This window comes from Amycolatopsis sp. MEPSY49 (genome assembly GCF_051337345.1).
Classification (GTDB): Bacteria; Actinomycetota; Actinomycetes; order Mycobacteriales; family Pseudonocardiaceae; genus Amycolatopsis.
The window spans coordinates 217844-330638 of sequence record NZ_JBDLYJ010000001.1 but is presented as its reverse complement, the minus strand read 5'-3'; the positions used below and the strand labels follow the sequence as shown (position 1 = coordinate 330638).

At 71.0% G+C, this 112795-nt stretch carries 111 protein-coding genes (2 of these 111 cut by a window edge); 74 read left to right on the top strand and 37 right to left on the bottom strand.

Translation table 11 applies throughout. The annotated features are described in order from the left end of the window. Positions 1–734, bottom strand: the 5' portion of a protein-coding gene (locus ABFJ78_RS01720; protein WP_436383781.1) for a DUF2470 domain-containing protein. The gene continues 64 nt to the left of window position 1, outside the view; the window shows 734 of its 798 coding nt (coding positions 1–734); it begins with the start codon at positions 732–734; its stop codon lies beyond the left edge, outside the window. A gap of 166 nt (positions 735–900) precedes the next feature. On the opposite strand from ABFJ78_RS01720, the gene ABFJ78_RS01715 reads away from it, so the two are divergent. Then, positions 901–1932 carry a hypothetical protein gene (locus ABFJ78_RS01715; RefSeq protein ID WP_436383779.1) on the top strand — a complete coding sequence of 344 codons (1032 nt, stop codon included), beginning with the start codon at positions 901–903 and terminating at the stop codon, positions 1930–1932. Here the strand turns inward: ABFJ78_RS01715 and ABFJ78_RS01710 are convergent. Then, positions 1899–2816 (bottom strand): LysR family transcriptional regulator, encoded by a 918-nt coding sequence (locus ABFJ78_RS01710; RefSeq protein WP_436383778.1) that lies wholly within the window; start codon positions 2814–2816, stop codon positions 1899–1901. The two genes, ABFJ78_RS01715 and ABFJ78_RS01710, sit on opposite strands and share 34 nt — an antisense overlap. A 95-nt stretch (positions 2817–2911) precedes the next feature. Here ABFJ78_RS01710 and ABFJ78_RS01705 point away from each other — a divergent pair, with 95 nt between their 5' ends. Then, a complete protein-coding gene (locus ABFJ78_RS01705) occupies positions 2912–4123 on the top strand; it encodes an MFS transporter (protein WP_436385357.1) in 1212 nt (403 codons plus the stop codon). Here ABFJ78_RS01705 and ABFJ78_RS01700 read toward each other — a convergent pair. From ABFJ78_RS01700 to ABFJ78_RS01690, 3 genes are all read right to left on the bottom strand, one after another. After that, positions 4120–4854, bottom strand: coding sequence for a hypothetical protein (locus tag ABFJ78_RS01700; protein WP_436383777.1), 735 nt, complete (start codon positions 4852–4854; stop codon positions 4120–4122). The two genes, ABFJ78_RS01705 and ABFJ78_RS01700, sit on opposite strands and share 4 nt — an antisense overlap. Before the next feature lies 1 nt (position 4855). Beyond that, positions 4856–6664, bottom strand: a complete 1809-nt coding sequence (locus ABFJ78_RS01695; protein ID WP_436383776.1) for a substrate-binding and vWA domain-containing protein — start codon at positions 6662–6664, stop codon at positions 4856–4858. A gap of 72 nt (positions 6665–6736) precedes the next feature. Further along, positions 6737–7909 (bottom strand): homogentisate 1,2-dioxygenase, encoded by a 1173-nt coding sequence (locus ABFJ78_RS01690; protein ID WP_436383775.1) that lies wholly within the window; start codon positions 7907–7909, stop codon positions 6737–6739. An 86-nt stretch (positions 7910–7995) separates the two neighbouring features. Between ABFJ78_RS01690 and ABFJ78_RS01685 the strand changes: the two genes are divergently transcribed. Together ABFJ78_RS01685 and ABFJ78_RS01680 are read left to right on the top strand one after the other, a co-directional pair. Next, positions 7996–8850: a hypothetical protein gene (locus tag ABFJ78_RS01685; protein ID WP_364464198.1), complete on the top strand. Its 855-nt coding sequence runs from the start codon at positions 7996–7998 to the stop codon at positions 8848–8850. Continuing rightward, positions 8847–9482, top strand: coding sequence for an IclR family transcriptional regulator (locus tag ABFJ78_RS01680; protein ID WP_436383774.1), 636 nt, complete (start codon positions 8847–8849; stop codon positions 9480–9482). The genes ABFJ78_RS01685 and ABFJ78_RS01680 overlap by 4 nt, the downstream gene beginning before the upstream one ends. Here ABFJ78_RS01680 and ABFJ78_RS01675 read toward each other — a convergent pair. Both ABFJ78_RS01675 and ABFJ78_RS01670 read right to left on the bottom strand, forming a co-directional pair. Beyond that, positions 9479–10129, bottom strand: coding sequence for a DUF998 domain-containing protein (locus tag ABFJ78_RS01675; protein WP_436383773.1), 651 nt, complete (start codon positions 10127–10129; stop codon positions 9479–9481). The two genes, ABFJ78_RS01680 and ABFJ78_RS01675, sit on opposite strands and share 4 nt — an antisense overlap. Before the next feature lie 56 nt (positions 10130–10185). Continuing rightward, positions 10186–10773 carry a TMEM165/GDT1 family protein gene (locus tag ABFJ78_RS01670; protein ID WP_436385356.1) on the bottom strand — a complete coding sequence of 196 codons (588 nt, stop codon included), beginning with the start codon at positions 10771–10773 and terminating at the stop codon, positions 10186–10188. A 187-nt stretch (positions 10774–10960) separates the two neighbouring features. On the opposite strand from ABFJ78_RS01670, the gene ABFJ78_RS01665 reads away from it, so the two are divergent. The 5 genes from ABFJ78_RS01665 to ABFJ78_RS01645 all read left to right on the top strand — a co-directional run bounded on the left by ABFJ78_RS01665 (position 10961) and on the right by ABFJ78_RS01645 (position 19156). Continuing rightward, positions 10961–11953, top strand: coding sequence for a S41 family peptidase (locus ABFJ78_RS01665; RefSeq protein ID WP_436383772.1), 993 nt, complete (start codon positions 10961–10963; stop codon positions 11951–11953). Positions 11954–11991: 38 nt separating this feature from the next. Next, on the top strand, positions 11992–13464 hold the full coding sequence (locus tag ABFJ78_RS01660) for a cytochrome ubiquinol oxidase subunit I (protein ID WP_436383771.1): 1473 nt from the start codon (positions 11992–11994) through the stop codon (positions 13462–13464). Positions 13465–13692: 228 nt separating this feature from the next. Continuing rightward, on the top strand, positions 13693–14700 hold the full coding sequence (gene cydB, locus ABFJ78_RS01655) for a cytochrome d ubiquinol oxidase subunit II (protein WP_436383770.1): 1008 nt from the start codon (positions 13693–13695) through the stop codon (positions 14698–14700). Beyond that, on the top strand, positions 14697–17933 hold the full coding sequence (gene cydC / locus ABFJ78_RS01650) for a thiol reductant ABC exporter subunit CydC (protein ID WP_436383768.1): 3237 nt from the start codon (positions 14697–14699) through the stop codon (positions 17931–17933). Before cydB ends, cydC begins: the two co-directional genes overlap by 4 nt. Positions 17934–17992: 59 nt before the next feature. Continuing rightward, the gene (locus ABFJ78_RS01645; RefSeq protein ID WP_436383767.1) at positions 17993–19156 is read left to right on the top strand and encodes a GAF domain-containing protein; all 1164 of its coding nucleotides are present in this window, start codon (positions 17993–17995) and stop codon (positions 19154–19156) included. Between the two features lie 211 nt (positions 19157–19367). On the opposite strand, the gene ABFJ78_RS01640 is transcribed toward ABFJ78_RS01645, so the two are convergent. Next, complete coding sequence (locus ABFJ78_RS01640; RefSeq protein WP_436383766.1) at positions 19368–19994, bottom strand: response regulator; 627 nt, start codon at positions 19992–19994, stop codon at positions 19368–19370. A 284-nt stretch (positions 19995–20278) separates the two neighbouring features. On the opposite strand from ABFJ78_RS01640, the gene ABFJ78_RS01635 reads away from it, so the two are divergent. Continuing rightward, complete coding sequence (locus tag ABFJ78_RS01635; RefSeq protein WP_436383764.1) at positions 20279–20770, top strand: excalibur calcium-binding domain-containing protein; 492 nt, start codon at positions 20279–20281, stop codon at positions 20768–20770. After that, positions 20767–21405 carry a class F sortase gene (locus tag ABFJ78_RS01630; RefSeq protein WP_436383763.1) on the top strand — a complete coding sequence of 213 codons (639 nt, stop codon included), beginning with the start codon at positions 20767–20769 and terminating at the stop codon, positions 21403–21405. Before ABFJ78_RS01635 ends, ABFJ78_RS01630 begins: the two co-directional genes overlap by 4 nt. Here the strand turns inward: ABFJ78_RS01630 and ABFJ78_RS01625 are convergent. Together ABFJ78_RS01625 and ABFJ78_RS01620 are read right to left on the bottom strand one after the other, a co-directional pair. Beyond that, positions 21402–23648 (bottom strand): helicase-associated domain-containing protein, encoded by a 2247-nt coding sequence (locus tag ABFJ78_RS01625; RefSeq protein WP_436383762.1) that lies wholly within the window; start codon positions 23646–23648, stop codon positions 21402–21404. The two genes, ABFJ78_RS01630 and ABFJ78_RS01625, sit on opposite strands and share 4 nt — an antisense overlap. A 14-nt stretch (positions 23649–23662) precedes the next feature. Further along, a complete protein-coding gene (locus tag ABFJ78_RS01620; protein ID WP_436383760.1) occupies positions 23663–24421 on the bottom strand; it encodes a thermonuclease family protein in 759 nt (252 codons plus the stop codon). 190 nt (positions 24422–24611) lie between these two features. Here ABFJ78_RS01620 and ABFJ78_RS01615 point away from each other — a divergent pair, with 190 nt between their 5' ends. From ABFJ78_RS01615 to ABFJ78_RS01605, 3 genes are read left to right on the top strand one after another with little or no spacing between them, the layout of a single operon-like run. After that, positions 24612–25991: a 3'-5' exonuclease gene (locus ABFJ78_RS01615; RefSeq protein WP_436383759.1), complete on the top strand. Its 1380-nt coding sequence runs from the start codon at positions 24612–24614 to the stop codon at positions 25989–25991. Positions 25992–26016: 25 nt separating this feature from the next. Further along, positions 26017–26565, top strand: a complete 549-nt coding sequence (locus ABFJ78_RS01610) for an AAA family ATPase (RefSeq protein WP_436383757.1) — start codon at positions 26017–26019, stop codon at positions 26563–26565. A gap of 23 nt (positions 26566–26588) precedes the next feature. Next, positions 26589–26846, top strand: coding sequence for a DUF3024 domain-containing protein (locus tag ABFJ78_RS01605; RefSeq protein WP_436383756.1), 258 nt, complete (start codon positions 26589–26591; stop codon positions 26844–26846). Here ABFJ78_RS01605 and ABFJ78_RS01600 read toward each other — a convergent pair. Further along, entirely contained in the window at positions 26843–27154 is a 312-nt protein-coding gene (locus tag ABFJ78_RS01600) for a nucleotide pyrophosphohydrolase (RefSeq protein WP_436383755.1), read from the bottom strand. The genes ABFJ78_RS01605 and ABFJ78_RS01600 overlap by 4 nt on opposite strands. A 133-nt stretch (positions 27155–27287) precedes the next feature. On the opposite strand from ABFJ78_RS01600, the gene ABFJ78_RS01595 reads away from it, so the two are divergent. The 3 genes from ABFJ78_RS01595 to ABFJ78_RS01585 all read left to right on the top strand — a co-directional run bounded on the left by ABFJ78_RS01595 (position 27288) and on the right by ABFJ78_RS01585 (position 31324). Then, the gene (locus ABFJ78_RS01595; protein ID WP_436383754.1) at positions 27288–28208 is read left to right on the top strand and encodes a nitrate- and nitrite sensing domain-containing protein; all 921 of its coding nucleotides are present in this window, start codon (positions 27288–27290) and stop codon (positions 28206–28208) included. 88 nt (positions 28209–28296) lie between these two features. Then, the gene (locus tag ABFJ78_RS01590) at positions 28297–29622 is read left to right on the top strand and encodes a hypothetical protein (RefSeq protein WP_436383753.1); all 1326 of its coding nucleotides are present in this window, start codon (positions 28297–28299) and stop codon (positions 29620–29622) included. A gap of 190 nt (positions 29623–29812) precedes the next feature. After that, positions 29813–31324: a hypothetical protein gene (locus ABFJ78_RS01585; RefSeq protein ID WP_436383752.1), complete on the top strand. Its 1512-nt coding sequence runs from the start codon at positions 29813–29815 to the stop codon at positions 31322–31324. A 4-nt stretch (positions 31325–31328) separates the two neighbouring features. Here the strand turns inward: ABFJ78_RS01585 and ABFJ78_RS01580 are convergent, their stop codons facing one another. The 3 genes from ABFJ78_RS01580 to ABFJ78_RS01570 all read right to left on the bottom strand — a co-directional run bounded on the left by ABFJ78_RS01580 (position 31329) and on the right by ABFJ78_RS01570 (position 33302). Continuing rightward, a complete protein-coding gene (locus ABFJ78_RS01580) occupies positions 31329–31475 on the bottom strand; it encodes a hypothetical protein (protein ID WP_436383751.1) in 147 nt (48 codons plus the stop codon). A gap of 166 nt (positions 31476–31641) precedes the next feature. Beyond that, positions 31642–32574: a type I pantothenate kinase gene (gene coaA, locus ABFJ78_RS01575; protein ID WP_329053240.1), complete on the bottom strand. Its 933-nt coding sequence runs from the start codon at positions 32572–32574 to the stop codon at positions 31642–31644. A gap of 113 nt (positions 32575–32687) precedes the next feature. After that, positions 32688–33302, bottom strand: coding sequence for a macro domain-containing protein (locus ABFJ78_RS01570; RefSeq protein WP_436383750.1), 615 nt, complete (start codon positions 33300–33302; stop codon positions 32688–32690). A gap of 90 nt (positions 33303–33392) precedes the next feature. On the opposite strand from ABFJ78_RS01570, the gene pheA reads away from it, so the two are divergent. The 3 genes from pheA to ABFJ78_RS01555 all read left to right on the top strand — a co-directional run bounded on the left by pheA (position 33393) and on the right by ABFJ78_RS01555 (position 35679). After that, positions 33393–34301: a prephenate dehydratase gene (gene pheA, locus ABFJ78_RS01565; protein ID WP_436383749.1), complete on the top strand. Its 909-nt coding sequence runs from the start codon at positions 33393–33395 to the stop codon at positions 34299–34301. Further along, positions 34298–34915, top strand: a complete 618-nt coding sequence (locus ABFJ78_RS01560) for a histidine phosphatase family protein (protein ID WP_436383748.1) — start codon at positions 34298–34300, stop codon at positions 34913–34915. The genes pheA and ABFJ78_RS01560 overlap by 4 nt, the downstream gene beginning before the upstream one ends. Positions 34916–35037: 122 nt before the next feature. Further along, positions 35038–35679 (top strand): DUF4232 domain-containing protein, encoded by a 642-nt coding sequence (locus tag ABFJ78_RS01555; RefSeq protein WP_436383747.1) that lies wholly within the window; start codon positions 35038–35040, stop codon positions 35677–35679. Here the strand turns inward: ABFJ78_RS01555 and ABFJ78_RS01550 are convergent. From ABFJ78_RS01550 to ABFJ78_RS01535, 4 genes are all read right to left on the bottom strand, one after another. Continuing rightward, positions 35676–36158, bottom strand: coding sequence for a hypothetical protein (locus ABFJ78_RS01550; RefSeq protein ID WP_436383745.1), 483 nt, complete (start codon positions 36156–36158; stop codon positions 35676–35678). The genes ABFJ78_RS01555 and ABFJ78_RS01550 overlap by 4 nt on opposite strands. A gap of 38 nt (positions 36159–36196) precedes the next feature. Beyond that, the gene (locus tag ABFJ78_RS01545; protein ID WP_436383744.1) at positions 36197–37453 is read right to left on the bottom strand and encodes an MFS transporter; all 1257 of its coding nucleotides are present in this window, start codon (positions 37451–37453) and stop codon (positions 36197–36199) included. A 73-nt stretch (positions 37454–37526) separates the two neighbouring features. After that, a complete protein-coding gene (locus ABFJ78_RS01540) occupies positions 37527–37877 on the bottom strand; it encodes a metallopeptidase family protein (protein ID WP_436383742.1) in 351 nt (116 codons plus the stop codon). Continuing rightward, on the bottom strand, positions 37877–38902 hold the full coding sequence (locus tag ABFJ78_RS01535; RefSeq protein ID WP_436383740.1) for a septum formation family protein: 1026 nt from the start codon (positions 38900–38902) through the stop codon (positions 37877–37879). The genes ABFJ78_RS01540 and ABFJ78_RS01535 overlap by 1 nt, the downstream gene beginning before the upstream one ends. A 94-nt stretch (positions 38903–38996) precedes the next feature. Here ABFJ78_RS01535 and ABFJ78_RS01530 point away from each other — a divergent pair, with 94 nt between their 5' ends. The 9 genes from ABFJ78_RS01530 to ABFJ78_RS01490 all read left to right on the top strand — a co-directional run bounded on the left by ABFJ78_RS01530 (position 38997) and on the right by ABFJ78_RS01490 (position 45047). After that, positions 38997–39608, top strand: a complete 612-nt coding sequence (locus tag ABFJ78_RS01530) for a hypothetical protein (protein WP_436383739.1) — start codon at positions 38997–38999, stop codon at positions 39606–39608. After that, positions 39609–40775: a glutathionylspermidine synthase family protein gene (locus tag ABFJ78_RS01525; RefSeq protein WP_372667724.1), complete on the top strand. Its 1167-nt coding sequence runs from the start codon at positions 39609–39611 to the stop codon at positions 40773–40775. 37 nt (positions 40776–40812) lie between these two features. Continuing rightward, entirely contained in the window at positions 40813–41265 is a 453-nt protein-coding gene (locus ABFJ78_RS01520; RefSeq protein ID WP_436383737.1) for a DUF350 domain-containing protein, read from the top strand. Positions 41266–41332: 67 nt separating this feature from the next. Beyond that, positions 41333–42238, top strand: a complete 906-nt coding sequence (locus ABFJ78_RS01515) for a haloalkane dehalogenase (RefSeq protein WP_436383736.1) — start codon at positions 41333–41335, stop codon at positions 42236–42238. Between the two features lie 182 nt (positions 42239–42420). Next, the gene (locus tag ABFJ78_RS01510; RefSeq protein WP_436383735.1) at positions 42421–42561 is read left to right on the top strand and encodes a hypothetical protein; all 141 of its coding nucleotides are present in this window, start codon (positions 42421–42423) and stop codon (positions 42559–42561) included. Then, positions 42537–42791, top strand: a complete 255-nt coding sequence (locus ABFJ78_RS01505) for a hypothetical protein (protein WP_436383734.1) — start codon at positions 42537–42539, stop codon at positions 42789–42791. Before ABFJ78_RS01510 ends, ABFJ78_RS01505 begins: the two co-directional genes overlap by 25 nt. Next, positions 42788–43702 (top strand): hypothetical protein, encoded by a 915-nt coding sequence (locus ABFJ78_RS01500; RefSeq protein ID WP_436383733.1) that lies wholly within the window; start codon positions 42788–42790, stop codon positions 43700–43702. Before ABFJ78_RS01505 ends, ABFJ78_RS01500 begins: the two co-directional genes overlap by 4 nt. A gap of 15 nt (positions 43703–43717) precedes the next feature. Then, entirely contained in the window at positions 43718–44152 is a 435-nt protein-coding gene (locus ABFJ78_RS01495; RefSeq protein ID WP_436383732.1) for a hypothetical protein, read from the top strand. A gap of 49 nt (positions 44153–44201) precedes the next feature. Then, positions 44202–45047 (top strand): hypothetical protein, encoded by an 846-nt coding sequence (locus tag ABFJ78_RS01490; RefSeq protein ID WP_436383731.1) that lies wholly within the window; start codon positions 44202–44204, stop codon positions 45045–45047. Here ABFJ78_RS01490 and ABFJ78_RS01485 read toward each other — a convergent pair. After that, on the bottom strand, positions 45044–45898 hold the full coding sequence (locus ABFJ78_RS01485; protein ID WP_436383730.1) for a helix-turn-helix transcriptional regulator: 855 nt from the start codon (positions 45896–45898) through the stop codon (positions 45044–45046). The genes ABFJ78_RS01490 and ABFJ78_RS01485 overlap by 4 nt on opposite strands. A gap of 94 nt (positions 45899–45992) precedes the next feature. Here ABFJ78_RS01485 and ABFJ78_RS01480 point away from each other — a divergent pair, with 94 nt between their 5' ends. After that, complete coding sequence (locus tag ABFJ78_RS01480; RefSeq protein WP_436383729.1) at positions 45993–46919, top strand: SDR family NAD(P)-dependent oxidoreductase; 927 nt, start codon at positions 45993–45995, stop codon at positions 46917–46919. On the opposite strand, the gene ABFJ78_RS01475 is transcribed toward ABFJ78_RS01480, so the two are convergent. Then, entirely contained in the window at positions 46916–48208 is a 1293-nt protein-coding gene (locus ABFJ78_RS01475; RefSeq protein WP_436383728.1) for an aspartate aminotransferase family protein, read from the bottom strand. The two genes, ABFJ78_RS01480 and ABFJ78_RS01475, sit on opposite strands and share 4 nt — an antisense overlap. A gap of 119 nt (positions 48209–48327) precedes the next feature. On the opposite strand from ABFJ78_RS01475, the gene serS reads away from it, so the two are divergent. Continuing rightward, positions 48328–49590, top strand: coding sequence for a serine--tRNA ligase (gene serS, locus ABFJ78_RS01470; protein WP_436383726.1), 1263 nt, complete (start codon positions 48328–48330; stop codon positions 49588–49590). Positions 49591–49654: 64 nt separating this feature from the next. Continuing rightward, entirely contained in the window at positions 49655–50656 is a 1002-nt protein-coding gene (locus tag ABFJ78_RS01465) for a DUF3558 family protein (RefSeq protein ID WP_436383724.1), read from the top strand. On the opposite strand, the gene lhgO is transcribed toward ABFJ78_RS01465, so the two are convergent. Together lhgO and ABFJ78_RS01455 are read right to left on the bottom strand one after the other, a co-directional pair. After that, entirely contained in the window at positions 50653–51840 is a 1188-nt protein-coding gene (lhgO, locus tag ABFJ78_RS01460) for an L-2-hydroxyglutarate oxidase (protein WP_436383722.1), read from the bottom strand. The two genes, ABFJ78_RS01465 and lhgO, sit on opposite strands and share 4 nt — an antisense overlap. Positions 51841–51883: 43 nt before the next feature. Continuing rightward, positions 51884–54973: a BTAD domain-containing putative transcriptional regulator gene (locus ABFJ78_RS01455; protein ID WP_436383721.1), complete on the bottom strand. Its 3090-nt coding sequence runs from the start codon at positions 54971–54973 to the stop codon at positions 51884–51886. A 127-nt stretch (positions 54974–55100) separates the two neighbouring features. Between ABFJ78_RS01455 and ABFJ78_RS01450 the strand changes: the two genes are divergently transcribed. From ABFJ78_RS01450 to ABFJ78_RS01415, 8 genes are all read left to right on the top strand, one after another. Continuing rightward, entirely contained in the window at positions 55101–56234 is a 1134-nt protein-coding gene (locus tag ABFJ78_RS01450) for a DegT/DnrJ/EryC1/StrS family aminotransferase (RefSeq protein WP_436383720.1), read from the top strand. Between the two features lie 22 nt (positions 56235–56256). Further along, positions 56257–57186 (top strand): NAD-dependent epimerase/dehydratase family protein, encoded by a 930-nt coding sequence (locus tag ABFJ78_RS01445; RefSeq protein WP_436383718.1) that lies wholly within the window; start codon positions 56257–56259, stop codon positions 57184–57186. A 32-nt stretch (positions 57187–57218) separates the two neighbouring features. Beyond that, entirely contained in the window at positions 57219–58415 is a 1197-nt protein-coding gene (locus ABFJ78_RS01440; protein WP_436383717.1) for a glycosyltransferase family 4 protein, read from the top strand. Then, positions 58402–59031 carry an acyltransferase gene (locus ABFJ78_RS01435; protein ID WP_436383716.1) on the top strand — a complete coding sequence of 210 codons (630 nt, stop codon included), beginning with the start codon at positions 58402–58404 and terminating at the stop codon, positions 59029–59031. Before ABFJ78_RS01440 ends, ABFJ78_RS01435 begins: the two co-directional genes overlap by 14 nt. A gap of 60 nt (positions 59032–59091) precedes the next feature. Then, complete coding sequence (locus ABFJ78_RS01430) at positions 59092–59667, top strand: Uma2 family endonuclease (protein WP_436383715.1); 576 nt, start codon at positions 59092–59094, stop codon at positions 59665–59667. 215 nt (positions 59668–59882) lie between these two features. Next, on the top strand, positions 59883–60389 hold the full coding sequence (locus tag ABFJ78_RS01425) for a SigE family RNA polymerase sigma factor (RefSeq protein ID WP_436383714.1): 507 nt from the start codon (positions 59883–59885) through the stop codon (positions 60387–60389). Continuing rightward, complete coding sequence (locus ABFJ78_RS01420; protein ID WP_436383713.1) at positions 60386–61099, top strand: hypothetical protein; 714 nt, start codon at positions 60386–60388, stop codon at positions 61097–61099. The genes ABFJ78_RS01425 and ABFJ78_RS01420 overlap by 4 nt, the downstream gene beginning before the upstream one ends. A 40-nt stretch (positions 61100–61139) precedes the next feature. Continuing rightward, positions 61140–62531, top strand: a complete 1392-nt coding sequence (locus ABFJ78_RS01415) for a M20/M25/M40 family metallo-hydrolase (protein WP_436383712.1) — start codon at positions 61140–61142, stop codon at positions 62529–62531. Here the strand turns inward: ABFJ78_RS01415 and ABFJ78_RS01410 are convergent. Both ABFJ78_RS01410 and ABFJ78_RS01405 read right to left on the bottom strand, forming a co-directional pair. Next, on the bottom strand, positions 62528–63484 hold the full coding sequence (locus ABFJ78_RS01410) for a Gfo/Idh/MocA family protein (RefSeq protein ID WP_372667740.1): 957 nt from the start codon (positions 63482–63484) through the stop codon (positions 62528–62530). The two genes, ABFJ78_RS01415 and ABFJ78_RS01410, sit on opposite strands and share 4 nt — an antisense overlap. Then, positions 63481–64587 (bottom strand): DegT/DnrJ/EryC1/StrS family aminotransferase, encoded by a 1107-nt coding sequence (locus ABFJ78_RS01405; RefSeq protein ID WP_372667741.1) that lies wholly within the window; start codon positions 64585–64587, stop codon positions 63481–63483. The genes ABFJ78_RS01410 and ABFJ78_RS01405 overlap by 4 nt, the downstream gene beginning before the upstream one ends. A gap of 149 nt (positions 64588–64736) precedes the next feature. On the opposite strand from ABFJ78_RS01405, the gene ABFJ78_RS01400 reads away from it, so the two are divergent. From ABFJ78_RS01400 to ABFJ78_RS01370, 7 genes are all read left to right on the top strand, one after another. After that, on the top strand, positions 64737–65456 hold the full coding sequence (locus ABFJ78_RS01400; RefSeq protein WP_436383711.1) for a UDP-N-acetylglucosamine acyltransferase: 720 nt from the start codon (positions 64737–64739) through the stop codon (positions 65454–65456). Between the two features lie 11 nt (positions 65457–65467). Further along, positions 65468–65710, top strand: coding sequence for an acyl carrier protein (locus ABFJ78_RS01395; protein WP_086675568.1), 243 nt, complete (start codon positions 65468–65470; stop codon positions 65708–65710). Beyond that, entirely contained in the window at positions 65703–66434 is a 732-nt protein-coding gene (locus ABFJ78_RS01390; protein WP_436383710.1) for an SDR family NAD(P)-dependent oxidoreductase, read from the top strand. The genes ABFJ78_RS01395 and ABFJ78_RS01390 overlap by 8 nt, the downstream gene beginning before the upstream one ends. After that, the gene (locus tag ABFJ78_RS01385; RefSeq protein ID WP_436383708.1) at positions 66431–67825 is read left to right on the top strand and encodes an AMP-binding protein; all 1395 of its coding nucleotides are present in this window, start codon (positions 66431–66433) and stop codon (positions 67823–67825) included. The genes ABFJ78_RS01390 and ABFJ78_RS01385 overlap by 4 nt, the downstream gene beginning before the upstream one ends. Before the next feature lie 73 nt (positions 67826–67898). Next, positions 67899–68951, top strand: a complete 1053-nt coding sequence (locus ABFJ78_RS01380) for an acyl-protein synthetase (protein ID WP_436383707.1) — start codon at positions 67899–67901, stop codon at positions 68949–68951. Next, a complete protein-coding gene (locus tag ABFJ78_RS01375; protein ID WP_436383706.1) occupies positions 68948–70192 on the top strand; it encodes an acyl-CoA reductase in 1245 nt (414 codons plus the stop codon). The genes ABFJ78_RS01380 and ABFJ78_RS01375 overlap by 4 nt, the downstream gene beginning before the upstream one ends. An 11-nt stretch (positions 70193–70203) precedes the next feature. Then, complete coding sequence (locus ABFJ78_RS01370; RefSeq protein ID WP_436383705.1) at positions 70204–71172, top strand: lysylphosphatidylglycerol synthase transmembrane domain-containing protein; 969 nt, start codon at positions 70204–70206, stop codon at positions 71170–71172. Between the two features lie 47 nt (positions 71173–71219). On the opposite strand, the gene ABFJ78_RS01365 is transcribed toward ABFJ78_RS01370, so the two are convergent. After that, positions 71220–73106 carry a DUF6541 family protein gene (locus ABFJ78_RS01365; RefSeq protein ID WP_436383704.1) on the bottom strand — a complete coding sequence of 629 codons (1887 nt, stop codon included), beginning with the start codon at positions 73104–73106 and terminating at the stop codon, positions 71220–71222. 151 nt (positions 73107–73257) lie between these two features. On the opposite strand from ABFJ78_RS01365, the gene ABFJ78_RS01360 reads away from it, so the two are divergent. The 3 genes from ABFJ78_RS01360 to ABFJ78_RS01350 all read left to right on the top strand — a co-directional run bounded on the left by ABFJ78_RS01360 (position 73258) and on the right by ABFJ78_RS01350 (position 78406). Next, a complete protein-coding gene (locus ABFJ78_RS01360; protein ID WP_436383702.1) occupies positions 73258–74931 on the top strand; it encodes a hypothetical protein in 1674 nt (557 codons plus the stop codon). Further along, on the top strand, positions 74928–76511 hold the full coding sequence (gene wsfD / locus ABFJ78_RS01355) for a glycan biosynthesis hexose transferase WsfD (protein ID WP_436383701.1): 1584 nt from the start codon (positions 74928–74930) through the stop codon (positions 76509–76511). The genes ABFJ78_RS01360 and wsfD overlap by 4 nt, the downstream gene beginning before the upstream one ends. A gap of 1166 nt (positions 76512–77677) precedes the next feature. Beyond that, the gene (locus tag ABFJ78_RS01350) at positions 77678–78406 is read left to right on the top strand and encodes a lysophospholipid acyltransferase family protein (RefSeq protein WP_436383700.1); all 729 of its coding nucleotides are present in this window, start codon (positions 77678–77680) and stop codon (positions 78404–78406) included. On the opposite strand, the gene ABFJ78_RS01345 is transcribed toward ABFJ78_RS01350, so the two are convergent. Beyond that, complete coding sequence (locus ABFJ78_RS01345; protein ID WP_436385355.1) at positions 78403–79200, bottom strand: HAD family hydrolase; 798 nt, start codon at positions 79198–79200, stop codon at positions 78403–78405. The genes ABFJ78_RS01350 and ABFJ78_RS01345 overlap by 4 nt on opposite strands. 96 nt (positions 79201–79296) lie before the next feature. Here ABFJ78_RS01345 and ABFJ78_RS01340 point away from each other — a divergent pair, with 96 nt between their 5' ends. Further along, on the top strand, positions 79297–80193 hold the full coding sequence (locus ABFJ78_RS01340; protein WP_436383699.1) for an LLM class flavin-dependent oxidoreductase: 897 nt from the start codon (positions 79297–79299) through the stop codon (positions 80191–80193). Positions 80194–80330: 137 nt separating this feature from the next. On the opposite strand, the gene ABFJ78_RS01335 is transcribed toward ABFJ78_RS01340, so the two are convergent. Further along, positions 80331–82340, bottom strand: coding sequence for a DUF6541 family protein (locus ABFJ78_RS01335; protein WP_436383697.1), 2010 nt, complete (start codon positions 82338–82340; stop codon positions 80331–80333). A gap of 79 nt (positions 82341–82419) precedes the next feature. On the opposite strand from ABFJ78_RS01335, the gene glf reads away from it, so the two are divergent. The 5 genes from glf to ABFJ78_RS01310 all read left to right on the top strand — a co-directional run bounded on the left by glf (position 82420) and on the right by ABFJ78_RS01310 (position 87387). Further along, positions 82420–83643 (top strand): UDP-galactopyranose mutase, encoded by a 1224-nt coding sequence (gene glf, locus ABFJ78_RS01330; RefSeq protein ID WP_436383696.1) that lies wholly within the window; start codon positions 82420–82422, stop codon positions 83641–83643. Next, complete coding sequence (locus ABFJ78_RS01325) at positions 83636–84154, top strand: phosphatase PAP2 family protein (RefSeq protein ID WP_086677332.1); 519 nt, start codon at positions 83636–83638, stop codon at positions 84152–84154. Before glf ends, ABFJ78_RS01325 begins: the two co-directional genes overlap by 8 nt. Beyond that, positions 84151–85125 carry a decaprenyl-phosphate phosphoribosyltransferase gene (locus tag ABFJ78_RS01320; protein WP_436383695.1) on the top strand — a complete coding sequence of 325 codons (975 nt, stop codon included), beginning with the start codon at positions 84151–84153 and terminating at the stop codon, positions 85123–85125. Before ABFJ78_RS01325 ends, ABFJ78_RS01320 begins: the two co-directional genes overlap by 4 nt. A 110-nt stretch (positions 85126–85235) precedes the next feature. After that, a complete protein-coding gene (locus ABFJ78_RS01315; RefSeq protein ID WP_436383694.1) occupies positions 85236–85766 on the top strand; it encodes a hypothetical protein in 531 nt (176 codons plus the stop codon). Positions 85767–85869: 103 nt separating this feature from the next. Beyond that, complete coding sequence (locus tag ABFJ78_RS01310) at positions 85870–87387, top strand: hypothetical protein (RefSeq protein ID WP_436383693.1); 1518 nt, start codon at positions 85870–85872, stop codon at positions 87385–87387. On the opposite strand, the gene ABFJ78_RS01305 is transcribed toward ABFJ78_RS01310, so the two are convergent. The 4 genes from ABFJ78_RS01305 to ABFJ78_RS01290 all read right to left on the bottom strand — a co-directional run bounded on the left by ABFJ78_RS01305 (position 87369) and on the right by ABFJ78_RS01290 (position 90871). Further along, complete coding sequence (locus tag ABFJ78_RS01305; RefSeq protein ID WP_436383692.1) at positions 87369–87989, bottom strand: VC0807 family protein; 621 nt, start codon at positions 87987–87989, stop codon at positions 87369–87371. The genes ABFJ78_RS01310 and ABFJ78_RS01305 overlap by 19 nt on opposite strands. 52 nt (positions 87990–88041) lie before the next feature. After that, positions 88042–88656, bottom strand: a complete 615-nt coding sequence (locus tag ABFJ78_RS01300; RefSeq protein ID WP_436383691.1) for a VC0807 family protein — start codon at positions 88654–88656, stop codon at positions 88042–88044. Positions 88657–88745: 89 nt separating this feature from the next. Beyond that, complete coding sequence (locus ABFJ78_RS01295; protein WP_436383689.1) at positions 88746–89501, bottom strand: decaprenylphospho-beta-D-erythro-pentofuranosid-2-ulose 2-reductase; 756 nt, start codon at positions 89499–89501, stop codon at positions 88746–88748. Next, positions 89498–90871 (bottom strand): FAD-binding protein, encoded by a 1374-nt coding sequence (locus ABFJ78_RS01290; RefSeq protein ID WP_436383688.1) that lies wholly within the window; start codon positions 90869–90871, stop codon positions 89498–89500. Before ABFJ78_RS01290 ends, ABFJ78_RS01295 begins: the two co-directional genes overlap by 4 nt. 125 nt (positions 90872–90996) lie before the next feature. Here ABFJ78_RS01290 and ABFJ78_RS01285 point away from each other — a divergent pair, with 125 nt between their 5' ends. Further along, positions 90997–91464 (top strand): GtrA family protein, encoded by a 468-nt coding sequence (locus ABFJ78_RS01285; RefSeq protein ID WP_436383687.1) that lies wholly within the window; start codon positions 90997–90999, stop codon positions 91462–91464. An 8-nt stretch (positions 91465–91472) separates the two neighbouring features. Continuing rightward, on the top strand, positions 91473–93392 hold the full coding sequence (locus ABFJ78_RS01280) for a glycosyltransferase (RefSeq protein ID WP_436383685.1): 1920 nt from the start codon (positions 91473–91475) through the stop codon (positions 93390–93392). Between the two features lie 51 nt (positions 93393–93443). Here the strand turns inward: ABFJ78_RS01280 and ABFJ78_RS01275 are convergent, their stop codons facing one another. Next, a complete protein-coding gene (locus ABFJ78_RS01275; RefSeq protein ID WP_436383684.1) occupies positions 93444–93689 on the bottom strand; it encodes a hypothetical protein in 246 nt (81 codons plus the stop codon). 106 nt (positions 93690–93795) lie between these two features. Between ABFJ78_RS01275 and ABFJ78_RS01270 the strand changes: the two genes are divergently transcribed. The 9 genes from ABFJ78_RS01270 (at position 93796) to ABFJ78_RS01230 (ending at position 101318) form a co-directional block, all read left to right on the top strand. Beyond that, entirely contained in the window at positions 93796–94563 is a 768-nt protein-coding gene (locus ABFJ78_RS01270; RefSeq protein WP_436383683.1) for an ESX secretion-associated protein EspG, read from the top strand. Between the two features lie 129 nt (positions 94564–94692). Then, positions 94693–95139, top strand: coding sequence for a hypothetical protein (locus ABFJ78_RS01265; protein WP_436385354.1), 447 nt, complete (start codon positions 94693–94695; stop codon positions 95137–95139). Positions 95140–95180: 41 nt separating this feature from the next. Next, the gene (locus ABFJ78_RS01260; protein WP_436383681.1) at positions 95181–95720 is read left to right on the top strand and encodes a DUF3558 family protein; all 540 of its coding nucleotides are present in this window, start codon (positions 95181–95183) and stop codon (positions 95718–95720) included. A 9-nt stretch (positions 95721–95729) separates the two neighbouring features. Further along, positions 95730–97205 (top strand): hypothetical protein, encoded by a 1476-nt coding sequence (locus tag ABFJ78_RS01255; protein WP_436383680.1) that lies wholly within the window; start codon positions 95730–95732, stop codon positions 97203–97205. 105 nt (positions 97206–97310) lie between these two features. Continuing rightward, on the top strand, positions 97311–97811 hold the full coding sequence (locus tag ABFJ78_RS01250) for a YbaB/EbfC family nucleoid-associated protein (RefSeq protein WP_436383678.1): 501 nt from the start codon (positions 97311–97313) through the stop codon (positions 97809–97811). Positions 97812–97819: 8 nt separating this feature from the next. Further along, on the top strand, positions 97820–98626 hold the full coding sequence (locus ABFJ78_RS01245; RefSeq protein ID WP_364525878.1) for a WXG100 family type VII secretion target: 807 nt from the start codon (positions 97820–97822) through the stop codon (positions 98624–98626). A 1-nt stretch (position 98627) separates the two neighbouring features. Then, positions 98628–99947, top strand: a complete 1320-nt coding sequence (locus ABFJ78_RS01240) for a hypothetical protein (protein WP_436383677.1) — start codon at positions 98628–98630, stop codon at positions 99945–99947. Then, positions 99940–100353 carry a hypothetical protein gene (locus ABFJ78_RS01235; RefSeq protein ID WP_436383676.1) on the top strand — a complete coding sequence of 138 codons (414 nt, stop codon included), beginning with the start codon at positions 99940–99942 and terminating at the stop codon, positions 100351–100353. Before ABFJ78_RS01240 ends, ABFJ78_RS01235 begins: the two co-directional genes overlap by 8 nt. Beyond that, a complete protein-coding gene (locus tag ABFJ78_RS01230) occupies positions 100350–101318 on the top strand; it encodes a hypothetical protein (RefSeq protein ID WP_436383674.1) in 969 nt (322 codons plus the stop codon). Before ABFJ78_RS01235 ends, ABFJ78_RS01230 begins: the two co-directional genes overlap by 4 nt. Here the strand turns inward: ABFJ78_RS01230 and glfT1 are convergent. Genes glfT1 through wzm form a run of 3 tightly spaced genes read right to left on the bottom strand, consistent with a single transcriptional unit; the run spans position 101312 to position 103995 of the window. Next, entirely contained in the window at positions 101312–102220 is a 909-nt protein-coding gene (glfT1, locus tag ABFJ78_RS01225; RefSeq protein ID WP_436383672.1) for a galactofuranosyltransferase GlfT1, read from the bottom strand. The two genes, ABFJ78_RS01230 and glfT1, sit on opposite strands and share 7 nt — an antisense overlap. After that, the gene (wzt, locus tag ABFJ78_RS01220) at positions 102220–103035 is read right to left on the bottom strand and encodes a galactan export ABC transporter ATP-binding subunit Wzt/RfbE (RefSeq protein ID WP_364463389.1); all 816 of its coding nucleotides are present in this window, start codon (positions 103033–103035) and stop codon (positions 102220–102222) included. The genes glfT1 and wzt overlap by 1 nt, the downstream gene beginning before the upstream one ends. 6 nt (positions 103036–103041) lie before the next feature. Further along, positions 103042–103995 carry a galactan export ABC transporter permease subunit Wzm/RfbD gene (wzm, locus tag ABFJ78_RS01215; RefSeq protein ID WP_436383671.1) on the bottom strand — a complete coding sequence of 318 codons (954 nt, stop codon included), beginning with the start codon at positions 103993–103995 and terminating at the stop codon, positions 103042–103044. Positions 103996–104083: 88 nt separating this feature from the next. On the opposite strand from wzm, the gene ABFJ78_RS01210 reads away from it, so the two are divergent. Both ABFJ78_RS01210 and neuC read left to right on the top strand, forming a co-directional pair. Beyond that, positions 104084–105148 (top strand): N-acetylneuraminate synthase family protein, encoded by a 1065-nt coding sequence (locus ABFJ78_RS01210; protein WP_436383670.1) that lies wholly within the window; start codon positions 104084–104086, stop codon positions 105146–105148. Next, a complete protein-coding gene (gene neuC / locus ABFJ78_RS01205; RefSeq protein WP_436383669.1) occupies positions 105141–106271 on the top strand; it encodes a UDP-N-acetylglucosamine 2-epimerase in 1131 nt (376 codons plus the stop codon). Before ABFJ78_RS01210 ends, neuC begins: the two co-directional genes overlap by 8 nt. On the opposite strand, the gene ABFJ78_RS01200 is transcribed toward neuC, so the two are convergent. Then, positions 106272–106946, bottom strand: coding sequence for a cytidylyltransferase domain-containing protein (locus ABFJ78_RS01200; RefSeq protein ID WP_436383668.1), 675 nt, complete (start codon positions 106944–106946; stop codon positions 106272–106274). Between the two features lie 164 nt (positions 106947–107110). Here ABFJ78_RS01200 and ABFJ78_RS01195 point away from each other — a divergent pair, with 164 nt between their 5' ends. Genes ABFJ78_RS01195 through ABFJ78_RS01180 form a run of 4 tightly spaced genes read left to right on the top strand, consistent with a single transcriptional unit; the run spans position 107111 to position 111015 of the window. Beyond that, the gene (locus ABFJ78_RS01195) at positions 107111–107740 is read left to right on the top strand and encodes a hypothetical protein (RefSeq protein WP_436383667.1); all 630 of its coding nucleotides are present in this window, start codon (positions 107111–107113) and stop codon (positions 107738–107740) included. After that, positions 107737–108189 carry a hypothetical protein gene (locus ABFJ78_RS01190; RefSeq protein WP_436383665.1) on the top strand — a complete coding sequence of 151 codons (453 nt, stop codon included), beginning with the start codon at positions 107737–107739 and terminating at the stop codon, positions 108187–108189. Before ABFJ78_RS01195 ends, ABFJ78_RS01190 begins: the two co-directional genes overlap by 4 nt. A 53-nt stretch (positions 108190–108242) precedes the next feature. Next, on the top strand, positions 108243–109826 hold the full coding sequence (locus tag ABFJ78_RS01185; RefSeq protein WP_436383664.1) for a hypothetical protein: 1584 nt from the start codon (positions 108243–108245) through the stop codon (positions 109824–109826). A 43-nt stretch (positions 109827–109869) separates the two neighbouring features. Then, positions 109870–111015: an epoxide hydrolase family protein gene (locus tag ABFJ78_RS01180; protein ID WP_436383663.1), complete on the top strand. Its 1146-nt coding sequence runs from the start codon at positions 109870–109872 to the stop codon at positions 111013–111015. A gap of 146 nt (positions 111016–111161) precedes the next feature. Here the strand turns inward: ABFJ78_RS01180 and ABFJ78_RS01175 are convergent, their stop codons facing one another. Continuing rightward, the gene (locus ABFJ78_RS01175; RefSeq protein ID WP_436383662.1) at positions 111162–111731 is read right to left on the bottom strand and encodes a bacterial proteasome activator family protein; all 570 of its coding nucleotides are present in this window, start codon (positions 111729–111731) and stop codon (positions 111162–111164) included. 134 nt (positions 111732–111865) lie between these two features. On the opposite strand from ABFJ78_RS01175, the gene ABFJ78_RS01170 reads away from it, so the two are divergent. Beyond that, a protein-coding gene (locus ABFJ78_RS01170) for a cysteine desulfurase-like protein (RefSeq protein WP_436383661.1) crosses the window boundary here: on the top strand, positions 111866–112795 show its 5' portion. 270 nt of this gene lie beyond the right edge of the window; only the first 930 of its 1200 coding nucleotides appear in the window; the start codon lies at positions 111866–111868; its stop codon lies beyond the right edge, outside the window.

Below are 112795 nucleotides of genomic sequence, written 5' to 3'. Positions count from 1 at the left end.
TGCGGCGGGCTGTCGACGGACTTCGAGAACGCCAGCCGGACGTCGTGGTCGCCCGCGTCGGACTCGACGCGCAGCCGCAGCCCGAACCGGTCGAGCCCGAGCGGGCGGATCCGGCCGCCGCGCAGCTCCGCCGGCAGGTGCTTGGCCAGCTGGCCGACGACGTCGGAGTGGTCGCTCTCCAGGTGCCGCAGCCACTGGGCCTCGTAGTCGTGGAACGGGTCCGGCGGCGCCGCGCTGAACATGTGCGGGCGCAGCGAGTGCGTGCCTTCGGCGTCGGCGAGCACGAGTGACGCCGGGGTCAGCCGCAGCAGCGTCACGCCGTGGCCGACGTCGAGGAGGCGTTCGTCCGGCCGCGACTCGGCGATCGCCACCGCCCGCGCGCGGGCCGAGACCGGCGACAGCGGGCGCAGCCAGCCGGTGATCCACAGCAGCCCGCGGATCGGTTCCCGCAGGTCGACGGGTGCCTGGTCGGCGAGCTCGACCATCACGGCCAGCTCGCCGCGCTGGGTCTGCTTGGCCGCGCCGACCATCGGGTGGTCGTCCGGCAGCAGCACGCTGACGCTGCCGCTGTGGTGCACGTGGTGCAGGACCGGGACGACGCGCTCGCCGTCCAGGCCGGCGCGTTCGCAGGTGGGCATCAGGGACGCGGGACCGTTGCGGGTCGCGATCGTCTTCGCCCGCTCGGCGGGATTCGGTGCCGGCGGGCGGCGGATGGATGTCGGGGCCTCGGTCACGGCTCACCTCCTACTTAGGTGAGCCTAACCTGAATCCAATGGTCTGGGTAGTCGCTCGATTGCGGTTCGGGTCACGCGGCCGCTCCGCTGAGCGGAGCATCGGGTAACGCCGGTGTGCAAATTCCCGAAAAGGCCGGTGACCAGACCGACACGGTGGGGGCCCAGCGTGCAGATCGTCCCGGTACCCGAACGCGTGCCCGCGTTCGAGCTCGACCCCGCGATGCCCTCCGGCGCGCTGCCGATCTTCGGCGAGTACCTCGACCGGATCGGCCGCAGCGCCGGCGACCGGCGGCTGCTGACCTGGTTGTTCCTGGCCTTCGGGGTGGCCCAGTTCTTCGCCGGCGCGGGGTTCGCCCTGCCGATCGGCACGCTCGCGCTGGCCGGGTCGGTCGAGGCGTGGTGGTTCTGCCGCGCATACGCCAGGGTGCCCGAAACGCGGCTGAAACGGGAAGCGTTCCGGCAAGTGGACATCGCCGCCGACGGCCTGGTCGTGGCCGGGCGGACGGTCGGCGTGCGCCTGCCGGACGGCCGATGGCTGCGCGTCCGGCTCGACGAGGCGTACCGGTTGCTGGTGGCCGGGCACCGCCAGGTCTGGCTGCTGGGCCGGGGTCCGAAGGTGTTCGTCGGCTTCTCCGGAGTGGTGCGCGTCCGCCGGGCGCGGATCCACGACGCGCCGCCGGCGGGTGCCGTGGCCGTGCCCGCCCCGGTCTGGTCCGGCTCGCCGCGGCTCGATCCCGTGCTGACCGCGCACCGCCGCCAGATCGCCCGCGAGCTGCGCGCGACGGCGGCGTTCCTGCTGGTCCTGGCCGGGTTCGCGCTGTGGGTCCGGCTCGACTTCCCGGCCGTGGGATGGGTCGCCTGGCCGTTCGCGGCAGGCGCGCTGCTGAGTGCGTTCGCGGCCGTGCTGCGCTCGTTCGCCCACGGCCGCCCCCTCCCGGCCGAGCACTGGACCGAGCTGCGGGCGGTGCCGGACGGCCCGGTCCGGATGAGCCGCCGCGGCGGCGCGGCCCGGGTGAGCGGCCTGACCATGCTGGCCGACGGAACGGTGGTCGGCTTCCGCCTGCTCAAGGCGGACGCCTCGATGGCGGCCAACATCGCGGCGACGGGCCGGCTGTGGATCGCGGGAGTGCCCCGGCCGGGCGCGGTGAAGACGGGCGTGCCCGGTTACCCGGTGCTCGGCACGGTCCGCCTGGGCTGAGCCCAGCTCGGCCGCCACGCACCGGCGGCGCGTTCGTTGTCGGCGAAGTGGCGCCGAAGCGCGGCTAGTCCGGGGTGCGCGTTGTCCCGGCGCCAGACCAGCGAGTGCGGGTAGACGGGCGCCGGGTTCTCGATCGGCACACGCCGCAAGTCGTGCCCGGGCGGCCACAGCACGCGGCTCCCCGCGCCGACGAGCGTCGCCACCTCGCCCGATTCCGCGATGGTGTCCAGCACGACCTCGGTGCCGAAGTTCGGCCCGGCGGCGTCGATCGACAGCCCGAACGCGGCCGCGAACTCGGCGTAGTACGCGCCCCACTCGGTCCCGGGGACGACGCCGGGCATCCAGATCCGGTGCCCGGCCAGCTCGGCGGGAGTCACCGAAGCCGATCCCGCGAGCGGGTGCGCGGGGCCGCACAGCAGCTGGATGGGCTCGTCGGACACCCATTGCGCCGCAAGGTCTTCGGGCAGCTCGACCACCGCGCGGAAGGAGGCGTCGACCGAGCCGTCCCGGAGCGCGGCGGTGTCGAAGAGGGTGACGACTTCCAGCGCGACGTCCGGGTGGGCCTCGTGGAACCCGCGCAGCAGCGCGGCGGGACACAGCCGCCGCCCGATGACGTCGACCCGGAGCGGGCCGTTTCGCACCGACGCGAGCGCCCGCAGTTCGGCCCGCAGCAGCTCGCGGGCGTGCGGCAGGAAGGCTTGCCCGTCCCCGGTGAGCACGGCGCCCCGGGCGGTGCGGGTGAACAGCCGCGCGCCGAGCGACTTCTCAAGCGCGGCGATGCGCTTCGAAACGGCTTGCTGCGTGACCGAGAGATCGACCGCGGCGTCCTGAAACCGCCCGGCGTCCGCGGCGGCGACGAAGGTGCGCACGGCATCGAGGTCCACAGCGGTCGACTCTAGATTCACAACGCGGCGTTGTGGCTCGCCGCCGGGTCGTTGTTTGCTCCGCACCGCCCTCCCCGGCTTTGATCTCCTCCGTGATGCGCGGGCGGTCGCTGGGGCCGCGATTCCGATGGCTCTGGTCGGCGTACGCGGTGAGCGCGTTCGGCACCTGGCTCGGCTTCGGGGCCTTCCCGATGCTGGCCATCCTCGTCCTCCACTCCGGCCCCGCCGCCGTCTCCGCGCTGGCCGCCGTCGGGCCCGCCGTCGGGGCCCTCGTGGCCGTGCCGCTCGGACCCTGGGTCGACCGGCGCCGGAAGCGGCCGGTCATGGTCGCCATGGACCTCGTGCGGTTCGGCGCGCTCGTCAGCGTGCCCGCCCTCTACGCCCTCGGCGCCCTCACCTTCGCGCAGCTCCTCGCCGTCTCGGTCGTCGTCGCCGCGGCGGACATCACCTTCACCTCCGCGAGCGGCGCCTTCCTCAAAGGACTCGTGCCGCCCGAAGACCTCCTGATCGCCAACGGCCGGTTCGAGTCGACGAACTGGACTGCCACCGCCCTCGGCCCGCCGCTCGGCGGAGCCGCCTTCGCGCTCTTCGGCCCGGTGACCTCCGTCGCCGCCAACGCCGTCAGCTTCCTGCTCTCCGCGCTCGGTCTCCGCGCGATCGGTGGCGACGAACCGCGCCCACGCCGAACCACTCGCCCCAGCGCGCGTGACCTCACCGGCGGCTGGCGCACGATCCTGACCCATCCCGGGCTGCGGCCGCTCTACTTCAACGTCCTCCTCTTCAACGGCCTGATCATGGCCACCGAACCGCTGCTCGCCGTGCTGATGCTGAACCAGCTCGGGTTCACGCCGTGGCAGTACGGGCTCGCGTTCGCCGTCCCGTGCCTCGGCGGGCTCGCCGGCTCGCGGCTGACCCCGCGGCTCGTCCGGCGGTTCGGCAGGCACCCGGTCCTGCTGACGTCGGGCGCGGTCCGCGCTTGCTGGCTGCTCGCGCTGGCTTTCCTGCCGGCGGGCGGTGGCGGGCTCGCGTTCGTCATGCTCGTCGAGCTGGGCATCATCGTGAGCTGCAGCGTGTTCAACCCGGTCCTCGCGACCTACCGGCTCGAGCAGCTCCCCGCGGACCGCGTCGCGAGCACGCTCTCGGCGTGGTCGGTCAGCACCAAAGCGTCGATCGCGACCCTGACCGCGCTGTGGGGCGTGCTCGCGAGCTTCACCGGCCCGCGCGTCGCGATCGGTGTCGCCGGAGTCCTGGTGCTGGGGACGCCGTTGCTGCTGCCGCGCCGCGACCGGACGCCCGTGGCCGTCTAACCCAGCGACTTGCGCGTCGCCTGCTCGGTCTCCAGCACGCCCTGCCGGATGCCCTCCAGCTGGTCGCTCAGCTCGCGCACCGCGCCGGTGTCGACCGCGAAGTCCGTCGCCGCCGTCAGCTCGGCGACCCGCGCCACCAGGCTGTCCAGCCCCAGCGCGCCCGACTGCAGCTGGGCCAGCAGCTTGTCGCGCGCGCCGGACAGCCGCGTGTGCACGTCCTCCTGCGCCTGGACCGCCGCCAACGCCTGCTCGAGGTCGCCCCGGACCTCCTCGCGCGCCGAGGACAGCGACCGCTCCAGCCGGCGCCGTTCGCGCGTCACGGCGTCGAGGTCGACCCGGGACAACGCCTTCCCGGTCGCCGACGCGCGGCCTGCCAGACGTTCCAGCGTCGCCAGCGTCTCCCGGACCACCGGCTCCATGTCCGCGACGCGGTCGGCCAGCGGACCGGCGTCGAGCGACGAGCTCAGCGACGCGAACCCGTCGGCCGCCCCCTCCGCCCGGCGCAGCCAGTTCTCCTCGTCGGATCCCGGGGCGACGTCGAGCACCCGCGCCTCACGTCGTTCCGGCGCGGACTCGCGACCCAGTGAGGCCACGCCCGCGCGGGCGGCCAACACCGCCACCCCGATCAGCAAGGCGACGAGCACCGGCAGCTGGACGGCCCACGCCACCCCGGCCGACGTGGCGGCCAGCAGCAGCCCCCACGGTTCGGCGAGCTCACGGGCGAACTTCATGTCAGAAATTGGAGATCACGGAGGTGAACACCTGGTTGATCGAGTCCGGTTTGGACGAATCGTACTCCGATCCTTCGGTCGCTTCCGCGATCTGCTTCAGCACGCCCTGGTCGGCGTCCGAGCCGTAGGCGATCGTGAACAGGCGGACCGTCTCCGCGTTGCCCTCCGGCCGCAGCTGCGGCAGCAGGTGCTCGAGGTCGACGCCGCCGGAGTCCTCGTTGCGGCCGTCGGTCAGCACGACGACCGCGTTGATCGCCGCCGGGTCGATGTGCGCCTTCATGTACTCGTACGCGGCTTGAGATGAGTCGTAGAGCCCGGTGCCCGCCTGCGGCGTCAACCCGCTCAGCCGCATGGCGAGCGTCTCCTTGCCGCTGGTGCCGAGCGCTTGGACCGGGACCAGCTCCTGGTAGTCCTTGTCGCCGTCGAGGTGGGTGGAGAACTGCCAGAGCCCGACCTGGTCGCGCGGCACGAACTGGCCGAGCGCGTCGATCGCGGCCTGCTTGGCCAGGTCGATCTTGCTCTTGCCGGTGCCCTTGACCTCGTCGCCCATCGAACCCGAGACGTCCACGACCAGCAGCACGTTCGCCTTCTTGCGCAGTTCGGTCCACGACGCCAGCAGCTTCGACAGCACCGTCGGGGACGGCGGCCGGATGAAGTTGATCTTCGCGTCCGGCTGGACGCCGTTCTGGGTCGTCGCCTGCGGACCCGGCTTGCCCTCGAACGAGCGGAAGCCCAGCGCGGCGAACCGCTGCTGCGTCTCCGGGCCGCGCAGGTAGCCGAGGAAGTCGGCGGCGATCTGCTTGCGCGTCGGGTCGGCCCAGTTCAGCGTGACGAACGGGTGGTCGGAGTTGAGCGTGCCGTCCGCCGGGTAGATCGCGACGATCGGCACCTTCGGCGGCGCGTGCTGGCCGACCTTCGCCGGGTCGTTCGTCGGGTTGCCCTGGTTGTAGCCGATCAGCGAGCTCTCCTCGACGGTCACCGCCGAGATGTACGACAGCGCCGCGCCGCGGTCGTCGGCCTTCTGCAGGTTCGTCAGGAACGTCAGCGTGTTGTCGCCGTAGTGCACGATCGCCTGCTCGATGTTCGAGACGAACTGCCTGGCCTCGGGCTTCTCGAGCGCGGCCGCGGTGAGGTCGGACGACGTCCCGGTGGCCGCGTAGTACGCGCCGATCGTGGCGTTCAGGCCCGCGGTGGAGATGTTCGGGTTCGTCTTGCCCAGCCGGAACTTGCCCCACTCCGGGTGGCCGTACTTCGCCCAGCCCGCCGGATCGGTCGCGAGCGTGGCGAGGTCCTTCCAGCCGATCGGCTTGGCCGGCCAGCCCAGCGCCTCGGCCATCGGCTTCGGCATGGCGACGGTCAGCGGCGAGTTCGCGACCGACTGCGGGTCGCCGTCCGGCACGATCGAGCCCGTGTCGCCCTTCGCGTTGACGCGCAGCAGGTTGACCCAGCCGCTCGCGGCCGGCGTCCAGACGTCGGGGCGTGGCCCGTCGGTGGCCTCGTTCCAGCCGTTCGCCAGCGCCTGCATGGCGATGCCGGACGACTTCGACTTCACGACGACGTCCACGCAGTGCCCGGCGACGGTCCGTCCGGAGTAGGTCTTCGCGGCCTCTTGGACGATTCCCACCTTTTCCGGGGAGGACGCGACGGTGAGCGCGATCGCGTCCGCGCCGGTGCATTTCGGCTCGTTCGCGTCGTCGCTCGAGCCGCTGGTCCAGGCCCGGATCCCGATGATCAGCCCGGCAGCGACCACGATCGCGGCCACGAAGGGGAGGATTTTTCTCTTGCGCCGCGCTGGTTGGGAATTGATCATCTAATCCTCCCCGTTCCGCCACCCGGAAATACCATTATCGGGCAGCGGAACGAGCAGGGGACGGTATTTTGACTATTGCTTAGGACCGCGGCGCGACCACGTCCACGCGTAGCCGGGGTCTTCGGACGCGTCGGCGGCCTCGCCGAGCTCCAGCGGCGCGAACGTGTCGACCATGACCGCGGTCTCGTCGAAGAACTCCGCGCCGATCGACGCCTCCGCCGCGCCCGGCTGCGGGCCGTGCGTGAAGCCGGACGGGTGCAGCGACAGCGAGCCGATCCCGATCCCCGAGCCCTTGCGGGCCTCGTAGTTGCCGCGCACGTAGAACATCAGCTCGTCGGAGTCGACGTTCGCGTGGTTGTACGGCACCGGGATGGAGTCCTCGTGGTAGTCGACCTTCCGCGGGCAGAAGGAGCAGACGACGAAGTTCGGGCCCTCGAACGTCTGGTGCACCGGCGGCGGCTGGTGCACGCGGCCGGTGATCGGCTCGAAGTCGTCGATGTTGAACGCCCACGGGTAGAGGCAGCCGTCCCAGCCGACGACGTCGAAGGGGTGCGTCGCGTACGTGTAGCGCGTCAGGCCCGCGCGGTGACGCACGAGGACGTCGACGTCTTCGCCGTCTTCGAGCAGCGGCTCGGTGGGCCCGCGGACGTCGCGCTCGCAGTACGGCGAGTGCTCCAGGAACTGGCCCTTCGCCGACAGGTACCGCTTCGGCGGCCCGATGTGCCCGCGCGCCTCGAGGATGAAGAGGCCGACCTCGCCGTGGGGGAGGACGCGGTAGGTGCACGACGTCGGGATGACGACGTAGTCGCCGTCGCCGACCTCGAGCCGGCCGTAGATCGTCTCCACGGTCGCGGAGCCGCCCTGGACGTAGAAGAGCTCATCGCCGGCCGCGTTGCGGTATAGCGGGCTGGGCGCGGTCGCGGTGACGAACCCGATGGTGACGTCGTTGTTGCCGAACAGCCGCCGCCGGTCGGTCACGGCGTCGGCCTCGCCGCCGAACTTGAGGTCCCGGGTCTGGAACGCCCGCGGCTTGAGCGGGTGGTTCGGCGTGAGCGACCCACGGTCCTCTTCGACGGCGACCGCGTCGACGATCGCCGTCGGCAGGCCGCGGTGGTAGAGCAGGGCGGAGTCGGCGGAGAAGCCCTCGACGCCCATCAGCTCCTCGGCGTAGAGGCCGCCGTCGGGCTTGCGGAACGCGGTGTGCCGCTTGTGCGGGATCTCGCCTACTTGCCGGTAGTAAGGCATCGGCGCTCCCTCCAAAAGGTGTCCGTTGTGCGAACGATTTTGTCCTCATGTCGTACGCTACTAGCGTGTCAGTCGTGTCAAGCGCTGTGGAACTCACGCCCCCCGGCCCCCGTGGAATTCCTCCCCTGTTCGCGAGGCTCGTCGACGACTCGGCGCTGTTCCCTCCGGGTGATGCCGCCATGCCCGAAGCCCTGCGCGCGCACTTCGCGAGCCGGGAGTCCGAACACGCCGGTGTCCTGGGGGTTTTCCTCTGCCAGGCCTCCCGGCTGCCGGAGCTGATCACCGAGCTGATCAAGATCAAGCCGAAGCAGCCGCTGCCGCTTTCGCTGATCATCGACACCGGTCTCGGCGGCGTCCCGAAGGCGATTTCCATCGTCGAGTCGCGCAGCGAGCTGCTGGCGCTGCGGATGGTCGAGATGCCGGCGCCGTCGGACGTCGACGAGGTCTGGCTGGAGCGCGTCTCGGAGTTCGTCCCGGAGGACGTCATCCGCGTCGTCGAGCCGCGGCGCGGCGTCGGCTGGCTGGACGGCGTCCGCAAGGTCATCGAGCACGGCAGCTGGCCGAAGATCCGCTGCGGCGGCCAGGCGGGCGAGAACTTCCCGAGCGTCGACGAGGTGGCGGACTTCCTCGCCGTCGTCAGCGGGGCGGAAGGGGCGTCGTTCAAGGCGACGAACAGCCTGCACCGCGCGGTCCGGCACGCCGACCCGGACACCGGGTTCGTGCACCACGGCTTCCTGAACCTGCTCGTGGCCTCCGCGCGCAGCCTCTCCGGCGGGGACGTCCGGGCGGCGCTGGAGTCGACGGACGCCGAAGCGCTGGCGGACGAGGCCCGCGCGTTGTCCGAGCCGGCCGCGAAGGCCGTCCGGGCGCTCTTCGCGTCCTACGCGGCGGCTTCGTTCGAGCAGCCGGTGCGCGACATGGGCGAACTCGGCTTGCTGTGACCAGCCGGGAGGGGTCGCTGACGCTCGACCGCGGGCTGGCGCTGCTGCAGGCAGTGGCCGACGCCGGGGGCGACGCGGCGACCATCTCCGAGCTGGCGGTGGCCATCGGCGCCAGCCGCGCGGCGGTCTACCGGCTGCTCGTGCCGCTGTCGGAGCGCGGGCTGGTCTGGCGGGACGGCACGAAGGTCCGGCTCGGCGTCGGCCTGCTCCGGCTGGCCGGGCAGGTGCTGCCGCAGCTGCGTGACGCCGCCGGTCCGGTGCTGCGCGAGCTGGCCGAGAAGGTCGGCGCGACCGCCCACCTGTCGGTCGCGCAGGGGACGCAAGCGCTTGCGGTCGCCGTCGTCGAGCCGTCGTGGACGAGCTTCCACGTCGCCTACCGCGTCGGCAGCCGGCACTCGCTGACGGCGGGCGCGGCCGGCAAGGCGATGTCGCTGCGGCCGGGCGGCGACGGCTGGGTGACGTCGACGGGCGAGCTGCAGGCGGGCGCGTCCGGTGTCGCGGCGCCGGTCCGCGGGGTGCCCGGGCTGAAGGCGAGCGTCGGCGTCGTCTCGATGGAGCCGCTCAAGGCCGCCGAGGTCGGCCCCCAGGTCGTCGCGGCCGCCGGCCGGCTGGCCGACATCCTGAAGGCCTAACGCAGGGGCTTGACCATCGTCAGCAGCAGCGTGACGTCGATCGTGAACAGCAGCCGCTCGAACAGGCCCAGCGTGACCTCCTGGTTGGCGGGGCCGAGGACGAGCGTGAGCACGAACCCGCCGAGCACCACGCCGACGCTGGCGAAGCTCGCCGCGGCCAGGCGCCGGATCGTCGTCCGGCGCGGTTCCCACGGGCAGCGCTCGCGCCCTCTCCGCGTGAGGACGAACGCGGCCGCGGGCAGCGCGACGAACGCCGTCAGCGCGGCGAGGTTGTGGACCTGGCCGGACAGCGACCGCGCCTGTCCGTCCGGGTCGACGGGCACGAGCCCGCACACGAGCAGCCCGGCCGACCAGACGCCGAGCAGGACGCAGACGGTGGTGGTGCCCGGCCGGTGCGCCTTCGCGATACCGGCCAGCAGCGCGACCGAGCCGAGCGACAGGGCCAGGCACATCACACTGAACAGGGGAGCCGCCGAGGACGAGCCGAGCTTGCCGTAGACGTACTCCGACAGCGTCTGCCAGACCGGGCTGACCTGGCCGGACAGGCGCAGGTGGAGGTCGATCGAGATGGCCACGGCCAGGCCGATGCCGCCGAGCGCCAGCCGCCCGTGCAGTGGCGAGACGGCGGCGGTCAAGGGCTTGTTCACCGGGCGCTCATCCTTTCGTTTCCGAAAGGTTACCCGGCCAACCTGTGAAAGATCGGTCAGAAGGCGAGCTGGAGCAGGGCGAACGCCGCGAACCCGGCGAACGCGAACCCGGCGCAGCGCTGGATCAGCTTCGGCTTGATCCGGCTGCGGATCTTCCCGCCGATGAAGACGGCGAGCCCGGCGACGACGATCAGCGCGGCGAAGGCGCCGACGCCGACAGCGACGGGGTTGCCGATCCGCGCGGCGAGGCTGGCCGTCGCGAGCTGGGAGGCGTCGCCCCACTCGGCGGCGAAGAGCACGCCGAACGACGTCATCGCGGAGCGCATGAAGGACAGCGGGGCGGGGCCGATGCGTGAAGCGTCGTCGCCGGCTTCGTCCGCTTCGCTGAATCCCTCGCGGAGGAGCATGAAAGAGCCCAGGCCGAACATCGCGGCGACGACGAGCGAAAGGACAACGTCCGGTAACAGCGTCAGCACGCTGCCGAACGCTACGGCGATGACGCATTGCACGGCGAACGCGGCGCACACCCCGGCGAATACCGGACCACCGCGGAAACGGGTGGTCAGCACCAGGGTCGCGACGAGCGTCTTGTCCGGCAGCTCCACGGCGAGGACCAGGCCGAACGCGCTGATCAACGCCACCATCGCGGCAGTCATGAGTATTTCTTCGCCCCTTTCACTGCAACGATAAAGGGGAGCTTCGGAACAGGGCAAGCTGATGGCTTCCGCGAAATTGCCGGATCGGCGGCCATGAATTTGTCGTCAAGCCGTGTCGCACAATTTTCTTCGGGACGCCGAAAATTCGATTGCGGCCAGGGGTAGGTTGACGAACATGGGGTCTGAAGCGCGTGCTGCGCAGGTCGACGAGGTCATCCGCCGGTTGGAAGCGCATTACGTCTTCCCCGACGTCGCGGCGAAGCTGGCGGAAGTGCTGCGCCAGCGTCTCGGCGAAGGCGCGTACGCGGAGGTCGACGACGCGGAATTCGCGACGCTCGTCACCACGGACCTGCAGTCGGTCAACGGCGACAAGCACCTGCGCCTGCGTCACCACGCCGACCCGGTCGCCGACGACGGCGACGCGGCCGTGACCTCCGAGAGCTACCGCCTCGAGGCCGAACTGGAGGCGTTCGGCATCGCCGAGGTCAAGCGACTCGCCGGGAACGTCGGCTACCTCGACACGACGCTGCTGTACCCGCCCGACCTGGCCGGCCCGGCGATCGCGGCGGCGATGACGCTGCTCGCGCCGGCCGACGCGCTGCTGCTCGACGTCCGCCGCAACCGCGGCGGCACCCCGGGGACGAGCGCGCTGCTGCAGACCTACCTCGTCGACGAGCAGGTCCACTACCTCGACATCTACGAGCGCGAGGGCCACAAGACGACGCAGATGTGGACGCTGCCGTACGTCCCGGGGCCGCGGTTCGGCGGCACCAAGCCGGTCTGGGTGCTGACCGGGCCACGGACGTTCTCCGGCGGCGAGGACCTCGCGTTCTCCCTCCAGCAGCAGGGCCGGGCGAAGACGGTGGGCGAGGCCACCCGCGGCGGCGCCCACCCGCGTGAGCAGTACAAAGTGGACACCCACCTCGACGTGACCGTCTCGATCGCGCGTTCGCTGCACCCGGAGACGGGGGAGAACTGGGAGGGCGTCGGCGTCCGCCCGGACATCGCGGTGGCCGCGGACCGGGCGTTCGACACGGCGTACGAGCTGGCGTTGCGGCACGTCCTCGAGCTGGGTTCCGCCGGACCGCGCCGCGGCGTCGCCGAGGAAGCGCGGCAGGCACTCGACCAGGTGAAGGACGTAGGTCCCGGGAGGGACGGGACCGTTTGATCTAGCTGGGGCCGGCGCCCCGGAGCACGCTGGACCACGTGGAGGTCCTTGAGCTAGCGCGGTGGCAGTTCGGCATCACCACCGTCTACCACTTCCTGATGGTCCCGCTGACCATCGGGCTGTCGATCCTGGTCGCGGCGATGCAGACCCAGTGGGTCCGCACCGGCGAGCTGCGGCACCTGAAGATGACGAAGTTCTGGGGCAAGCTGCTGCTGGTCAACTTCGCGATGGGCGTCGTGACCGGCATCGTGCAGGAGTTCCAGTTCGGGATGAACTGGAGCGCGTACTCGCGCTTCGTCGGCGACGTCTTCGGCGCGCCGCTCGCGATGGAAGGGCTCGTCGCGTTCTTCGTCGAGTCGACCTTCCTCGGTCTGTGGATCTTCGGCTGGGACCGGCTGCCGAAGAAGGTCCACCTGGCGTGCGCGTGGGTGTTTTCGCTGGCCACGATGGCGTCGGCGTACTTCATCCTGGCGGCGAACTCGTGGATGCAGCACCCGGTCGGCGTGACGTTCGAGAACGGCAAGCCGACGATGAACTCGATCTGGGCGGTGCTGACGAACAACACGGCACTGGCCGCGATCCCGCACACGCTGGCGGGCGCGTTCTCGGTGGCGGCGGCGTTCCTGGTGGGCGTCGCGGGCTGGCACCTCTGGCGGCGCCGCGGTCATCTTGATGTGTGGCGCTCGTCGTTGCGCCTCGGCGGCTGGGTCGGCGTGGCGGCGTTCGCGGTCCTCGCGATCACCGGTGACACGCAGGGCAAGCTGATGTTCGAGCAGCAGCCGATGAAGATGGCGTCGGCGGAAGCGCTGTGCCACACGGAAAAGCCGGCGAGCTTCTCGATCATCGCGATCGGCGACGTCGCCGGGTCGAACTGCGAGGACGTCAAGACGTTCAACGTCCCGGCGCTGCTGTCCTTCCTGGCCCACAACGACTTCAAGACCGAGGTCAAGGGCGTCGAAGACCTGATCACCGAGTACCAGGCGAAGTACGGCACGAACTACCCGGACGACCCGGCGCTGGGTTCGCTGGCGGGCAAGCCGATCGACTACGTGCCCAACCTCCCGGTGACGTACTGGGGCTTCCGCATGATGATCGGCTTCGGCGCGGTGTCGGCGGGCATCGGACTCCTCGCACTGTGGCTCACCCGCCGCGACCGGATCCCAGGTGGCCGTTGGTTCCCGCTGCTGGTCCTGGGCGGCATCGCGACGCCGTTCCTGGGCAACAGCGCGGGCTGGATCTTCACGGAGATGGGCCGTCAGCCGTTCGTGGTGGCGCCCAACCCGAGCGGCGTCGACGGGGTGTGGATGTTCACGGCCCAGGCGGTGTCGAGGTTGACGACGGGCGAGGTGTGGACGTCCCTGATCGCCCTGACCACGGTGTACGCGGCGCTCGGAGTGGTGGAGCTGTACCTGATGCGCAAGTACATCCGCGGCGGCGTCGAAGCGGTGATGCCCCCACCGAAGAAGGACTCCGACGAGACCGAAGGCGACACGCTCGCCTTCGCGTACTGAGGGAGCCGAAATGACAAACCCGCAGCTCAGCGGCTGTGCAGCAGCCCCAGACTTCCCCAGAGCAGCCCCCGCCCTTCCCGGGGGGCGTCCCCGAACCCAGCGTATCGGCTTGGTCACTCTCGCGGGTTACCCACAGCAAATCTGTGGACAACTCGCCCGGGTGTGGATAACTCACGGCCACCGGGTCGCGCCGAGCCGAAAGCGTCCGACCACTGTGGTAGGTGCCCGATGACCCTCGAAACCGTCTGGTTCGCCGTCATCGCCTTCTTCTGGCTCGGCTACCTCTTCCTCGAGGGCTTCGACTTCGGCGTCGGCATGCTGCTGCCCATTCTCGCGAAGGACAACACCGAGCGCCGCGTCATGGTCAACACCATCGGGCCCGTCTGGGACGGCAACGAGGTCTGGCTCATCGTCGCCGGCGGCGCGATGTTCGCCGCCTTCCCCGGGTGGTACGCCGGGCTCTTTTCGGCCGCCTACCTGCCGCTCCTCATCGTGCTGCTCGCCCTCATCGGCCGCGGCGTCGCCTTCGAGTACCGCGGCAAGGTCGACTCCGAACGCTGGCGCCGCACCTGGGACCGCGTGATCATGACCGGCTCGTGGGTCGCGCCGCTGGGCGTCGGCCTCATCATCGCCACCACCGTCCTCGGCCTGCCGCTCGACGCCGACGGCAACCGCGTCGGGTCCGCGTTCGCCGCCTTCCGCTGGGACACCCTGCTCGGCGCGGTCGCGATCGCCGCCTTCTCGATCACCCACGGCGCCGCGTTCCTCGCCCTCAAAACCAGTGGTGACTTGCGGGAACGTGCCCGCAAGCTGGCGCTGAAGCTGCTGCCGGCCGCGATGGTGCCGATCGTCGCGTTCCTCTCGGTCGTCCAGTGGCGCGAAGGCACGTTGTGGACACTGCTCTCGTTCGGGATCAGTGCTCTCGCTGCCGCCGTCGCCTGGCTGCGGCTGCGCGCCGACCGCGACGGGCAGGCCTTCGCCGCGCTCGCCGTCGTCATCGCCGGGGCCGCCGTCACGCTGTTCGGCGCGCTCTTCCCGAACGTCCTGCCCTCGACGCTCGACGCCGCCAACACCCTCACCGTCGAAGGCACCGCGTCGAGCCCGTACACGCTGACCGTCATGACCTGGGTCGCCGTCTTCGGCGCCCCCGCCGTGCTGGTCTACCAGGGCTGGACGTATTGGGTGTTCCGCAAGCGCATCGGCACCCAGCACATCCCGGCGGTCCACGCGCCATGACCGAACTTCCCGGACGCGCTCCTCTTCCCGCCTCGGAGTCCACAGTGGACTCGGCGCGGCCGGGAAAGGGCCCGCTCGGCGCACTGCCGGCTCTCGTGCCGGTCGTGCGCCGGGCGCTCGCCCTGGTCGGATTCCTGTCCTTCCTCCACGCCGCCGCGCTGGTGGCCCAGGCATTCCTGCTCGCCGACGTCCTCGCGGCGATCGTCGGAGCAGGTTCCGGGGGACGCACCGCCCAGCTGGCCGCGCTGCTCGCGCTCGTCGCGACGCGCGCGTTGACCGGCTGGGCGGTGCGCACGGTCTCCGCCCGCGCGGCCGCGACCGCCCAACGCGAGCTGCGCGCGCGAGCCGTCGACCACGCCCTGCGTCTCGGCCCCGAGTGGATCGCCCGCCGCGGCCACGGCGAGCTGACGGCGTTGACCACCCGCGGCCTCGACGCGCTCGACGCGTACTTCCGCGAGTACCTGCCCGCGCTGGTGACGGCGGCGGTCGTGCCGCTCGGCGCCGGCGCGGCGATCCTGTTCGCCGACTGGCCGTCCGGCGTGATCGTCGCGCTGACCGTGCCGCTGCTCCCGGTCTTCGCGATCCTCGTCGGCAAGTTCACGGCCGGACGCGTCGCCGGCGCGACCGACGCGACGCACCGGATGTCCGAACGGCTGCTGGAGCTCGTGCGCGTGCTGCCGGTGCTGACGGCGTTCCGGCGCGCGACCGCGCAGGGCGAGACCGTCCGGCAGCTGTCCGAACGCCACCGCCGCGCGACGCTCAAGACGTTGAAGGTGGCGTTTTCCTCGGCGTTCGTCCTGGAACTGATCGCGACGCTGTCGGTCGCGCTGGTCGCGGTGGTGATCGGCGTCCGGCTCGTCGGCGGGAGCCTGCCGCTGGCCATCGGCCTGGGCGTGCTGATCCTGGCGCCCGAGTGCTACCAGCCGCTGCGCGCGGTCGGCGCCGCGTTCCACGCCAGCGAGGACGGCGTCGAAGCGGTCCGGCGCGTCGCCGATCTGCTCGCCGTCCCGGCGCCCCCTGCCGGCACCGAGGTCGTGGCGCGCGGCGAGGTGCGCGTGTCGTCCTTGCGCGTTTCTCGGCGTGGCGGATTCGCGCCCGACGGCGAGACTTTCACGGTCCGCCCCGGCGAGACGGTCTGGCTGCGCGCCCCAAGCGGCGGCGGTAAATCGACCACGCTCTCAGCGCTCCTCGGCTTCGTCCCGGCCGACGACGGCGCCATCACGGTCGGCGCGACGAACCTGGCCGACGCCGACCTCGCGCGCTGGCGCGAACAGGTCGCGTGGGTGCCGCAGTCGCCGGTGTTCGCCGGCGGCACGGTCCGGGAAGAAGTGGGCGGCGAGGACTTCCTCGCCGAACTCGGCCTCGCGGGATTCGCCGACCGCCCGGTGGCGCAGCTTTCGCTGGGACAGCGTCAACGCGTCGCCGTCGCCCGGGCGTTGCACCGGATCCGCGACGGCGCGTGGCTGCTCCTGCTCGACGAGCCGACGGCCCACCTTGACGAAGCCAACGCGCGCCTGGTGTTGGCGGCGGTCCACCGCGCGGTCGACAACGGCGCCGCGGCGATCATCGCGGCCCACGAGCGCACGGCGGCGGTCGACATGTCTCCCGACGCCCCGGTTGCCACCTCCTTGTCCACAGTGGACGATTTCGGCGCGCCGTTGCCGTGGCGCGCACTGCTCGACGGACGGCTCTTCGCCGGCGCGGCGCTGGGCGCGGTGGCGCTGCTGGCGGGCGTGGCGCTGACGGCGACGTCGGGCTGGCTGATCGCCAAGGCGTCGCAGCAGCCGCCGATCCTGACGCTGACGGTCGCGGTGGTCGGCGTCCGCGCGTTCGGCCTGGGCCGCGCGGCACTGAGGTACGTGGAACGGCTGGTCACGCACGACGCGGCGTTCCGCATCGCCGGGCGTCTGCGGGTCCGGCTGTGGAATTCCCTGGTGCGCTTGGGCCCGGCACGCGGGTTGCGAGCGGGCGAAGGACAGCGGCGCTTGGTGGGCGACGTCGACACCGTGCGCGACCTGCTGCCGCGGGTGGTGTCGCCGCCGCTGGTGGTGGCGCTGGTCGTGGCGGGGGCGATCGCCGTGCAGACGTGGGTGCTGCCCGCGGCCGGCCTGACGTTGCTGGTCGCGGTCGCGGTGGGGTTGTGCGCGCCGTGGGTGGCGTTGCGGGCGGAGCGCCGGGCGACTTCGGCACTGGCGGACGGGCGCCGCGAGGTGGCGTCGCGGGTGTTGGTGCTGTTCGAGGCGGCGGCCGAGTTGCTGGCGTTCGGCAGGGATCGCGAGCACCGCCGGGCGCTGTCGGACGCGGACACGCGGTTGGTGGCCGAGGCCCGCCGCCAGGCCTTCGGCGCGGGCGCGGCGGAGGCACTGGTGACGTTGGCGTGCGGCGCGGGCGCGGTGATCAGCACGGCCTTCGCGGCGCGCGCGGTGACGGCGGGTGGACTCGACCCGGTGCTGGCGCCGCTGCTGGCTTTGGTGCCGTTGGCGTTGGCGGAGGTGCTCGCGCTGCTGCCGGCGGTGGCCCAGCACTGGGACACGCTGCAGCGAGCCCGCCACCGCTTGGCCGACACCCCGGCGCAAATCAAGCCGGACGATGACGACGCGCAAGACGAGGCCGGTGGCCGCGTGGTGTTGCGCGGGGCTGATCTCGGGTGGCCTGGTGGGCCGGTTGTGCTTCGCGATGTCGATCTCGATCTCGCGCCCGGGACCTATGCCGCCGTTGTCGGGCCCAGTGGGGCCGGGAAGTCGACCCTTGTTGCCGCTCTGCTCGGCTTTCTCGCTCCTCGGCGCGGCATCGTCGATGTCCCTGGGCGGGTTGCCTGGGCTCCTCAAGAGCCGATGCTCGCCGCCACCACCGTTGCCGAAAACCTTCGGCTCGCGCAGCCGACCGCGACCGCCGACGAGCTGCGTGAAGCCTTGCGGCTGGCGGCCGTCGACGATGTCGATCCGGCGACTTTGCTGGGCAGCGGTGGTAGCGGGCTCTCCGGTGGGCAGGCTCAGCGCGTCGCCCTCGCGCGGGCCTTGCTTGGAGCGCCTGAAGCGGGACTCGTGCTGCTCGACGAGCCCACCTCGCACCTCGACGAGCCGACCGCGCACGCCGTGCGTGCCCACCTGCGGGAAGCGCTCGCCGGGCGGACCGTTGTGCACGTCACCCACCGCGCCGAGGAGGCCGACGGCGCTGACCTCGTGCTCGAGGTTCGTGACGGCCGGGTTGTCGCGCGGGTGCCCGTGTCGTGATCGGTTCCTCCAGCGCGCTTGGCGTGCCGCCGCAGCGGCGCGCGATAATGACGGAACTCATGGATCCGACGCTTGCCGCGCGGGCGCTGTCCGCCGCCACCGAGATCACGAGCACCGCCCTGTCCGGCGACGACCCGGGCGCGGTGCTCGACACCGTCGTCGCCCGGGCGGCCGAACTCGCCGATGCCGATCTCGGCCTGGCCATGGTCAGCGCCGATGACGGCCGCGTCGTCGTCGAGGCCGCGCACTACGCCACCGCAGGCGAACCCGGTGACGAGGACAACGGCGAATCTCTCCGCGGACTCGCCCTCCCCGCCGACTCCGCCGCCGGCCGCGTTGCGCGTGGCGGTGAGCCCGTCGCGAGCGCCGACTTCACCGTCGACCCGCGGACCGCGCCCTTCGTGCCCGCCGAACTCCACGGCTACGGGGCCTTCGCCGCCGCGCCGTTCGGGTCCGGCGGACGCGTGCTGGGCGCGCTCACCGTCTACCGCAAGCGGGGGCGCGAGCCGTTCTCCGCCGGGACCGTCGAGATGCTCGTCGCCTTCGCCGCCCAGGCCGGCGTCGTGCTAGCGCTCGCCGAAGGCGCCAACGCTCGGCACCGCGTCGCGCTGTACGAAGAGCGGGAACGCATCGCGCGCGAACTCCACGACGTCATCGTCCAGCGGCTCTACGGCGCGGGCATGCAGCTCGACCGGGTTCGGCGCAACATGCGCAAGCGGTTCGCCCAGGCCGACGGCGCACGGCTCTCCGACGCCATCGACCAGCTCGACCAGACCATCGAGGAGATCCGCGGCACCGTGCGCGCGCTGCGGTCACCGGAGCCTCGCCACGACACCGGCACGCCCACCGACCTCGCCGAGTCGGCGCGCGGCGAGGTCCGCATCGCCGGCGAGCTGCTCGGATACCCGCCGACCCTGGAGCTGTCGGGCGAATTCGCCGACATCCCCGCGGAACGCGCCGACCACATCCGGGCCGCCCTGCGCGAAGCACTGTCCAATGTGGTCAGACACTCCGGTGCGAGCGAAACCCGCGTGACCTTGGCCAGGGACTCCGACGGCGTGAAACTCCGTGTCCGGGACAACGGTTCCGGCGTCCCCCAAGGCGTCGCCACCCGTGGCCTGCGTCATCTCGCCGAACGCGCGGACGCCGCGGGCGGGAAGTTCTTCCTGAACTCCTCGCCCAGTCTCGGCACGCTCGTCGCGTTCGACCTCCCACTTGACTGAACCACTTGCTTGACCGCGATCTAGCCTTCTCGGGTCATCCAGCCTCCCTTCATCGCCCTCACCGAAGATCGTACCGGGATATCGAACACCTATTCGACTCACGTTCGAGTGAAAACAGCAGGTCAAACGCGCTGATGGGCGTGGCGGACGGTGACGACGGCTGAAAAGGACGCAGCGAACGGCGGCTTGCGGACGCGACCGTCGCGCGGGGTTACTTCTCCCGGCGCGCGATCCAGGCGGCGGCCTGCGTCCGGCGCTGCATGCCGAGCTTCGCCAGCACCGACGTGACGTAGTTCTTGACCGTCTTTTCGGCGAGGAACAGCCGCTCGGCGATCTCGCGGTTCGACAGGCCTTGGCCGATCAGCTCCAGCACGTCCCGTTCGCGCTCGGTCAGCGTCGCCAGCTCGTCCGTCGGCGGGTGGCGCATCTTGTCGAGCACCCGCGCGGTGCTCACCGGGTCCAGCAGCGACCGCCCGGCCGCGACCTCGCGGACCGCGTTGACCACGTCCTGCCCGCGCACCTGCTTCAGCAGGTAACCCGCGGCGCCGGCCATGATCGCGCCGACCATGGCCTCCTCGTCGTCGAACGCGGTCAGCATCAGGCACGCCGGCGGGCTCGGCTTGGACCGCAGCTCGCGGCAGAGCGTGATGCCGTCGCCGTCGCCGAGGCGGACGTCGACCACCGCGACCTCCGGCTCGACGTGCATCGCCACCGCCAGCGCCTCTTCGACGCTGCTCGCCTCGGCGACGACCTCGATGTCGGGCTCGTCGCCGAGGAGGTCGCGAAGCCCGCGGCGGACCAGTTCGTGGTCGTCGACGAGCAGTACCTGGATCGGCATATCCCCAGGTTACGGGGTACGCGGACGCCGTGGGGCCGGCTGGTCCGCACGTCACACCGGACGATTCCGCCCAAAGTGTGACCGCGGATCTCGTAACATTTCCGGCGGTGCGCATTTCCGTCGCTGATTCCGCAGGTCAGCGGCGAATGGCGAAGAATCACCAGACCGCGGGTTTCCGGTGGAGCGCTGACGTTTCCGGAATTCCGGAATAGTCCGTAACAGGGCCGCAGGCGTCGCGATAGTAACCACGCAATCACCCCGATTCTTCCTGAAAGGACCTTCCGGTGTCCTTGTTTCGTCGTGCCCTGACGACGGCCGCGGCCGTCGCCGGGCTCGCTCTTCTCGGTCCCGTCTCCCTCGCCTCCGCGCAGCTCGCGGCGCCGCTCGCAGCCGATCTCGACTGCGGCGACTTCCAATACCAGGAAGACGCGCAAGCGGTTCTCGATCAGGACAAGTCCGACCCCAATCACCTGGACGACGACAAAGACGGGATCGCCTGCGAAGCGCGCCCCCACCGCCCGCAGCAGAACACGTCCACGCCGACGTCCGAACGGCCGTCGACGACGACGAAAACCCACACGGTCCCGAAAACCACCACCACCGCCAAGAAATCCACGACGGGCAATCAGGTCAAGGTGAAGCCGGTCGGCGGTGTGGCCACCGGCGGCGGCGAGCCGGAGGAAGGCGCCCCCGGGTTCCTCGTGCTGAGCGGCGCGCTGCTCGCCGCGGCGGCGTCCGGTGGCATGGTGCTCCACCTGCGCCGGCGCGCGAATTGAGGCACCCGCGGCTGTGGCCGGCGGTCACGGCGGTCGTCGCCGCGCTCGGGTCGGTTCTGGTGGTGGCCCTCGTCCTCGCGTTCTCGCCGCACGCGCCGGAGCAGGTTGCCCCACCGTCCGCCGTGCCCGTCGAGGTCTCGCCGTCGACCACCGCCGCGCCGTCCGGCGGCGGGCTCCCGGCGGCGAAACCGGCCTCCTTGAGCATCCCGGCGATCGGCGTGCGCGCGGACGCGATCAAGGACCTCGGGCTGACCTCGAAGGGTGAGCTCGAGGTCCCGGGCGACGCCACGACGGTCGGCTGGTTCACCGGCGCCCCCTCGCCCGGCGAGGTCGGCCCGGCGGTGCTGGCGGCGCACGTCGACTACAAGCACGTCCCCGGCGCCTTCTCGCGGCTCAAGGAGCTGAAGCCAGGCGAGCAGGCGAGGGTCGGGCGGTCCGACGGCCGGACCGCCGTCTTCACCGTCTACCGTGTCGACCGCTACGCCAAAGCGCAGTTCCCGACCGACCAGGTCTACGGCGACACCGCCGAGCCCGAACTGCGGCTCATCACCTGCGGTGGCGAGTTCGACCGGTCGAGCGGCAACTACCTCGACAACGTCGTGGCCTACGCGCGGCTCACCGGCGTCGAGGCCTAGCCGAGGTCGATCTTCGCCAGCTCGAGCCGCCGGTACGCGTGGTCGTTGAGCGACCAGACGTCCAGTACGTCGCCGTCGAGCTCCGGGTAGGCGACCACGAGCCGGACCGGACCGTCGTCCTCCTGGTAGCCGACGTCCGCGGGGATCCCGGCTTCGAGCTGCCAGCAGAGCTGCTGCTGCTTGGGCGTCAGACGGCCCGCGTAGCGGTCGCTCATCGCCCGCGCGAGCTGCCCGCGCAGCAGGTTCGGGCCACTCGGCGGCGCCGCGAGCAACCGCTCGGCGTGCTCGCGCGGGTCGGGTGGCCCTTCGTCCGGCTCGGGGTCGCGGAAGGTGACCTTCGGCGGCGCGGCCTCGCGGGCGGGCAGCACGATGCTGCCGTCGGCGGCGTGGTGGGTCGGCGAGTAACCGGCTTCGCGCAAGGCGTCGAGCGTGCCGGCAGCGTCCACAGTGGACGTCAGCACGGTCGGCGCCACCGCGCGCAGGCCGAGTTTCGCGAGCTTGCGGTGCGCGGCGAGCTCGGCCAGCACGGCGGGCTCGCCGACGACCACGCTCGCGACGTCGAGGACCTGTGCCTCGCCGTGGCGCCGCGCGACGTCGTTGACCAGGTAGACCAGCGGTTGCGGCAGTTCGCCCGCGGCGAGCGCGCGCAGGTCGTCGAGCAGTTCGTCGGCCGTCGCGCCCTGGTCGAACGCCCGCCGGACGGTCGCGGGGGAGAACCGCCAGCTGGTCGCGGTGCCCTGGGCCTCGCGATCGGCGACGCGGTCGAGCGACGCGGCGAGCCGCGCGTCCGGCGAGCCGGGCACGATCGCGGTGAGGTCGGTGCCGAACAGCGCCGTCGTCCGCGCGCGGGCGACCAGCCCGTCCGTGACCTCGACGAGCCGCTTCTCGGTGAGCAACGCGCGGCCCACCTCGGTGACGGCGCCGTGCGCGACGACGCCGAGGAGCTCGGCGGCCGCCAGCGTGTCCTGGACGTAGCCGGCGAAGTCGTCGGCCGGCAGCATCGGCGCGTGCCAGGCGGCGAGGCCGGTCAGGCCCTCGACCACGGCGGTGCCGGGTTCGAGGCGCGCCAGCAGCCGCACGACCAGCCGTCGCACCAGCGCCTCGACGTCGGTCCCGAACTCCGGCGGCGCCGGGTCCCACCACGTCGTCAGCAGCAGGCGGTAGAGCAGCGCCGGCGCGGGCCGGGCGAGGTCGGGGTCCGGCGCGAGCGTGGGCGGCGGCGCCTTCTGACCGCGGCGCGGCGGCGGTGGTTCGTCGGCCAGCAGCAGCCCGGCCTGGGCCGCGAGGTCGATGGCCAGCTCGATCTCCGCGGGCGTCGCGCCGGTGTCCTTGGCGACCTTCTTGACGAGCCGGGCGCCGATCGTGCCGTCCTTGAGCAGTGGAAGCGGCTCCGCGGCGGCGAGGTCGAGAACGGCCGAGACGCGGTCGAGCAACCGCAGCGCGGCGGCCGACGACGTCGCTTCGACCGGCTCGGCTTCGACGTGCGTGACAGGGCATTCGGGCTCGTCGGGCGTGAACGGCAGCTGGTGGTCCGGGCCGCGCAGGGCGAGCGACACCTCGATCGGCATGGCCGCGCTGCCGTAGTAGGTGCTGAAGAGGAAGCCGTGCTCGAACGCCCAGCCCTCCGCGGTGTGGAACGGCAGCACGCCCTCGGCCTCGGGAACGCCGTCGGCCATGTCCCGCAACAGTTTCCGCGTCGGCTCGGGGGCGGTGCGGAACACCTCGCGCACGCGGTCGCCGTCGCGGTAGAAGTGCACGAGCTCCTTCAGGCCCTCGGGCAGCCCGAGGGCCTGGGACAGCCGCGCCATGCGGCTCCGGCCGAGTTCCACCAGCAGGTCGGCGACCGGCTGGCCGAGACCTTCGGCGTGGAAAACCGTGCGGTGCAGGAATTCCGGCAGCGTCACGCGGTCGTCGTCGCGCCACAGGAGGGCGCGCTCGGCCAGTTCGTCCACATAGGACTCGACGGTGGTGGCGCCGAGGAGCTTTCCGGCTTCCGCGACCGGCGTCGGCCGCAACCCGAGCGTGTGGCACAGCTGGACGGCGCGCAGAACCTGCACCAGCGGCAACGAAAGCCCGAGCACGGCTTCGTCGAGCGACTCCGCCGAGGCGAGCCGCGCCGCGACGACGTCGAGCCGCCGCGGCCACGGTTCGTGCAGCACGTCGGGCCGGTGCGCGAGGATTTTCGCCAGTGCGTCCCGGTCCAGGGCGGCGAGCCTGCCGAGCAGGTCGTCGGCGGTGGTCATCGGTCCAGGTTAGATCACCGGTCGCAGGCCGTGCCGTCGCCGTCGCGGTCCAGCTCCTTCCGGTAGCCGGGCTCGCCGACGTGGATCGGGGCGGCGTGCGCGGCCCTCGCCGCGGCGCAGTTCTTGTAGTACACGGAGGAATCGGGCTCGGGGGCGTCCTCGGTGGTCTCCACCGGCGGGGCCACCGGGGCCGCCTTGGTGACCGGCGGCGCCGGCGTGGGCGTCGGGGCAGGCGCGTCGATGGTCCCGTTGCAGGGCGGGCCCCACAGCCCGCTGACGGCCTGCTTCGCCGCGGTCTCGGCGGCGGCGAGCGCGGGCACGGCGGCGTCGGCCGCGTATTTGAGATAACCGCCCTGAATCGCGAGAGCCGCGTAGTCCTGGCCGCCGGCCAAGGTCACGGCGACGCCCTGCGCCGTTTCCGCGCCGAGCGTCACGGCTTTGCCGGAAAGGGTGCTGGTCGCCCAGCCGAGTGATTCCAACCCGTAGCACCCGTTGCCGACAACCGGCGCGGTGACCCCGAGGACGCGCACGGTTCGGCTCGAGCCGTCACTGCCCTTCACCACGACGGTTGCGCCGTCCGTCACGGACTCGACCGTGTAGCTGACGGGCACCGGAGCCGCGCTGGTCACCGGGGTCGTCGACGTCGCCGGGGGCGCGGCCGGCGTGGCGGCCACGGGCTTCGGCTCCGGGGCCTTCCCGAAGATCGCGCCCAGGACGAACAGGACGGCGAAAGCGGCCAAGACGATCTTCAGCCAGTTCGGAAGGCGTTTCATCCCCGGATTCCCCTGTTCCTCGAACACGACGTGCCGACGACGTACTCGCGAAATCTCCCGCCGTTGTTACGCATCGGCCGGTGATCGGCCACCAGTCGTTATCCGGCGGAATGTTGCCGTCACGATCACGTCACAAACAGCGCTTCCGGCCCGAAAAGCTGTCACAAGACGCGGCCGCGGAACGACCCGGGTGGACGTGATCGAACCTCTTTCGCTGCACGGCGCCGGCGGTCATCCCGCGTATGGAACCGACTTCACGGCCGTCGACATCCGGACCACCGGGCTGCGCCCCGGGCGCGTCGTCGAGCTCGCCGCGGTGCGGGTGCACGCCGACGGCTCGATCGCCGGTCAGCTGACGACGCTGGTGAACCCGGGCGCCGGGGTGCCGCCGGGTCCGGCGCACGGCATCACGCGAGCGGAACTCGACGACGCGCCGTCGTTCGGCGAGGTCCTCGGGCCGCTGCTCGACCTGTGCGCCGGCAGCGTGCTCGTGGCCCACGACCTGGCGTTCGTCTCCGCTTTCCTCGGCGCCGAGATCGGCGACCTCGGGGTCCGGATGCCCGTATTGCCGGGGATTTCGACGTTGGCGGTGGCGCAGTCGGTCGTGCGGCTGCCGAACTACCGGCTCACCACGGTCGCCCACGCGCTGGGCGTGCCGGCCCGGCCCGGGCAGCCGGCGTTGTCCGGCGCGAGGACGGTCGCCCGCCTCGTGACGAGCATGGTCGAGCGGTACGGGTTCACGTTCGCGGCCGCACCAGTCCTGCCCGCCCTGCCCCGGTTCGCCGGCGGCCGGCTGCTCCCGCGCGGCGAGGTGCCGCCGGTGGAGCCGGGGTGGATGGCCGACGCGGTCGAGCGGGTCGCGGCCGGCCGGGACGGCGACGCCTACCTGGACCTGCTCGCGGAAGTCGTCGCGGACCAGCACCTGACGCCGGACGAGGTGACGGCGCTGGCCGCGTTGGCGGCCGAGGCCGGGCTGTCCGGCGCGCGGGTGCGGTCGACGCACGAACAGCTCGTGACGGCGCTGCGGGAGATCGCCGAACGGGACGGCGTCGTGACCGCCGCGGAAGCGCGCGAGCTGCGGCAGGTGGCGACCGCGCTCGGCGTCGCCGGGGTCGACGTCCGGCCGGCCGGTGGCGGGAAGGCGACCCGGGTCCTGGTGCTCGGGACGAGCGTGGACGCCGACCGGATGCGGGCGCGCGTGCTCGAGGAGGGCGTCCAGCTGGCCAAGAAGCTGACCGCGAGCGTCACGCACCTCGTCGTCGACGCGACCGTGCCCGCCGGCGAGCCGCGGGTGGCCCGGGCCGCCGAGCTGGGGGCCGAAGTGCTCGACGTCCGCGCCGCACCGGTCGCGCTCGGGTTCGAAGTACCCGCGCGCGAGGCTGTCGCGGCGGGGCGGCCGGCGAAGGTGGTCGGCGGCCGGGTGCTGATGGGCGTCGGACTGCTGCTGATGTTCATCGTCGTCGTGGCGATGTTCGGGGGCACGCCGCTGGCGGCCGGGATCTTCGTCGCGGTGCTCGGGGTCGGCGCACTGCTCGGCGGGTGGTGGATCGCCGAGCCGGCGCCGCGGTGAGCCGGGTTTCGGTACCGTCGGGCCGGTGCCGAGACTGATCCACTTGAACGGGCCCTCCGGGATCGGGAAGTCGACGATCGCGCAGGCCTACGCCGAGCGGCGGCCCGGGGTGCTGAACCTGGACACCGACCGGGTCGTCTGCCTCATCGGGGGCTGGCGGGACACCTTCTTCGAGACCTTCAAGGCCGCGCAGCTGCTCACCCTCGCCATGGCCGAGACGCACCTGCGGACCGGGCACGACGTCGTCATGCCGCAGCTCGCCACCCGCGTGGCCGACATCCAGCCCTTCGAGGACGCTGCCGAACGCTGTGGCGCCGAGTACCGGGAAATCCTGCTCACCGCCGGCAAAGCCGTCGCCGGGGCGCGGTTCGCCGGGCGGGCCGCCACGGGCGGTGCCGAGGGCATCGACGCCGTCATCAACCGGATCGGCGGGGTCGCCGTCGTCGAACGGATCCACGACCAGCTCGGCGCCTACCTCCCGCAGCGGCCGGGCTGCCGGGTCGTGGCCACCGACGGGCGCACGACCGCCGAGACCTACGCCGACGTCGTCGCGGTCCTCGGCGAGACCGGCTGACGGCCGTGCGGTTCACTGGGGGCATGGCGGCGATACCCGAGCTCGCGATGCGGCAGATCGAACGGTGGTGTGCCCGGCGCCGCGTCGAGTGCCGGGTGCGGGGTGGCGTGGTCACCATCGTCGAACTCCACGCGGACGGCTCCGAAACGGGCCTCGCGCAGCTGCGGTTCGACGAGTTCGGGATCTGGTCGATGCTGCGGTCCGACGGCGACGGCGGGTGGCTGGCCGATCCGGACGCGCCCGTCGCCAGCACCCCGCCGCCGCTGTTGAGCGAAATCTAAGCCGGGAACCGTTTCTCGTTGCGGTCGATCTTCGCGTGCGCCGCGGCCGCCAGGTCCACGCCCAGGCGGTCCGCCAGCTGGAGCAGGTACAGCGTGACGTCCGCGATCTCGTCCAGGACGTTCGCCGCCAGCGCCGGGTCGTCGCGCCACGCGTCGGACTCCTCCGGGGTCAGCCACTGGAACAGCGACGTCAGCTCGCCGACTTCGCCGGACAACGCCATCACGAGGTTCTTCGGGGTGTGGTACGGCTCCCAGGCTCGGGCCGCCGCGAAATCGCGGAGGCGCTGGGTCACGTCGTCGAAGGTCACGCGCCGATTGTCCTCAGCCGTCACGGTGCGCTAACGGCCGTATGGCGGACCGGCGTTGACCGGTGAATCTCTCACTCAATAGGTTGAACTCCGTCGGGATGCTTGCGGGGCTTGAGGCTGGGAAAGGAACGTCTTGAAGTACCTGCGATCCGTCCGCGGCCGCATGCTGTGCATCGCGTTCGTGCCCGGCGGCGCGTTCGTCGTCGTCGCGCTCGTGATCGCGTTCTTCCTGGTCCACCAAGCGAACCGGACGCAGGACGGCGCCGTGCGGACGGCCGAGGCGGCGGAGCGGACCGCGAGCGCCGTCGGGTCGCTGCAGGGTCAGCGCAGCGCCGCGATGTCCGTGCCCGACCAACGGACCGCCGCGTACGCGAATTTCACCCAGCGGATCGACACCGCCATCGCCGGCCTGCGCGAGTACGCCCGGCACGCGCCCGACGCGGAATCCGCCTACCAGCAGACCACCGCCGTCGAGCTGCTTTCCGTCGCCGAAGGCATGGACCGCTCCGATTCCCTCGCCCTGGCGGGGATCGACGGCGTGACGCGGCGGCCGTTCACCGAAGCCGTCGCCGCCTACCGGGCCGAACTCGAGCGGATCGCGCCGCAGCTCACCGAAAGTGGCCGTACCGCGTACGAATCGCTCACGCGCAGCGCCGATTGGAGCAGGCTCGCGGCCGTCGAGGACGCGCTGGCCGCCGCCGAACCGTTGCCCATCCCGGAGTCCACGTGGCGCAGCGCCGCCTACCGCGTGTCCCAGCAGCTCGGCAACCTGTACGCCCAGCAGAGCCAGTACGCCGTGCAGCTCACCCTCGACGACGGCCGCCGCACGCTCGCCGGCGCGATCGCCGCCGGCGCGGCCCTGCTCCTGTGCGCCGGGCTCCTGCTCGTCGTCGTGCGCCGGCTCGTCGCGCGGGTGCCCGTGCCGGTCGTGCCGATCATGGTGCCGACGATCCAGGCGGCGATCCCGCGGCCCCGCCACGCTCGGTCACGGCGGCCGCGCGTGCCCGAGCCGTGGCCGATGAAAGCCGTGCTCGACGACTTGCGCCGCCGATGAGGGCGTCACGACCAGTCACCGGTTACGCCGAAAAGAGCACGCGGTTGGACCACACGCCGGACTGGTGCGGTCGGGCAGACTGGTCCGCGTGAGTCCCCACTCGGATCTTCGCCCCTACTTGCGCACTTTGGACGCGGAGACGCTGGCGGACCTCTTGCACGCCCAGGCCGAGCGTGACCCTGAGTTGCGGCATTCGCTCGAACTGCGCGCCGCCACCCAATCCGGTGACGTCAGCGAAGCGCACCGCCTGCTCGACACGGCGGTGCCGGACGGCAACGGCGAATACACCGCGAAGGTCGGCGCCGTCCTCGACACGCTGCAGCGGATGCTCGACGCCGGCAGCCGGGCCGACCTGGCCCCGCTCGCCCGCCGCACGGTCGACGACATCAGCGAGGTGCTGGAGCAGTCCGGCGACCCCGCGGGCGACCTCGGCGACCGGCTGGACCGCGCCGTCGAGCTGTACGCCCGCGCGTGCGCCGCCCGGCCGCCGGACCCGGAGAAGCTGGCCGACTGGATCCTCGAGGTCGAGTTCGACGGCCCCGGCCGCCCGGCGATCGACCTCGCCGACTTCGCGACGGCGCTGGGCGAACCCGGCCTGCGCTGGATCAAGTCCACTGTGGACGACGTGCTCGCGGCGAGCGGGCCCGGCCACCGCCGGGACGTGGCCGAAGGGCTGCGCGAACAGCTGGCCGAGGTGCTCGGCGACGTCGACGAGCTGGTCGCGATCCTGTCCGCCAAGCCGCCGCGGCGCGACGTCAGCCTCAAGATCGTCCGGGTGCTGCGAGCGGCCGGGCGGCACAGCGAGGCCATCGCGCACGCCGCCCGCGCGCTCACCCAGGACAAGAAGCCGCCCGAGCCCGAACCCGCACCCGATGACGAAACCTCCCGGCGTCGCCAGGAGTTCGACGCCGAGCCGGGCCGCGAGACGTACGCCGCGCTGCGCGAAGCCGCGACGGCCGACGGGAAGTGGCCCGCGCAGCGCCGGGCCGCGCTGACCCGCCTGCGCGAACGCGCCGCGGAGGGCGGGGCCGACGAGCTCGTCCACGTCCTGCTCGACGACGGCCGTCCGGACGAAGCCTGGCGCGCCTGCGTGCGGTTCGGAGCGTCGCCGGAGCTGAAGCTCGAACTCGCCGAGCAGCGCGCCGCGGCGCACCCGGCCGAGACGATCCCGGTCTTCCGCGAGCACGTCGACGAGCTCATCGAGCGCAAGGACCCGCAGGCCTACCAGGAAGCCGCGCGCCGGCTGAAGCTGTTGCGCACCTTGCACAAGCGCGCCGAGACGCCGGACGAATTCACCGCTTACCTCGCGACGCTGGTGGAAACCCACCGCCGGAAAACCCGCCTGATCACGGAAATCCGGACCGCGCGGATCGCCTTGCCGAAAGCCGTAACCTCGCCCCGCACCCCTCGTTGACCGAGGTGAACCGGTGATTCACGTGCACCGGGACACCGCAAGCCCGCCAAGGCGGTCACCCGCTCTGGCCAGCGACGTCGCGGTGGCCCTGCTCCGCCGTCCGGCTCGGCGCCTCCCCGTCGAGCACGCGGCCGGGACCCGCGCCAGGGCCACCGCGACCGCTCGGGTTGCGCGATGAAAACATGAGCACATGAGCCCGGTGAGTCGCGCCCGCAAGAAGGCACCGCAGCCCGTCACCCACAGCGTGACCGGCCTGTTCAAGGACGTCCTGAACGACTTTTCCGCGCTGGGCGCCGACCCCGCGCCGGTGGACGTCGAGCTGCTCGCCTCCGAGGTCCTCGGCCAGTTCCGCGACGTGCCCCTCGAAGAGGGCGACGAGCCGCTCGGCCTGGACCTGATCGCCTTCGCGCAGCGCAAGATCACGCCGGGCGCGGCCGCGCTGCTGGCCGCGCTGAAGGTCGTCGCGGAGACCGACGTCGAGCGGAAGGCCGCCGAAGACGGCTTGCAGGTCGTCCTCGGCCGCGGCATCCCCGCTCCGAGCTGGGCCGGGGCGCTGGGCCAGGTCACCGCCGGCGAGTGCTGGCGGACCGGCGACGTCTACGGCGACGAGTCGTCGCTGCTCTGCGTCTTCGCCCACGACGACCAGGCGCACGGCCTGCTCGCGCTGCTCGACTTCACCGAGGGCGGCCGGGTGCGGGACCTCGTCGTGATCGAGCAGCCGGAAGAGGTGCTCGCCGAGATGCGGGCGCAGGCCGACGCCGACCCGGAGCTGGTCGCCTTCGAGGCGGTCGACCCCGCCGAGGCGCACCGCCTGCTCGCCGACGGCCTCGACGCGACCGACCACCTCGAGGACGCCGACGTCAGCGAGGACTACGCGCGCTTCCACGCGGTCGCGTTGCTGTGGTCGCGCGCGCTGCCGGAGCCCGCGCTCGTCCCCGAGGTCGCCGAGTGGTCCGACACCGAACGCGCCGCCGTCGTCGAGCAGTTCGTCGCGGCGAGCGGCGAGGACGCCGGCGCCGCCCGCGCGATCGGGGCGCTCCTGCTGGAACACGGCGTCCGCACCGATCCGGCCAACCCGCTGCGAGTCGGCCCGGAGAAGATCGCGCGGTTCCTCGAAGGGCTGCTGGGCGAGGAGTTCGAGCTCGACGCCGAGCACGAGGACGCCGTCGAGCCGGTCGTGCTGGCCTGGGTGCAGTGGACGGCGGACCGCGCCGGCCTGACCGAGACCGCGGTCGCCGCGCTCGACGAGGCCGTCGCCGACTACCTGAGCGAGTACTCCGACGAGGACGACTCGCCGCTCGAGCGCTACTTCGGCGACGTCGGCGAACTGTCGCCGACCGAGCTGGCGGACGCGCTGGAACGCCGGATGTTCGCGGTGCCGTCGCTGACCACGGAGATCGAGGACGAAGAGGTCGACCTCGACCCCACCGACCCCGAACAGCGCCGGGCGCTGGTCATCGCCGAGGCCGACGAGGACGAGGAAGAGCAGCGGCTGGTGCTGCGCGCGACGATCGTCGACCAGCTGTGGGACGACGAGCCCGCCGAAGCGTGGCAGGCCGTGCAGCGCCTGCAGGAGGGCGAACTCGACCGCGACGAGATCTTCGAGCAGCTGATCGACGCTCTGGAAGGCAGCTTGCTGGAGTCCGAGGAAACGCTCGAATACGACGCCGACGCCTACGTGGAGGCGCTGACCGAACTCTGAGGCTCTAGGGGAGGGGGTTCGCGGACTTCGCCTTGCGCCGGCGCTCCTGCAGCCGGTCGTCGAAGTCGACGACGAAGGTTCCGGCGGCCATCGCGATCAGCAAGGCCAGACCGAGCACCGCACCGACCCACGTGAGGATCATCGTGAACATCGTGGGCCTCCTCCCCAGCTCAGAGCCGTTTTCCTGACTCCTTCAGGGTCGCTTTCCGAACGGGCGTCCGGTATCGGCCAACCGGTTAGGCCTCGCCGCCTCCCCTCGGCCGATCGGCCGGGGTTCGGGGGCAGAGCGTACGGATGGTGCGCATGTGGGTGATGGATCAGAGCTTGCGCAGGCGGACGCGGTTGATCGCGTGATCGCAGTCCTTGCGCAGCACGAGCGTCGCCCGCGGGCGCGTCGGCTTGATGTTCTCCATCAGGTTCGGCTCGTTGATCGACCGCCACAGGTGCCGCGCTTCGGCGCGGGCCTCGTCGTCGGGCAGGCCGGCGAAATGGTGGAAGTGCGACGCCGGGTCGGCGAACGCCGTGTGCCGCAGCTCGAGGAACCGCTCGATGTACCAGCGCTGGATGTCGTCGGTGTGCGCGTCGACGTAGATCGAAAAGTCGAAGAGGTCGGACACCATCAGCCGCGGCCCCGGCTGCAGCACGTTGAGGCCTTCGACGATGAGGATGTCCGGCTGCTGCACGACCTGCTCCTGGCCGGGCAGGATGTCGTAGGCCAGGTGCGAGTACACCGGTGCGGCGACGCGCTCGGCGCCCGACTTCACCTCGGTGACGAACCGCAGCAGCGCGCGGCGGTCGTAGCTCTCCGGGAAGCCCTTGCGGTGCATGATCCCGCGCCGCATCAGCTCGGCGCGCGGGTACAGGAACCCGTCGGTGGTGACCAGGTCGACGCGGGGGTGGTCCGGCCAGCGGGCGAGCAGCGTGCGCAGGATGCGGGCGGTGGTCGACTTGCCGACCGCCACGCTCCCGGCGATGCCGATGACGAACGGGACCTTCGTGCCGCGGGAGTCGTCACCGAGGAACGTCGTGGTCGCTTCGTAGAGCCGCTGGCGCGCGGCGACCTGCAGGTTGATCAGGCGGGACAGCGGGAGGTAGACGTCGGCCACCTCGGCCAGGTCGACCTGCTCGCCCAGGCCGCGCAGCCGCAGCAGCTCGGCCGCGGTCAGCGGCAACGGCGTCGAACTTCGCAGTTCTTTCCATTGTTCCCGGTGCAGCTCGACATACGGGCTGAGTTCGCGGACCCGGGTCATCGCACACTCCTCCGGCCGTCGCCTGCACTGGCGGACGTTCACCTGCGTGATTAACGGTAGGGCTTACGGCCGGTTAAAGCGCTGTGATGTAGTCCACCCCGGGTTTCGGGTGATCACCGCGTGTGACGGAAGACCTCTTCCCACGCCGCCGCGACCTGGCGCGCGCACGTGGCGGGGTCGACGCCGCCGACGCCCGTGCCGAGGCCTGGCATCGCGATCGTGTCGACGATCTCCCGCACCGGCCCGTCGTCGAGCTGCCCGTCGCGCCACTGGAGGAACACCGCGCGCGCCGCGAGGTAGGGGTGCACGGTGTCGGCGGGCAGCCGCTCGCCGGGTTCGCGCATGGTCGGCGCGCTGATCAGCCACGCCGGCTCGGCCTCGCCGGTCGGCACGACCACGGCCTCGCCGATCGGCAGCTCACCGCCGTGAAAAGCCAAAACGGCACTGCGGACGCTCTGCTCGATCCCGGGGAACGCCCGCGCGTAGACGGCGTCGATCCCGCCGCGCATCCAGCCGTAGGAGTTGGCCGGGCTGACCACGGCCTGGGCGACGACGTCGAGGACCGACCCGCGGTGCACCCGGACGCGGCCCGTCAGCTTCTTGGCGGCGGCGGCCCACGCGGTGGCGAGTGGTTCATCGACGGCGCACAGCACCAGCTCCGGTGTGCGAGGGGAGACCGGCGGGTGCGTGCCCTCACGGCCGGTGTGCGTGCCCGAGTCGGCGGTCACGCCCTTAGCATCGCAAAAAATGCCACCGGGCGTAACCGGTTGGCGTACCGGCTGTCCGAGTGAAAGTCGCCACCCCCGTAGCCTGGGGATGTGTCACGCATCGCATACTTCGGCCCCCAGGGGACCTTCACCGAACAGGCCGCGCGGGTCCTCGCCGGCGGCGGAGAACTGATTCCGGTCGAGACCGTCCGGCTGGCGATGACGGCCGTCCGCAAGGGCGAGGCGGACGCCGCGTGCGTCCCCATCGAAAACTCGGTCGAGGGCGTGGTGCCCGCCACCCTCGACGCGCTCAGCGAGTCGACCCCGCTGGTCGCCGTCGCCGAGGCCATCCTGCCGATCCACTTCAGCGTGCTGACGCGGCGCGGCGGCGGCGACATCAAGACCGTCGCCAGCCACCCGCACGCGCTCGCGCAGGTCCGCGAGTGGCTGGAGGCGAACCTGCCGGACGCGAGCCCGGTGGCGTCGTCGTCGACGTCGGCGGCTGCGGTCGGCGTGCTGGAGGGCCAGTTCGACGCGGCGGTGTGCGCGCCGGTCGCCGTCGAGCACTACGACCTCGACGTGCTGGCCACCGAGGTCGCCGACGTCAGCGACGCGGCGACGCGGTTCCTGCTGGTCCGCCCGCCGGGCGAGCTGCCGGAGCCGACGGGCGCCGACCGGACGTCCGTGGTCGCCGCGGCCGTGAACCGCACCGGCACGCTCGCCGAGCTGCTCACCGCGCTGGCCGATCGCGGGATCAACCTGACCCGGCTAGACGCGCGGCCGACGCGGAACAACTTCGGCGAGTACCGCTTCTTCATCGACTTCGAGGGGCACGTGGCCGAGCCGCGGATCCTCGACGCGCTGACGGCGTTGCGCCGGCACTGCCGCAACCTGCGGTTCCTCGGCTCGCACCCGCGTGCCGACGGGACGCGCACCACGATCGAGCCCGGCTTCGGCAACGACGACTTCGTCGACGCCGCCGTGTGGGCCGACGCGGTCCGCAAGGGGGACCTGGCGTGAGGTTGCTGCTCATCCGCCACGGGCAGACCGAAGGGAACGTCCGCGGCGCGCTCGACACCGCCCTGCCCGGCCCGCCACTGACCGAACTGGGCCGCAAGCAGGCCGAAGACCTCGCGTTCCGGCTGGCGGGGGAGCCGATCGCCGCGGTCTACGCGTCGCAGGCGACCCGCGCGCAGCAGACGGCCGCGCCCCTGGCCGCGCGGTTCGACCTGGACGTCCAGGTCGTCGACGGCGTCCACGAGGTGACCGCCGGCGACCTGGAGGGCGCCACCGACCACGAGTCGATCCGGACGTACATGGAGATCGTGCGGCGGTGGACGCTCGGCGAGCTGGCGCCGGCGCTGCCCGGCGGGGAGAGCGGCACCGACGTGCGCACCCGCATGCTCGACGCGGTCGGCAGGCTGCGCGCCAAGCACGAGCAGGCCGATCCGGACGGCGTCATCGCGCTGGTCAGCCACGGTGGCGCGATCCGGCTGTCGGCCGAGTGGCTGGCGGCGAACGTCCACGCGGACGTCGCCAACGCGGCGCTCATCCCGAACACCGGCCTGGTCGAGCTGGAGGCCCGGCCGGACGGCCAGTGGCACTGCCTGACCTGGGTCGACACGCCGCTCTGATCGTCACGAAAGTGTGATCCCGTCACGTTTAAGACACGTTTGGTGGGGAATTAACGAGGCGAACCAACCTGCCGGAGATCCGTACGTCTACCCAGTAGCACCACACCAGGGAGGCGATTGACATGGTTCGGACGAAGCTTTCTCGGTTGCTGCCGGTTGTCGCGGCTTCGGCGGGCGTCCTCGCCCTTTCCGCCTGCGGGAGTGGCGGGACCACCAACGCGGCGAGCAGCTCGACGCCGTCGACCACGGCGTCGCCCACCTCCACCACCGTCACCTCGACCGCGCCCAGCGCGACCAGCACGACGGCCGCCGCGCCGCCGGTCGCGCAGCCGGCCGACAACGGCCTTTGCAAGGCCGGCGACGTCACGCTGTCGCTCGGCCAGGGCGACGCCGGCGCCGGTTCGGTGTACCGGCCGCTGCTGATCAAGAACACCAGTGCGAAGCCGTGCGAGATCCAGGGCTTCCCCGGGGTCTCCTACGTGGCCGGCAACGACGGGCACCAGGTCGGCAAGGACGCGTTCCGCGAAGGCACCAAGGGCAACGCGGTCAAGCTGGACCCGGGTCAGTCGGCGGCCGCCGACATCCAGTTCGTCAACGTCCAGAACTTCGACCCGGGCACCTGCCAGCCGACGCCGGTGAAGGGCCTGCGCATCTACCTGCCGCAGGAGACGGCGTCGAAGTTCGTGCCCACCGATGGGACCGCGTGCGCGAGCACGAAGATCCCGGGCAACCAGCTGTCGGTGAAGACGGTCCACCCGGCCTAAATGCGGCCGCAGATCTCCTGGGCTTGCGCCAGGTGCCGCTGGCCCGAGATGTCGTTGAAGTGCAGGCTGAGCACCATCCTGGTGACGCCGTCGATGTGGTCGGCCAGCGGCTGGTAGGTGGCGTTGACCTGGGCCGCGGCCGCGGACAGCTCGCGCGCCGCGGTCATCCGGTGCAGCCGTTCGGGCGTGAGGCCGGGCGTCAGCGACGGCTGCGCGTCCCGGCTCGTGTCCGGCAGTTCGCCGACGCGGTCGAGGGCCTGGCACGCGGCCAGCGCGTCGTCGAGCGCGCCCGCGTGCACGCCGGACAGGCCCCACAGCAGCCCGAGCACGCCGCCGCCGAGCACGAACCCGGCCACCGCGCACAGCACGAGCAGCCGTCGTGACTGCGGTGGCGCCGCCTTGACCTCCTCGGACTCGCCCGGAGGCTCGTCGAAGTCGGGGCCGGCGTCGGTGCCGGTTCCGGGGTCCACGGTGCGCATAGCCGCCTCCTCACCACCGGGTGATGAGATATTTCAGCTCACAAACCCGGTTCCTGGTGCTGTAGCGGCGCGGCTGAGTCCGATTTGTCATCCAGCGGGAAGCGCCGCAGCGCGACGGCCGCGAACGCGGCGATCACCAGCATCGCCAGCCCCGAGACGGCGAACGTCCGCGCCGCCGTGCCGAGCGCCGTGGTCAGCACCCCGCCGAGCAGCGCGCCGAGCGGGATCGCGCCCCAGACGACCGTGCGCCACACCCCGAGCACCCGGCCGAGCAGCTCGCCGGGCACGAGCGTGTGCCGGGCGGTCGCGAGCACGACGTTCACCGCGACGACGGCGGCCGCGAACAGGCCGAACAGCGCCGCGCCCGCGACCGGCGAGCGCACCAGGCCCATGCCGCCGAACCCGCCACCGCAGCAGACGATCCCGCCGGCCACGACCGCGCGCCGCCCGGCCGCGCGCACCAGCCGCGGGGCGACGCCCGCGCCGAGCAGCCCGCCGATGCCGCCGACGAACGCGAAGAACCCGAAGGTCGCGTCGGACAGGTGGAGGTCGTCGAGCGCGTAGAGCACCAGCTGTGCCTGCGCGAGCTCGCTGACCAGGCTGAGCAGCCCGGCGATGACGACCAGCCGCAGCAGCAGCGCGTTGCCGCGCAGCCAGCGCAGACCGTCGGCCAGCGCGGTGCGCAACCGCGCCGGCGGTGCTTCGCCGCGGCCGCGGTAGGTGCCGGCCAGCCCGAGCAGGACCGCGGCCGCGATCGCGAAGCCCGCGGAGTTGAGGAAGAACGGGAAGGCGGCGAAGAGCGCGAAGGTCATGCTGCCGATCGGGCCGCCGAGGAACGTTTGGCCGACGATCTCGCACGCTTGCAGCTTGCTGTTGGCGCTGTCGAGCGAGCCGTCGCCGACGACGGCCGGGACCAGGGCGTTGGCCGCGCTGTCGGCGATCGTCTCGGCGGTGCCGATGACCAGGGCGGTCAGGTAGACCAGCCAGATCGTCATCCCGCCGGCCGCGACGAGCACGGCGAGGGTGCCGACCGCGACCGCGCGGGCGGTGTTCGCGACGACCATCGCGCGCCGCCGGTCGATCCGGTCGACCAGCGCGCCGGCGACGGCGGCGAAGAGCAGCCAAGGGAGGAACTGCGTCGCGGACAGCCCGGCGATGAGCACGGGGTCGTGGGTCAGGGTCGTGGCCAGCAGGGGCAGGGCCACCTTGCCGATGCCGTCGCCCAGGTGGGAGGCGGCGCTCGACGTCAGCAGCCACGTGAGTCTTCGAGCAGGGTTCACCGGATCCCCCAGCACTCATCGCAGTCACCCAATGACTTCGGGTAACAGGATAAGCGCGCGGTCAGCCGGTGGCGGTCACGTTGTGGCTTCAGCCCCAGCCGAGCTCGTGCAGCCGCGCGTCGTCGATGCCGAAGTGGTGCCCCAGCTCGTGCACGACGGTGATCAGGACCTCTTCGACGACCTCGTCCTCGTTCTCGCACATCGAGAGGATCGGCTGCCGGTAGATCGAGATCCGGTCGGGCAGCACCCCGCCGTAGGACGACGTCCGCTCGGTCAGCGCGATCCCGTGGTAGAGGCCGAGGATGTCCGGCGCCTCGTCGTTGAACTCCTCGACGAGCACGACGACGTTGTCCATCGCCCGCGCGAACTCGGCGGGGACCTCGTCCAGGGCTTCCGAGACCAGTTCCTCGAACCGCTCCCGGCTCATCTCGACGGGCATCAGCCGTTCGTCTTCGTCGACGGCGGGGCGGAGCTCGACGTCGCGGGGCCGCCGCCCCCGTCCGACGGCGGGCCGTCCTGGGGCTGGCCGCCGTCCGGGCCCGCGGGGGCGGCCTTGACGCTGCCGGTCACCGCCTGCAGGCCGCTCTTGTCCGGCAGGAGCGCCGCCACCTTGCAGTTGACCTTCGTCGAGCCGGCGTCCCAGCTCTCCTGCTCCCGCAGGTCCCAGGTCAGGATCAGCTTCTTGGCGTCGAGGTCCGCACCGCCGGTGTAGTCCGCTGCCTGCTTGTTGCACTCGGTGTCGAGCCAGGCCTTCTGGTCGTCCTGCTTCGGGTAGGCGTCCTTGAACTTCGATTTGAGGTCGAGGGTCGCGATGATCTCGTAGGAGTGCGGCTTCGCGCAGTCGATCGGGTCGCCGACGCCCTTGCCCTGCAGCGCGAGGCAGGTGCCCGGCTCGAACACGAGCGACTGGTCCTGCTCCTTCGCCGGCCCGGTGGTCGGCAGGAGCTTGCCGCCCGGGCCCGCCCACTGCAGGCCGCACCGCAGCTGGCGGTCGCCGTCCTCCCACTGCGACGGCGTCGGGCGCAGCAGGTTCGTCGTCAGCTTCCCGTACGGATCGAGGTTGTGACCGAGGTAGGGCTTCACGTCCGAGGTGCACTTCTGCTGCGCGATCTGCTGCCACTGGTCCAGCGACGGCACCGGCGCGCCCTCCGGGAACTGGGCGCCGATGTCGACGAGCGCGGTCACCTCGAACAGGTGCGGTTGGGTGCAGACGACCTTGTGCGCGTCGCTCGCGTCAGGGTTGTCCCAGGTCAGGCAGCTGCCGGGCGGGGAGTGGAAGGCCTCCTCGGCCTCCGCCGAGAGCTTGCCCGCCCCGCCGCCGGCGCCGCCGGCGAAGCCGCCGCTGCCGGTGAACAGGACGCTGAGGGCGAGCGCGATGAGCGCGCCCGCGAAGATCCCGCCCATCACGACGCGGGTGCGCAGCGTCTGCGTGGCGGTGGGGAACCGATCGGCGCTGGGAGACATCGCAGTCCATGATGCCCGCGCCGCGCGCGACGTGCGCGACCTGGGTGGTTAGGGTGGGTCACGGTTTCGTGGTGGCCGGGATTACGGAGCGCACATGACGCAGGACAACAACACTGGGGACCAGCCGCCCCCCGAGCCGCCGAAGCGCGGCTCGATGAGATTCCAGGACTCGAACACGCAGCCGAAGCAGCCTTCGCTCGCCGAGCAGCGCGCGCGTCAGCAGGCTTTGGCCCAGGAGGAGCGGGACGAGGAGCTGGCCCGCCAGGCCGACGCCAAGTCGGCGACCCGGCGCAAGATCCTCATCGGCAGCGGCGTCACGGTCGGGCTCGTCGGCCTGGTCGCGACGTTCTACACGGTCGCCAAGCCGCAGGGCGAGGTCACCGCCGTCTGCACCGACAACAGCGGTGTCATCCAGAACGACGACTACTGCGACGACAACTACGTGACCAGCCACGGCGGCTACCACAGCGGTGGCTTCCTGTTCCTGCCGATCCCGGGCGGCGGCTACAACAGCTACCGGTACAACTACGGCGGCACCGGCACGATCGGCCAGCCCGTCACCGGGGGTTCCTACGACCCGCCGTCGTCGCGGACCAGCGTCAACACGAAGTCCGGCAAGTCCGTCCAGCGAGGCGGCTTCGGCATCAGCGGCAAGAGCGGCAGCACCGGGGGCACCGGCGGCAGCGGCAAGAGCGGGGGATCGTAGGTGTACCGGGACCGGCGTGAGCCGCGGCGCGACTGGCAGCGGATCGTCGAGGAGCAGGGACTCGTCTACGGCACGCCGGCCCGCGACGCCAGCGGCCGGGTGCGGCCGTACTGGGACGAGTCGGTGCACTACGTCTTCGACATGGACGAGGTCCTCTCGCTCGAGGCGGACGTCGAACTGCTGCACTCGATGTGCCTGGAGGCCGTCGACAACGTCGTGACGACCGAGGGCTACCAGCGGTTCGGCATCCCCGAGTGGGTCTGGCCGCACATCGCCGAGTCGTGGAAGCGGCAGGACCCGCACGTCTACGGCCGGTTCGACCTGCGCTACGACGGCAAGTCGCCGGCGAAGCTGCTGGAGTACAACGCGGACACGCCGACCACGCTGCTGGAGGCGTCGCTGCTGCAGTGGCACTGGAAGACCGACGTCTTCCCGGACGACGACCAGTGGAACTCGATCCACGAGAAGCTCGTCGAGCGCTGGGCGTTCCTGCAGGACAAGCTGCCGTCGAACGAGCTGCACTTCACCTGGTCGGCGGCGGATCCGAGCGGCGAGGACAACGTCACCACGGCGTACCTGCAGGAGACCGCGGCCGAGGCCGGGCTGGACACGGTGGGGCTGGCGATCGAGGAGATCGGCTGGGACCCGGTGCTCAAGCGGTTCGTCGACCTCGAAGAGTCGCAGATGGCGACCGTGCTGAAGCTGTACCCGTGGGAGTGGGTGGTCGACGAGGAGTTCGGCCGCCACGCCGTCGAGTCGCTGCCGCGGACGCTCTGGATCGAGCCGCTCTGGAAGATGATCCTCTCCAACAAGACGCTGCTGGCGATCCTGTGGGAGAACTACCCGGGCCACCCGAACCTGCTGCCGGCGTTCGCCGACGACCCCGGCCTGCTCACCGAGTACGTCCGCAAGCCGAAGCTGGGCCGCGAGGGCGCGAACGTCCAGATCGTCGCGACCGGCTACGAGACCCAGACCGACGGCGTCTACGGCGCCGAAGGCTTCGTCTACCAGGCGTTCGACCCGCTGCCCGAGTTCGACGGCTACCGGCCGGCGCTGGGCGCGTGGATCGTCGGCGACAGCTCCGCCGGCCTGGGCATCCGGGAGACCGGCGGACTCGTCACCGACGACGGTGCGGCATTTGTCCCCCATCGCATCCCCGAAGCGTGATAAAACACCGCATCGCTGACCTTTTGGGAGAAAACTCGTGACCTCGACGCTTGCGCTGTCCGACACGTTCGGCTCCGACCTCGTGCGGGGGATCGGCGCGATCCTGCTGTACGGCGTCATCGGCCTCATTCTGATGTTCGCCGGCTTCTACGCGATCGACTGGACCACGCCCGGCAAGCTGTCGAAGCTGGTCACGCAGGGCCTGCCGAACGCGGTGATCGTGACCGCGTCCGGGATGCTGTCGATGGCGTTCATCGTCGTCGTCGCGATCTTCAACTCGGCCAGCGACCTCACCGAGGGCCTGATCACGTCGCTGGTCTACGGCCTGCTCGGGATCATCGTCCAGGTGATCGCGGTCCGGCTGCTGGAGTGGGCGACCCGCATCGACGTGGCGTCGACCATCGAGAGCGAGCACTTCGCCCCGGTGAGCATCGTCGTCGCGGCGGCGCACCTCGGCCTGGGCCTCGTGGTGGCGGTCGGCATCTCCTGACGCGCGGATGTGAGCCGGGTCACGCACAGCGTGGCCCGGCTCCGCCGTTCGCACTAGCGTGGGGTTCGTGCGCCTGCTGAGGACACCGGACGACCGGTTCACGGACCTGCCCGACTTCTCCTTCGAGCCCCGCTACGTCGAGCTCGACGACCCGCACGGCGGCGTGATCAGAGTCGGCTACGTGGAGGCGGGCCCGGCCGACGGCCCGGTCGTCCTCCTGCTGCACGGCGAACCGAGCTGGTCCTACCTGTACCGGAAGATGCTCCCGGTCCTCGCGTCGGCGGGCCTGCGCGCGATCGCCCCGGACCTGGTCGGCTTCGGCCGGTCCGACAAGCCGGGCGACCAGACCGACCACACGTACGCCCGCCACGTGGAGTGGATGCGCGGGTTCGCGTTCGACGCGCTGGACCTGCGCGACGTGACGCTCGTCGGCCAGGACTGGGGCGGCCTGATCGGGCTGCGGCTGGTCGCGGAGAACCCGGCGCGGTTCGCGCGGGTGGTCGCGGCCAACACGGGCCTGCCCACGGGCGACGTCGACATGCCGGCGGTGTGGCATTCGTTCCGCGAGGCCGTCCAGAAGGCCCCGGTGCTGGACGTCGCCCGGTTCGTCCAGTCGGGCTGCAAGTCCGAGCTGTCGGAGGCCGAGCGGGCGGCGTACGACGCGCCGTTCCCGAACGAGATGTACAAGGCGGCTCCGCGGGCGATGCCGGGCCTGGTGCCGTACCGGCCGGACGACCCGGCGTCGGAAGCGAACCGCGCGGCGTGGAAGACGTTGACGGAGCTGGAAATCCCGTTCCTGGTGGCGTTTTCCGACGGCGACCCGATCACCGGCGGGATGGGCCCGATCCTGAAGCGCTCGATGCGCGGGGCGTCCGGTCTGGACCACCCGGTGATCGCCGACGCGGGGCACTTCCTGCAGGAGGACAAGGGCGAGGAGCTGGCCGGCCACGTGGCCCGCTTCGTGCGGGGCTGAGCCGAGCGACCCGATGAGCACGTCCGGACGGTTGCCGTCCGGACGTGCTCGATAACAGGCCGTGAGGGATGCGATTCCAGCCCATCGACCCGTTTCTCGTACCTGATGGTGACTGACCGGCTACAGTCGCGACTTGGTGAGGGTTGCCCCAGGGCAACAGACGGGGAACGAGGGGTGGAACCGTGGTTCATCAAGGTAAAGAGTTCGGCGTCGACCTGTACGAGCTGGAAAAAGTGGCGAAGGTCGATTTCCCCACGATATCCGCTGATTACGGCGACGCGATCGGCAGCGCAACCGCGTGCGCGGCGACCTGGCCCGGGTGATGCGACGGCCGGAGCAGTTCGGCGGGGACACGCTCGGGCCGGTGTACCAGGCATATCTGAGCTTGCACGACACCGTGCTCGGGTATCTCAGCGAGACCAGGACCAATCTGGACGACACCGCCACCGCACTGGACAAGGCAGCGCGGCACTACGCGGCGATCGATCAATCGGCTCGTGACGAGCTTTACCGCCGTGCGCAGAACGACCCGGAACTGGGTGGGAAGCTGTGAGCTTCGACCAACTCTTGCAACACGCCAGGGATATCACCGACAAGGCCGTCGACCTGACGGAGAAGGAGCTGGCGCAGAAGGGAGCGACGCGGTCAGGTGCCAACCCCGACCGCAACGCCATCCGCCGGCACTTCGCTTTCATCGAGGCGATGTTCGAGCCGTACTCCAGGTTGCCCGATCCGGCCGGGTACGACCCGCTCATCGCGGACCTGAACGCGGCCATGGCGAAGCTGAACACCGGCTCCGTCAACAACACCGAGCTCAGCAACGACGTGAGCTTCGTGAATCCGCACCTGGACAAGATGACGACCGACGGTGGTTATCTGCAGGGGTGGACCGGAGACGCCGCGATGGCGTTCAAGGCCAATTTCGTCGACACCTTCAAGTCGGTTTCCGGTAACCAGTTCACGGTGCTTTCCACCCTCAAGGGCATCCTCCAGGCGCATCGTGAGATGTGGCTGAGGGCCCGCGCGGACATCGACAAGATCGCGGAAAACACGAAGAACGCTCTCGACAACGCCGGCGGCTGCGGCAAGAACCAGTGGAGCTTCGAGTTCTCGGTGCTCTCCGCGGTCAGCGCCATCGGCGGGGTGGTGGTCGCCGTGGCGACCGGGGGCGTGGTGCCGCTCGCAGCGATCGGTGCGCTCGCTTCGGTGGGCGGTGCCGGCGTCGCCGGCCTCACGGCGTCCGGGGACTCGGCCGAGACGATCGTCAATTCGATGAGGCAGGCGGTCGACGAACTCGGCAAGCACATCCAAGAGGTCGAAACGCAGCAGATCGCGCAAAAGGTGTTCGCGTTGACCGACGCGGTCAACGCGAACAAGGACAAGATAGTCGCCGCTCGCCCGAACCTCGCCGCGATTAACGACCGTGACCTCACCGGTGATGGCGGCATGGGCCGGTCGGACTAGGGCAGGAGGCGGACCATGGCGGATTTGGCCGAGAGGCTGGATGGAATTCGGGTCCACGTGCGGGCCCCTGGGACGGAAATCGAAGCGGAGCTTCGTCAGCGCACCGGTATCACCTTGTCGTTCGGGGAAAGCGTCTACGACTTCATCGACGAATCCGCGCTGGAAAGGGCCCTGGCCGCAACGGCGCGCCTGCTCTGGGTCGGGTGGCAATGGCAGTACCGGGCCGCGATCGAGGGGACGAATCTCAACATCGATGCCGACGACCTGCGGGATTCGAATTTCTTCGCCGACCGGGCCAAGGTCGAGGCGGTCGGTGCGTCGAACGACGAGCGGATCACGACAACCGCGGTGGGCATGGAGACGTTTTCGGTTCACATCGCGCCGGGCACCGTCCGTGAGTTGCCCGAGGACGAGTTCGCGGCCAGCGCGTCCGAGCGGCCACCAAGGTGATCCAGGATTTTCAAGCCAAGGTGGATGAGCTGAAGAAGCGGTACTACGAATGACGAAACGCAAGCTCGTCCTGTCTGCGCTCGTCGTGGCAGTGGTCGCTGCGGCCGGAATCACGGCGGAAGTGCTGTCGACCGGTGATGAGCCGGTCGCGAAGCCCTGTGACATCCCCGCTGCGGTTCCGGAACAGCCGGTCTCCGCGAAGATCGCGCCGGGCGATGGTGGGATCGAGGTCGCGGAAAAGGGGGTCTCGGCCACAGGCTTGGCCAGCATGGGCGCGGTCCTGCGCAACACCAGCCAGCGCATCGCCTACCGGACCCGGTTGACGCTCGAAGTGGTCGTGTCCGTCAACGGCCTGCCGCCGGGACCCGTTCAGGGGCCGCTGATGACCGTCGAGGTTCCGGTGCTGCTGCCAGGGCAACAAGCAGGCGTGGGCCGGCCCCTCGTCAACGTCGGCGGGACCGCCAAGGTGATCTCGGCGTACGTCGACGTGCGGACAACCACCTGGTTGCCGCCCGGTTCGCTCGGTGGCTTCAGCCCGGTGACCGACACCTACGAATCGACCAGCCGGGTCAAGGCCTCGCTGCCGGCCGACGCGGTGCGGTACACCGAGCGCTCGGCCAACTGCCGCGCGCTGGTCAGCCGCCGGACCGCCGTTGTTTTCCGGGGTGCGGACGGCAAGATCGTGGGCGGTGGCCTGCTGCCGCCCGACGGCAAGGGCAACCCGGCGGGCAGCGCGCAGCAGCCGCCGGCGAGCCCGTCGTGCGCTCCGGGTGAACGCAGTACCTGGGTCGTTCCCCTGCAGGCGATCCCGGCTGGCACGGACGACCCGCGGACTGAGCTGTACTCGTACTGCGATCTCAACGCCCCGCCTTCGGACGTGAACGCCGTCGACTAGGCGTCCAGCGACTGGGTGCCGAGGACGGTGGCGAGCTCCAAGCGGTCGGCGTCCTCGGTGCCGGGCTCGGCGGTGTAGACGCTGATGCGCAGGTCGTCCTGGGCGACCAGCAGCGTGTCGCAGTCGAGGGTGAGCGGGCCGACCGCCGGGTGGTCGATCGTCTTGCGGCGGGACGGGTCGGGCGGCGGTGGTGGCGCCTCGGCGTCCCAAAGCTCGGCGAAACGCGGGCTGCCCGCGGTCAGGTCCGCGATCAAGCGCCGCAACGCGTGGTCGGCGGGGTAGCGCGACGCCGTCAAGCGCAGGTCGGCCACGAGCCGGGCCTCGTGCTCGGCCTGCTCCTTCGCACTGTGGACCACCCGTGACGGCAGGCGCGTGACGTTGCGCCAGACCGCGTTGCGCTCCAAGCCGTGCCACGCGGTCGTGTCGCCCATCAGCGCGTTGTACGGCGCGTTGGCCAGCACGAGCGTCCAGCTCGCGTCGTAGACGACCACCGGGGTGTGCGACAGCCGGTCGAGCAGCCGCTGGACGCTCGGCGCGACCCGCGACGGCACGACCTCCGGGCCGGGCGCGGCGTGCCCGGCCAACCGGAACAGCAGGTCGCGTTCGACGTCGGACACGCGCAGCGCCCGGGCCAGCGACTCCACCACCTGCGCCGAGGGCGCGGTCGCGCGGCCCTGTTCGAGGCGGGTCAGGTAGTCGGCCGAGATGCCGGCGAGCGCGGCGAGTTCTTCGCGGCGCAAGCCACTGGCCCGGCGCCGCCGGCCCGCCGGGACGCCGACGGCTTCGGGTGCCACGCGATCGCGCCAGCGGCGCACTGTCCGGCCGAACTCCCACGCCTCCACGGTGTCCATTCTCCGACGATCCGGCGGCCGTTGTCCTGGCCCTGGCAGTCCTACGAAAACCGGACGACTGGTTGCCGCCCGGCCGCGCTCGCAGGCTGGAGCCATGACCGAACCAGGAACCGTCCTCATCACCGGCCCGACCCGCAACCTGGGCCGCCACGCCGTGCTGGCCCTCGCCGGCCGGCCTGCCGCGCAACGTCCCGACCTGCTGCTCGTCGGCCGCGCGGGCCGCGACCTGACCGCGGTCGCCGACGAGGCCCGCGCCCTCGGCGCCCGCGTCCGCGAGATCGGCTGCGACCTGGCGAGCCTCGCCGACGTCCGGGCCGCGGCGGCCACCGCGCGCGACTTGCTCGACGCCGGCGCCGTCCGTCCGCTGCGCGCGCTGGTCGCCAACGCCGGCACCATGTCGACCGACACCCGGCGCGCCTCGGCGGACGGCTACGAGCTGACGTTCGCCGTCAACTACCTCGCCCACGCCCAGCTCATCGGCGACCTGCTCGGTTCGTTCGCGGCGCCGGCGCGGGTCGTGCTGATCGGCTCGAACACCTACCAGGCCAACTTCTGGCGGAAGCTGCTGCACGTGCCCGAGGCCGAGTGGGCCGACCCCGTCGAGCTGGCCCGCCCGGGCACCGGCGAGCCCAGCATGGAAGCCTCCGGCGTCGCCTACTCCAACGCCAAGCTCGCGATCCTGTACTACGCCCACGAGCTGCAGCGGCACGCGGACGTCAACGTGTCCGTGTTCGAACCGGGCTGGATGCCCGGCACCGCACTGGGCCGCGGTGCCCCCGCGGCGCTCCAGGCGATGAGCCGCGCCCTGGGCCGGCTTCCCGGCGTCTCGAAACCGCAGCGTTCGGGACCCCTGCTCGCCGCGATGGCCGTCGACGACAAGTGGGCGCACCTGCGCGACGGCGCGTTCGTGGTGAAGGACAAGCTGACGGAGGTCCAGCCGGTCGCCCACGACCGCGATCGTGAGCGCCGGCTGTGGGAGGCGACCGCCGAGCTGCTGGAGCGGGCGGCCTCGCCGCGTTAGGCGAGTGCCGCGTGGGTGGCGGCCAGCGAGTCGACCAGGATGTCCAGGCCTTCCTGGGCTTCCTCGGCGGTGAGCGTCATCGGCGGGCCCAGCCGCAGGACGTTGCCGTGCAGGCCGCCCTTCCCGATCAGCAGGCCGCGCTTCTTCGTCTCCTCCAGCATCCGCGCCGCCGCCGGGACGTTGGGCTCCGTCGTGCCGGGCTTGATCAGCTCGACGCCGATCATCAGGCCTTTCCCGCGCACCTCGGCGACGATCGGCGAGTCGGCGGCGCGCAGCCCGGAGATAAGCTGCGACCCGCGGGCCGCGCAGTTGACCTGCAGGTCGTGGTCCTTGATGTAGTCCAGCACCGCCGTCGCGCCCGCCATCGACACCGGGTTGCCGCCGAACGTCGAGAACGACTGGGCCTGGAAGCAGTCCAGGACATCCCCGCGGGCCACCACGCCACCGACGGCGAGGCCGTTCCCGAGCCCCTTCGCGAACGTCATCATGTCGGGCGTCACGCCGTGCGCCTCGATGCCCCAGAAGTGCTCGCCCGTGCGGCCCCAGCCGGTCTGGACCTCGTCCGAGATGAACAGCACCCCGTACGAATCCAGGACCTCCTTCATCGCCCGGAACAGGCCGTCCGGCGGGAGGCTGAACCCGCCGACACCCTGGATCGGCTCGGCGATCAGGCACGCGACGTCGCCCGCCGTCGCCGTGTCGAGCACGTCCACCAGGTCCGCCACGCACGCCTTGATGTAGTCCGCGTCCGACAGGTCCCGGAACGGGCTGCGGTAGCGGTAACCGCCGTGGACGTAGTTGACCTTGACCGGGCTCAGCGCCGACGCCGACCAGCCGCGGTTGCCCGTGATCGCGACCGTCCCGAAGGACCGGCCGTGGTAGGAGTTCCGCATCGCCAGCACCTGGTTGCTGCGCCGGAACTGCGTCGCCAGCATCAGCGCCGTGTCGTTGGCCTCGCTGCCCGAGTTCGTGAAGAACACCTTCGCGTCCGGGATGCCGGACAGCTTCGCGATCCGCTCCGCCAGCTCGACCTGTGAGCGGATCAGGTACAGCGTCGAGGTGTGCAGGATGCCGGTGTCGAGCTGCTTGCGGACCGCGTCGCCGATCTCCGCGACGTCGTAGCCCATCGAGTTGGTCAGCACGCCGGCGAAGAAGTCGAGGTAGGTGCGGCCCTGGGAGTCGGTCATCCGCCGGTCGTGGGCGTGCACGATCTCAATCGGCTCTTCGTAGAGCAGGGACATCCAGGACGGCATGACAGCGCGGTGCCGGGCGAGCAGCTCATCGGTCATCGGGGCGCCTCCTCGGTGTTTCCTCGGAGTATGAGGACGCCGTGAACAGCGCTTCAACGATCAGACTGTCGGGATAACCCAGTAGGGACGCACAGTCTGTACGGACTACCCTCTGACCCGTGATTGACCCCAGGACTCTGCGCGATGACCCGGAAGCCGTGCGCGCGTCGCAGCGCGCCCGTGGCGAAGACGAGGGAGTGGTCGACAAGCTGCTCTCCCTCGACTCCCGCCGCCGGTCGTCGATCGCGGCCGCCGACAAGCTGCGCAACGAGCAGAAGCTCCTGGGCAAGCAGATCCCGAAGGCGCCGCCGGAGGAGAAGCAGCAGCTGCTGGCCACGGCCAAGGAGCTCGCCGCGCAGGTCAAGGCGGCCGAGTCGGAGCAGAACACCGCGTCGGAGGAGTTCGACCAGCTGTTCCGGACCGTGCCGAACCTCGTGCACCCGGACGCCCCCGTCGGCGGCGAAGACGACTTCGCCGTGGTCAAGCACGTCGGCGAGCCGACGAAGTTCGACTTCACCCCGAAGGACCACCTCGAGCTGCTCGAAGCGCTCGGCGGCGTCGACATGGAACGCGGCGCCAAGGTCTCGGGCTCGCGGTTCTACTTCCTCACCGGCGTCGGCGCGCAGCTGCAGCTCGGCCTGCTCAACATGGCCATCGCGCAGGCGCTCGAGAACGGCTTCACGCCGATGATCACGCCGTCGCTGGTGCGCCCGGAGATCATGGCCGGCACCGGCTTCCTCGGGCAGCACTCGAGCGAGATCTACCACCTCGAGGACGACGACCTCTACCTCGTCGGGACGTCGGAGGTGCCCCTCGCCGGCTTCCACGCCGACGAGATCCTCGACCTGAACGACGGCCCGAACCGCTACGCGGGCTGGTCGTCCTGCTACCGGCGCGAGGCCGGCTCGTACGGCAAGGACACCCGCGGCATCATCCGCGTCCACCAGTTCGACAAGGTGGAGATGTTCGTCTACGCGAAGCCGGCCGACGCCGAGACGGAGCACGAGCGGCTGCTCGGCTGGGAAGAGCAGATGCTCGCCAAGATCGAGGTGCCCTACCGGGTCATCGACACCGCGACCGGCGACCTCGGCACGTCCGCGCACCGCAAGTTCGACTGCGAGGCGTGGATCCCGACGCAGGACACCTACCGCGAGCTGACCTCGACATCGAACTGCACGACGTTCCAGGCCCGCCGCCTCTCGGTCCGCTACCGCGACGAGAACGGCAAGCCGCAGATCGCCGCGACGCTCAACGGCACGCTGGCCACCACCCGGTGGATCGTCGCGATCGTCGAGAACCACCAGCAGGAGGACGGCTCGGTCCGCGTGCCCGAGGCGCTGCGCCCGTTCGTCGGCGGCAAGGAAGTGCTCACGCCTCGCTGAATCGGGCGGATCCGCAGTGCTGCTCCGTTCGTCCCAGTAATGTCCGGGCCGAACGGGAGGATTCATGCGCATGAAGTGGCAGGTCGTGGCGGCAGTGGCGGCCCTGACCGTGGTCTCCGGCTGCTCGGTGGCCGTCAACGGGACGGCCTCGCCGGTGCCGGGTCAGGGGCCCGTCGTCACGGCCATCGACGCCTGCACGCTGCTCGACCAGGAGCAGGTCGACGCGCTCGGCTACGAGTCCCCCGGCCGCTCGGTCAAGGAAGAAAAGGAGCGGCTGCAGGCGCCGATGTGCCTGTGGAGCACGAAGGACGACATCGAGCCGTCGGCCACGCTCAACGTCGGCTACACGACGGACCTGGACTTCAACGAGTACATCGCGGGCGCCGTCCCGAAGTCCGAGCCCCAGAAGCTCGGCGGCTTCACCTGGACGCAGTACCCGTCGATCCTCGCCGACGACTGCGTGTTCTACGCCCTCCTCGGTGACCAGTCCTTCGCGTTCGTCAGCGTCTCCGGCCCGGAGCTGGCCAAGTCGTGCGAGCTGGCCAAGACGGTGGTCCCGCAGGTCGCGGCCCACCTGCCCGGCGGGCAGCCCGCGCCGCCGATCACCCCGGTCGGCCCGAAGAAGGTCGAGCCGGGCGGGCCGCTGCTGTCGGCCGACCCGTGCGCGACCCTGAAGCCGGAGCAGGTCGCGCAGCTGAAGAACATCTCGCCCACCGGCGAGAAGGACAACTCGTCCGCGACGCCGAACGCGACCTACTGCCTGTGGGACGACACCGACGGCGACGGGGGCCAGAAGGCGTTCGAGGTCTGGTTCGGCCCGAGCACGCCGGTGGCGGAGTGGCCAGGCGCGAAGGGCGTCAACCCGATCGAGACCGTCGACGTCGGCGGCAAGAAGTGGGGCGTCTTCCCGAACATGGGCGGCCTGCGGGCGACCTGCGGCGCGACGCTGCCGATCACCGAAACGTCGTCGGTGCAGGTGGTCAGCGGGTTCATCGGGGACGACACCAAGACCTGCGACATCGTGAAGCAGGCCCTGCCGCTGGTGACGCCCAACCTGCCGGGTTAGTCCTTCGACACCTGGTCGGCGATGTGGCGCGCGATCTCGAGCGCGCTCGTCGCGGCCGGCGACGGCGCGTTCAGGACGTGCACCTGGTCGCGCGCGGTCTCGATGAGGAAGTCGTCGACGAGCGAGCCGTCGCGGCGCATCGCCTGCGCGCGCACGCCGGAGCCGTGGCGGACGATGTCGTCCGCGGTGACGGCCGGGACGAGCCGGGCGAGGCTCGCGGCGAACCGCTTCGTCGAGAACGAGCGCCGCACCTCGTCGAGGCCGGTCGGGAACGCGTACTTCTTCGCCAGCCGCCAGGCACCGGGGAAGGCGGCGACCTCGGCGACGTCCTTCGCGGAGAAGTCGCGCCAGCGGTAGCCCTCGCGGCGCAGCGCGAGCACGGCGTTCGGGCCGGCGTGGACGCTGCCGTCGAGCATCCGCGTGAGGTGCACGCCGAGGAACGGCAGCGTCGGGTCCGGCACCGGGTAGATCAGGCCCTTGACCAGGCCGCGGCGTTCGGGCTTGAGCTCGTAGTACTCCCCGCGGAACGGCACGATCTTCGCCGACGGCGTCAGCCCGGCCAGCCGCGCGACGCGGTCGGAGTGCAGGCCGGCGCAGTTCACGAGCGCGTCCGCTTGGACGACGTCTTCCCCGGTCGCGACCTCGACTCCGCCGTTCGCCCCGGCGCGGATGGCCAGCACGGGACTGTTCAGCCGCAGGTCGACGCCGGCTTCGTCGAGCAGCCGGACGAGCGCGGCGCAGACGCCGGGGAAGTCGATGATCCCGGTGGACTCGACCCGCAGCGCGGCGACGCAGGCGACCTCGGGCTCGTACTCGCGCGCTTCGGCGGGGGAGATCTTCTTCGCGGGGACGCCGTTGGCCTCGGCGCGCTCGGCGAGGGTGTTCAGCGCGGGGATCTCGTTTTCGTCGGTCGCGACGACGAGCTTCCCGCAGACCTCGACGGGCACGCCGTACTGCCGCGCGAAGTCCACGATGGACCGGTTCCCGGCGACGGACATCCGTGCCTTGAACGACCCGGGCTTGTAGTACAGCCCGGCGTGCACGACGTTCGAGTTGTGCCCGGTCTGGTGGGCGGCCCAGCGGGATTCCTTCTCCAGCACGGTGACGTCCAGCCCGCGCCTGGTCAGCTCCCAGGCCACGGCCAGACCGACGATCCCGCCCCCGACGATTACGACGTTACGCACGATCGACCAGGCTACGCGAGCGGGGAAGGGCCTGGTGAGCCGGTCAGTCCGCCAGCCCGGCCGTCGTCAGCGCCTTCTGCGTGTTCATCGCCAGCCCCGTCGCGTAGGCGCGTTCGAAACCCTCCGCGCCCAGCGAATCGACGACCCGCGCCCGCACCGACGACACGTCCGGGTCACCCGCGATCGACGTCCCGCGCACGCCCGCCGCCGCGCCCAGCAACGTCGCCGCCTGGTCCGGTGGCACCACCCCGGCCAAGCCCTCCAGCGCGAACGCCACCACGTCGCCCGCGTGCCACTGCCGGCCGGTCAGCAACGCCGTGCGGTGCAACTGGGCCGCGTCGGAAAGACGTCCTTCGGCCACGGCCAGCCACCCGAGCGAGATCATCGCCGTCGCGCGCACCGTCTCCGCCGCGAACGAGCCGCCCGGGCACTCCGTCAGCGCGCGCTCGCCGAACGAACGGGCCCCGGCCAAATCCCCCGACAACCGCGCCAGGTTCGCCAAGCCGACGTAGGCCGCCGCGCGGGTCTCCGGCATGCCCGACCGGCGGGCCGTCGCCGCTGCCAGTTCGTAGTCCGTGCGGGCGCCCGCCCGGTCGCCCGCCAGCAGGCGGGTCCACGCGCGGCGGCAGATCAGGTCCGCCGCGTCGTCCGTCGCGCCGATCTCGTGCATCAGCGCCAGTGCCTCGTCCATCAGCGGGACGGCGGCCTCGTGCTCGCCGCGCCACGTCAGCAGTTGCGACAGGTGGTCCAGGGCCATCGACAGGCCCCACCGCTCGCCGAGCGCGCGGAACTGCGCCGCGCCTTCCCGCAGGCCTTCCTCGGCGCCGGCCAGGTCGCCGGTCATCATCGCCCGCAGGCCCACGCCCGTCGGCAGCAGCGCCCAGCCCCAGGCGTCGCCGGCCGCCAGCAGGCCTTCGCCGCGGCCGACCAGCTCTTCGTCGTCGCCGGGCGGCCCCACGACGACGCCGAGCAGCATCACCAGCATCGGGTTCCGGGGTGACCAGTCGCCGTCCGCCGCGTACCGGCGGACCAGGGGCAGGTGCTGCTCCAGCGACTCGTCCGGGTGCCCGGACAACGCGCCGAGCACGCACACCAGGAACTCCTCGACGTACTCCTCGCGCAGCTCCGGCGGGGTCCGCGAGACGACGGCCAGCGACAGCCCGGCGCCCTCGAACCGCCGGCCGCGCATCCACCAGTACATCGCCAGCAGGGGCACCAGCCGCAGCGCGAGCGCGACGTCGTGGTCGGTCGCCCAGCGCAGCGCGGCCAGGAGGTTGTCGTACTCGGCGTCGATGCGGTCGAGCCACTCGAGCTGGGCCGCGGTCCGCAGCATCGGGTCGGCTTCCTCGGCGAACCGCAGGAAGTACTCGGCGTGTGCCCGGTGGATCGCCTCGGTTTCGCCCGCTTCGGCGAGCTTCTCGGCGCCGAACGCGCGGATCGTCTCCAGCATCCGGAACCGGCCGCCGACCGCTTCGACCAGCGACTTGTCGGCCAGTTCGAGCACCAGCCCGTCGTCCGCGCCGCAGACCTCGGCCGCCGCGGCCAGCGTCGCGCCGCCGGGGAACACCGCGAGACGCCGCGCCAGTTCGCGTTCGTCGTCGTCGAGGAGGTCCCAGCTCCATTCGACGACGCCGCGCAGGGAGCGGTGACGCGCCTCGGCCGTCCGGCTGCCGCGGCCGAGGAGCCGGAACCGGTCGTCGAGCCGCGCCGCGATCTCGCCGAGGGCCAGGCTGCGGACGCGGGCCGCGGCCAGCTCCAGCGCCAGCGGCAGGCCGTCGAGGGCCGCGCAGAGGTGCTGGACGTCGCCGACGGTGCCGTCGCCGAGGACGAACGCGGGGTCGCTCGCCGCCGCGCGGTCGGCGAACAACCGGACGGACGGGTACGCCAGGGCCTCCGCGGCGGGCGTGCCCGGCGGCGGGACGGCCAGCCGCGGCACCGGCGCCAGCTGCTCGCCGGTGATGCCGAGCGGCTCGCGGCTGGTGGCCAGCACCCGCAGCCCCGGGCACGCGGCGAGCAGCCGCGCGGCCAGCCGGGCCGCGACGTCGACGACGTGCTCGCAGTTGTCGAGCACCAGCAGCACCGAACGGTCGCGCAGCGCCGAGATCAGCCGTTCGGCCGGGTCCTGCGGGCCACCGCGCGTGCTCTCGCGCAGGCCGAGCGCGGCCAGCACCGCGCCGGCGACGTCGGCGCCGCTGTGCGGGGCGAGTTCGACGAACGCGACCGGCCCGGTCTCCGCGGCGGCGGCTTCGACCGCCAGCCGCGTCTTGCCGGTGCCGCCCGGGCCGGTCAGCGTCACGAGCCTGCTGCGCCCCAGCAGGTCCGCCACCTGCCGCAGCTCGCCGTCCCGGCCGACGAAGCTGGTCAGCTGCGCGGGCAGCGCCGGGATCGCCGGCTTCTCGGTTTCGCCGCGCAGCACGGCGAGGTGGGCTTCGGCGAGGTCTGGACCAGGGTCGGCGCCCAGCTCGTCGGCCAGCGTGCGGCGGGCGTCTTCGAACGCGGCCAGCGCGTCGGCCGGCCGTCCGGCGGCGGTCAGCGCGCGGACCAGCTGCGCGCGCGGGCGCTCCCGCAGCGGCTGCGCGGCGACGGTCTCGCGCAGTTCGGCGAGGACGTCCTCGGCCCGGCCCAAGGCCAGCCGGGCCTCGACGTGGTCGTCCGCGGCGTCGGCCCGCAACTCGTCGAGCCGGGCGGCCTGGGCGGCGGCGAACGGCGCGTCGGCGACGTCGGTGAACGCCGCCCCGCGCCACAACGCCGTCGCTTCACCGAGGACAGTGGCCGCCCGGGCGTGCTCGCCGTTCCTCAGCAGCAGACGGCCTTCGCGCGCAAGGCGTTCGAAGACGTGAACGTCCACTTCGTCCGGTTCGACGACCAGCCGGTAGCCCGCCGCGGTGAACTCGACCGGTGCCAAGTCCTTCAACGCCGTCCGCAGCCGGGACACCTGCGACTGGAGGGCGTTCGCCGCGCCGTCCGGCGGGTATTCGCCGTACATGCCGTCGATCAGCCGCTCGGCGGGCACGAACCGCCCGGCTTCGAGGGCGAGCAGCGCCAGCAGTGTCCGCGACCGCGGGCCGCCCACCGCCACCTGCGCGCCGTCTTCACCCCACGCGGCGACGGCCCCCAGCACCCCGAATCGCATGTGCCCAGCCTAAGACGTCCGCCGACCTGGGGAAGTTGTCACTCGAAAGTGGGCTTCGGCGTGGGCCTGTGAATCACCTGAGTGAGCGTATATACACTTCGCCGGGTCCCCACGCAATGGGAGAGGTATGTCGACCGACAGCATTGCCCTCGGTCAGCCGACCGTCGGAGAAGAAGAGCTCGCCGCGGTCGCCGAGGTCTTCAGATCCGGCTGGCTGGCCGGTGCCGGACCGGCGTGCCGCCGCTTCGAAGAGCGGTTCGCGCAGGTCACCGGCACCGCGCACGCGTTGACGACCGCGAACTGCGGTTCCGCGCTCTTCCTCGGCCTCAAAGTCCTCGGCGTCCGGCCCGGTGACGAGGTCATCGTCGGCGACTACACGTTCCCCGCCACCGGCCACGCCGTCGTGCAGGCCGGCGCGACCCCGGTGTTCGCCGACATCCGCCCGGACGTCTTCAGCGCCGACCCGGCGCACGTCGAAGCGCTGATCACGCCGAAGACGGTGGGCATCCTCGCGGTCGACGTCGCCGGCCAGCCCGGTGACTTCGACGAGTACCGCGCGATCGCGGACAAGCACGGCCTCTGGCTCTTCGAGGACGCCGCGTGCGCCGCCGGGGCGACGTACAAGACGCGCCCGGCCGGCAGCCTCGCCGACCTCGCCGCGTTCTCCTTCCACGGCCGCAAGGGCATCACCGCGGGCGAGGGCGGCGCGCTGGTCTCCGACCGCGAGGACCTCATCGCGCACGCCCGCAAGCTGCACACCTACGGCATCGAGCCGGCGATCAGCCGCGAAGGCTCCAACGCGCTGCCGATCCCGGAGTTCCACGAGCTCGGCTACAACTTCCGCATGTCGGACGTGCAGGCCGCGATCATGAACGTCCAGCTCGACCGGCTGCCGGACCTCCTCGCCGCCCGCCGGTCGGTCGCGAAGCGCTACCACGAGGCGTTCGACGACGTCGACGCGTTGACCGTCCCGGTGGAACTGTCCGATCGGGAGCACCCGTGGCAGGCCTACCTGCTCACGGTCGCGCCGGAGGTCAGCCGCGACACGCTCGCCCTGCGCGTCCGCGAACAGGGCGTCCAGTGCAACTTCGGCACCTACGCCTCGCACCTGCAGCCGATCTACGGTCCCCAGGCGCCGCTGCCCGTCTCGGCGGACGCGTTCGCGCGTCAGCTCGCGATCCCGATGCACGCCAACCTCACCGACGCCGAAGTCACCCGCGTCGGCGAGGTCGTGCGCGAAGCCGTGCAGTCCCTGTCCTGAAGCCCCTACCGAGGAGAAATTGGTGTCCGACAAGAAGGTGCTCTTCACCGGGGGCGGTGGGTTCATCGCCGCGCACGTCATCCCGCTGCTGATCGAGGGTGGCTACACGGTCCGGATCTTCGACAACATGACGCGCGGCGACCGCGCCCGCGTCAACGAGTTCGTCGCCACCGGCCAGGTCGAACTGGTCGAAAAGGACGTCCGCTACGGCGGCGCGGTCCGCGAGGCCATGCGCGGCTGCACGCACGTCATCCACTTCGCGACGGTGTCGATCAACAAGTCGATCGCCGACCCGCACGAGTCGATCGACATCAACATGATCGGCAACCACAACGTCTTCGCCGCGGCCGCGGACGAAGGCGTCGAGCGCCTGGTGTTCGCCTCGACCGCGTCGGTCTACGGCGACCCGAAGCGGCTGCCGATGCACGAGGACGACGAGCTCAAGCCGCTCACGCCGTACTGCATCTCGAAGCGCGCGGGCGAGGACCTGCTGGGCTTCTACGAGCGCCAGAAGGGCCTGTCCTGGAACGCGCTGCGGTTCTTCAACGTGTACGGCCCCGGCCAGAAGATCGAGGCGTACTACACGTCGGTCATCAACCACTTCATCCAGCGCCTGCGCGCCGGCCAGCCGCCGATCATCGACGGCCGCGGCGACCAGTCGATGGACTTCGTGCACGTCACCGACCTCGCGCGGGCCGTCGTCGCGGCGCTGGAGTCGGAGACGGCGAACGTGCCGATCAACATCGGCACTGGCATCGACACGTCGATCGCCGCGCTGGCGAAGATCCTGATCGAGGCCGTCGGCGTCGACGTCGAGCCGCTGTTCAACGAGCGTGACGTGCTGGTCTCGCGGCGCGCCGCGGACATCACCCGCGCCCGTGAGGTGCTGGGCTGGGAACCGCGGATCACCGTCGAGGACGGTATGCGGGAACTGGTCAAGGAAACCGAGTGAGTGCCACCGCGGGGCCGGCCCGAGGACGTGCGATGCGCATCGCGGTGGTGAACAACTTCTTCCCGCCCCGCGTGGGCGGGAGCGCGCACATGGCGGCGTCGCTGGCGGCGCAGTTCGTGGCGGCCGGGCACGAAGTCCTGGCCGTCACGGCGGCCTACGCCGACGCCCCGGCCGAGGAGGAGCGCGACGGCTACCGCGTCGTGCGCCTCCCCGCGGTGAAGATGCCGCAGGTCGGCCTGTCGATCGACTTCGACATGAGCTTCGCGTCGCCGCGGCCGGGCAACTGGCGGCGGCTGTGGAAGCTCCTGGACGAGTTCAAGCCGGACGCGATCCACCTGCACGGCCAGTTCTTCGACCTGTCGTGGCTGGCCGGGATCTGGGCGCGCCGCCACGGCGTGCCGGCGCTGCTGACCATCCACACGCTGCTGATCAGCGACAACAAGCTGTACGGCGGCGTGTTCCGGCTGCTCGACGCGGCGCTCGTGAAGCCGATCCTTCGGTACCTCCGGCCGCGCTACGTGATCCTGGACAAGCTGGGCGTCGACTACTGCGTCGAGCGCTACGGCACGAGCGACGCGAACTCGGAGTACTTCCCGATCGCGGTCGACACCGGCCACTTCGCGAAGCCGGTGACGAAGGACGTCCGCGCGGAGCACGAAATCGGCGACGCGCCGCTGATCGTCTCGCTCGGGCACGTCATCCCGCTGCGCAACCGGCTGCCGCTGATCGAGGCCCTGCCGTCCATTTTGGACAAGCACCCGGGCGTCCGGGTGGTCGTCGTCGGCCGCGTGTACCACGACGCGTTCCTGAAGCGGGCGGCCGAACTGGGCGTCTCGGACGCGCTGGTGGTGACGGGCGCGGTGCCGAAGGCGGACGTCCCGGCGTACTTCGCGGCGGCGGACATCGTCACGCACGACCTCAACGGCGGCTGCGGGACGGCGTCCCTGGAGGCGATGCTGTCCGGGACGGCGACGATCGCGTCGGTGACCGAGGACAACTACCCGGGCATCGAGCTGCGCAACGGCGAGAACGTGCTGCTGGTGCGCCCGGACGACGCGGAAGCCGTGGCGCGCACGGTGATCGAGCTGCTCGACGACCCGGACCGCCGGGCCCTGATCGCGCAGCGCGAAAGTGAGATGGTGCGGTCGAACTTCGGCCTCGACGTCGTCGCGGAAGAACACCTTCGTACCTTCGAGAAGCTGGTGTCGGAAGCCGATGTTCTTCGATGACGAGCGCAGCCACCGGCTGCGCCCGCAGATCCTGACCGAGCTCGTTTCGCAGTACATGAACGACGCCGAGCGCGCGCAGTTCTACGGGCTGCCGTCGACGTGCCGCGTACGCGAGCGCGTGAAGATCATCAGCCCCGAAAACCTGAAGATGGGCGACCACTGCTGGGTGGGTGAAGGAGCGGCCCTCGACGCGAGCGGCGGGCTGGAGATCGGCGAGCACACGAGCATCGGCCTGAACACGCTGATCTTCACGCACTCGAGCTGGCTGGCGAACATGACGCTGCAGAACCATTCGGGCAGCGACCTGATCGAGCGCAAACCGGTGAAGATCGGCAAGGGCTGCTTCATCGGCGGCCTGGTGGTGATCATGGCCGGCGTGACGATCGGCGACTTCGCGACGGTCCAGCCGAATTCGGTGGTGGCCAAGGACGTTCCGCCGCGGACGTTGGTGGCGGGCAACCCGGCGCGGGTTTTCCAGCGGTACGACGAGGAGTACATCCAGTCCGAAGTGGACCGGGTCCGGGCGGAGAACGCCCGGCGCCGCGAGATCGCGGAGTCACACGGGCAGAACACTTCGGGCTGGGGAGCCCCATCAGGCGACTACACAGAGCAGTAGCGACCCGGCAGACTGGCGTGCGAAGATGACGTCCAGTAACCGATGATGGGGAGAAGGCGGATGAGCGTCATGGATTGGCCTCACGATCTTCTGTCCCTCGACGACTGGATCAACCTGCCGGAGACGCCGGAGTACCAGGTCGAAGTGGTCGAAGGGGTTCTCCTCGTGGCGCCGCGCCCGTTGCCGTTCCACCAGCGTGTTGTCGCGCGGTTGGCCGTCTTGATGGATGAGCTGCTGGCGGATGACTACTCCGCGCTGAACGAAGTCGAGATGGTCCTTTTCGCGACGCCGCTGACGGTCCGGGTGCCGGATGTACTTGTTGCCCCCACTTCCCTGGTGGAAACCAATCCGCCGCGGTTCGACGCCGGCGCTGTTCCGCTGGTGGTCGAGGTGCTTTCCGACGGCACCAGGCGCACCGATCAGGTCACCAAGTTCTCCGAGTACGCCGAAGCGGGGATCGAGCACTACTGGATCGTCGACCTAGACCCGCCGGTCAGCATGATCACCTATCGACTGATCGACGGGGACTACGAGAACTTCGGCGAGTTCTCCGGCGTCGCCGAACTCGAGTTCGCCGGAACCCCGCTCACCATCGACCTGAACGCCCTCACCGCCCGGCGCGCCCAGCGGCCTTGACGTGGATGACGGCAGCGCCGGCGTCGTCGCCGGCGCCGCCGTCGTGGAACCGCCCGATCACCCGGCGGCGAAGTCCTCGCGCACGGAGGCGCACGCAGGACAATCTAGTCCTCGGTAACCCAGTGCGAGATATCGATTACACAACGTTCGAAAGATCGACAGGCAACCTTTCCGCCGCCCGGCCGTCGCTGCTAGAGGACGGAACGAGGTGACCCATGGCGCGCGGCGACGACGAGTTCGCGGACTTCGTGCGCGCGTCGTCCGCGCGGCTCACCCACGCCGCCTACCTGCTCACCGGGGACCGCCACCAGGCCGAAGACGCCGCCCAGACCGCCTTCACCCGCACCTACGCCGCCTGGGCGCGGGTCCGCCACAAGGACGCTTACGGCTACGCCCGGACCGTCCTGGTGAACCACGTCATCGACGGCTGGCGGCGCCCGATCCGCGAGTACGCCACCGAGGCCATGCCCGAACGGCCGGACCGGCTGGACGTCGACAAGGCCGTCACCCAGCGCGCGTGGCTCACCGCCGTGCTGCGGACGCTGACCGACCGCGAACGCGCCGTCGTCGTGCTGCGCCACTTCTTCGACCTGGCCGAGGCCGACGTGGCCCGTGAGCTCGGCGTTTCGCTCGGTACCGTGAAGAGCACGAACTCGCGGGCGCTGGCCAAGCTGCGGGTCGAGGCAGGCGAGGACACGCTGATCGGAGGGAGCGGCCGATGAACGACCTCGACGACTTCCGCGCCGCCCTCCGGCAGCCGCTCGACGAGCCCTTCGCCGAGCCGGACCTCGCCGCCATCATGGCCGGGGGCACGCGCCTCCGACGTCGTCGCCGCGTGCTGACCACCACGGCCGGGATCGCCGCCGCGGCCGCCGTCGTGCTCGTGTTCGTCTTCGCCGTGCAGCTGCGGCAGCCCGCGCCCGCGCCGGTCGCGCAGCCGCCGTCGCCGGTGCCGGTGCCGGCCACGTCGACGGCCGCCACGCCGCCCGCGGAGCAGCCGATCGGCGACGTCATCGGCACCGGGATCCAGACGGCGGCCGGCGAGATCGTCTTCTTCGCGCGGGCCGTCGACCTGCCGGAGCGGCCGGACATCCACTTCGGCGTGGTGGCCGGCTTCCGCTCGGGCACGTCACTGCGGGCCGCGCTGGCGACGAACGAGTTCCGCGGCTCCGACCGGTCGTTCGGCTTCCACGCCACCGACGGCGGCGAGGTGATCGGCAACCAGGTCATTCCGGTCTTCGGCTACTTCGCCGGCCCGGCGGCGAGGATCACGACCACGGTGCACGGCCGGACCGTCGAGGCGCACCTGGCCAAGTGGACCGCGGACCCCACCGTGGTCGTCTTCTGGTTCCACCCCGACTCCGTTCCCGACTCCGCCTCGTTGACCCCGTTGATCGCCTACGACGCGGACGGCAAGCGGCTCACCAAATAGGCGGTACCGGGCGGCATCGCGTGGGCGTAAGAACCCCACCGTGACCTCTCGACGAGCGTTCCTCACCGGTTCGGCCGCGGCAGTGGCGGCGTCGGCGATCGGCGTCCCGGCGGGTGCCGCCGAACTCGGCGACCGCGGCCCAGGTGTCCCCGTCCGTCCGCAGCGTCCCGGCCCGGACCTGCGCGCGCTGCTCCGGCAGGTCGACGAACGGCGGATCGAGTCGACCGTGCGCCGGCTGGCCGCGTTCGGCACGCGGCACACACTGTCGGCTCAGGACGACCCGGTGCGCGGCATCGGCGCCGCCCGTGACTGGCTCTTCGCGCAGTACCAGCAGATCGCGGCGGCGTCCGAAGGCCGGTTGACGGTCGAGCTGCAGTCGTACGTCCAGCCCCCGGCCGACCGGATCCCGCTGCCCACCACGATCACCAACGTCGTCGCGACGCTGCACGGGTCCACCGAGCCCGGGCGCGTGTACGTCGTTTCGGGGCACTACGACTCGCGCCGCAGCGACGTCATGGACTTCACCGGCGACGCGCCCGGTGCGGACGACGACGCTTCGGGCGTCGCGGTCGCGCTCGAACTGGCGCGGGTCCTCTCGACGCGGCAGCCCGCCGCGACGATCGTCTTCGCCGCCGTCGCGGGCGAGGAGCAGGGCCTCTACGGCGCGCGGCACCTGGCGCAGCAGTTCAAGGCGGCCGGCACCGACGTCCAGGCGATGTTCACCGACGACATCGTCGGATCCAGCCGCGCCGACGACGGCAGGCGCGACCCGTTCACGATCCGCCTGTTCGCCGAAGGCGTCCCGACCGCGGAGACGCCGGCCGAGGCGAACCTGCGCCGCAGCATCGGCGGCGAGAACGACTCCCCGCCGCGGCAGCTGGCCCGGTTCGTGAAGTCGGTGGCGGAGAACGACGCCACCGGCATGACCGTACGGATCATCTACCGGCGCGACCGCTACCTGCGCGGCGGCGACCACATCGGCTTCCTGGAGCAGGGCTACCCGGCGGCGCGGTTCACCGAGCCCGCCGAGGACTTCGCGCACCAGCACCAGGACGTCCGCGTGGAGAACGGCGTCCAGTACGGCGACCTGCCGGAGTTCTGCGACTTCCCGTTCATCGCCCGGGTGGCGCGGGTGAACGGCGCGGCCCTGTGGTCGCTGGCGACGGCGCCGGGAACGCCGAAGGGCGTGAAGATCCGCACGGCGGCGCTGACGAACGACTCGGAACTGCTGTGGGACGCGACGCCGGGCGCAGTGGGCTACGAAGTCCTCTGGCGCGAAACGACGGCGCCGGACTGGACGCACGCGCTGGCCGTCGGCCCGGCGCTGACGGCGAAGATCGACCTGTCGAAGGACAACGTCTTCTTCGCCGTCCGCGCGGTGGGCCCTGGCGGGCGCCGGAGCCCGGCCGCGTTCCCGGTGCCGGTGAGCTAGGCCGCGGCCTGCGTCAGCACCTGCTCGACGACGTGGTGCGACGGCAGGATCAGGTCGCGCTCGGCGTCCGCGTCGACCTTGCCCTCCAGCAGGTCGCAGAACCGGTCCAGCTGGGAGGCGAGCGGCTCGCGCGCCGTGATCAGCTCCGGGATCTCGATCACTGTCTGCTGGCGGTAGCCGAGGCCGTCCGGGGTGACGGAGTCGTGCGAGACGTGCCGGTAGATCGTGACGTCGCGGCGGAGCAGGTCGATCTCGATCAGCCGGTCCAGCTCCGACACCACCAGCGAACGGACCTTCTTCTGACCCAGCCGCGAAGCCGACACCGTGGCCAGGCCGGTCGGGAACGACAGCACCGTCTCGATGGTGTCCTCGGCGCCCTCGACCGACGACGGGTGGAAGTACCCCGCGCCGGACGTCACGCGCGAAGGCGTCGCGCCGCCGAAGAACTGGATCGCCAGGTCGACGTCGTGCACCAGCAGGTCCCACGCGACGCCCGTCTTGATGCGCGGCGCGTACGGGCCGTGGCGGCGGGCCATCAGGTGCACCGGCTCCTGCACCAGCGCCCGCGCGGTCATGACCGCCGGGTTGTAGCGCTCCAGCAGCCCGCACATCAGCGGGATGTCGTTCTTCGCCGCCAGTGAGACGATTTCCTGCGACTTCTCGAAGCTGTTGCAGACCGGCTTTTCGACCAGCATCGGCTTGCCCTGGCCGAGGATCTCCTGCGCCAGGTCGTAGTGCACCTCGGTGGCCGACGCCAGCACGACGGCGTCCACATCGGACAGTTCGCCGATCTCCGGCGTCCACTGGGTTTCGTACCGCTCCGCGACGGCCTTGCCCGCTTCCTCGCGCGGATCGATCACCCGCACCAGGTCCACGCGCTCGTTCTGGGCGAGCACGCGGGCGTGCAGCGATCCCATGTTCCCGGTGCCGACAAGAGCGATCCGATGCGTCATGCGCCCAGTACCTCGCGAACGGTTTCGATGATGGTGTCCAGGTCGGACTCGGTCAGGTGCGGGTGCACCGGCAGCGAAAGCGCCTGCTCCGAGACGGCGCGGGCCACCGGGAAGTCCTCGACGCGCGCGCCCGGGATCAGGTCGTGACCCGCGTAGCACTCGTAGTCGAAGACGATCTTGGGGTAGTAGATGCCGTTGCCGATGCCGCGCTCGGTGAGCGCCGCGGCCAGCTCGTCGCGCGAGAGGAACGCGTGCGGCCCGACCAGCACGGTGTACTGGTGCCACACGTGCTCGCGGCCCGGCAGCACCTTCGGGACCTCGAGGCCCGGCGTGCCCGCGAGACCCTCCGAGAGCCGCTTCGCGTTCGCCTGGCGGGCGGCGGTCAGCTGGTCGAGCTTGGCCAGCTGCGGGATGCCGACGGCGGCGTGCAGGTCGGTCATCCGGTAGTTGTGCCCGGCGACCTCGTACTGGTAGCGGGCACGCATGCCCTGGTTGCGCAGCACGCGCAGCTTGTCGGCCAGCGCGTCGTCGTCCGTCGTGATGACGCCGCCCTCGGCGGTCGTGATGTTCTTCGTCGCGTACAGCGAGAAGCAGCCGATGCCGAACGACCCGGCCTGCTTGCCCTCGAACGACGCGCCGACGGCCTGCGCCGAGTCCTCGATCACCTGGAGGCCGTGCTCGGCGGCGAGCGGGGCGAGCTTGCCCATGTCCGCCGTCTGGCCGTACAGGTGCACCGGCATGAGGACCTTCGTGCGGTCCGTCACGGCCGCGGCGACGGCGTCGGGGTCGATCGCGAAGTCGTCGCGCCGGATGTCGGCGAACCGGACGGTCGCGCCGGCCTCGAGGATCGCGTTGAGCGTCGCGACGAACGTGAACGGCGAGGTGATGACCTCGTCACCCGGCTTCAGGTCGAGGACCTGGAGGGCGGCGACCAGCGCGGTCGTCCCGTTGTTGACCGCGATCGCGTGCTTCGTCCCGGAGACCGCCGCGAAGGCGTCTTCGAAGCGCTTGACCATCGGTCCCTGTGCGATGGCGCCGGAACGCAGGACCTCGACGACGAGGTCCTCCGCGTCGCGGACGTCGACCACGGTGATGGGGATCATGGGCAGTCTCTCTCGGCAGGCGATTTCGGCGCGTCCGGTACAGTGAGCCGCCGGTTCTGCGCCCGGCCGCCCTGCATCAACGCGGGCCACACGTTACCGGGCGCGGTAGCACGCCCAGTACCCAGCCGCCGACGAACGGATACCCGCCCGTGGCCAACCGCATCCACCCGACCGCCGTCCTCGGCGAAGGCGTCGAACTCGGGGACGACAACGTGATCGGGCCGTACGCGGTGATCGTCGGGCCGGCCCGGATCGGCGACGGCAACTGGATCGGCCCGCACGTGACGATCGGCACCCCCGGCGAGGACCGCGGCCGTCCCCACCCCGCGGCCTGGGACGAGGCTCCCGCGGGTGACCCGGATCACGACGGCCACGGCATCGTCATCGGCAGCCGCAACCGGATCCGCGAGTACGTCAGTGTCCACCAAGGGACCTGGCGGACGACGACGGTCGGCAGCGACGGCTACTTCCTGCGCAACTCCCACATCGCGCACGACTGCCTGGTCGGCGACGGCGTGACGATCGCCTCGAACGCCGTGACAGGTGGCCACTGCCACATCTGGGACGGCGCCAACCTCGGCATGGGCGCGATCCTGCACCAGAAGGTCGTGATCGGCCCCGGCGCGATGATCGGGATGGGCTCGGCGGTGCGGCGCGAGATCGGCGCGTTCACCATCGCCGTCGGCAACCCGGCCCGCGTCACCGGCGTCAACGTCGTGGGCCTGTCCCGCCGCGGTCTCGACGAGGAGACGATCGAAGCCCTCGGGCCGTGGCTGAAGGGCAAGGAAGGTCTCCCGGACGTCACGCTGCCCGGCGACCTCTCTACCTTGGTAAAGGCGTGGGACGCTCGCCCGCGCGAAGAGCACTAGGAGTCACGCACATGTCTGTCGCCCCCAAGCTGCGCGAGGTCTTCGTCGAGGCCCTCGATCTCGACGGTGACGTGGACGTCGAGAACCTGAAGTACCGCGACATCGAGGCGTGGGACTCGGTCGGCCACATGGCGCTGGTCGCGGCCATCGAGGACGAGTTCGACGTCGAGTTCGACACCGACCAGGTGATCGACATGTCGAGCTTCAAGGTCGCCGTGGACATGGTGACCGAGCTGCAGGCGAAGAATGACTGATTTGTCGGGCCGCGTAGCGCTCGTCACCGGCGGGACGCGGGGGATCGGCCTGGCCACCGTCCGCGCTCTGGTGGACGCGGGCGCGACGGTGGTGCTGACCGGACGTGACGAAGCTCGCGCCAAGGAAGCTGCTTCGGCGGCCGGCGCCGCGTCCGGGCTCGCCCTCGACGTCACCGACGCGAAAGCGGTGTCCTCGCTGGTCCGGGGGGTCGCGAAGGAGCACGGCAAGCTCGACATCGTCGTCGCGAACGCCGGGATCATGGAGGACGCGCTCCTCGGCATGATCAAGGAAGAGCTCGTCGACACGACGCTGAGCACGAACGTCGCCGGCACGCTGCACACCGTCCAGGCCGCGGCCCGGGCGATGATGCGGAAGAAGACCGGCTCGATCGTCGTGCTCGCTTCGATCGTCGGCGAGTACGGAAGCGCCGGTCAGACGGTATACGCGGCCTCGAAGGCGGCGGTGGCGAACATCGCGAAGTCGGCGGCGAAGGAGCTCGGCCGGTCCGGCATCCGCGTCAACGCGGTCGCGCCCGGCGTGATCGAGACCGACCTGACCGCCGGCCTGAGCGAGGACGCGAAGGCGGAGAACACCGGCAAGACGCCGCTCGGCCGCCTGGGCCGGGCGGAAGACGTGGCGAACGCGATCCGGTTCCTGGTGAGTGATGAGGCTTCCTTCATCACCGGGCAGGTGCTGGGCGTCGACGGAGGCTTGGTGCTGTGACGCTGTTGGGTGCGGGAGCCCGGCTGGTCGATGTGGCCGGGGGCCGCACGCTGGCGGGCGCGGAACTGTCGGCCGAGGTCGGCCGCTCCATGGAGGCGCTGGCCGCGCTGCCGGTCGGTGTCGTGTTCGCGCGGATGTCGGTCGACCTGCCGAGCGTGCTGACCTACCTGGGCGCGTTCGAGTCCGGCCGGGCGATCGCGCTGATCGACCCCGCGCTGGACGCGGACGTGCTGGCCGGGCTGGTCGCGCGGTTCCGGCCGGCGGCCGTGCTGGCTGCCTCGGGCGACGCGCCCGACGGGTACACCGTGCGGGGCGACGACTGGGTCCGCTCTTCGGCCGAGGGTGTGAAACCGCACCCCGACCTCGCGGTCCTGCTGCCGACCAGCGGGTCCACCGGCAACCCGAAGCTCGTGCGGCTCTCGCGTCAGGCGATCCTGGCCAACGCCGACGCCATCGCGCAGGTGCTGCACATCGACGCCGACGAGGTCGCGCCCACCTGCCTGCCGCTGCACTACAGCTACGGCCTGTCGGTGCTGAACTCGCACCTGGTGCGGGACGCGACCGTCGTGATCGAGCCGTCCGGCGTGCTCGGCCGCGGGTTCTGGGACGCGGTGAACACCTACGGCGTCACGTCGCTTTCGGGCGTGCCGTACCACTACGAAATGCTGCGGCGGCTCAAGTTCGACCCCGCGAAGTACCCGACGCTGCGCACGCTGACGCAGGCCGGCGGGAAGCTGCGCGACGAGCTGGTCGCCGAGTTCAACGAGAAGATGCTCGCCGTCGGCGGCCGGATGTACGTCATGTACGGCCAGACCGAGGCCGCGCCGCGGATGACGACGGTGCCCGCGGAAAAGCTGGCCGAAAAGCTCGGTTCCGCCGGGCCGGCGCTGCCGGGCGGCAAGTTCGCGGTCCGCCGGGACGACGGTTCGGAGACCACGCACCCGAAAATTGTCGGTGAGGTCGTCTACCGTGGGCCCAATGTGATGCTGGGTTACGCGGACGACGAGTCCGGCCTGGCCAAGGGCGACGAATGCGGCGGCGTGCTCGCCACCGGTGACCTCGGGTACCTCGACGAAGAGGGGTACCTGTTCATCACCGGGCGGCTCAAGCGCATCGGCAAGGTGTTCGGCAACCGCGTCAGCCTCGACGACCTCGAGCACGCCGCGCGCGCGGCGGCGGTCGGAATCGACGTGGTGGCGGCGGTGCCCGCCGGCGACAAGGTGGTGCTGTTCGCGGAAGGCGCGGACAAGGACATCTGCAAGGACGCGTCGCGGGCGCTGTCCGAGCGGCTGCACCTGCACGCCAGCGGGTTCGACGTCCGTCCGATCGACACCGTTCCGCTGCTGGCCAGCGGCAAGATCGACTACCGGTCATTGGAGGCGAAGGTATGAGCGAGCTTGCGAGTGAATCATTCAACACAGCGCTCGCCGCTCAGGCCGACCTGAGCGTCAGCGAGGTCGGCGCATGAGCGTGTTCACTCGGTCGCAGGCCGACCGGGAAGCCTTGCTGCTGCCCGAGCTTGCCTCGCTGACGGCCCACCACCGGGCGAATTCCGACGGCTACGACCGGATCCTGACGTCGCTGGGAATCGCGTCCGACGCGACTTTCGGCTCGATCGCCGACCTGCCGTGGCTGCCGGTGCGGATGTTCAAGACGCACGACCTGAAGTCCGTGCCGGACAGCGAGGTCTTCAAGACGCTGACGTCGTCCGGCACGACCGGCGCCGGCGCGTCGCGGATCTACCTCGACAAGCAGGCGGCGGGCGCGCAGACCAAGCAGCTGGGCGCGACGCTGCAGGAAGTCCTCGGCGGCGAGCGGCTGCCGATGCTGATGGTCGACACGATCGGCATCATCAAGAACCGCCGGTCGTTCTCCGCGCGCGGCGCGGGCGTGCTGGGCATGGCGAACTTCGGCCGCAAGCACACGTACGTGCTCGACGAGAACGACAAGCCGGACGTCGAAGCCGTCAAGAAGTTCCTGGCCGAGTACGGCGACAAGCCGTTCCTGATCTTCGGCTTCACGTTCATGGTGTGGCTGTACCTGTACGAGGTCGCGCGGGACAACGGACTCGACCTGTCGAACGGGATCCTGATCCACAGCGGTGGCTGGAAGAAGCTGATCGACCGCGCGGTGGACAACACGGAGTTCCGGCGGCGGTTCAAAGAGGACACCGGGCTCACCCGGATCCACAACTACTACGGGATGATCGAGCAGATCGGCACGGTGTTCCTCGAAGGCCCGTCCGGGAACTCGCTGTACTGCCCGGACTTCGCCGACGTCGTGATCCGCAACCCGGAGACGTGGGAGGAACAGCCGGTCGGGGAGCCAGGCGTGATCGAGGTCGTCTCGACGCTGCCGACGTCGTACCCGGGGCACGTGCTGCTCACCGAAGACCTGGGCGTCTACAACGGCATCGACGACGGTGACTGGCCGGGCAAGCACTTCTCCGTGCTCGGGCGGCTGCCGAAGGCCGAGGCCCGCGGGTGCTCGGACACGTTCTCGGGAGCGGCGGCGTGACTTCTCTGGCTCAGCGTTTTCCTTCGTCGGACGCGGTCTCGGTAGGCGACCTGGTCGAAGAGCTGCGCGCCGCGCCGCCGGGCGGGCGGCTGCGCGTGGGCGACCCGCGGGTCGTCGAGTTCATCACGAAGTTCGCGCGCAAGCTGCTGGCCCCGGCCACCGCCCGGCGGTTCCCGGAGCTGGCATCGCTCGGGTTCTTCCTGCGCAAGGGGGAGATCGCCAAGGCGCTGTCCACTCTGGACACTTCGGGGACCGCGCTGCGGTTCCCGCGCGGGCTGGTGTTCCACGTGCCGCCGGCGAATGTCGACACGATCTTCGTCTACTCGTGGGCGCTGTCCGCGCTGGCGGGCAACCACAACGTCGTGCGAGTTTCGTCGCGCTCGGCCGGGGCCGCCGAAGCGGTGCTGGAAGCGCTGAACGCGGCGCTGTCCGAAGTGGACGCTGTGGTCGCGGAAGCCATCACGGCCACCCAGCGGATGGTGACCTACGACCGCAGCGACGAGGTGAGCGGCGCCCTGTCGCTGGCCGCCGACCTGCGCGTCATCTGGGGCGGGGACGGCTCGGTCGCCGCGCTGCGCAAGTACCCGCTGGCGCCGCACGCGCGTGACCTGACGTTCCCCGACCGCTCGTCGTTCGCCGTCGCTTCGGTGGCGGGCTGGCAGCGGGCGTCCGAAGCGGAGCGTCGCGCGGCAGCCGAAGGCTTCTACAACGACTCGTACTGGTTCGACCAGGCCGCCTGCTCGTCGCCGCGCGCGGTGTTCTGGGTCGGCGACGAGTCCGGGGCGCGCGAGGCCGGCCAGGAGTTCCGCGCCCTGCTGGCCGCGGTCCTGGAAACGAAGCAGCACGTCACCGAGCCGGCGATGGCGGTCCAGAAGCGCGTGTCGGCGTACGGCGCCGCGGTCGACGGGCTGGTCAAGGAGATCGCGTTCGACGGCAACGGGCTGGCCACCTTGGAGCTGGCCGACCCGGCGATCCTGCCGCGCGAGTGGCTCGGCGCGGGTACGTTCGCGAACGCGCGAGTGTCCTCTTTGTCCGATCTGGTGCCGATCGTCCTGCGCAAGGACCAGACGGTCAGCCAGTTCGGCTTCTCGGCGGAGGAGCTGACGGAGTTCGCGCACGAGCTGGCGGGCCGCGGCGTCGACCGGATCGTGCCGTTCGGCAGCGCCCTGACGTTCTCCGCGGTCTGGGACGGTTACGATCTGCTCCACGAATTCAGCCGCCTGGTCACGGTCCAGGTCTGAGGAGACGGTCGATGACGACAGTTGAGGACCTGCCGGCTGCCGGTAAGCAGCCGAAGTCCACCAAGGGGAAGATCCTCGACGTCGTCCGCTGGGTTGCGATCCTGCTGGTCATCGGCTTCGCGGCGAAGCAGCTGGCCTCGAACTGGAGCGAGTTCTGGCACACGCTGCGCGACGTGGCGTGGGAGTCGTCCCTGCTCAGCCTGGTGGCCCTGGTCGCGGCGATCATGGTGTCGACCTGGGGCTGGCAGGTGATGGTCGACGACCTCGGCAAGCCGATCGGCTACGCCCGGGGCGCGCAGATCTGCCTGGTCGGCTCGCTCGGCAAGTACGTGCCGGGGTCGGTCTGGGCGTACCTGCTGCAGATGGAGCTGGGCCGCAAGGCGGGCCTGGCCCGGGCGCGCATCTTCACGGGCTCCCTGATCCAGCTGGGCGTGGGTGTGGTGTCGGCGCTGGTGGTATCGCTCCTGGCGGCGCCGGCGGTGTTCAGCAACAGCCCCCGCGCGCTGTGGCTGTTCGTGCTGATCCCGGTCGGCCTGGCGATGCTGCACCCGAAGATCCTGACCTGGGGGACCTCCCTGGTCCTGCGGATCCTCCGCCGCCCGCCGCTGGCGCACCCGCTGGGCTGGAAGGTCGTGGGCAAGGTCTTCGGCGCCTCGACGGCGGCCTGGTGCCTCCAGGGCATCCACCTGTGGCTCCTGGCCAACTCGGTGGGCACGCCCGGCTTCAGCGGCTTCGTGCTGTGCGTGGGCGCGATGGCCGTGGCGATGACCGTGGGCACGTTCGCGTTCATCCTCCCCAGCGGCGTGGGCGTTCGCGAGGTGGCCCAGGTCGCGGTGCTGACGGCGAGCGGCCTGACGGTCGGCCAGGCCACGGCGTTCGCGGTGGCGTCCCGGGTGATGTTCACGGTGGCGGACCTGCTGACGGCGGGCCTGGCCGCGGTCGCGGCCCGCTCGACCCGCCCGGCGGTCACCCCCGCCTGAGGAGTTGTCCACCGGTTGTCCACAGGCGTTGCGCACATGTGGACAACTCAGGGTACGAGCCGGTAGATCACCGCGTCCGCATTGCGCCAAGCTTCCTTCAAGAACGGTTTCCCGGCCAACCCCACCAAGCCCGGCTGGTAAGGCTCCGCCGGCGGCGGCAACGGGGTCCCGAGGATCACCCATCGGACGTTCAGCCGCTTGACCGCCGCCCGCACCGCCGGGTCCGTCTCGTAGTCCTTGAACCGCTCGGCCAGCAACCGCGCGTCCGAAGGCGGCAACGTCTGGTCGTAGTGCGCCGCGACCGTTCGGACCCCCGCCAGCGCGTACGTCCACGCCGTCCCGTCGAAGCGGTCGTTCATCGCCCACTCGCCCGGGGCCGCCAGCTTGCCCAGCTCCACCATCGCGGCTTCTTCGCCGGGCGTCACGTGCAGCTTCGACGGGTCCGCCGCCTGGTAGCCCGTGTACACGCGGGCGCCGTTGGAGCGGAAGTACAAGCCGTTCGACAACACGACGAAACCCAGCAGCACCACCACCGCGACCGCGACCGCCGGCACGCGCGCCGGGAGATGGTCGCGGAGCCACTCCTGCGTCGACGCCAGGCCGTGCGCCGCCAAGACGCACAACGGGATCGCCGCCATCGAGAAGAACCGGTACGGGTCGTCCCACCACGGCCGGGACAGGGTCATCACCAACGGCGCGTTCGACGACGCCACCGCCATGTACGCCAGGCCCGTCACCGCCGCTGTCAAGCCGATCCAGCGCAACGCCCCCGCCCGCGCGAAGAACACGATCCCCAGGAACAGCGCCACCGACAACCAGATCTGTGGATGCGCCTCGAAATGTTGGAAACTCAGCAACGCGCCCAACGCCGCCGACGCGCGCCACTCGCTCGGCCAGCCGTAGTACGGGACGTCGCCCGTCGCCAGCCCCAGCGCTCCGAACAACTGCAGCCACGCCACCAGCAACGCCACCACCGCGATCGGCAGCAGCGCCAGCAGGTCCCGCCCGATCCGCCGCCACGACGACAGCCAGCGCTGCACCAGCACCGGCCCGGCGAACAGGATCCCGCCGAACAACGTCGAGGAATGGACGCACAGCAGCCCCACCGCCGCCAGCAGCAGCACCAGACCCGTGTCCGGCGCGACGCGGTCCAGGTACCGCCGCAACGCCACCGCTGCCAACGGCGTCAGCGTCACGCCCAGCGCGAACGGCAGCAGCGGCCCGCGGTCCATCGACTCGTAGACGCCCATCACCGGCGCCACGGCCGTCAGCGCCACCGCGCCCGCCAGCACCGCGCGGCCGCGGAACTCGCGGACCAGCGTCACCAACGACAACGCCAGCAAACCGGGCAGCAGCAGCGTGTTGGCGTCCAGCGTCGCGGGGATCGACGCCCCGCTCAGCCGGTAGGTCACCGACGCCAGCAGGTGGTAGGCGTTGGGGTAGAACACCGGCAGCGCGTCGCCGTACCAGTTCACGCTCCCCGTGCCGAACAGACTGCCGTCGCCGGTGTCGGCGATGTAGCGGACGGCGTTGCCGTGGTACACCGCGTCGAAACCCTGCGGCAGCGCGCCGATGTGGCCCAACCCGCGCAGCGTCGCGTAGAACCCGACCGCCGCCCCGAACAGCAGGCACGCCACCACCGCAAGGTGCCCGCGCCGGTCCCACAGCCCGGGTTCCGGCTCGGGCGACCAGCGGCGGACCGTCAGTTTCCGGACACCGTAAGCGATCGCGGCGAACACGAGAGTCGAAACCGCGTACGTCAACGGGGTGAACGACCACCCGATCGCCGCCGTCCACGGCCCGGTCAGGCCGCCGATCGCGTAGCTCAGCAACGGGGCCAGGCCGGCGAGCGCCCAGCCGCGCACGCCCGCGGCGAGTCCGGTGAGGAGGCCCGGGACGGCGATGACGGCAACGGCAACGCAGACGGAGAGCACGGTGGAGACTAAGCCGACAACGATCAGCGAGCCGTCGCGGGGTTGGAGTCCGATCGGGACACTCCGTCGCGATACCCGAACGGGTTATATTGACCAGTGCGTTTCCCTGCTTGACTGACGCCGGGCGGAGCGATCTTCACGAGGGGGCCGGGTGGTCTACGCGGTCGTGGTGGCGTGGCTGGTCCTCGCCGCGATCGTGGTGCTGACCTGGGGCCGCCTCGACACCGACCGCGGCTGGCGCGGTTTCGTCCTCGCCCTCACGCTCGGTCTTTCGCTGCTGCACCAGCTGCTGTTCGCGACCGTCACCGAAGACGCGCTCGTGTCGTTCCGCTACGCCCAGAACATCGCCGACGGGAACGGCCCGGTGTTCAACCCCGGCGAACGCGTCGAGGGCTACACGAACTTCCTCTGGCTGGTCCTGATCGCCCTGCCGCGGGCCGCGTTCGGCGCCGACGTCCGGACCGCCGCCGTCGTGTTCGGGGTCGTCGCCGCGCTCGGCGCGGTCCTCCTTTCCTGCTTCCTGGTCAACCGGATCGTCGCGGCGGCCGCCCCGGCCGGTGCCGAGCCGCGGCCGGCGATCGGCGTCGCCGCCGCGGTGCTCACCGCGAGCGCCGGCGGCCTCGCCGTCTACGGGCCGTCCGGCTCCGAGGTCCCGCTGTTCGTCCTGCTGCTGCTCGCGATCTGCTACTCGCTCGTGGCACGCCGGCCGGTGGTCGCCGGCGTGCTCGTCGCGTTCGCCGTGATGACGAGCCCGGAGGGCCTGGTGGCCGGCGTGCTCGGCGGCCTCTGGCTGGTCGGGGCCGCGCTGAAGAAGAAGCACAGCTGGTGGGCGCCGGTGGGGTACCTGCTCGGCGCGCTCGTGTTCCTGATCCCGCGGCTGGCCTGGCGGGCGACGTTCTACGAGCACTTCCTGCCGGCGCCGCTGGCCGCGAAGCTCGGCGGCCCGCTCGGTGCGCGGGTCGCCGCCGGCTGGCCGTACCTGTCCGGGTTCGCCTTGGCGCACCAGGGTTTCCTGCTGCTCGGGCTGGTCGCCGCGGTCGCGCTGCTGCTACGGCGCACCGTACCCCCGGTTGGCACGGCCGCGGAGGCCCGCACCCTGATCTGGCTGCTCTTCGCGACGGCGGCGGGGCTCGCGGCCGCCGCGGTGCTGATCGGCGGCGACCCCGGCCCGTCGTGGCGGCTGCTGGCCCCCCTGCCGCCGCTGATCGCCGTCGCGAGCGTCGCCACCTACGGCGTGCTGACCGCGGATGTCGAGGCCAAGCCGTCGCCGCGGCCGCGGACCTGGCCCGCCGCGACCCGGCTGGTGCCGGTGACCGCCTGCGGGCTCGCCGGCATCGCCGTGCTCGTCTCGGTATTCAGCCCCGAGATGCTCGACCGCGTCCGCGACTGGCGCGCGCACGGCGACGAGCTCACCGAGATCGGCGGCTGGCTCGGCGACTACCTGCCGCCCGGGTCGGTCGTCAGCGCCGCCGCACCCGGCGCGCTCGCGGCCCGCAGCGGCCAGCTGCTCATCATCGACGTCCTCGGCCGCACCGACGACCACATCGCCCGCGACGGCCGGCACGACGGCGGCGTCGCCACCGACTACGACTACGTCGTCAACGCCCGCCGCCCGACCGTCGCGGTGCCCTCCGACAGCGGCTTCGCCGACCGCCAGCACTGTGCGATCGACCCGGTCTATGCGGGCAAGTACCAGGTCGCCACCTTCCGCCGCGTCGGGACGCCGTACTGGGTGTCCGTCTACCCGCGCGCGGAGGAGGCGAAGTCCGTGGTCGCGGACCTCGACCGGGGCCCGGACTTCCGCTACGTACCCTGTCCTTCGTGAAGCTGGACGTCCCGAAAGCGCGCCTGGGTGCCGAAGCCCGGCTCGGGATCGGGGTCTTCGGGGCGTCACTCCTGCTCTTCGTCGTGCGGTTCCTGGTGCCGCGGCCGATCGCGATGTCGAACAACGGCGATGGCGGCCGCGTGCTCTGCGGCGCCGGGATCACGTGGAAGGGCCTGCCCGAGCCGTTCGTCCACCTCGCCTACACCGTCGCGCCGGGCGCGCCGCCGTGCCGGCCCACCTACCTGCTGACGCAGAGCTGGCTGGCGGAGGCGTCCGTCGGGCTCGCCCGGCTGGCCGGCTTCCCGGCGACGCTGAGCCTGGTCGTGCTGGGCCTGCTGAGCAGCATCATCGCCGCGGCGGCGATCACCGCGATCGTGCTCGGCCTGCCGTACCCGGTCCGCGTCCGGCTGGCCGTGGCGGCCGGGCTCCTGCTGGTCGTCGCGGACTCGGCGTTCTTCGGCTACTTCGCGGCGATCCTTGGCGAAGGCGCGGCCTTCCTCGGCCTGCTGCTGATCGCCGGTGGTCTGCTCCTGACCGCGCGCGAGGGCCGGTGGAGCTACGCGGGCATGGTGGTCACTTTCGCCGGTGGTGTCCTGGCGGTCAACGCCAAGGTCCAGACGCTGATCATCCTGCCGATCCTGGCGCTCGCGGTGCTCCTCGTCCGGCCGGGCGCGCTTCGCGGGGCGAAGCGGTGGGCCGCCGCGGCACTGGTCATCGGGGCTCTCGGCGCCGTGACGCTGTTCGCGCAGCAGAGCGTCGAACCCGCCCGCGCGCCCGACGGCACGTACACCGCGTTCCCGGGCGACGACTCGCGCGAGATCAACATGTTCAACTCGATCTTCCTGAACATCGTCGACGGCAGGCACGACACCCAGGCCGACCTCGCCGCGCTGGGCCTGCCGCCGTCGTTCGCCCAGTACGCGGGCAACGGCTGGTGGCACCCGCACCCGGCGACGATGGACCCGCTCTACCCGCGCTACCGCGACAAGATGACCCGCGAGAACGTCCTCGGCTACTTCGCGAGCCACCCCGGCCGGACGCTCGAAGTGCTCGACAAGGCCGCGACCGACCAGCTGACCGCCCGCCCGGACTACCTCGGCAGCTTCGACCAGGAGGCCGGCTTCGCGCCGCACGCGCAGGAGTACCGGGTGCCGGTCGTGTCGTGGCTGACCCGCCTGATCAGCCCGCTCGGCCTGGTCGCGTTGGTGCCGCTCTGGCTGTTCGTGCTGGTCAGGGCGTGGCTGCAGCGGCGTGGTCCGCTGGGTGTCGTGCCGGCGTTCCTGCTCGCCGTCTCGCTGACGCAGTTCGGCACCGCGGCCCTCGGCGACGGCATCGAGGGCGTCAAGCACCAGTCCGTCGCGCTGTTCACGCTCCTGCTCGCGCTCGTCCTGGCGGCGCTGCCTCAGTCGCGGTCGAGCGAACCGCGGTGGGGGAGGAACTCCTCGGTCGGCGGGCCGTCGTCGGCCGCCGGGACCCTCGGCGCCGGCTTCGGCCAGAACGGCGGGACTTCGAGCAGCACGAACACGAGCAGCCCGGCCAAGCCGACCAGGAAGATCGTCGACGACGACGCCAGCTTGTAGTTCACGGCGAGGTACAGGAAGAACACCACGCCGACCCAGATGCGCCGGGCTTCGCCGCGGTGCTCGTCCAGTACGACCGCGACCAGCCCGATGACCAGCGGCGCGAGCATCACGAAGACGCGCTGGGTGTCCGTGGCGACCATCCGCCCGGCCAGGCAGCACAGCCCCAGCCAGACGCTGGACACCAGCAGCAGGCTCTTGGTGCCGCTGCGCCGGTACTCGCGGTAGAGGCCGTAGGCGAAGATCAGCCAGAAGAAGCTGAACGTGCTGTACAGCGCCGCCTGGTCCACGCCCTTGTTCGACGACAGCGCGAACCGGATGTTGCCCAGCAGGCCGCTGTTGGCCTGGCCGGCGCCGAACCCGTAGTCGCCGCCGATCAGCGCCTGGGCCCACAGCCGGAACGCGAAGTAGAGCCCGCCCGCGACGACCACGGCGACCAGCCCGCCGATGACCTGCTTGTCGCGCAACGACCGCGACCGCGTCCACGCCGCCAGCGGGTACAGCGGCGCGAGCAGCAGCGTCGTCTCCTTGTTGATCGCGCCGACGACGATCACCACGGCGAACCAGATCAGCCGCCGGTCGAACAGCAGCCACAGCGCGAGCAGGTAGAGCAGGTTGTTCAGCGGGTCCACCAGGTACGGGTTGCTGAACGCGTACGGCGCGTACCAGAACGTGCAGGCCAGGGCGACCGCGGCGAGCGCCGAGGTGTACAGCCGCAGGTCCAGGCGGACCCAGAGGAACTCGAAGAAGACGATCGCCGCGGCCAGGGCCAGCACGAACGTGAACCCCAGCCACACGGAGTCCAGCGAGACGCCGGTGAACCGGTTGACGGTGTGGACGAGCCACGGGCTGAGCATCCGCAGCGCGAACGGATTGTCGACCTGCGCGCCGGTCCGCACCGACATCGCGTAGTACTCGACGGCGTCGCCCCACGCCTTCTCGTGCGCGTTCGGCTGCACAGGGGCGTAGGAAACGAGGTTGAGCAGTGTCACCGTGGCCAGGCCCAGGTACACCGCTATGCGGTGGCTGGCTCGTCGCACCGGCGATTCAGTCACTGTCCCCACGCGAAAAGCCTAGTGGTCGTTCGATCGGCGTGAGCTTCGCCCGGTTTGTGGCCTTCACCGCTGAACGGCGGTCAACAACCTACGGTCGCGTAACCTGGCGCGATGGCCGACTTCGTGTACCCGCCCGTGATCGCCGCGGCCCGGACGATGTTCCGCGTGCTGGACAACCGCATCACGATCGAGGGCGCGGAGCACATCCCGCGCCGCGGTGGCGCGGTCATCGCCTGCAACCACGTCAGCTACCTGGACTTCATCTTCTGCGGCCTCGGCGCGCGCCCGGCCAAGCGGCTGACGCGGTTCATGGCGAAGAAGGAGATCTTCGACAACAGGATCGCCGGGCCGCTGATGCGCGGGATGCACCACATCTCCGTCGACCGGTCCGCCGGCCTGGCCTCCTACCGCCAGGCCCTCGGAAAGCTGCAGGCCGGTGAGGTCGTCGGCGTCTTCCCGGAGGCGACGATCAGCCAGTCGTTCACCGTCAAGGAGATCAAGTCGGGCGCGGTCCGGATGGCCGCGGCGGCCGACGTCCCGGTCGTGCCGATGGCCCTGTGGGGCACCCAGCGGCTCTGGACCAAAGGCCGGCCGAAGGACCTGACCCGCCGGCACGTGCCGATCTCGATCCTCGTCGGCGAGCCGATGCACCCGGCCAAGGGCGACGACTGGGACGTCGTCACGAAGGAGCTGCGCACCCGGATGAGCGCGCTGCTCGACCGGGCCCAGGCCGAGTACCCGGACCAGCCCGCCTCCGCCGAGGAACGCTGGTGGCTGCCCGCCCACCTCGGCGGCACCGCGCCGACGCCGGCCGAGGCGGCCGAACTCGACCGGAGCTAGAACCAGCGCTCGAGGACCTGCGCGACGCCGTCTTCGCCGGCCGGTCCGGTGATCTCGTCGGCCACGTCCTGGACCTGCGGGTGCCCGTTCTCCATCGCGACGCCGTGGCCGGCCCAGCGGAGCATCTCGACGTCGTTGGGCATGTCGCCGAAGGCGATCACCCGCTCCTGCTCGACGCCCAGCCGCTCGGCGACGTCGGCCAGGCCGGTCGCCTTGGTGATGCCGTGCGCGGACAGCTCCACCAGCCCGCCCGAGGACGAGTAGGTGACGTCGACCTCGCGGTCGAACAGCGCGTTCACCGCGTCCGCCATCTCCTCCGACGACATCCCGACGTGGCTGACCAGCAGCTTGATCGCCGGGTGCCCGAGCACCTCGGCGCGCGGCGCGGTGCGGCCTTCGCCGTCGCCCCACGGGTTGTGGTACTTCGGCTCGATCACGAAGCTGCGCATCTCGTGGTCGGCGTCGGTGCTGACACGCTCGGCGGCCAGGCGGCAGCCGGGGACGGCCTTGTCGAGCGCGTGCCCGATGTCGTGGAGGAGGTCGGGCTGGAGCAGGCCGTGCACCGCGACGACCTCCTCGCGGCCGCAGTCGTACAGGACGGCGCCGTTCGCGCAGACCGCGTACCCGGTCAGCTCCAGGGGCTTGGCCACGGGCGCGATCCACCGCGGCGGGCGGCCGCTGGCCAGCACGAACGGGACGCCCGCCTCGATCGCCCGGCGGACGGTCGCGATGGTGCGGGCGCTGAGCGATTCGGAGGGGCCGAGCAGGGTGCCGTCGACGTCGGACGCGATCAACTGGGGTCTCTCCACCCCGCCATTGTCCCTGACACGTTCGGGTGGCCTCGTCCCCGTCCGAGCGATTGTCGGTGGCAACCAGTACGGTCCGGCAGTGTGCGAGTAGGCATCGTCATTCTCCCTGAAGATCGTTGGTGGGCCGCCGAGCCGAAGTGGCGGGCCGCCGAGGAGTACGGCTTCGACCACGCGTGGACGTACGACCACCTGGGCTGGCGAAACCTCGTCGACGGCCCGTGGTTCTCCGCCGTCCCGACCCTGACCGCCGCGGCGATGGTGACGTCCCGGATCCGGCTGGGCACGTTCGTGGCGTCCCCGGTCGCCCGGCACCCGGTGCCGTTCATGCGCGAGCTGACCACCCTCGACGACATTTCGGACGGCCGGTTCGTCCTCGGCGTCGGCGCGGGCGTCGACCACCAGCACTACGACGGCGCGGTGCTCGGCGCCCCCGAGCTCACGGCCAAGCAGCGCGCGGACCGGTTCACCGAGTTCGTCGAGGCGCTCGACGGCCTGCTGATGACCGACAAGTTCGACTTCGACGGCGAGTACTACCGGGCCCGCGAGGCCCGCAACCTGCCGGGCACGGTCCAGCGCCCGCGGCTGCCGTTCGTGGTCGCGGCGAACGGCCCCCGCACGATGACGCTGGCCGCGCGCTTCGGCGCGGGCTGGGTCACGACGGGCCGGGGCGGCCAGACCGAGGACGAGTGGTGGGCCGGCATCAAGCAGCTCACGGACGTCTTCGACGAGCGCCTCGACGCGGTGGGCCGCGAGCGGGCGAGCATCCAGCGGCACCTGAGCCTGGACGCGTCCCCGGTGTTCTCGCTGAGCAGCGTGGAGGCGTTCCGCGACGCCGCGGGCCGCGCGGGCGAGCTGGGCTTCACCGACGTCATCGCGCACTGGCCGCGGTCGTCTTCGCCGTACGAAGGCCGGGAAGCGGTGCTGGAGCAGGTGGCGAGCGACGTCCTGCCGGAACTGCACGCTGCTCCGAACGGGTGACATCCGGCTCGCCGGGAAACCGATTGCCGTCCCTCAGGCGTCCATCACAGCAGACGCCAGAGATCACCCCGGGGGTGGTTGGGGGACGGAGGGCCCTCGTGGCCGCGGCACGGGGCGCCGCGGCCACGAGGGTTTCGTTATTTGGTGATCCGGTAGATCACGGCACCCGGGTTCCGGTAGATCTCTTTCACGAAGTCGTGCCCGTCGAGGTGCCGCAGGCCCGGTGCGATCGGCGTGTCCCGGCGGATGGTGCCGCTGCCGACCAGCACGTAGTGGATGTTCAGCCGCCGCGTGGCCGCGCGGACCTGCGGGTCGCTGTCGTAGTCGCCGAAGTGCAGCGCCAGGTAGAGCGCGTCCGGGGGAGCGACGCCGGCGTCGTAGTGGCCGGCCACCGGGTGCACGCCGGTGAGCGCGTACATCCAGGCCGTGCCGTCCATGCGGTCGTTGAGCACCTTCTCCTCGGCCGGGATCCCCAGCGTGCCGAGGTGCTCCATCGCGTCGATCTCGTCCTGGCTCACCGGCGGGACGGTCTCGCCGGGCAGGCCGTTGTAGTACAGCAGTGACACGGTCTTGGCGTTGGCCGCGCGGTAGAACCCGCCGGTCAGCACGCCCATCGCGACGACCAGCAGCACCGCCGTCGCCAGCCCGACCCGGCCGGTCAGCCACGGCCGCGCGCGCACCCAGGCGCGGCCGCTCGCCAGCTTCGCCACCCAGCGCTGGGCCTCGCTCATGCCGTGCGCGGCGAGCAGGCACATCGGGATCGCGGCCAGCGCCATCAGCCGGAACCGGTCGTTCCACCAGGGCCGCGACAGCGTGATCACCCAGTCTTCGCCGCCGAAGCACGCGACGACCACGAACAGCGCGGACAGCCCGAGCGCCGAGAGCACCACCCAGCGCATCCGCCGCAGCGCCACCAGCGTCAGCACGCCGATCGCGAGGAACACCGTCAGCCAGATCTGCGGGACCGGCAGCACCTGCTTGAACGTCGCCAGCATGGCCAGCGCCTTCCACACCGGCATGTGCGAGCCCCAGGCGTGGTACGGGTACGACCCGGATGTGAAGGTGATCGCGCCGAGGATCATCGGCGCGGCCAGCACACCCGCGGCCACCATCACCGGCAGCATCCGCAGGACGTCGCCGCCGACGACCCGCCAGGCGGCCTTTTCCGGCGCCACGCCGTCGAGGCGCTTGCCCCGCAGCGCCCGGTACCAGCGCTGCACGACCAGCGGGAACGCGAACAGCAGCGCCCCGAACAGCGCGCTCGAGTGCGCGGCGAGCAGGCCGGTCGCGCTCAGCGCGAGCACCGCGCCGGTGTCGACGCCCGGCCGGACGACGAACCGCTGCAGGGCGACCACCGCCAGCGGCGTCAGCACGATCCCGAGCGCGAAGGGCAGCAGCCCGCTCGACACCGACTCGTACGCCCCGGTTGTCGCGCCGCCCGCGACCAGCGCCGCGCTGCCGGCGAACACCGCGCGGCCGCCGAGCTGGCGCACCAGCGCGACCATGGCCACCGCGAACAGCCCGGCGATCGGCATCGTGACGGCGTTGAGCGTCACCGGGACCGACGTGCCCGACAGCTGGTAGACCAGCGCGCCGACCAGGTGGTAGGCGTTCGGGTAGAAGGAGCCGTCCGGATACCAGTTGATGGTGCCCATGCCGGTCAGCGAGCCGTCGCCGGTCTCGGCGATGTAGCGGATGCCGTTCGCGTGGAAGACGGTGTCCCAGCGCTGGAACACCGCGGTCGTCCCGCCGCGGCCGGTGACCACGACGGCGATCGACACGGCCGTGGCGACCGCCACGCAGGCCCCCACGGCCAGGTGGGCCCGGCGCGTCCACGCCTGCAGTGGCTCTTCGGCACCGGGCGTCATCCAGCCGCGCACGACGAACAGCCGGCGCAGCCCGTACAGCGCGCCGGCGAGCAGCAGGGTGACGGCGGCGACGCTCAACGGGCCGTACGGCACGTGCGCGATCGCCAGCCACGGCCCGGCCAGGCCGGTGACGGCGTAGCTGAGCAGCGGCGCTAGCCCGGCCAGCGCCCAGCCGCGGACCCCGGCGGCCCATCCGACGACGCCGCCGGGCACCGCCAGGACGGCCAGATAAGTGGCCACGGCGGCGAAGTAGCTCCAGAAGTCCTCGGGTGCAGGCACTGCTTTCCAGGTGTGTCGTAGGCCGAAATGTGATAGTCGGGTGCGAGCCGGGTCAGCGACCCCCGTACCCTCGACGCCCGTGAGCGCGCACACGAACCCCGCACAGATTACTGAAGACGATTTCGCAGGTTACGACCTCATCGTCGTCGGGTCCGGTTTCTTCGGCCTGACCGTCGCCGAACGGGCCGCGGCCGAGCTGGGCAAGAAGGTCCTCGTCCTCGAGCGGCGCAGCCACCTCGGCGGCAACGCGTACTCGGAGCCGGACCCGGAGACCGGGATCGAGGTGCACAAGTACGGCGCGCACCTGTTCCACACCTCGAACAAGCGCGTCTGGGAGTACGTGAACCGCTTCACCGAGTTCACGAACTACCAGCACCGCGTCTTCGGCAAGTACCAGGGGCAGGTCTACCCGCTGCCGATGAACCTGGCCCTGATCAACCAGTTCTTCGGCAAGTCCCACACCCCGGACGAGGCCCGCGAGCTGATCGCCAAGCAGTCCTCGGAGTTCGAGACGAGCGCTGCGCAGAACCTCGAAGAGAAGGCGATCTCGCTGATCGGCCGTCCGCTCTACGAGGCGTTCATCAAGGGCTACACCGCGAAGCAGTGGGAGAACGACCCCAAGAACCTGGGCGAGAACATCATCACGCGCCTGCCGGTCCGCTACAACTTCGACAACCGGTACTTCAACGACACCTACGAGGGCCTGCCCGTCAACGGGTACACCGCGTGGCTCGAGAAGATGGCCGAGCACGAGAACATCGAGATCCGGCTGAATGTCGACTACTTCGACGTGCGCGAGCACATCCCGGCGGGCACCCCGACCGTCTACACCGGGCCGCTGGACCGCTACTTCGGCTACTCGGCCGGCAAGTTCACCTGGCGCACCGTCGACTTCGAGTCCGAGGTCGCGGAGACCGGTGACTTCCAGGGCACCTCGGTCGTCAACTACAACGACCAGGAAGTCCCCTACACCCGGATCATCGAGTTCCGGCACTTCCACCCGGAGCGGGACTACCCCAAGGACAAGACGGTCATCTTCCGCGAGTACTCGCGCTTCGCGGGCGAGGACGACGAGCCGTACTACCCGATCAACACCCCGGACAACCGCGAGAAGCTCGAGGCCTACCGGGAGCTGGCCAAGACCGAGGCGCGCGAGAAGAACGTGCTGTTCGGCGGCCGGCTGGGCACGTACAAGTACCTCGACATGCACATGGCCATCGGCTCGGCGCTGTCGGCGTTCGACAACAAGATCGCCCCGCACCTGACCGACGGCGCGCCGCTCGACGGGTCCCTCGATGCTTGAGAAGGGGCAGCCCACCGGAGAGGTGGCGGTCCTGGCGAAGGCGCAGGGCTTTCTGAAGAGTGAAGCTTCGGTGAAGGCCGCGCGCGGCATGTCGCACTTCGGCGAGCACGCGCTGGGCTGGTTCGGCCTGGGCCTGCTCGGGGCCGTGGTCGACAAGAAGCGGCGCAAGGACTGGCTGGTCGCGTCGGCCGGCGTCGTGGGCGCGCACGCCGCGTCGATCGCGGTGAAACGCGTGGTCAGGCGGCCGCGACCGGACCACCCGAGCGTGGAGGTCCTGGTCGGCACGCCGAGCAAGCTGAGCTTCCCGTCGTCGCACGCGACGTCCACGACGGCGGCGGCGGTGCTCTACTCCGGATTGACCGGGCGTAACCTGGTGCCCGCCCTGGTACCGCCGATGCTGGCCTCGAGGCTCGTGCTCGGCGTTCACTATCCGACAGACGTTCTGGCCGGTGCAGCTCTCGGGGGGCTCGTCGGTGGTCTGATACGACGGAAGCTGAAGAAGAACCCATGAGCGAAACGACCGAGCAGCGCAACAGCGACGAAGCGGCCGTGACTCCTGAGGCACCGGAGACACCGGTGACGCCGGAGACGGTTTCCCGTGGCCCCTTCGGCCTGGTCGGCGGCGTCATCAAGACGGCGCGGCCCCGGCAGTGGGTGAAGAACGTCCTGGTCTTCGCGGCCCCGTTCTTCGCGTTCTCGAAGTCGACCGACCGCACGGGCCTGCTGCTCGACGCGATCGTCGCCTTCGTGGCGTTTTCGCTGGTGGCGAGCTCGGTCTACCTCATCAACGACGCCATCGACGTCGAGGCCGACCGGGCCCACCCGACCAAGCGCAACCGGCCGATCGCGGCCGGCATCGTGCCGGTCCCCGTCGCGTACGGGTCCGCGGTCGTGTTCTTCCTGGCCGGCCTCGGCGTGTCGTTCTTCGCGAGCTGGCAGCTCGCGATCGTGCTGGGCGTCTACGAGGCCGTCCAGCTCGGCTACTGCTTCGGCCTGAAGCACCAGCCGGTGGTCGACCTGGCGATCGTCGGCTCGGGCTTCCTGATGCGCTCGATCGCCGGCGGTGTCGCGGGCGGGATCGCGCTTTCGCAGTGGTTCCTGCTGGTCACGGCGTTCGGTTCGCTGTTCATGGTCGCCGGCAAGCGCTACGCGGAGATCATGCTCTTCGAGCGCACCGGCGCGAAGATCCGCTCGTCGCTGAAGAAGTACTCGGCCAGCTACCTGCGGTTCGTCTGGGCGACGTCGGCGGCCATCCTGATCATGTCGTACTGCCTGTGGGCGTTCGAGATCCGCCAGACCGAGCACAACTCGGTGTGGGCGCTCATCTCGATGGTCCCGTTCGTGGTGGCGGTGCTGCGGTACGCGGTCGACGTCGACGGCGGCATCGCGGGCGAGCCCGAGGAGATCGCGCTCAAGGACCGCATCCTGCAGGTGCTCGGCGCTACCTGGGTGGTCACGCTGTTCCTGTCGTTCTACCTGTGAGTTCTCATGGCGGATCGACAGGTTGGTTTCAGGTGACGCACAGCTGAGCGGCGCACCCTGAGGTGGTGGGGGCGGGCACTGCGCCCGTCCCCGTGACCCCAGGAGCGACGATGAACGACCAGCCGCGCGAAGTCCCGGAGGGGACTGACCAGCCGACCGTCGAGCAGCCAACGGCGAAGTCCGCGGCCGACCAGCCGACGGCGCACCAGCCGGCCACGCCCGCCGCCGAGACCACTGCCTTGCCGAACGCCGCGCAGGCGGGCGACCAGACTGCCGCCCACGGCCAGCAACCGCCGCCCGCGCCACCCACTCCCCAGCTCGCCCAGCCCGGCCCCGGCCAGGCCTACGGCGCCTGGGGCCCGCCTGCCGCGGCCGCCCCACGGCAGCCCGGCGGCTTCCGCCGGTTCGTCGGGCACCGTGCGACCCAGCTCGTCGGCGTCGGCGTCCTCGGCCTGCTGATCGGCGGAGGCATCGTCGGCGGGATCGCCGCCGCCACCCACCACGGCCCGCGCGACGGCCGCCCCGGCATCCACCGCCAGTACGACGGCCAGAACCAGGGCCCCGACGGCCGCGGCTTTCCTGGCCGCGGCGGCGGCAACTCCGGCAACTCCGGCAATTCCGGCGACGGCAACGGCATCTAGCGGCGTAGCTTTCACGTGGAAGCTACGGCTTGGGGCTGTGGGCTGAGCCACCCGTACCCCGCTCAGATCACAGAAGCATCACGGGCGAGGTACCGTGTCCGGGATGCGAAGCGCCTCCGCAGAACTCCCCAAGGTCGCCACCGCGCTGTCGGCGGCCGTGCCCGTCGCCCGCCCGTGGGCCCTGCCGGCGGGCGCCGCGGCGGCCTCCGCACTGATGTTCGCCCTGGTCAGCAGCCATCTCATCGATGACACCTACATCACGCTGTCCTACGCGAAGAACCTCGCCTTCCACGCCCACTGGGGCCTGATCGAGCAGGGGACGGCGAACACCGCGACGTCCCCGCTGAACGTCCTGGCCCTGGCCGCGGTCACGTTCGTCGTCCGCGACGCCGTGCTGGCCGCCGGGATCGTGTTCGTCGCCGCCCAGGTGCTGCTCGTCCTCGGCCTGCGCCGGCTCGGCGAGCGCACCGGGCTGCCGGCGGCGTTCGCGCCCGTGACGTTCGCGTTGCTGCTGCTCAACCCGCTGCTGCTGTCGTCGGTCGGGCTGGAGGTCGCGCTCGGCGCCACCGGCGTCGTCTGGACGCTGGTCTACGCCGGCGAGCGCAAGGCGGGCCGCCTCGGCGTCGTGATCGGGCTGCTCGCGCTCGTCCGGATCGACCTGCTGCTGATCGCGGCGGTGCTGTTCGCGGCCCGTCGCGAGTTCTGGACGGGCATCTGGCGGACGGCCTTCGCCACCCTCGCCGTGACGCTGCCGTGGTTCGCGTTCAGCTGGGTCGTGCTCGGCTCGGCCGTGCCGGACACGCTGGTCATCAAGATCAGCCAGCAGTCGTGGGGCCCGTTCAGCTTCACGAACGGCCCGCTTCTTTACTGGCGCAACTTCCCGGCCGAGGCGGCGCTGTCGTTCCTGCCGCTGCCGCTCGCGGGCCTGGCCGGCGTGGTCTGGATCGTCCAGTACCGCCGCGGCTCCGAAGCGGCCCGCCGCTTGACGCCGTTCGCGGCGCTGGCCGTCGCGGGCGCCCTCCACTACCTGGCCTACAGCCGGCTCGGCGTCCCGCCGTACCACTGGTACTACGCGCCGAGCATCATCGGCGCGACGATCTTCCTGGCCGCGTGCGCGAGCGCGGTCCCGGAACGCGTCCGCCGCGGAACGTGGACGGCGGCGGCCGTGGTCCTCGCGGCGAGCGTCGCGGCGTACGCGTTGCCGGGCCTGCCCCGCCAGTTCGCGCCGATCACGAGCAACCACGCGTCGACGACGGAGTACCGCGAGATCGGTCAGCAGCTGGCCTCGATCGCCCACGGCCGCAAGGTCGAGACGGCGGGCGAGGTCGGCGCGCTGGCGTACGCGTGCGACTGCGAGCTGGTCGACGAGTTCTCCGACCGCGGCGCGGTCGACCCGGCGATCAACGAGACGAAGCGGCGCAGCGGCGACGTCGGCCGCGCGCTGCTGGAGGCCAACTTCCACAACTTCGACCACAGCGTCGCGCCGATCAGCCCGGACCTGGTCCTGGCCACGACCCGGCGCACCCCGCCGCCGACGGCGCTGGCCAGCTGGCGGATCGACTCCCCGTGGATGGGCGCCCAGAACCTGTACCTCATGCCGGCTCACGCCGCGGGCAGCTGATCCCGCCCGCGGAACACCCGGTTCAGCGTGCCCTCCCGGGCCAGCAGCACCTGCGTGATCACCTGGAGCACGACGAAGCTGCCGATCGACAGCGCCGTGTCGAGGCCCGGCACGACGTCCACCGGCAGCGTGTACGCCATCGCGATGCTGCCCGCGCTGTGCAGCAGCCCGCCGACGCCCCACACGACCGCCAGTACCCGCCAGACCCGCCGGAACGAGGGTGTGTCCACCCAGCGCGCCTCCAGTGCCGACGTCCGCCCGGGGAGCAGGGCCAGCGTCGCCTGGTACGTCGTCGGGCGGCGGCCGATCCGGAGGCTCGCCAGCATCCAGACCCCGATCAGCACGCTGAACCAGGCGCCGCGGACCAGCTGCAGCCGCGCGTCGCCGGTCAGCAGCGTCGTCGCCAGGCCCACGGCGACGATCAGCAGCACGAACACGCCCATGCCGTCGATCCGCCGGTGCCGCACCGCCAGGTAGAGCACCCGCAGCGCCGGCGGCAGGCCGCTCAGCGTCAGGGCCCAGACCGGCGCGACGTCGAACGCGCGCAGCAGGTAGTAGCCGCCGACCGGGGCGGCGAGGTCGCAGAGCAGCGTGCCGAGCATGCCCCCGAGCATCGGCGACGAGGGCGGCCGCCGGCATCACCGAGCCGGTTCGTCACGCATCCACCGTCCGGTTGATGCCCAGCCGCTGCCGCGTGAGCTTCACGCCGAGGAGCACGCTGCCCACGGTCAGCGCGGTGTCGAGGACCGGCACGACGTCCACCGGCAGCGTGAACGCCATGACCACGACCGCGCACCCCAGGAAGAGGCAGCCGACGCCCCACCACAGCGTGGCCGCTCGCCAGCGCTCGCGGAACGGCCGGGACAGGCCCCACAGCCGGTCGAGGTGCTCGGAACGGGCGGGCTGAAGGGTGCACGCCGCCCGGAACAGCAGCGGCCGCCGCCCGACGACCAGGCTGGCCAGCATGACGGCCCCCAGCGGCAGCATGATCCAGGCGCTGCGCACGAGCAGCAGCCGGGCGTCGCCGGAGAACACCGCCACCGCGCCGTTGACCAGCAGCACGGCCAGCACGAACGCGCTGACGGCGTCGATCCGCCGGTGCCGCGCCAGGACGTACCCGGTCCGCAGCACCGGCGGGACGGCGCTGACCAGCAGCGCCCACAGCGCGCCGACATCGAAGGAACGCAGGACGTAGTACAGGGCCATCGGGAGAGCGACGTCGCGGAGCAGCATCGTCAGCCCACCGCGGTCGCTTGTCGTGTTCACCATGGTGACAGTCTGTTTCGACGCACCTGTGCGCACATCGGCGCGCGGGCCGGGCCCGGATGGAACTCCGCGTCAACCCCGGGGTGGAGGCCTCAGATGGGGAGCTTGCGGAAGATCGGCCGCGGGACGTGCCGCAGCGCCGACATCACCAGCCGGAACTGCGCCGGCGCCCACACGAGGTCCTTGCCCGCGCGCGCGGCCGTCACGGCGGTCTCGGCGACCTGCTCGGCCGTCTGCGCCAGGGGAGCGTCCTTCAGGCCCTCGGTCATCTTCGTCTTGACGTGACCCGGGCGGACGACCGTCACCTGCACACCGAAAGGCGCGAGCGCCTCGCCGAGGCCCAGGTAGAAGCCGTCGAAACCGGCCTTCGTCGAGCCGTAGACGAAGTTGGACCGCCGGACGCGCTCACCGGCGACCGACGACAGCGCGATCACCGTGCCGTGGCCCTGGGCCTTGAGCTTCTCCGACAGCGCGACGCCGACCGACACCGCGGCGGTGTAGTTCACGGTCGCCAGCTCGACGGCCTTCGCGTGGTCCTGCCAGACCTCTTCGGGGTCGCCGAGCAGGCCGAACGCGACGACCGCCACGTCGATGTCGCCGCCCTCGAACGCCTTGGCCAGCACGCCGGGGTGCGAGGCCGTGTCCTTGGCATCGAAGTCCACAGTGGACACCTCGGCGCCGCGGTCCTTCAGGCGCTGGGCGGCCGCGTCGAGCCGGGGCGACGGCCGGGCCGCGAGCACGACCCGCAGCGGCTTCTCGGCCAGGTACTTCTCGGCGATCGCCAGCGCGATGTCGGACGTGCCGCCGAGCAGGAGCAGGGACTGGGGGTTGCCCACCGCGTCGATCACAGTTCGAGCCTCCGGCTCATGTCAGAGGCGAAAACGCCTTCGGGGTCAACGGAAGCGCGGATCTTGCGCCACTCTTCGAGCCGCGGGTACATCTTCGCGAACGTCTCCGCGGAGGTCCGGGAGTCCTTCGCCGTGTACAGCCGGCCGCCCGCGGCCAGCACGGCGTCGTCGAGCTCCAGGCAGAACCGGCTCAGGCCGTCCTTGATCGGGAAGTCGACGCTGAGCATCCAGCCCGGCGACGGCCACGACATGGGCGCCGGGTTGGCGTCGCCCATGCGCTTGAACACGTTGAGGAACGAGTAGTGGCCCGAGGTCGCGATCCGCCGGCAGATGGCCTTGAGCTGGTCCTCCGCGCCGAACGGCACCGAGAACTGGTACTGCAGGAAGCCCTTGGAGCCGTAGGCGCGGTTCCACTCGCTCAGCATGTCCAGCGGGTGGTAGAACTGCGTCAGGTTCTGGATCTTGCCGCGCGCGCCCTTCTTGGGCACGGTCTTCTGCCACAGCTCGTTGATCAGCCCGAAGGTGAGCTTGTTGCCCAGGCCGTTCGGGAAGACGTCCGGCAGGGTCGCCAGCTGCGGCGCGTCGAACTTGAGCGGCTCGGACCGCAGCTTCGGCGGCAGCTCGTCCAGCTTCGCGAGCGAGCCGCGCGAGAACGTCGCCCGGCCGAGGCGGTGGTCCGAGGAGATCAGGTCCGGCACCGACATCGAGTAGTCGTAGGTCAGGTCGGAGCCGTCGGTGAAGAGGCCGAGCGTCTCGTCCAGGCTCGACGTGCGGTCGGCGTCGACGATGAAGTACGCGGTCTCGGTCTTCTTCATCCGGACTGTGGCCCGCACGATGATGCCGGTCAGCCCGATGCCGGCGACGGTCGCCCAGAACAGCTCCGACTCGGGGCCCTCCGGGGTGAGCGTGCGCACCTGGCCGTCCGCCGTCAGCAGGTCCATCGACACGACGTGGTTGCCGAAGCTGCCCGCGCTGTGGTGGTTCTTGCCGTGGATGTCGTTGGCGATCGCGCCGCCGATCGTCACCTGGCGGGTGCCCGGCAGCACCGGGACCCACAGGCCGTACGGCAGCGCCTCGCGCATCAGCTTGTCGAGGCTGACCCCGGCGTCGAGGTCCACGAGACCCGAGTCCGGGTCGATCGAGTGGATCCGGTCGAGCGCGGTCATGTCGATGACGAGGCCGCCCGCGTTCTGCGCCGGGTCGCCGTAGGACCGGCCGAGGCCACGCGCGATGACGCCGCGCTCGCCGGCCTGGCGCACGGCCCGGGCGATGGTCTCGACGTCCGGGGTGCTCAGGACGTCGGCGACGGTCGGTGCGGTGCGTCCCCAGCCGGTGAGCGTGCGACGCTGTGTCTCGGGGGAATGGGTCACCCGACCAGGGTAGCCACGCCGAACGACGCCCGGAACGTGACCCTGAAGTGCCCGCTTCTACACTTTGCGCATCAAGGCACAAGCGCCCGCGCGGGTGACCATGACTCAGGCAACGAGGTAATGCAGTGGTGGCGACCGATCCGCAAGCCGACCTAACGGCTGCTCAGTCCTCTCCGGGACTGCTGGGCCAGCTCATCCGCTTCGCCCTGATCGGGGGCTTCTGCGCCCTGGTCGACCTGGGCACGTACACCCTGCTGACCCAGGCGGCCGGGATGGCGACTTCACCGTGGGTCGACATCGCTCGCGCTATCAGTTTCATCGTGGGCACGACCACGGCGTTCTTCCTGAACCGGAAGTTCACGTTCGCCGGCGGGCGCAAGGACGGCAAGGCGCAGATCGGCTCGTTCGTCCTGCTCTACACCGTGACGTTCTTCGTCGCGGTCGGGGTGAACCAGCTGATGCTGAACGTGCTGCCGGAGTCCGCCTGGCAGCACACCCTGTGCTGGGCCGTGTCGCAGGCCACCGCCACGGTGATCAACTTCGTGATGCTCAAGTGGGTCGTGTTCCGCGAGCCGTCGACCGAGGAGAACTGAGGAACTCAATGCCCGGTAAAACAGCCACCCCGGCGCCGACCACCGAAGCCGGCGCGGCCGCCGAGACGCGGTTCACCGAGCACACTCCGCAGGGTCGCCTGACGGCGCAGCGCGGTCTCTACGCCGGTCCGGCGCCGATCGTCAGCAAGGACCTCTACGCCGAGCTCGAGTGGGGTTCGGCCGTGCGCGAGCGTGCGGTCATCAGCCTCGAGCCGGCCTCCAAGGTGTCCGGCAACACGTACTTCGGCCGGTTCCCGGCCAGCTACTGGCAGCGCTGGACGACGGTGACCGAGGTCTCGGTCGAGGCCGTCGTCACCGGCACCGGCCTGCTGTCGATGGGCGCCTCCGACGTCGAGGGCGAGCCGCGCGTGGTCGACGCCCAGCAGATCGCCGACGCCAAGCAGGCCAAGGTCACGCTGACCTCGAAGCTGGACAAGTTCTACGACGGCGGCGCGCTCTGGCTGGACCTCGAGACCGAGGGCGGCCAGACGCTGCGCGTCGAGCAGGTCCGCTGGACGGTCGAGGCGCCGGAGAAGATCCGCCCGACCGCGGTGACCATCTGCACGATGAACCGCGCCGACGACTGCCTGAAGAACCTGCAGGCGCTCGCCGCCGACGTCTCCTCGCTGGAGACCCTGGACGCGATCTACGTCGCCGACCAGGGCACCGACCTCGTCGAGTCCCGCGACGGCTTCGAGCAGGTCGCGAAGGACCTCGCCGACAAGCTGCACTACATCAAGCAGCCGAACCTCGGCGGCGCCGGCGGCTTCACCCGCGGCCTCTACGAGGTGGCCGGGCACACCGCCACCGAGCACGCGAACGTCCTGTTCATGGACGACGACGTCCTGCTCGAGCCGGACCTGGTGATCCGGATGACGGCGTTCTCCAACCGCGCCGCCAACCCGATCATCGTCGGCGGGCAGATGCTCAACCTGTTCCACCCGAACCAGCTGCACGTCGGCGCGGAGTACGCCCGGCTCAACACGCTCGAGCCCGGCCAGCCGGTCGAGCACTCGCTGTCGACGGCCGACCTGCTCGGCGTCGACGAGGAGACGCTGAAGCCGAACCGCCAGGAGCGCCGCCTCGACGCCGGCTACAACGGCTGGTGGTCGTGCCTGATCCCCTACGAGGTCGTCCAGGCCACCGGCTACCCGATGCCGTTCTTCTTCCAGTGGGACGACGCGGAGTACTCCTACCGCGCCCGCGCGCACGGCTTCCCGACCGTCACCCTGCCGGGTGCGGGCGTGTGGCACGCGGACTTCCACATGAAGGACTGGGACGAGTGGCACCGGTACTTCAACCTGCGCAACTCGATCATCACCGCGGCGCTGCACTCGCCGTTCAACCTCAACCTGCTTTCGCGGGTCCTGCTCGCGCAGCTGGTGCGCTACCTGCTGGGCATGCAGTACGGCCTGTCGGCGACGCTGATCAAGGCCGTCGAGGACTTCCTCGAGGGCCCGGAGATCCTGCGTGACGGCGGCGTCGAGGCGATGCAGGAGATCCGCCGCATCCGCGACCAGTACCCGGAGACCAAGCGCCACAAGGCGACCGACGTCCCGGGCATCGCGTCGAACGACATCGGCATCATCAACAGCGCGCCGCGGCCCAGCATGCAGCGCCTGGTGCTGATCAAGCGGATCCTCGACCGCGTGCTCGGCCGCAGCCGCTTCGGCCTCGGCGCGGTGCCGATCGACGAGGCGAACTGGTGGCACATCGCGCTGTTCGACACGGCGGTCGTGACGGACGCGAACCAGGAAGGCGTCCGCGTCCGCTCGTACGACAAGGTCAAGATGTTCGACCTGGCCAAGCGCGGCGCGAAGGTGGTCCAGCGGCTGCGCAAGGAAGGCGCGGCGGTGCAGGAGCAGTACAAGCGCGCCATGCCGGAGCTGACCTCGCGCGAGAACTGGAAGCGCCTGTACAAGCTCTGAGGTTCTTCGCGAAGGCCGTCTCACGCTGGTCGTGAGGCGGCCTTCGCTGTTTTAGGCGTGCATGCCGAAGACAGTGCTCTTGCGGGTGAGGTCGTCGACGTACGCGGCGGCGACGTGGGCGAAGTTGATCGCGACCGCCGAGTGGTCCTTGGTGGTCACCGTTTCGACCGCGCCGGCCTGCACGAGCTGGGCGAGCTTGCCCGCCAGCTTGCCGGATTCTTCGGTCGTCAGTGCGAACAGCAGCGGCTCCCCGCCGGTGGCGAGGTGCAGCACGAGTGCGGGTTTCGGGTCGGCCATGCGTCCATCGGACCAGCGGCGATCTTCTCCGGGCAAGCGGGTTCGCCGAGAGCGGATGGACTACCGTTTCGGCAAGTCCGGATGAACCCGCGGGGGGATGGAAGCGATGCCGCACTCGTTCTCGCTGTCACTGGCAGCGGTGGACATCCTGCTGGAGCAGCTCGGGTTCGGCCGCGCGCCGACGCCGTTCGAAGTCCCGCACGTCGGCACGACCGTCGAGCAGCGCGCGATGATCCGCGACGCCGTCGTCCGCGATCTGAACGGCCGCGGGCTGTGGAGCCGCGGCCGCCTCGACCCGGACGCGGAGCTGGCGCTGGCGACGTTCGTCCGCGGCAGCGTGGCGATCAACGCGGCCGCCGAGCTGGGCGACCGCCACCTGTTCGCCCGCGTCGCGTCCGACGGCCAGTTCGCGGTGCTCGCGAAGCAGGAGGAGAACCTGATCGTCTTCGAGGAGGTCCGCCCGACGGGCATCGTCCCGGCGATCGTCGACCTGCTGCCCCTGACCCCGGCGGCCCCCGGCCAGTCGGTCACGATTTCGCGTCCGGCGGAGCAGCCCCGCCACCAGCGCCGCGACGACGCGTACGACCCGTTCGCGGGGGTGAGCGGCCCCCGCTCGTCGGGCGGCGGCAGCGGCGGCCCCCAGCTCCGCATGATCGAGCGGGTGTTCCAGGAGCCGAAGAAGCGCGTGGGCCAGTTCACGGCCCAGGTCCGCGGCGCCGCGTTCCCCCCGTTGGCCTGGTTCGACACGGAGTCGGGCCGCTGGCTGATGTCCTCCCGCGCGGCAGCGGACGGCCAGCGCTGGATCACGTACGCCCCAGCCGACAACGCGCGGCTGGCCCAGCAGCTGTACGCCCAGCTCGAGGGCCAGTTCTGACGGTCGGGAACCGGCGGTGGGCTTCCGACGTCCAAAAGTGAAGATCGGTGAACAGCCGTTGCGCAGGGTGCCCGGCTAGTAGACTTCCGGGTGCACACGCACGGCGAAGCGATACGGGGTGGAACAGCGATGTTGATTGCCGATGGCGGTGGCGGCTCGATGTCGGACATCGTCAACCCGCTTTCATCCGCCGGCATGAGCGCCGCGGTCAAGAGCGTCACCGCCGAGACGCAGAAGCTGGTCGACGCCGCCAAGGGCGGCGGCTTCAAGATCACCCCGGAAGGTGTCAAGCCGATCCGGGACGCACTCCTCGACTTGGTCAACGACCTCGACAACCTGTATTTCGACACGGTGGACCTCGACCAGGCGCCGCAGCTCGGCAGTCACCCGTACGGGCAAACCGTCGCCAAGCACGACCAGAAGAGCGCCAACGACGCCACCGGTTCGGCGAAGGCCGTCCTGGCCGAGCTCAAGCAGGTCGCCCAGCAGGCCGACGAGGCGCTCGCCCGAGCCGCCGGGTTGTACAAGGAAACCGAAAACCAGGCGTTCTCTTCGCTCCAGACCCGTCAGGCCTGAGGTAGATGAAACTTCTTCTCGTACGTGCCCTGCTCCCGCTCGTGGCCGGTGGTGCCCTGCTGGCCGGCTGCACCAGCACGCAGCCGGGGACTGCTTCACCCGCGCAGTCCTCGACGGCGGGTGGCGGAGAATCCTCGGCCCCGCAGAGCTCATCCTCCGGCGGCGGCACCGAGTCGATCTCGGATCCCTGCACGCTCCTCGAAAAAGGTGATCTGAGCAGCTACGGCGAGTTCAACGAGCCGGAGAACAAGACGCTCGGCGGGGCCCGCGTGTGCAAGTACCAGAAGAAGATCGAGTCGGCGAGCGACAAGTCGATGGTCATCGGCACGACCGTGCGTGATGCCGCTCGCGTGGATCAGCTGAATGATCAAGGCGCCGGCGTCCTCGAGAAGGACATCAACGGCCGGCAAGCAAAGGAAGCCCCGGAAACGGCCGGAGCCGGCTGCACGCTGGCATTGCCGGTCGGCGACTCGTCCCGGGTGGACGTTCTGGTGACTTCCGTCGGCTCCTCCGACGAGGCGTGCCAGATTGCCGAGGCGGTCGCGAAGGCCGCTGTCGAACCGCGGTTGCCGAAGGGATAGGGGACCCACATGACGACGCGACAGGGGCCACCGCCGAAGACCGCGGACAAGTCGCCCGAAGAAGTTTCGAAGATGGCGCCCGCCGAGCGCGATGCGTACCTCCAGCAGAAAGCCGAGGAGGGCGTCGACCCGGGCAGCTGGCTCTTCGGGCCCGTCCAGCAGTGGATCGCTCAGGCCAACGCGAAGAACCAGTCCCAGCAGATCGGGGACAAGAACGTTCAGCAGGCCACGCAGGGACGCGACGTCGAATACGTCCAAGGCCTCAACGCGCCGAACGCCGACTACAAGGGCAGCGACCACACGCAGCTCCAGGCGTATCTGGAAAGCAATCTGAACGTCGACCAGGTGTCCGACGTGTCGACCGCTTACTTCAAGGTGCACCAGGTCTTCGACAAGTTCGCCACCTCGATGAACACCGCGGTCAACGCCTCAAAGGGCACCTGGGAAGGTTCCGCCGCCGAAAACGCCCAGCAGTACTTCACCAGCCTGGGCAAGTGGTCCGACGCGAACTCCCAAAACGCGAAGCTCGCTTCGGAAACCATCTACGACCAGGGCCAAGCCGCCTCGACGGCCAAGAACTCCATGCCCGCTCCCATCCCGTTCAGCTGGGGCGACGAGTTCAAGTCCTGGGCGACGTCGAACCCCTTCAGCCTGCCCGACAACGTCGACAAGTCCCTGCAGAAGCAGAAGGACAGCCAAGCGGCGCACGACCAGGCCGCCAGCGTCATGTCGACCTACGACAAGAACCTCTACGAGGCCGCGTCGAAGCAGCCGGCCTTCGCGCCGCCGCCCAGTTTCAGCACCGGTGGCGGTTCCGGTGACCCCAACGGCACCGGGGACAAGAACGGCATCGACAACCCGGGCCGCGTCGACATGCCGGGCTCCAACTCGGTGAACACGCCGAGCAGCAGCAACAACAACTTCACCACCGGCAACATCCCCGGCACCACCGGGACGCCGCAGTTCTCCGGCCCCGGCTCGACGACCGGTGCGGGCCTGCTGCCCGCCGGCACCACCACGCCGTCCAGCTTCACGCCGGGGGCGATTCCCGGTGGGTCGACGTCGAACCCGAACCAGTCGCTCGGTGGGATGCCGCCGATGAGCCCGATGCCGATGGGCGGGATGAACTTCGGCGGCGACGAGGCCTACAACTCCAAGGTCGGCGGGGGCGCCGGCCGTGGTGGGGGCTTCGGTCCCGGCGGCTCGGGTGCGGGCAACGCGACCGGCGCGGGTGCCGCGTCGGGGGCCGCCCGGCCGGGTGGCATCGGGGCCGCCGAAGCCGCCGCCGGGCGTGGCATGGGCGGTCTCGGCGCGGGCAGTGCCGCCGGGCGCGGTGGCATGGGCGGGGGCGGCCTGGGCCGCGGCCAGAAGGGCGAGGGCGACGAGGACACGGAGCACTCGCGTCCGACCTACCTCGTCGAGGGCGACCCCGACGAGGTCTTCGGGACGGACATGCGCACCGCACCGCCCGTCATCGGCGAATAACGGACATAACGGAAACGGCCCCGGGGAACCGGGGCCGTTTCTTGTTTGCGCTGGTCGTGGAACCAGTAGCCTTCGCCTCGCGTCGGACACCGCGGAGGGCGAGCGATGACACCTGAGGAATGGCTGGCGGGCTTCGAATCGAAGATCGCGGACGTCCAGGCGAAGGCCGAGGAGTTCCGCGTCGGGCTGGAGGCCGCGGGGACGACCGTCGCTTCGCCCGACGGGACCATCCGCGTCGGCGTCGCCCCGAACGGCTCGCTCACCGACCTGCAGCTCACCGACGCCGCCCTGGCCGGGAAGTCCGGCGCCAAGCTCGCGGAAGAGATCCTCAAGCTCGCGCGCAAGGCCCAGCGCGGCGCCGCCGTCAACGTCGCGGCCGCGTTCGCGCCGCTGGGCGGCGACTCCGAGGCGATGCACATGGTCACCGGCTACGTGCCGCCGGAGGAGCCCGAAGAGCCGCCCGCGCCCGAGCCGGTCCGGGAACGCCGGCTCTGGCAGCACGACGAGCCGGAAACCCCGGCACCGCCGCCGGTCCGCCGCCCGTCGCGGCCGCCGCGTGACGACGATGACGACTTCGGGGACAACACGTTCATGCGCCGGGACTGAGGGGGACCATGACCACCGCTACTTCGGGTGCCGGAATCGTCGACACCTACGCCGGGCTCGTCGACTCGATCAAGTCGGACTCCGAGTCCGAAGGCGAACACGTCCTCGGGGTCGCCGTCAGCGCGGCCGGGGCGGTCGTCGACACCGTCGGCGCCGCGATCGACCCGCTCGGCGCCATCCTCAACGCGGGTGTCGGCTGGCTGCTCGAGCACGTCAGCTTCCTGCGCGAGCCGCTCGACGCGCTGCTCGGCAACCCCGACGAGATCAACGCGAACGTCGACCAGCTCAAGTCCGCCGCGGCCGAGATGCACACCCTGGCCCAGGAGCACCGCGACGACCTCCGCAGCGTCGCCGAGTGGACCGGCCAGGCCGCGGACGCCTACCGCGACAGCCTCACGAAGATGGCCGAGGAACTGGAGTCGCTCGGCAAGACGCTCGACGGGACCGCGGCGGTCGCGGGCATCTCCGGCATGCTCGTCTGCACGTTGCGGGGCATCGTCTTCGGGCTGATTTCGTCGGTGATCGCCGAGCTGATCCGCGACGCGCTGATCGCGGCGGCCTCCGCGGTGGTGACGTTCGGCGGTTCGATCGCGGCGTTCTGCGGCGTCGCGTCGGCCCGTGCCGCGGCGACCGCGTCGAAGATCGCCGGCAAGATCAGCAAGCTCCTGGAGGGCTTCGCGCGGCAGGGCGGCCGGCTGGCCAAGCTGATGGAGGCGATGGAGAAGCTGACCAAGGGCCTCGACCGGTTCTCCACGGTCGGCGGCCTGACGATGGGCGCGTACCAGGCCGCGAAGCCGTACGAGACGGAGGCGTGACGTGGCGACGCACCACTCGACGCACACGAGTACGCCCCACCACACGACCACGCCCCACCACACGGACACGTCGCCGACGCGCCACGAGACGCCGAACCCGCACCCCACCGAGCCGCGCCCGGCACACGAGCCGCACGCTCCGGCGAGCGGCCACGGCGGCGGGTACGGCGTCCACACGGACTCGCTCGGCACGATGGAGGGCCACCTCGGCCGCACGAAGGACAAGGTCCACGCGGTCGGCCAGACCGTGGCGGGCGCGAACTTCGGCGCGAAGTCGATGGGCGTGGTCGGCGCGGGCATGACCGGTACGCTCAACGGAACGGTGAGCGCGGCCAAGGAGCACGTAGCCCGCGCGGGCAAGGCGGTCGAGGACGCGGGGGCGCGCACGAAGGCAGTCCGCGAGCACTACCAGACGACGGAAGCGAACAACGCGGCCACGATCGCGGCGGCGGGCAAACCGGTCGACGCCCCACCGGTGAAGACAGCGGGCGGCGGCGGCAACCCGCCCCCACCGGGCTCGAACCCCCCACCCCGCCCACCGGACGACGGCGGCGGGATGCACAACAACCAGGGCCACCACGCGACGGACGACGAGCTGCGAGGCCAGTACACGCGCGAGTCGATGCAGACCCGCCCGACCTCGACGGACAACCAGATCCGCGACGCGGCGAGCAGGCTGGGCTACGACCCGGACCAGCACCTGGCGATGACCCTCAAGCCGACGGCCGATTTGACCCCGGCCCAGCGCGCGGAAATCGTGGCGGTCCGCAACGAGCTCAAGGCCAACCCGGGCGAGATCATGACGAAGGTGGTCAAGCCGGAGATCGGCGAAAACACGTTGATGAACCCGAAACCCACGAAGGACTTCGACCCGAACCAGGTCGGTGGTTCGGTGGCCCGCGGCAGCGACACCTCGCAGTACGGGACTCCACAGGAGTTCCGGGACAAGCTCGCCCTCGACGACAACGGCGCGGGGTGGACCCCGATCAAGGCAGGCGCCGGTGAGGCGTACCAGCTGCGCTTCCCGGCCTCGGACAACGCCCGTGCCATGGAGATCAGCTACGGCGGCACGGATCCGGTGACCGCGCACGAAATGCAGGGGCTGTCCGGGCAACCCGGGCCTCGAGAATGGCAGCCACCTTTCCTCGGCACCGGATACACCGGTGGCGGTGTGCCCGAGTGGATCCACACGAGGCAGGGCTACGAGGGCCGTGGTGAGATGTGGCTCGTGCACGCGGACGGGACCGAATCCCTGGCCGGGGTGTACCTGGACGGACGAGGGTGGTTCGACGTGCGCGGACGAGGAGGATCCGGTGCCTAGAGTTTCGCCGCGCGACTGCGCGGTCTACCAGGGCGAGCTCTACTCGTCCTCCGGACGGCCGCCGGGCAAGCTGGCCCTGCACCGCGAAGGTGTTCCCGAGCAGGTGGTGCCGATCGCGGACCTCGACGAGTGGTACACCGTCCGCACCTGGGGGACGTTCCTCGGGCACGAGTTCGAGATCTACTTCGAGGACGAAGACGGGTACGGCATCGGCGTGGTCGGGACCGGCGACGGGCACTGGCTCGCCGAGACCTGGGCCAAGCCGGAAGAGCACCCCGAGGTGCAGTTCCAGCGGATGGACCAGTTCACCTTCGAGGCCACGGTTCCGAAGCACATGGTCAGCGACATCCACGAGGTCCGCACCGACAACCTCGGACCGTGGCGAGAACGGCAGGAAAACCGATGACCGCTGACGCCCCCGCCGGTCTCCTCGGCAACACGGTCGTCCAGCTGCCGGTCAAACCCGGCCTGGTCGGCCTCTACCTGGGCAACGTCATCGTCCCCGGTCGCTTCGAACCGCACCGGGTCCAAGGGTTCGCCGGCCGCGCCGAGGACGTCGCCGAGCTGGACACCGCCGCCATGATCCGGAACTACGGCCTGGCCAAGATTCCCGGCTGGGGCCCGCTCGAGGAGCTCTACCTCCTCCGGTTCACCGCCGGCCACACGTTCCCGTTCCGCACCTCCTACGGCTCCACCGACCGCGAAATCGCGAACGAGCTGGGGACAGCCCGCGTCTACCCGCCGCCGTACCTCGGGACCGGGTACTTCCCCGGCGTCGACCACCCGCTGCCGGAGTACGTCCTGCGGCTGATCGAACTCCCCGTCGGCGCCGAGCTCCTCGTGCGCCGCGCCGACAACACCGAAGAGCGGCTCGCGCAGTACCACAGCCGGAAGGTCGGCTGGATCCCCGACCAGAAGGACGCTTTCGGCGAAGCCACCTTCTTCCCGCCGCCCGTGCCGCTGCCGCCGCTCGTGCGGCGCGGCTACACCGCGCGGTACCGCGGTGGTGACTTCGACGCCGAGTTCGCCGGTCCGGCCCGGGTCGTCCTGCACCCGTTGCCCGGCGCCGCCGCGCCCGCCGACTTCGGGGAGACCTACGGGTTCCGGATGAAGGCCGTCGACCAGGTCGAGCTGGACGAGCTCACCTTCGTGCGGACGCTGTGCCGGTGGCGCGGGGGCACCTTCGAGCTCCTCGGCCGGACGCGCGACTCCGCCGACCTGCACCTGGCCGACGAGGACTACCTCACCGCGCGCGACCTCGGACTGTCCGAAGTGGACTACCGCGTGTGGCGGAAGACCGTGCCCGCCAACGAGCTCACCGACGTCCGGACGGAGTCCGTGCCGGTGCCGCTCGAAGGGCAGTTTCAGTAGCGGTAGAACTTCTCCGCGCGGCCCTGGCGCACCAGCTTCAGCCACTGCAGGAACGCCTTCGGGTCGCGCTTCACGCCCACGAAGTACAGCCCGAACCGGACGATCTCCAGCGCGCCGATCTTGCGCATCCCGGGCTGGGACAGCAGGTACCCGCGGTTGCGGTACGTGTAGTACCGCTTGACCTCGTTCTCCGGGTCCTGCGCGTGGAACTTGCCGCCCAGCATGGGCTTGAACTCGTCCGAGCCGTCCGGGTGCAGGTACTTCGTCTTCAGCGACGTACCGAAGGGCAGCCCCGACCGCACCAGCCGCCGGTGCAGCTCGACCTCGTCGCCGCGGAAGAACAGGCGCAGGTCCGGCACGCCCACGACGTCCAAAGTGGACGCCCGGAACAAAGCGCCGTTCATCAGGGACGCGATGCCGGGCAGGAAGTCCACGCCCAGCTCGGACTGCGACCGCTTCCACGTCAGGCCGCGGCGCAGCGGGAACGCCAGCTTCTCCGGGGCGTCGATGTTGGACACCACCGGCGAAATCTCCGCCAGGTTCCGCTTTTCCGCTTCTTCCAGCAGGATCGCCAGCACGTTCTCGTCGGCCGGGCGGCCGTCGTCGTCGGCCAGCCAGATCCAGTCCGCGCCCAGCGACAGCGCGTGCAGCATGCCCAGCGCGAACCCGCCGGCCCCGCCGAGGTTGCGGTGCGACGGCAGGTACGTGTGCGGCAGCGGGTAGTTCTCGACGACTTCGCGAGCGGAGTCGTCGGGCCCGTTGTCCACCACCACCAGGTGGTCGACCGGCCGGGTCTGGGCCGCGATGATCTTCAGCGAGTCCGCGAGCAGCTCGCGCCGGTGCCGCGTGACGACCACGCCGACGACCGCGCCGTCGGGCAGCTGCCGGGTCTCGCTGGCCATCATTCCCCGCCGTTCGTCGTCGCCACCGGTTCGATGCCCAGGCGCTGCAGCGTTTCCTTGCTCATGTCCTGGAACGGGTCGCGGCCCTTGTAGCCGGTGAGGACGTCCCGCAGCGAGCCCTGCTGCTTGATGTGGCCTTCGTCCATCCACAGCGCCGAGTCGCAGAGCTCGAACAGGAACTCGTCGGCGTGGCTGGCGAACACCAGGATGCCCGAGCGCTTGACCAGGTCCTTGAGGCGGTCGCGCGCCTTGTTGAGGAACGCCGCGTCGACCGCGCCGATGCCCTCGTCGAGGATCAGGATCTCCGGGTCGATCGAGGTGACGACCCCCAGCGCCAACCGCACGCGCATACCCGTCGAGTACGTCCGCAGCGGCATCTGCAGGTAGTCGCCGAGCTCGGTGAACTCCGCGATGTCGTCGACCCGCTTCTCCATCTCCTTGGCGGTCATGCCGAGGAAGAGGCCGCGGATGATGATGTTCTCCTCGCCGGAGATCTCCGGGTCCATGCCGATGCCGAGGTCGAAGACCGGCGCGATCTTGCCCTGGATCCGCGCGGAACCGCGGGTGGGCTCGTAGATCCCGGCGAGCAGCCGCAGGAGCGTGGACTTGCCGGCGCCGTTGTGCCCGACGAGCCCGACCCGGTCGCCTTCGCGGAGGTTGAGGGTCACGTCGTGCAGGGCTTCGATGATCGGCACCTTGGTGTCGGTGCCGATCTTGCCGCCGACCTTGCCGAGGACCCGCTTCTTCATCGACCGGGTCTTCGCGTCGAAGATCGGGAAGTCGACGAAGGCGTTCTGGACGTCAATGCTGACCATGTTGTGTCACACCCAGTAGGAGACGCGGGCACGGTAGTTGCGCATCGCGACGAGCGCGAGCGCCCAGCCGACGATGGTGATGGAGCCGACCACGATCCAGTTGCCGGGCGTGAACGACTGCCCGATCAACGGCGCGCGGACCACCTGCATGAAGTGGTACAGCGGGTTCAGCTGGATGATCGGCAGCACCCACGAGATCCCCGACCGCGTTCCGCCGGCGAGCAGCTGGTCGACCGGCCAGACGATCGGCGTGCCGTAGAACAGCAGCTGGATCAGCGAGTTGATGACCTGCGGGATGTCGCGGAAGCGGGTCGAGATGATGCCCAGCAGCAGTGTCACCCAGCCGGCGTTGAGCGCCAGCAGGAAGAAGCCGGGGATGGCCAGCAGGATGTTCCAGCTGAGGCCGGGGTGGCAGAACACGTCGCCGATGCACTGGCCACTCGCGTCGCCCAGCGAGTACCGGTTGTCCAGCGCGGTGAAGAAGATCGCCAGGATCGCCACGTAGACGATCATGTTGTGCGCCAGCAGCAGCGACTGCCGCCACACCGTGCGCAGCATGTACACGCTCAGCGGCGCCGGGAGCTGCTTGATCAGCCCCTCGTTGGAGATGAACGTCTCCATGCCCTCGGCGAGGCAGCCGCTGATGAAGCCCCACAGGATGAAGCCCGTGGACAGGTAGGGCAGGAACACCTGGATCGGGGAGTTGAACAGCTGCGAGTACAGCAGCCCGAGCCCGAGCGCGATGACGGCCTGGCTGATGGTGATCCAGAAGGGCCCGATCACCGAGCGGCGGTAGCGCTGCTTGATGTCCTGCCAGCCGAGGTGACCCCACAGCTCGCGGGCGGAGAAACCGGCCTTGATGTCGGCGAAGGCGCGCGCGAACGTCTTGCTGTCCGACGTCGGCGGCGCCGACGCGGCAACGGGGGAGTTCGCGGCCTGAACCGTGCTGGTGGCATGCACGTGGACGAGGGTACCGATGGGAGGGGCGGCATCTTGACAGGGCACTCGGGTCGGGGGGACGGCCCTGGTGAGGAGACGGGCTAAGGTCGTGAGCGGACCGCAGCCCCGCAGCGACCCGGAGGTCTTCATGTTCATGCTCGGCGAGCACCCGGTCGGTGCCGACCACCCGCCTCTCGTGATCGCCGAAATCGGGATCAACCACGAAGGTGATCCCAAGAAGGCGCACAAGATGGTCGACGACGCCGCGGACGCCGGCGTCCAGGTCGTCAAGATCCAGACCCACGTGGTCGACGACGAGATGATCCCGAACGACGTCGTGCCCGGGAACGCGGACGAGCCGATCTGGGACATGATGAACCGCGTCGCGCTGACCGCCGAGGACGAGCGCGAGATCAAGGCGCACGCCGAGGAGCGCGGGCTCGTCTTCCTGTCGACCCCGTTCTCGCGGGCCGCCGCCGACCGGCTGGCCGACCTCGGCGTCGAGGGTTTCAAGATCGGCTCGGGGGAGTGCAACAACTACCCCCTGATCCGCCACGTCGCTTCGTTCGGCAAGCCGGTCATCCTGTCCACCGGGATGAACGACATCGCGTCCATCACCCCGGCCGTGGAGATCCTGCGCGCGGCGGGCGTGGGGTTCGCGCTGCTGCACTGCACGTCGCTGTATCCGACCCCGCCGGAGCAGGTGCGGCTCGGCGCGCTCGCGGAGCTGCACGCCGCGTTCCCGGACGCCGAACTCGGACTTTCCGACCACACGACCACGATCTACCCGTGCCTGGGCGCGGTCGCGCTGGGTGCGTCGGTGCTGGAGCGGCACTTCACGTCGGACATGAGCTGGCCGGGGCCGGACATCCCCGTCTCGTCGACGCCGGCGGAGTTCAAGCAGCTGGTCGAGGGCTCGCGGCTGATCCACGCCTCCCGTGGCGGGTCGAAGCAGATCCTCGCCGAAGAGCAGCCGACGATCGACTTCGCGTACGCCTGCGTCGTCACCACGAAGGACGTCGCCGAGGGTGAGGCCCTGACCACGGAGAACATCTGGGTCAAGCGCCCGGGCACCGGCGAAATCAAGGCCAAGGACTACGAGAGCCTGCTCGGCCGGGCCGTCACGCGGGCGCTGCCCGCGAACACGCAGGTGAGCTGGGCGGACCTTGGCTGAGCCAGGGCGGCGTGAGGTCCTCTTCCTCACCGGGACCCGCGCCGACTTCGGGAAGCTGCGCGACGTCATGCTCGCCGTGCAGAAGAGCTCGGTGCTGTCCGCCCGCATCGTGGTCACCGGCATGCACATGCTGCGCAGCTACGGCTACACCGTGCGGGAGATCGAGCTGGCCGGGCTGGAGCGGCTGCACCTGATCCCGAACCAGATCGAGGACGAGCCGATGGCGCTCGTGCTGGCGAACACCGTCCAGGCGCTGGCCAGGCTCGTGCACGAAGAGCAGCCGGCCGCGATCGTCGTGCACGGCGACCGCGTCGAAGCGCTCGCCGGCGCCATCGTCGGGTCGCTGGCGAACGTGCGGGTCGTGCACATCGAAGGCGGCGAGGTCAGCGGCACCATCGACGACGTGATCCGGCACTCCCTGTCGAAGCACGCCCACGTGCACCTCGTCGCCAACGAGCAGGCCCGCCGACGGCTGCTGCAGCTCGGCGAGGAGGAGGACCGGATCTTCGTCGTCGGCAGCCCCGAGGTGGACGTCCTGACGTCGGCGCGGCTGCCCGACCTCGACGAGGTGCGCCGCCACTACGAGATCCCCTTCACCGACTACGGCCTGCTCGCGCTGCACCCGGTGACCACGGAACGCGACCTCAACCGGCGCAACGCGGCCGCGGTGGTCGACGCCGTGCTGGCCGAGGGCAACTGGGTCGTCATCGACCCGAACAACGACGAAGGCTGCCGCGAAATCCGGAGCGAGCTCGACCGGCTCGCCGGCCCGCGGTTCGTGCGCCTGCCGTCGATGCGCTTCGAGTACTTCATCACGCTGATGAAGCACGCGGCCGTCGTGCTGGGGAACTCCAGCGCCGGGGTCCGGGAGGCGCCCGTGCTGGGCACGCCGTCGGTGACCGTCGGCACCCGTCAGCGCAACCGGGCGGTCGCGCCCAGCGTACTGGCGGTCGACCCGACGGCGGAGGCGGTCGTCGCCGGGGTCGCCAAGGCCCGCGCGATGGGCCGCTGCGAGCCGCACACGGCGTTCGGCGAGCCCGGCGCGCACCGCCGCATCGTCGAGCTCCTCGAGGGCGACGAGCTTTGGCGGCCCTCGCTGTACAAGGCGTTCGTGGACCGCTAGTCAGCGGGCGGCGCGTTGCTCGGCCAGCTCGAGATCGGCGGCGGAGTCGATGTCGATCGCCCGTTCCACCGGCACGAACTGCGGCCGCACCTCCGGGATGAAGAACCGCTCGTGCTTGCGCAGATCGCCCGCCCGCACCAGGTAGATGCCGCCGGTGGGCCGCAGCACCGCGGGCAGGACCTGGCGGGGCGCTTCGAGGTCCGCCCAGTCCCGCACCGGCGCGATGCCGCCGCCCGGCGTTTCCAGGCAGACCTTCAGCGGGTGGTGGTCGGTCGAGCGGCACATCTGCACGACCGAGCCGGTCGGCCGGTCGCCGTGGATGTCGAGGCACTCGATGATGTCGCCGGCGGTCCGCAACGGCGAGGTGGGCTGCAGCAGCAGGACCAGCGTTTCGTCGGAAACTTCCAGTGCGTCGAGCGCGTGCAGCACGGCGGGCAGGGTCCGGCTGGTCGCCTCCGCGAGGTGGGCGGGCCGGTCGACGATCCGGGCGCCCTCGGCGGCCGCGGCACCGGCGATCTCGGCGTCGTCGGTGGTGACGACGACGTCGGTGACCCCGGCCGCGACGGCGGTGTGCACCGTGTGCGCGACGAGGGGACGCCCCCGGAACGGCACCAGGTTCTTGCCCGGCAGCCCGACGGACCCCCCTCTCGCCGGGACGATGGCCAGCGCGGTCACAGAGCACCCCTTACGAGTGACGATCGTGGTCTGTCGGCTATTGTCCGTCTGCTCGGCTGCCGCCTGACGGCGGCCCCGGTCACCGATGCCATGGGGAAGCGATGAATCGGACTCAGTTCGCGGGCGAATCGCCGCGGCAGCTCGACGAGGGTGATACCGGTCGCATGCTCCAGCAACTGCTGCAGTCCTACGCCCGCGGGCAGCGCGTGGAGACGATCGCGGTGGTCGGCAACGCGCCGATGGCGCCCGACGCCGAGCGGGCCGCGCTTATCGACGGCAGTGACCTCGTGTTCCGGATGACGACGTTCGCGCTGGACGAGCCGGACGCCGAACCCACCTACGGCCACCGCACCGACGTCGTCGTGATCCACCGCGGTGTGATCGTCTCGCCGTACACGTTCGCCGACTACACCTCGCGCCTCTACCTGCTGGCCGAGCCGGGCCGGTTGTTCTGGGAACCGGAGACCCTGCCCGACTGGTGGCCCGCCGACCTGGGGTTCGTGCCGATCTCGAACCGCAGGTTCGTGCTGCCGCTGTCGCGGTTGCTCGGCCTCTCGGCCGACGAACACGTCTGGGCCACGACCGGCACCCTGGTGGCGTACCTGTGCCGGGAGCTGTTCCCCGACGCGTTGGTCCGGATGACCGGGGTTTCGATCGTCGACCGACCCGACCAGACCGATTTCGAGCACGCTTGGGGCAGCAAGGTCGGTGTGACGGCGGAGCACCGCCTGCACGCCGAGGCCCGGCTGCTGAGCAAGTGGCGTGACTCCGGGAGAATCGAGATATTGCCGTGAGTGGTTTCCAGGGCGCGATTTCGCGGGCGAAAGAGCTCGTTCGCGCGGCGGGGCGGCCGGTGTCCGTGCGGCTGCGCCCGCGCATCGAGTACATCGCGATGGAGCGGCTGCGTCCCGAGCTGGACGCGCTGCACGCCGACCTCGCCAAGCTGCGCCACGACGTCGAGCAGGCCACCAAGGACCTCGACGGGCACGTGAAGTGGCTCTACGACGAGCAGCGCCGGCTGGCGCCCCACCTCGCGGCGCTCGAAGCGCGCGTCGCGGCCTTCGAGCGGCCCGGCTCGGTCGCCCGGCTCGCGGACCGGCTCGAGTACTCGGCCGACGAAGCCGACGAGGTACGCGCCGAGCACGCCCGCATCAGGGCTCGCCTCGCGGCGGTTTCGAAGTACGAAGAGCGGCTGGCCCGGCTGGAAGAAGCCGTTGCCGCCAAACCCGAGGCGGGCAGCTGACGCTGCGGTGGTCCTCGCGCTGGTGGGGACTGCTGCTCCTGGCTCCGCTCGCGGTGACGGTCGGGTGGACCGGTCTGGACCACGACGTCCGGTTCGTCCTCGGCACCCTGGAGACGGCCGGGCGCGCGGGGTTCGCGCCGCCGGAAGTCTTCGTGCACCGGCCGATGGCCTACCGGCTGGTGCTCGCGCTGGCGGACGCCGGGGACTCGCTGCCGCTTCCCGGCCGGGAAGCGCTGGTCCGAGTGCTGGCGTTGCTCGTCGTTCTCGGCGTGTCCGTGCTGTTGCGCGCGGGCCTGCTCCGCTGCCGGCTGCCCGGGGAGGCGTCCGCGGTCGCGGCACTCACTGGCGGCGCCCTCGCGTTGGCGCCGAACTGGGACTTCCTGCAGCCGGAATGGCTGGCCGCGGTGTTCGCGACGGCCGCCGTCGGAGCCGCGCTCCGAATCCGGCAGCCGGCGATGGCTGTCCCGGCCGGCGCGGTGCTGCTGGCGTTGACGGTGCTGGTCAAGTACACGACGGTGCCGACGGCACTGGTGGCGCTCGGCGTGCTCGCGGTGCTCGACCGGCGCCGAGCGTGGCTCACGGCCCTTTTCAGCGTGCCGATCTGCGTGGGTCTGTTCGCGATCACGGTTCTGGTCGAACCACGCGAGTGGCGGTGGTTCGGCGAGCTGTCCCGTCTCAACGGCGGCAGCCCGCTCAGCCGGGGCCTGGCTTGGAGCGACGCGCGGGCGCTGGTCGAGGTGATGCTCAACGAAGCGGTGCTCGTGCCGTTCGTGGCTCTTCTCCCCGTCAGCGTGGTAGTGCTGGCGCGGCTGGCACCGGACCGCCGCACCCGCCTTGCGTGGGCCTTGCTGCCGGCGGCGGCGGTGCTCGTGGTGCTGGCGGCCGTGGTGGTCCAAGGGCAGTGGTTCCAGTACCACCTCGCGGCGCTGGTGCCGTTCGCCGCGGGATTGTGGGGGCTAGCGGTGGCCCGATGGTCCGCGGCTCACGGAGGCCCGCCGTGGGCGCTCGTCCTGCCGGCGTTGGCGCTCGGGGTCGGGGTGCCGATCGTCTCGTCGGCGTCGACGGAGTGGCGGCTCGCGCACGGGACCGCCGTCTACGCGGCGCTGGCGGCGGTGGTGGCCGTCTCCGTACTGGCCGCGCTCAGGGAACGGGCCCGGACGTGGCCGGCGCTGGCGGTGTTCGGGGTCGTAGCGGTGCTCGCCGTACCTGCGTGGCCCGCGGCACCCTACTCGTTCGACGCGGTCCACCCGGACTACACGAACTCGGAACGCGTGACGGCGGCGCGGCTCGACGAGCGGCTGATCGAGCCGGTGCGCGCCCGGATCGGCGCGGACACACCCGTGCTGTACCTGGCCTTCGGCGACATGGCGTACTTCGTCGGCAACCCGGCCCCGTGCCGCTACCCGGCGCCGGTGTTCGTGCAGCGCGGCGGTTTCATCCCGGCCGTGCGCGAACTGGAGAGCTACCGGGAAAACCTCGAGTGCCTCACGCGGACGAACGCCGAGTACCTGGTGGTCCAGCCATCCTGGTTGTCACTGGACCGCCTGCCCGCGGACATCGCCGACAGCTTGCGCACCCGCTTCGACTGCGACCACGCTTTGTCTGCGGCCGAACTGGTGATCTGCCCGCGTCGCTAGCTCGAGGACCGGATCTGTCCGCGATAGCTCCTACTCTCGGAGTATGACGATCAAGCCGTTCCGCATCGACGTTCCCCAGGCCGACCTCGACGACCTCCGCGCGCGGCTCGCGAACACGCGCTGGCCCGACCAGCCCGCCGACGCCGGCTGGCGGCTCGGGGCGCCGGTCGACTACGTGCGTGAGCTGGCCGAGTACTGGCGTACCGGCTTCGACTGGCGGGCGCAGGAGGAGCGGATCAACGGCTTCCCGCAGTTCACGACGTCGATCGACGGGACGACCGTCCACTTCCTGCACGTGGTCTCGCCGGAGCCGGGTGCGACGCCGGTGCTCTTGACCCACGGCTGGCCGGGCTCGATCGTCGAGTTCCTGGACGTCATCGGGCCCCTGACGGACCCGCGCGCGTACGGCGGCGACCCTGCGGACGCGTTGACGGTGGTCGTGCCGTCCATCCCGGGCTACGGCTTCTCGGGCCCGACCCCGACGCCGGACTGGGGTCCGGACCGGATCGCGCGGGCGTTCGCCTCGCTGATGACGCTGCTGGGCTACGAGCGTTTCGGCGCCCACGGCGGCGACTGGGGCGCGATCATCTCGCGCGAGCTGGCGATCCAGTTCCCGTCGCGGTTGTTGGGAATCCACGTGACGATGCTGGCGTCGGCGGTGGCGCGTTCGTCGGCGGACCTGGACGGCCTGACCGGCGAGGAACTGGCCGCCGGCCGCCGGTCGCTGGAGAAGGGGCAGGCGTTCTCGGCGTCGGGCACGGGGTACGCGATCATCCAGGCGACCAAGCCGCAAACGCTTGCGTACGGCCTGCACGACTCACCGGCGGGCCAGCTGGCGTGGATCGCCGAGAAGTTCCGTTCGTTCTCGAACACGTCGGTGGACCTGATCGACCGAGACGACCTGCTGGCGGACGTGTCGATTTATTGGTTCACGGAGACGGCGAACTCGTCGGCCCGGCTGTACGCGGCGTTGACGGGCGGCTGGGGCGCGCCGCCGGCGTCGAACACGGTCCCGACCGGAGTGGCGGTCTTCCCCGACGACATCGGCTTGCCGATCCGGACGTTGGCAGAGCGGACGGACAAGATCGTGCGCTGGACGGAGTTCCCGAGGGGCGGGCATTTCGCGGCGTTGGAGGAGCCGGACGCCTTGATCGGCGACATACGCGAGTTCTTCCGCTCGCTGAGCTGAGGGCCACAACGAGGGAAGGCGGCCCCCGCCCTTCCCTGGGGGGCGTCCCCTTGGCCAGTCTACCGGCGCCCGGGGACAAAACCCGCCCCAAAGCGAGTTGTCCACAGAGGTTGTCCACAGGCCCCCCGGTCTGTGGACAACCTCCGTCAGAGGTACTGGCCCGTTCCCGAAATCCCCGGCCCGTGCCCATCGTGTCCATGCCCCGCAGCCGCCGAAGGCCCCGCAGGCAGCCCCCGCCGCATCTGCTCCAGCTGGACCCGGGCCGCCATCTGCTGGGCGAACAGCGCCGTCTGGATTCCGCTGAACAACCCCTCCAGCCACCCCACCAGCTGCGCCTGGGCGATGCGCAGCTCGGCGTCCGATGGCGTCGAGTCGTCCGTGAACGGGCGGACCAGGCGCTCCAGCTCGTCCTGGAGCTCCGGCGCCAGCGACGCCGCCAGCTCCTTCACCGACGTCTGGTGGATCTCGCGCACCCGGGTGCGGGACGCGTCGTCCAGCGGGGCCGCGCGGACCTCCTCCAGCAGCTGCTTGATCATCGTGCCGATGCGCATCACCTTCGCCGGTTCTTCGACGAGGTCGCCCACCGACTCGGGGTGCTCGCCGTCCGGGGAGGTCGCGCCCACCGGGGTGCCGTCCGGGCCCACGACCACCACGTGGGGTGAAGATTCCTGGCCAGCGTCACCGGCTGTGAAGTTCGGCTCGGTCATGTGCTCCATCCTGGCTTGCGTCCGCCACGCTCCGCGACACCCGAGGGGTGTCCGTCTCCGAGCGTAGCGGCTGAACGGGTTCCCGGTGGCTCTCCACCCAACCCCGGGCGCGCGGCGAAACCGCACGTCCGTACGGTGTCCCCATGGCGTTCGACGTCGCTCGTATCCGTGGGCTCTTTCCCGCGCTGGGTGACGGCTGGATTCACTTCGACGGCGCCGCCGGAATGCTGGTCCCGGAACAGGTCGCTTCGGCCGTTTCCACGGCGATGCGCGCCCCGGTGTCCGGGCCGGGCGGAGCGTTTCCGGCCTCACAGCGCGCGGAAAGCATCGTGACCGCGGCCCGCCGGGCCGTGGCCGACCTGGTCGGGGCCGACCCGGCCGCCGTCGTGCTCGGGCCCAGCGCGCCGGTGATGCTGCGCCGGCTCTGCGACGCGCTCGCCGAGCGCTGGACCATCGGCGACGAAGTCGTCGTGTCGAGGCTCGACGAACAGGCCAACCTCGCGCCGTGGCAGCGGGCCGCGAAGCGCGTCGGTGCCGTCGTGCGCTGGGGCGAGATCGACATTGAAACGTGCGAACTGCCCGCGTGGCAGTACGAGCAGCTCGTGTCGGCGCGCACCAAGGCCGTCGCGGTCACGCTCGCGTCCGGGTCCGTCGGCACCCGGCCGGACGTGCCGACCATCATCGAGTTCGCCAAGCGCGTCGGCGCGCTGGTCGTCGTCGACGCCACCTACGCCGCGCCGTTCCTGCCGCTGGACATCAACGCGCTCGGCGCCGACGTCATGGTCGTGTCCGCGCAGGCGTGGGGCGGCCCGTCGGTGGGCGCGCTCGTCTTCCGCGACCCCGACCTGATCGAGCGGATCTCGTCGGTCTCGCTCGACCCGATGGCGCGCGGCGCCGCCCGCCTCGAACTCGGCCCGCACGCCTACCCGCTGCTGGCCGGCTTGATCGCGTCGATCGACTACCTCGCCGGTCTCGACGACGCCGCCACCGGGTCACGCCGCGAGCGGCTGGTCACCTCGCTCGGCTCGGCGAAGTCCTACCACGCCGGGCTGCTCCAGCAGCTGTCCACGGAA

Coding starts and splice junctions, on each gene's coding strand:
- ABFJ78_RS01195 (WP_436383667.1), top strand. CDS start 107,111: ATGCTCCAGCAACTGCTGCAGTCCTACGCCCGCGGGCAGCGCGTGGAG.
- ABFJ78_RS01690 (WP_436383775.1), bottom strand. CDS start 7,909: ATGCCTTACTACCGGCAAGTAGGCGAGATCCCGCACAAGCGGCACACC.
- ABFJ78_RS01620 (WP_436383760.1), bottom strand. CDS start 24,421: ATGAAACGCCTTCCGAACTGGCTGAAGATCGTCTTGGCCGCTTTCGCC.
- ABFJ78_RS01705 (WP_436385357.1), top strand. CDS start 2,912: ATGCGCGGGCGGTCGCTGGGGCCGCGATTCCGATGGCTCTGGTCGGCG.
- ABFJ78_RS01250 (WP_436383678.1), top strand. CDS start 97,311: ATGACACCTGAGGAATGGCTGGCGGGCTTCGAATCGAAGATCGCGGAC.
- ABFJ78_RS01350 (WP_436383700.1), top strand. CDS start 77,678: ATGGCCGACTTCGTGTACCCGCCCGTGATCGCCGCGGCCCGGACGATG.
- ABFJ78_RS01450 (WP_436383720.1), top strand. CDS start 55,101: ATGTCGACCGACAGCATTGCCCTCGGTCAGCCGACCGTCGGAGAAGAA.
- ABFJ78_RS01640 (WP_436383766.1), bottom strand. CDS start 19,994: ATGCCGATCCAGGTACTGCTCGTCGACGACCACGAACTGGTCCGCCGC.
- ABFJ78_RS01435 (WP_436383716.1), top strand. CDS start 58,402: ATGTTCTTCGATGACGAGCGCAGCCACCGGCTGCGCCCGCAGATCCTG.
- ABFJ78_RS01245 (WP_364525878.1), top strand. CDS start 97,820: ATGACCACCGCTACTTCGGGTGCCGGAATCGTCGACACCTACGCCGGG.
- ABFJ78_RS01700 (WP_436383777.1), bottom strand. CDS start 4,854: ATGAAGTTCGCCCGTGAGCTCGCCGAACCGTGGGGGCTGCTGCTGGCC.
- ABFJ78_RS01430 (WP_436383715.1), top strand. CDS start 59,092: ATGAGCGTCATGGATTGGCCTCACGATCTTCTGTCCCTCGACGACTGG.
- ABFJ78_RS01180 (WP_436383663.1), top strand. CDS start 109,870: ATGACGATCAAGCCGTTCCGCATCGACGTTCCCCAGGCCGACCTCGAC.
- ABFJ78_RS01475 (WP_436383728.1), bottom strand. CDS start 48,208: ATGACCGATGAGCTGCTCGCCCGGCACCGCGCTGTCATGCCGTCCTGG.
- ABFJ78_RS01585 (WP_436383752.1), top strand. CDS start 29,813: ATGAGCCCGGTGAGTCGCGCCCGCAAGAAGGCACCGCAGCCCGTCACC.
- ABFJ78_RS01315 (WP_436383694.1), top strand. CDS start 85,236: ATGAACGACCAGCCGCGCGAAGTCCCGGAGGGGACTGACCAGCCGACC.
- ABFJ78_RS01255 (WP_436383680.1), top strand. CDS start 95,730: ATGACGACGCGACAGGGGCCACCGCCGAAGACCGCGGACAAGTCGCCC.
- ABFJ78_RS01395 (WP_086675568.1), top strand. CDS start 65,468: ATGTCTGTCGCCCCCAAGCTGCGCGAGGTCTTCGTCGAGGCCCTCGAT.
- ABFJ78_RS01665 (WP_436383772.1), top strand. CDS start 10,961: ATGGGGTCTGAAGCGCGTGCTGCGCAGGTCGACGAGGTCATCCGCCGG.
- ABFJ78_RS01580 (WP_436383751.1), bottom strand. CDS start 31,475: ATGTTCACGATGATCCTCACGTGGGTCGGTGCGGTGCTCGGTCTGGCC.
- cydC (WP_436383768.1), top strand. CDS start 14,697: ATGACCGAACTTCCCGGACGCGCTCCTCTTCCCGCCTCGGAGTCCACA.
- ABFJ78_RS01485 (WP_436383730.1), bottom strand. CDS start 45,898: ATGGACACCGTGGAGGCGTGGGAGTTCGGCCGGACAGTGCGCCGCTGG.
- ABFJ78_RS01490 (WP_436383731.1), top strand. CDS start 44,202: ATGACGAAACGCAAGCTCGTCCTGTCTGCGCTCGTCGTGGCAGTGGTC.
- glfT1 (WP_436383672.1), bottom strand. CDS start 102,220: ATGGCCAGCGAGACCCGGCAGCTGCCCGACGGCGCGGTCGTCGGCGTG.
- ABFJ78_RS01555 (WP_436383747.1), top strand. CDS start 35,038: ATGGTTCGGACGAAGCTTTCTCGGTTGCTGCCGGTTGTCGCGGCTTCG.
- ABFJ78_RS01540 (WP_436383742.1), bottom strand. CDS start 37,877: ATGCCCGTCGAGATGAGCCGGGAGCGGTTCGAGGAACTGGTCTCGGAA.
- ABFJ78_RS01390 (WP_436383710.1), top strand. CDS start 65,703: ATGACTGATTTGTCGGGCCGCGTAGCGCTCGTCACCGGCGGGACGCGG.
- ABFJ78_RS01440 (WP_436383717.1), top strand. CDS start 57,219: ATGCGCATCGCGGTGGTGAACAACTTCTTCCCGCCCCGCGTGGGCGGG.
- ABFJ78_RS01230 (WP_436383674.1), top strand. CDS start 100,350: ATGACCGCTGACGCCCCCGCCGGTCTCCTCGGCAACACGGTCGTCCAG.
- ABFJ78_RS01425 (WP_436383714.1), top strand. CDS start 59,883: ATGGCGCGCGGCGACGACGAGTTCGCGGACTTCGTGCGCGCGTCGTCC.
- ABFJ78_RS01670 (WP_436385356.1), bottom strand. CDS start 10,773: ATGGTGGCGTTGATCAGCGCGTTCGGCCTGGTCCTCGCCGTGGAGCTG.
- ABFJ78_RS01495 (WP_436383732.1), top strand. CDS start 43,718: ATGGCGGATTTGGCCGAGAGGCTGGATGGAATTCGGGTCCACGTGCGG.
- coaA (WP_329053240.1), bottom strand. CDS start 32,574: ATGACCCGGGTCCGCGAACTCAGCCCGTATGTCGAGCTGCACCGGGAA.
- ABFJ78_RS01465 (WP_436383724.1), top strand. CDS start 49,655: ATGCGCATGAAGTGGCAGGTCGTGGCGGCAGTGGCGGCCCTGACCGTG.
- ABFJ78_RS01695 (WP_436383776.1), bottom strand. CDS start 6,664: ATGATCAATTCCCAACCAGCGCGGCGCAAGAGAAAAATCCTCCCCTTC.
- ABFJ78_RS01530 (WP_436383739.1), top strand. CDS start 38,997: ATGACGCAGGACAACAACACTGGGGACCAGCCGCCCCCCGAGCCGCCG.
- ABFJ78_RS01420 (WP_436383713.1), top strand. CDS start 60,386: ATGAACGACCTCGACGACTTCCGCGCCGCCCTCCGGCAGCCGCTCGAC.
- ABFJ78_RS01380 (WP_436383707.1), top strand. CDS start 67,899: ATGAGCGTGTTCACTCGGTCGCAGGCCGACCGGGAAGCCTTGCTGCTG.
- ABFJ78_RS01605 (WP_436383756.1), top strand. CDS start 26,589: ATGGCGGCGATACCCGAGCTCGCGATGCGGCAGATCGAACGGTGGTGT.
- ABFJ78_RS01535 (WP_436383740.1), bottom strand. CDS start 38,902: ATGTCTCCCAGCGCCGATCGGTTCCCCACCGCCACGCAGACGCTGCGC.
- ABFJ78_RS01645 (WP_436383767.1), top strand. CDS start 17,993: ATGGATCCGACGCTTGCCGCGCGGGCGCTGTCCGCCGCCACCGAGATC.
- ABFJ78_RS01405 (WP_372667741.1), bottom strand. CDS start 64,587: ATGATCCCCATCACCGTGGTCGACGTCCGCGACGCGGAGGACCTCGTC.
- cydB (WP_436383770.1), top strand. CDS start 13,693: ATGACCCTCGAAACCGTCTGGTTCGCCGTCATCGCCTTCTTCTGGCTC.
- ABFJ78_RS01300 (WP_436383691.1), bottom strand. CDS start 88,656: ATGGTGAACACGACAAGCGACCGCGGTGGGCTGACGATGCTGCTCCGC.
- ABFJ78_RS01550 (WP_436383745.1), bottom strand. CDS start 36,158: ATGCGCACCGTGGACCCCGGAACCGGCACCGACGCCGGCCCCGACTTC.
- ABFJ78_RS01410 (WP_372667740.1), bottom strand. CDS start 63,484: ATGACGCATCGGATCGCTCTTGTCGGCACCGGGAACATGGGATCGCTG.
- ABFJ78_RS01275 (WP_436383684.1), bottom strand. CDS start 93,689: ATGGCCGACCCGAAACCCGCACTCGTGCTGCACCTCGCCACCGGCGGG.
- ABFJ78_RS01480 (WP_436383729.1), top strand. CDS start 45,993: ATGACCGAACCAGGAACCGTCCTCATCACCGGCCCGACCCGCAACCTG.
- ABFJ78_RS01370 (WP_436383705.1), top strand. CDS start 70,204: ATGACGACAGTTGAGGACCTGCCGGCTGCCGGTAAGCAGCCGAAGTCC.
- ABFJ78_RS01320 (WP_436383695.1), top strand. CDS start 84,151: ATGAGCGAAACGACCGAGCAGCGCAACAGCGACGAAGCGGCCGTGACT.
- ABFJ78_RS01280 (WP_436383685.1), top strand. CDS start 91,473: ATGCCCGGTAAAACAGCCACCCCGGCGCCGACCACCGAAGCCGGCGCG.
- ABFJ78_RS01455 (WP_436383721.1), bottom strand. CDS start 54,973: ATGCGATTCGGGGTGCTGGGGGCCGTCGCCGCGTGGGGTGAAGACGGC.
- ABFJ78_RS01325 (WP_086677332.1), top strand. CDS start 83,636: ATGCTTGAGAAGGGGCAGCCCACCGGAGAGGTGGCGGTCCTGGCGAAG.
- ABFJ78_RS01175 (WP_436383662.1), bottom strand. CDS start 111,731: ATGGAGCACATGACCGAGCCGAACTTCACAGCCGGTGACGCTGGCCAG.
- wzt (WP_364463389.1), bottom strand. CDS start 103,035: ATGGTCAGCATTGACGTCCAGAACGCCTTCGTCGACTTCCCGATCTTC.
- ABFJ78_RS01625 (WP_436383762.1), bottom strand. CDS start 23,648: ATGACCACCGCCGACGACCTGCTCGGCAGGCTCGCCGCCCTGGACCGG.
- ABFJ78_RS01270 (WP_436383683.1), top strand. CDS start 93,796: ATGCCGCACTCGTTCTCGCTGTCACTGGCAGCGGTGGACATCCTGCTG.
- ABFJ78_RS01305 (WP_436383692.1), bottom strand. CDS start 87,989: ATGCTCGGCACGCTGCTCTGCGACCTCGCCGCCCCGGTCGGCGGCTAC.
- ABFJ78_RS01265 (WP_436385354.1), top strand. CDS start 94,693: ATGTTGATTGCCGATGGCGGTGGCGGCTCGATGTCGGACATCGTCAAC.
- ABFJ78_RS01310 (WP_436383693.1), top strand. CDS start 85,870: ATGCGAAGCGCCTCCGCAGAACTCCCCAAGGTCGCCACCGCGCTGTCG.